The organism is Loktanella sp. Alg231-35, from assembly GCF_900143545.1.
Lineage (GTDB): Bacteria > Pseudomonadota > Alphaproteobacteria > Rhodobacterales > Rhodobacteraceae > Yoonia.
Genome location: NZ_FREV01000003.1, coordinates 169,618 through 284,420, shown reverse-complemented (window position 1 = coordinate 284,420; position 114,803 = coordinate 169,618). Strand labels below are relative to the sequence as shown.

General features: G+C 57.5%; 107 protein-coding genes, 1 tRNA gene and 1 pseudogene (2 of these 109 only partly in view). 58 read left to right on the top strand and 51 right to left on the bottom strand.

Annotation, left to right across the window (positions count from 1 at the left end; all coding sequences use genetic code 11):
- A protein-coding gene (locus DHN10_RS08320; RefSeq protein WP_108814852.1) for a PAS-domain containing protein crosses the window boundary here: on the bottom strand, positions 1-523 show its beginning. 1,406 nt of this gene lie to the left of the window's left edge; the window shows 523 of its 1,929 coding nt (coding positions 1-523); the start codon lies at positions 521-523; its stop codon lies off the left edge, out of view.
- Between the two features lie 164 nt (positions 524-687).
- On the opposite strand from DHN10_RS08320, the gene DHN10_RS08315 reads away from it, so the two are divergent.
- The 12 genes from DHN10_RS08315 (at position 688) to DHN10_RS08260 (ending at position 14,899) form a co-directional block, all read left to right on the top strand.
- Positions 688-2,649 carry an AMP-binding protein gene (locus DHN10_RS08315; protein ID WP_108815148.1) on the top strand — a complete coding sequence of 654 codons (1,962 nt, stop codon included), beginning with the start codon at positions 688-690 and terminating at the stop codon, positions 2,647-2,649.
- The gene (locus tag DHN10_RS08310; protein ID WP_108814851.1) at positions 2,646-3,464 is read left to right on the top strand and encodes an ABC transporter ATP-binding protein; all 819 of its coding nucleotides are present in this window, start codon (positions 2,646-2,648) and stop codon (positions 3,462-3,464) included. Before DHN10_RS08315 ends, DHN10_RS08310 begins: the two co-directional genes overlap by 4 nt.
- A gap of 17 nt (positions 3,465-3,481) precedes the next feature.
- Positions 3,482-4,480: a branched-chain amino acid ABC transporter permease gene (locus tag DHN10_RS08305; protein ID WP_108814850.1), complete on the top strand. Its 999-nt coding sequence runs from the start codon at positions 3,482-3,484 to the stop codon at positions 4,478-4,480.
- A gap of 29 nt (positions 4,481-4,509) precedes the next feature.
- On the top strand, positions 4,510-5,586 hold the full coding sequence (locus DHN10_RS08300) for a branched-chain amino acid ABC transporter permease (protein ID WP_108814849.1): 1,077 nt from the start codon (positions 4,510-4,512) through the stop codon (positions 5,584-5,586).
- A gap of 53 nt (positions 5,587-5,639) precedes the next feature.
- Entirely contained in the window at positions 5,640-6,926 is a 1,287-nt protein-coding gene (locus DHN10_RS08295; protein WP_108814848.1) for an ABC transporter substrate-binding protein, read from the top strand.
- Between the two features lie 67 nt (positions 6,927-6,993).
- Positions 6,994-7,815 (top strand): ABC transporter ATP-binding protein, encoded by an 822-nt coding sequence (locus DHN10_RS08290; protein WP_108814847.1) that lies wholly within the window; start codon positions 6,994-6,996, stop codon positions 7,813-7,815.
- Positions 7,812-8,975: a phenylacetate--CoA ligase family protein gene (locus DHN10_RS08285; RefSeq protein WP_108814846.1), complete on the top strand. Its 1,164-nt coding sequence runs from the start codon at positions 7,812-7,814 to the stop codon at positions 8,973-8,975. The genes DHN10_RS08290 and DHN10_RS08285 overlap by 4 nt, the downstream gene beginning before the upstream one ends.
- A 76-nt stretch (positions 8,976-9,051) precedes the next feature.
- Positions 9,052-9,726 carry a response regulator transcription factor gene (locus DHN10_RS08280; RefSeq protein ID WP_108814845.1) on the top strand — a complete coding sequence of 225 codons (675 nt, stop codon included), beginning with the start codon at positions 9,052-9,054 and terminating at the stop codon, positions 9,724-9,726.
- Positions 9,713-11,098 (top strand): HAMP domain-containing sensor histidine kinase, encoded by a 1,386-nt coding sequence (locus DHN10_RS08275; RefSeq protein WP_159086956.1) that lies wholly within the window; start codon positions 9,713-9,715, stop codon positions 11,096-11,098. Before DHN10_RS08280 ends, DHN10_RS08275 begins: the two co-directional genes overlap by 14 nt.
- 77 nt (positions 11,099-11,175) lie before the next feature.
- Positions 11,176-13,290 carry a DUF1800 domain-containing protein gene (locus tag DHN10_RS08270; RefSeq protein ID WP_108814843.1) on the top strand — a complete coding sequence of 705 codons (2,115 nt, stop codon included), beginning with the start codon at positions 11,176-11,178 and terminating at the stop codon, positions 13,288-13,290.
- Between the two features lie 10 nt (positions 13,291-13,300).
- Positions 13,301-14,491: a DUF1501 domain-containing protein gene (locus DHN10_RS08265; protein ID WP_108814842.1), complete on the top strand. Its 1,191-nt coding sequence runs from the start codon at positions 13,301-13,303 to the stop codon at positions 14,489-14,491.
- A 147-nt stretch (positions 14,492-14,638) separates the two neighbouring features.
- A complete protein-coding gene (locus tag DHN10_RS08260; RefSeq protein WP_159086954.1) occupies positions 14,639-14,899 on the top strand; it encodes a hypothetical protein in 261 nt (86 codons plus the stop codon).
- Here DHN10_RS08260 and DHN10_RS08255 read toward each other — a convergent pair.
- Both DHN10_RS08255 and DHN10_RS08250 read right to left on the bottom strand, forming a co-directional pair.
- Positions 14,896-15,984: a Gfo/Idh/MocA family protein gene (locus DHN10_RS08255; RefSeq protein ID WP_108814838.1), complete on the bottom strand. Its 1,089-nt coding sequence runs from the start codon at positions 15,982-15,984 to the stop codon at positions 14,896-14,898. The two genes, DHN10_RS08260 and DHN10_RS08255, sit on opposite strands and share 4 nt — an antisense overlap.
- A 6-nt stretch (positions 15,985-15,990) precedes the next feature.
- Complete coding sequence (locus DHN10_RS08250) at positions 15,991-16,698, bottom strand: GntR family transcriptional regulator (protein WP_108814836.1); 708 nt, start codon at positions 16,696-16,698, stop codon at positions 15,991-15,993.
- Positions 16,699-16,802: 104 nt separating this feature from the next.
- Between DHN10_RS08250 and DHN10_RS08245 the strand changes: the two genes are divergently transcribed.
- The 9 genes from DHN10_RS08245 to DHN10_RS08205 all read left to right on the top strand — a co-directional run bounded on the left by DHN10_RS08245 (position 16,803) and on the right by DHN10_RS08205 (position 25,832).
- Positions 16,803-17,960 carry an LLM class flavin-dependent oxidoreductase gene (locus tag DHN10_RS08245; protein ID WP_108814834.1) on the top strand — a complete coding sequence of 386 codons (1,158 nt, stop codon included), beginning with the start codon at positions 16,803-16,805 and terminating at the stop codon, positions 17,958-17,960.
- Positions 17,957-18,847: an aldo/keto reductase gene (locus tag DHN10_RS08240; protein WP_108814832.1), complete on the top strand. Its 891-nt coding sequence runs from the start codon at positions 17,957-17,959 to the stop codon at positions 18,845-18,847. Before DHN10_RS08245 ends, DHN10_RS08240 begins: the two co-directional genes overlap by 4 nt.
- On the top strand, positions 18,847-19,353 hold the full coding sequence (locus DHN10_RS08235; protein ID WP_108814830.1) for a flavin reductase family protein: 507 nt from the start codon (positions 18,847-18,849) through the stop codon (positions 19,351-19,353). Before DHN10_RS08240 ends, DHN10_RS08235 begins: the two co-directional genes overlap by 1 nt.
- Positions 19,354-19,451: 98 nt before the next feature.
- Positions 19,452-20,048, top strand: coding sequence for a TRAP transporter small permease (locus DHN10_RS08230; protein ID WP_108814828.1), 597 nt, complete (start codon positions 19,452-19,454; stop codon positions 20,046-20,048).
- Complete coding sequence (locus DHN10_RS08225) at positions 20,048-21,622, top strand: TRAP transporter large permease (protein WP_108814826.1); 1,575 nt, start codon at positions 20,048-20,050, stop codon at positions 21,620-21,622. Before DHN10_RS08230 ends, DHN10_RS08225 begins: the two co-directional genes overlap by 1 nt.
- A gap of 21 nt (positions 21,623-21,643) precedes the next feature.
- Positions 21,644-22,708 carry a TRAP transporter substrate-binding protein gene (locus DHN10_RS08220; RefSeq protein ID WP_108814824.1) on the top strand — a complete coding sequence of 355 codons (1,065 nt, stop codon included), beginning with the start codon at positions 21,644-21,646 and terminating at the stop codon, positions 22,706-22,708.
- A gap of 108 nt (positions 22,709-22,816) precedes the next feature.
- Positions 22,817-23,596 carry a HalD/BesD family halogenase gene (locus tag DHN10_RS08215; RefSeq protein ID WP_108815147.1) on the top strand — a complete coding sequence of 260 codons (780 nt, stop codon included), beginning with the start codon at positions 22,817-22,819 and terminating at the stop codon, positions 23,594-23,596.
- 270 nt (positions 23,597-23,866) lie between these two features.
- On the top strand, positions 23,867-24,250 hold the full coding sequence (locus tag DHN10_RS08210; RefSeq protein WP_108814822.1) for an NUDIX hydrolase: 384 nt from the start codon (positions 23,867-23,869) through the stop codon (positions 24,248-24,250).
- Positions 24,251-24,347: 97 nt separating this feature from the next.
- Entirely contained in the window at positions 24,348-25,832 is a 1,485-nt protein-coding gene (locus tag DHN10_RS08205) for an inorganic phosphate transporter (RefSeq protein ID WP_108814820.1), read from the top strand.
- 48 nt (positions 25,833-25,880) lie between these two features.
- On the opposite strand, the gene DHN10_RS08200 is transcribed toward DHN10_RS08205, so the two are convergent.
- Positions 25,881-26,906 (bottom strand): NAD(P)-dependent alcohol dehydrogenase, encoded by a 1,026-nt coding sequence (locus DHN10_RS08200; protein ID WP_108814818.1) that lies wholly within the window; start codon positions 26,904-26,906, stop codon positions 25,881-25,883.
- Positions 26,907-26,918: 12 nt separating this feature from the next.
- On the bottom strand, positions 26,919-27,635 hold the full coding sequence (locus DHN10_RS08195; protein ID WP_108814816.1) for a DUF4386 domain-containing protein: 717 nt from the start codon (positions 27,633-27,635) through the stop codon (positions 26,919-26,921).
- A gap of 91 nt (positions 27,636-27,726) precedes the next feature.
- Between DHN10_RS08195 and DHN10_RS08190 the strand changes: the two genes are divergently transcribed.
- Entirely contained in the window at positions 27,727-28,626 is a 900-nt protein-coding gene (locus tag DHN10_RS08190) for a LysR family transcriptional regulator (protein WP_108814814.1), read from the top strand.
- A 6-nt stretch (positions 28,627-28,632) separates the two neighbouring features.
- Here the strand turns inward: DHN10_RS08190 and DHN10_RS08185 are convergent, their stop codons facing one another.
- Positions 28,633-29,175 (bottom strand): Crp/Fnr family transcriptional regulator, encoded by a 543-nt coding sequence (locus DHN10_RS08185; RefSeq protein ID WP_159086953.1) that lies wholly within the window; start codon positions 29,173-29,175, stop codon positions 28,633-28,635.
- A 99-nt stretch (positions 29,176-29,274) separates the two neighbouring features.
- On the opposite strand from DHN10_RS08185, the gene DHN10_RS19690 reads away from it, so the two are divergent.
- Positions 29,275-29,868, top strand: coding sequence for a hypothetical protein (locus tag DHN10_RS19690; protein WP_159086952.1), 594 nt, complete (start codon positions 29,275-29,277; stop codon positions 29,866-29,868).
- Positions 29,869-30,116: 248 nt separating this feature from the next.
- Positions 30,117-30,324 (top strand): annotated as a pseudogene (locus DHN10_RS20180) (hypothetical protein); the annotation flags it as partial.
- Here the strand turns inward: DHN10_RS20180 and DHN10_RS08175 are convergent.
- Positions 30,310-30,723, bottom strand: coding sequence for a MerR family transcriptional regulator (locus DHN10_RS08175; RefSeq protein WP_108814808.1), 414 nt, complete (start codon positions 30,721-30,723; stop codon positions 30,310-30,312). The pseudogene DHN10_RS20180 and the gene DHN10_RS08175 sit on opposite strands and share 15 nt — an antisense overlap.
- A 42-nt stretch (positions 30,724-30,765) precedes the next feature.
- On the opposite strand from DHN10_RS08175, the gene DHN10_RS08170 reads away from it, so the two are divergent.
- The 4 genes from DHN10_RS08170 (at position 30,766) to DHN10_RS08155 (ending at position 32,043) form a co-directional block, all read left to right on the top strand.
- Entirely contained in the window at positions 30,766-31,152 is a 387-nt protein-coding gene (locus DHN10_RS08170) for a hypothetical protein (RefSeq protein WP_108814806.1), read from the top strand.
- Positions 31,149-31,358 carry a mercury resistance system transport protein MerF gene (merF, locus tag DHN10_RS08165; RefSeq protein ID WP_108814804.1) on the top strand — a complete coding sequence of 70 codons (210 nt, stop codon included), beginning with the start codon at positions 31,149-31,151 and terminating at the stop codon, positions 31,356-31,358. Before DHN10_RS08170 ends, merF begins: the two co-directional genes overlap by 4 nt.
- Positions 31,334-31,558, top strand: a complete 225-nt coding sequence (locus tag DHN10_RS20005; RefSeq protein ID WP_108814802.1) for a GDCCVxC domain-containing (seleno)protein — start codon at positions 31,334-31,336, stop codon at positions 31,556-31,558. The genes merF and DHN10_RS20005 overlap by 25 nt, the downstream gene beginning before the upstream one ends.
- A 95-nt stretch (positions 31,559-31,653) precedes the next feature.
- Positions 31,654-32,043 carry a VOC family protein gene (locus tag DHN10_RS08155; RefSeq protein ID WP_108814800.1) on the top strand — a complete coding sequence of 130 codons (390 nt, stop codon included), beginning with the start codon at positions 31,654-31,656 and terminating at the stop codon, positions 32,041-32,043.
- Positions 32,044-32,112: 69 nt separating this feature from the next.
- Here DHN10_RS08155 and DHN10_RS08150 read toward each other — a convergent pair whose 3' ends face one another.
- Complete coding sequence (locus DHN10_RS08150) at positions 32,113-32,613, bottom strand: tetratricopeptide repeat protein (protein WP_234417081.1); 501 nt, start codon at positions 32,611-32,613, stop codon at positions 32,113-32,115.
- Between DHN10_RS08150 and DHN10_RS08145 the strand changes: the two genes are divergently transcribed.
- A complete protein-coding gene (locus DHN10_RS08145; RefSeq protein WP_373456677.1) occupies positions 32,608-33,894 on the top strand; it encodes a cytochrome-c peroxidase in 1,287 nt (428 codons plus the stop codon). The two genes, DHN10_RS08150 and DHN10_RS08145, sit on opposite strands and share 6 nt — an antisense overlap.
- A gap of 25 nt (positions 33,895-33,919) precedes the next feature.
- Here DHN10_RS08145 and DHN10_RS08140 read toward each other — a convergent pair whose 3' ends face one another.
- From DHN10_RS08140 to xylF, 8 genes are all read right to left on the bottom strand, one after another.
- Positions 33,920-35,107 (bottom strand): glycerate kinase type-2 family protein, encoded by a 1,188-nt coding sequence (locus DHN10_RS08140; RefSeq protein WP_108814799.1) that lies wholly within the window; start codon positions 35,105-35,107, stop codon positions 33,920-33,922.
- Positions 35,100-36,308 (bottom strand): hypothetical protein, encoded by a 1,209-nt coding sequence (locus tag DHN10_RS08135; RefSeq protein ID WP_108814797.1) that lies wholly within the window; start codon positions 36,306-36,308, stop codon positions 35,100-35,102. Before DHN10_RS08135 ends, DHN10_RS08140 begins: the two co-directional genes overlap by 8 nt.
- A complete protein-coding gene (locus DHN10_RS08130; protein WP_234417080.1) occupies positions 36,305-37,219 on the bottom strand; it encodes a hypothetical protein in 915 nt (304 codons plus the stop codon). The genes DHN10_RS08135 and DHN10_RS08130 overlap by 4 nt, the downstream gene beginning before the upstream one ends.
- 116 nt (positions 37,220-37,335) lie before the next feature.
- On the bottom strand, positions 37,336-38,640 hold the full coding sequence (xylA, locus tag DHN10_RS08125; protein WP_108814794.1) for a xylose isomerase: 1,305 nt from the start codon (positions 38,638-38,640) through the stop codon (positions 37,336-37,338).
- On the bottom strand, positions 38,637-40,076 hold the full coding sequence (gene xylB, locus DHN10_RS08120) for a xylulokinase (RefSeq protein WP_108814792.1): 1,440 nt from the start codon (positions 40,074-40,076) through the stop codon (positions 38,637-38,639). The genes xylA and xylB overlap by 4 nt, the downstream gene beginning before the upstream one ends.
- Positions 40,076-40,825 (bottom strand): ATP-binding cassette domain-containing protein, encoded by a 750-nt coding sequence (locus DHN10_RS08115; RefSeq protein WP_108814790.1) that lies wholly within the window; start codon positions 40,823-40,825, stop codon positions 40,076-40,078. Before DHN10_RS08115 ends, xylB begins: the two co-directional genes overlap by 1 nt.
- The gene (locus DHN10_RS08110) at positions 40,825-42,090 is read right to left on the bottom strand and encodes a sugar ABC transporter permease (protein WP_108814788.1); all 1,266 of its coding nucleotides are present in this window, start codon (positions 42,088-42,090) and stop codon (positions 40,825-40,827) included. Before DHN10_RS08110 ends, DHN10_RS08115 begins: the two co-directional genes overlap by 1 nt.
- Positions 42,091-42,179: 89 nt before the next feature.
- The gene (xylF, locus tag DHN10_RS08105) at positions 42,180-43,208 is read right to left on the bottom strand and encodes a D-xylose ABC transporter substrate-binding protein (protein WP_199910651.1); all 1,029 of its coding nucleotides are present in this window, start codon (positions 43,206-43,208) and stop codon (positions 42,180-42,182) included.
- 207 nt (positions 43,209-43,415) lie between these two features.
- On the opposite strand from xylF, the gene DHN10_RS08100 reads away from it, so the two are divergent.
- Both DHN10_RS08100 and DHN10_RS08095 read left to right on the top strand, forming a co-directional pair.
- Positions 43,416-44,681, top strand: a complete 1,266-nt coding sequence (locus DHN10_RS08100; RefSeq protein WP_108814787.1) for an ROK family protein — start codon at positions 43,416-43,418, stop codon at positions 44,679-44,681.
- Positions 44,678-46,144 carry a CRTAC1 family protein gene (locus tag DHN10_RS08095; protein ID WP_108814785.1) on the top strand — a complete coding sequence of 489 codons (1,467 nt, stop codon included), beginning with the start codon at positions 44,678-44,680 and terminating at the stop codon, positions 46,142-46,144. Before DHN10_RS08100 ends, DHN10_RS08095 begins: the two co-directional genes overlap by 4 nt.
- Here DHN10_RS08095 and DHN10_RS08090 read toward each other — a convergent pair.
- Positions 46,141-47,454: a cytochrome-c peroxidase gene (locus tag DHN10_RS08090; RefSeq protein WP_108814783.1), complete on the bottom strand. Its 1,314-nt coding sequence runs from the start codon at positions 47,452-47,454 to the stop codon at positions 46,141-46,143. The genes DHN10_RS08095 and DHN10_RS08090 overlap by 4 nt on opposite strands.
- A 65-nt stretch (positions 47,455-47,519) precedes the next feature.
- Complete coding sequence (locus DHN10_RS08085; RefSeq protein ID WP_108814781.1) at positions 47,520-48,800, bottom strand: DUF3422 family protein; 1,281 nt, start codon at positions 48,798-48,800, stop codon at positions 47,520-47,522.
- A gap of 157 nt (positions 48,801-48,957) precedes the next feature.
- Between DHN10_RS08085 and DHN10_RS08080 the strand changes: the two genes are divergently transcribed.
- On the top strand, positions 48,958-49,509 hold the full coding sequence (locus DHN10_RS08080) for a pseudouridine synthase (RefSeq protein WP_108814780.1): 552 nt from the start codon (positions 48,958-48,960) through the stop codon (positions 49,507-49,509).
- Between the two features lie 4 nt (positions 49,510-49,513).
- Here the strand turns inward: DHN10_RS08080 and DHN10_RS08075 are convergent, their stop codons facing one another.
- Both DHN10_RS08075 and DHN10_RS08070 read right to left on the bottom strand, forming a co-directional pair.
- Complete coding sequence (locus tag DHN10_RS08075) at positions 49,514-50,014, bottom strand: hypothetical protein (RefSeq protein WP_108814778.1); 501 nt, start codon at positions 50,012-50,014, stop codon at positions 49,514-49,516.
- Positions 50,015-50,023: 9 nt separating this feature from the next.
- Positions 50,024-50,209, bottom strand: coding sequence for a hypothetical protein (locus DHN10_RS08070; protein ID WP_108814776.1), 186 nt, complete (start codon positions 50,207-50,209; stop codon positions 50,024-50,026).
- Positions 50,210-50,344: 135 nt separating this feature from the next.
- On the opposite strand from DHN10_RS08070, the gene DHN10_RS08065 reads away from it, so the two are divergent.
- The 5 genes from DHN10_RS08065 to DHN10_RS08045 all read left to right on the top strand — a co-directional run bounded on the left by DHN10_RS08065 (position 50,345) and on the right by DHN10_RS08045 (position 59,435).
- Complete coding sequence (locus DHN10_RS08065) at positions 50,345-51,988, top strand: hypothetical protein (protein WP_108814774.1); 1,644 nt, start codon at positions 50,345-50,347, stop codon at positions 51,986-51,988.
- Positions 51,989-52,014: 26 nt separating this feature from the next.
- Positions 52,015-53,115 (top strand): phosphatase PAP2 family protein, encoded by a 1,101-nt coding sequence (locus tag DHN10_RS08060; protein WP_108814772.1) that lies wholly within the window; start codon positions 52,015-52,017, stop codon positions 53,113-53,115.
- Between the two features lie 3 nt (positions 53,116-53,118).
- Positions 53,119-55,185 carry a hypothetical protein gene (locus DHN10_RS08055; protein WP_108814770.1) on the top strand — a complete coding sequence of 689 codons (2,067 nt, stop codon included), beginning with the start codon at positions 53,119-53,121 and terminating at the stop codon, positions 55,183-55,185.
- Positions 55,186-55,280: 95 nt separating this feature from the next.
- Positions 55,281-56,414, top strand: coding sequence for a lipase family alpha/beta hydrolase (locus DHN10_RS08050; protein WP_108814769.1), 1,134 nt, complete (start codon positions 55,281-55,283; stop codon positions 56,412-56,414).
- 39 nt (positions 56,415-56,453) lie between these two features.
- Positions 56,454-59,435 carry a S8 family serine peptidase gene (locus DHN10_RS08045; protein WP_108814767.1) on the top strand — a complete coding sequence of 994 codons (2,982 nt, stop codon included), beginning with the start codon at positions 56,454-56,456 and terminating at the stop codon, positions 59,433-59,435.
- Between the two features lie 108 nt (positions 59,436-59,543).
- Here the strand turns inward: DHN10_RS08045 and tdh are convergent, their stop codons facing one another.
- The 5 genes from tdh to DHN10_RS08020 form a co-directional block, all read right to left on the bottom strand.
- Positions 59,544-60,572: an L-threonine 3-dehydrogenase gene (gene tdh / locus DHN10_RS08040; RefSeq protein ID WP_108815143.1), complete on the bottom strand. Its 1,029-nt coding sequence runs from the start codon at positions 60,570-60,572 to the stop codon at positions 59,544-59,546.
- A 14-nt stretch (positions 60,573-60,586) separates the two neighbouring features.
- On the bottom strand, positions 60,587-61,771 hold the full coding sequence (locus tag DHN10_RS08035) for a glycine C-acetyltransferase (RefSeq protein WP_108814765.1): 1,185 nt from the start codon (positions 61,769-61,771) through the stop codon (positions 60,587-60,589).
- A gap of 84 nt (positions 61,772-61,855) precedes the next feature.
- Entirely contained in the window at positions 61,856-62,434 is a 579-nt protein-coding gene (locus DHN10_RS08030; protein ID WP_108814763.1) for a helix-turn-helix domain-containing protein, read from the bottom strand.
- An 83-nt stretch (positions 62,435-62,517) separates the two neighbouring features.
- Positions 62,518-64,614 (bottom strand): HAD-IIIC family phosphatase, encoded by a 2,097-nt coding sequence (locus DHN10_RS08025; RefSeq protein WP_159086951.1) that lies wholly within the window; start codon positions 64,612-64,614, stop codon positions 62,518-62,520.
- Positions 64,615-64,758: 144 nt separating this feature from the next.
- A tRNA-Leu gene (locus DHN10_RS08020) sits at positions 64,759-64,845 on the bottom strand.
- A gap of 297 nt (positions 64,846-65,142) precedes the next feature.
- Here DHN10_RS08020 and lipB point away from each other — a divergent pair.
- A complete protein-coding gene (gene lipB, locus DHN10_RS08015; RefSeq protein WP_108814759.1) occupies positions 65,143-65,811 on the top strand; it encodes a lipoyl(octanoyl) transferase LipB in 669 nt (222 codons plus the stop codon).
- A gap of 73 nt (positions 65,812-65,884) precedes the next feature.
- On the opposite strand, the gene DHN10_RS08010 is transcribed toward lipB, so the two are convergent.
- On the bottom strand, positions 65,885-66,799 hold the full coding sequence (locus DHN10_RS08010) for an aldo/keto reductase (RefSeq protein ID WP_108814757.1): 915 nt from the start codon (positions 66,797-66,799) through the stop codon (positions 65,885-65,887).
- Between DHN10_RS08010 and DHN10_RS08005 the strand changes: the two genes are divergently transcribed.
- Positions 66,798-67,844 carry an AraC family transcriptional regulator gene (locus DHN10_RS08005; protein WP_234417079.1) on the top strand — a complete coding sequence of 349 codons (1,047 nt, stop codon included), beginning with the start codon at positions 66,798-66,800 and terminating at the stop codon, positions 67,842-67,844. The genes DHN10_RS08010 and DHN10_RS08005 overlap by 2 nt on opposite strands.
- 34 nt (positions 67,845-67,878) lie before the next feature.
- Here DHN10_RS08005 and DHN10_RS08000 read toward each other — a convergent pair whose 3' ends face one another.
- Positions 67,879-68,517: a TIGR02466 family protein gene (locus DHN10_RS08000; RefSeq protein ID WP_108814756.1), complete on the bottom strand. Its 639-nt coding sequence runs from the start codon at positions 68,515-68,517 to the stop codon at positions 67,879-67,881.
- Positions 68,514-69,650: a carboxylate-amine ligase gene (locus DHN10_RS07995; protein WP_108814754.1), complete on the bottom strand. Its 1,137-nt coding sequence runs from the start codon at positions 69,648-69,650 to the stop codon at positions 68,514-68,516. The genes DHN10_RS08000 and DHN10_RS07995 overlap by 4 nt, the downstream gene beginning before the upstream one ends.
- A gap of 210 nt (positions 69,651-69,860) precedes the next feature.
- On the opposite strand from DHN10_RS07995, the gene ctaD reads away from it, so the two are divergent.
- Positions 69,861-71,534 (top strand): cytochrome c oxidase subunit I, encoded by a 1,674-nt coding sequence (gene ctaD, locus DHN10_RS07990; protein WP_108814753.1) that lies wholly within the window; start codon positions 69,861-69,863, stop codon positions 71,532-71,534.
- A gap of 74 nt (positions 71,535-71,608) precedes the next feature.
- Here the strand turns inward: ctaD and DHN10_RS07985 are convergent, their stop codons facing one another.
- Complete coding sequence (locus tag DHN10_RS07985) at positions 71,609-72,397, bottom strand: metallophosphoesterase (protein WP_108814751.1); 789 nt, start codon at positions 72,395-72,397, stop codon at positions 71,609-71,611.
- Between the two features lie 161 nt (positions 72,398-72,558).
- Between DHN10_RS07985 and DHN10_RS07980 the strand changes: the two genes are divergently transcribed.
- The 5 genes from DHN10_RS07980 to bioB all read left to right on the top strand — a co-directional run bounded on the left by DHN10_RS07980 (position 72,559) and on the right by bioB (position 76,513).
- On the top strand, positions 72,559-73,620 hold the full coding sequence (locus tag DHN10_RS07980; protein ID WP_199910650.1) for a fatty acid desaturase: 1,062 nt from the start codon (positions 72,559-72,561) through the stop codon (positions 73,618-73,620).
- Between the two features lie 41 nt (positions 73,621-73,661).
- Complete coding sequence (locus DHN10_RS07975; RefSeq protein WP_108814749.1) at positions 73,662-74,147, top strand: DUF2244 domain-containing protein; 486 nt, start codon at positions 73,662-73,664, stop codon at positions 74,145-74,147.
- Between the two features lie 155 nt (positions 74,148-74,302).
- A complete protein-coding gene (locus tag DHN10_RS07970; RefSeq protein ID WP_108814747.1) occupies positions 74,303-74,905 on the top strand; it encodes a GntR family transcriptional regulator in 603 nt (200 codons plus the stop codon).
- Positions 74,906-74,987: 82 nt separating this feature from the next.
- Positions 74,988-75,551 carry a biotin transporter BioY gene (locus tag DHN10_RS07965; protein WP_108814745.1) on the top strand — a complete coding sequence of 188 codons (564 nt, stop codon included), beginning with the start codon at positions 74,988-74,990 and terminating at the stop codon, positions 75,549-75,551.
- Positions 75,551-76,513, top strand: coding sequence for a biotin synthase BioB (gene bioB / locus DHN10_RS07960; protein WP_108814743.1), 963 nt, complete (start codon positions 75,551-75,553; stop codon positions 76,511-76,513). Before DHN10_RS07965 ends, bioB begins: the two co-directional genes overlap by 1 nt.
- A 153-nt stretch (positions 76,514-76,666) precedes the next feature.
- On the opposite strand, the gene DHN10_RS07955 is transcribed toward bioB, so the two are convergent.
- Entirely contained in the window at positions 76,667-77,128 is a 462-nt protein-coding gene (locus DHN10_RS07955; protein ID WP_108815140.1) for a GatB/YqeY domain-containing protein, read from the bottom strand.
- Positions 77,129-77,303: 175 nt separating this feature from the next.
- On the opposite strand from DHN10_RS07955, the gene carA reads away from it, so the two are divergent.
- Complete coding sequence (gene carA, locus DHN10_RS07950) at positions 77,304-78,440, top strand: glutamine-hydrolyzing carbamoyl-phosphate synthase small subunit (RefSeq protein WP_108815139.1); 1,137 nt, start codon at positions 77,304-77,306, stop codon at positions 78,438-78,440.
- Positions 78,441-78,442: 2 nt separating this feature from the next.
- Here the strand turns inward: carA and DHN10_RS07945 are convergent, their stop codons facing one another.
- Positions 78,443-79,096 (bottom strand): GntR family transcriptional regulator, encoded by a 654-nt coding sequence (locus DHN10_RS07945; RefSeq protein WP_108815138.1) that lies wholly within the window; start codon positions 79,094-79,096, stop codon positions 78,443-78,445.
- A 99-nt stretch (positions 79,097-79,195) separates the two neighbouring features.
- On the opposite strand from DHN10_RS07945, the gene DHN10_RS07940 reads away from it, so the two are divergent.
- Together DHN10_RS07940 and DHN10_RS07935 are read left to right on the top strand one after the other, a co-directional pair.
- The gene (locus tag DHN10_RS07940) at positions 79,196-79,843 is read left to right on the top strand and encodes a pyrimidine 5'-nucleotidase (RefSeq protein WP_108814741.1); all 648 of its coding nucleotides are present in this window, start codon (positions 79,196-79,198) and stop codon (positions 79,841-79,843) included.
- 38 nt (positions 79,844-79,881) lie between these two features.
- Entirely contained in the window at positions 79,882-81,072 is a 1,191-nt protein-coding gene (locus DHN10_RS07935; protein ID WP_108815137.1) for a UbiH/UbiF family hydroxylase, read from the top strand.
- Here DHN10_RS07935 and DHN10_RS07930 read toward each other — a convergent pair.
- From DHN10_RS07930 to DHN10_RS07920, 3 genes are all read right to left on the bottom strand, one after another.
- Entirely contained in the window at positions 81,069-82,196 is a 1,128-nt protein-coding gene (locus DHN10_RS07930) for an aminotransferase class V-fold PLP-dependent enzyme (protein WP_108815136.1), read from the bottom strand. The two genes, DHN10_RS07935 and DHN10_RS07930, sit on opposite strands and share 4 nt — an antisense overlap.
- A 155-nt stretch (positions 82,197-82,351) precedes the next feature.
- On the bottom strand, positions 82,352-82,804 hold the full coding sequence (locus DHN10_RS07925; RefSeq protein ID WP_108814740.1) for an Lrp/AsnC family transcriptional regulator: 453 nt from the start codon (positions 82,802-82,804) through the stop codon (positions 82,352-82,354).
- Complete coding sequence (locus tag DHN10_RS07920; protein ID WP_108815135.1) at positions 82,801-83,256, bottom strand: Lrp/AsnC family transcriptional regulator; 456 nt, start codon at positions 83,254-83,256, stop codon at positions 82,801-82,803. The genes DHN10_RS07925 and DHN10_RS07920 overlap by 4 nt, the downstream gene beginning before the upstream one ends.
- Positions 83,257-83,387: 131 nt before the next feature.
- On the opposite strand from DHN10_RS07920, the gene ilvC reads away from it, so the two are divergent.
- The 3 genes from ilvC to DHN10_RS07905 all read left to right on the top strand — a co-directional run bounded on the left by ilvC (position 83,388) and on the right by DHN10_RS07905 (position 86,324).
- Entirely contained in the window at positions 83,388-84,410 is a 1,023-nt protein-coding gene (ilvC, locus tag DHN10_RS07915) for a ketol-acid reductoisomerase (RefSeq protein WP_108814738.1), read from the top strand.
- Positions 84,411-84,496: 86 nt separating this feature from the next.
- Positions 84,497-85,402 (top strand): DMT family transporter, encoded by a 906-nt coding sequence (locus DHN10_RS07910; RefSeq protein ID WP_108814736.1) that lies wholly within the window; start codon positions 84,497-84,499, stop codon positions 85,400-85,402.
- 70 nt (positions 85,403-85,472) lie between these two features.
- On the top strand, positions 85,473-86,324 hold the full coding sequence (locus DHN10_RS07905; RefSeq protein WP_108814735.1) for a DUF533 domain-containing protein: 852 nt from the start codon (positions 85,473-85,475) through the stop codon (positions 86,322-86,324).
- Here DHN10_RS07905 and glmM read toward each other — a convergent pair.
- From glmM to DHN10_RS07865, 8 genes are all read right to left on the bottom strand, one after another.
- Positions 86,321-87,664, bottom strand: a complete 1,344-nt coding sequence (gene glmM, locus DHN10_RS07900) for a phosphoglucosamine mutase (RefSeq protein WP_108814733.1) — start codon at positions 87,662-87,664, stop codon at positions 86,321-86,323. The genes DHN10_RS07905 and glmM overlap by 4 nt on opposite strands.
- Positions 87,661-88,674 (bottom strand): dihydropteroate synthase, encoded by a 1,014-nt coding sequence (gene folP / locus DHN10_RS07895; protein ID WP_108814731.1) that lies wholly within the window; start codon positions 88,672-88,674, stop codon positions 87,661-87,663. The genes glmM and folP overlap by 4 nt, the downstream gene beginning before the upstream one ends.
- Positions 88,671-89,591 carry a dihydroneopterin aldolase gene (locus DHN10_RS07890; protein WP_108814729.1) on the bottom strand — a complete coding sequence of 307 codons (921 nt, stop codon included), beginning with the start codon at positions 89,589-89,591 and terminating at the stop codon, positions 88,671-88,673. The genes folP and DHN10_RS07890 overlap by 4 nt, the downstream gene beginning before the upstream one ends.
- Before the next feature lie 96 nt (positions 89,592-89,687).
- Positions 89,688-90,356, bottom strand: a complete 669-nt coding sequence (locus tag DHN10_RS07885) for a cell wall hydrolase (RefSeq protein WP_234417078.1) — start codon at positions 90,354-90,356, stop codon at positions 89,688-89,690.
- A gap of 196 nt (positions 90,357-90,552) precedes the next feature.
- Positions 90,553-93,102 carry a putative PEP-binding protein gene (locus tag DHN10_RS07880; protein WP_108814727.1) on the bottom strand — a complete coding sequence of 850 codons (2,550 nt, stop codon included), beginning with the start codon at positions 93,100-93,102 and terminating at the stop codon, positions 90,553-90,555.
- A gap of 71 nt (positions 93,103-93,173) precedes the next feature.
- A complete protein-coding gene (glyS, locus tag DHN10_RS07875; protein WP_108814726.1) occupies positions 93,174-95,450 on the bottom strand; it encodes a glycine--tRNA ligase subunit beta in 2,277 nt (758 codons plus the stop codon).
- On the bottom strand, positions 95,450-95,965 hold the full coding sequence (locus tag DHN10_RS07870) for a DUF6446 family protein (protein WP_108814724.1): 516 nt from the start codon (positions 95,963-95,965) through the stop codon (positions 95,450-95,452). The genes glyS and DHN10_RS07870 overlap by 1 nt, the downstream gene beginning before the upstream one ends.
- Positions 95,965-96,885, bottom strand: coding sequence for a glycine--tRNA ligase subunit alpha (locus tag DHN10_RS07865; protein WP_108814722.1), 921 nt, complete (start codon positions 96,883-96,885; stop codon positions 95,965-95,967). Before DHN10_RS07865 ends, DHN10_RS07870 begins: the two co-directional genes overlap by 1 nt.
- Before the next feature lie 174 nt (positions 96,886-97,059).
- Here DHN10_RS07865 and DHN10_RS07860 point away from each other — a divergent pair, with 174 nt between their 5' ends.
- Positions 97,060-98,775, top strand: coding sequence for a trypsin-like peptidase domain-containing protein (locus tag DHN10_RS07860; protein ID WP_108815133.1), 1,716 nt, complete (start codon positions 97,060-97,062; stop codon positions 98,773-98,775).
- On the opposite strand, the gene DHN10_RS07855 is transcribed toward DHN10_RS07860, so the two are convergent.
- The 6 genes from DHN10_RS07855 to DHN10_RS07830 form a co-directional block, all read right to left on the bottom strand.
- Positions 98,762-100,369, bottom strand: a complete 1,608-nt coding sequence (locus tag DHN10_RS07855) for a thiamine pyrophosphate-binding protein (RefSeq protein ID WP_108814720.1) — start codon at positions 100,367-100,369, stop codon at positions 98,762-98,764. The genes DHN10_RS07860 and DHN10_RS07855 overlap by 14 nt on opposite strands.
- Position 100,370: 1 nt before the next feature.
- The gene (locus tag DHN10_RS07850; RefSeq protein ID WP_108814718.1) at positions 100,371-101,819 is read right to left on the bottom strand and encodes a TrkH family potassium uptake protein; all 1,449 of its coding nucleotides are present in this window, start codon (positions 101,817-101,819) and stop codon (positions 100,371-100,373) included.
- Between the two features lie 91 nt (positions 101,820-101,910).
- On the bottom strand, positions 101,911-102,600 hold the full coding sequence (locus tag DHN10_RS07845) for a D-lyxose/D-mannose family sugar isomerase (RefSeq protein ID WP_108814716.1): 690 nt from the start codon (positions 102,598-102,600) through the stop codon (positions 101,911-101,913).
- A 74-nt stretch (positions 102,601-102,674) separates the two neighbouring features.
- On the bottom strand, positions 102,675-103,442 hold the full coding sequence (locus DHN10_RS07840) for a gamma-glutamyl-gamma-aminobutyrate hydrolase family protein (RefSeq protein ID WP_108814714.1): 768 nt from the start codon (positions 103,440-103,442) through the stop codon (positions 102,675-102,677).
- A gap of 161 nt (positions 103,443-103,603) precedes the next feature.
- The gene (locus DHN10_RS07835) at positions 103,604-104,032 is read right to left on the bottom strand and encodes a GlcG/HbpS family heme-binding protein (protein WP_108814712.1); all 429 of its coding nucleotides are present in this window, start codon (positions 104,030-104,032) and stop codon (positions 103,604-103,606) included.
- A gap of 38 nt (positions 104,033-104,070) precedes the next feature.
- Positions 104,071-106,215 carry a malate synthase G gene (locus DHN10_RS07830; protein ID WP_108814710.1) on the bottom strand — a complete coding sequence of 715 codons (2,145 nt, stop codon included), beginning with the start codon at positions 106,213-106,215 and terminating at the stop codon, positions 104,071-104,073.
- 269 nt (positions 106,216-106,484) lie between these two features.
- On the opposite strand from DHN10_RS07830, the gene pepN reads away from it, so the two are divergent.
- The 4 genes from pepN (at position 106,485) to DHN10_RS07810 (ending at position 112,055) form a co-directional block, all read left to right on the top strand.
- Positions 106,485-109,037 (top strand): aminopeptidase N, encoded by a 2,553-nt coding sequence (pepN, locus tag DHN10_RS07825; protein WP_108814709.1) that lies wholly within the window; start codon positions 106,485-106,487, stop codon positions 109,035-109,037.
- Positions 109,038-109,139: 102 nt separating this feature from the next.
- On the top strand, positions 109,140-109,997 hold the full coding sequence (locus DHN10_RS07820; protein ID WP_108814708.1) for a lysophospholipid acyltransferase family protein: 858 nt from the start codon (positions 109,140-109,142) through the stop codon (positions 109,995-109,997).
- Between the two features lie 80 nt (positions 109,998-110,077).
- On the top strand, positions 110,078-111,589 hold the full coding sequence (gene gatB / locus DHN10_RS07815; RefSeq protein ID WP_108814707.1) for an Asp-tRNA(Asn)/Glu-tRNA(Gln) amidotransferase subunit GatB: 1,512 nt from the start codon (positions 110,078-110,080) through the stop codon (positions 111,587-111,589).
- An 88-nt stretch (positions 111,590-111,677) separates the two neighbouring features.
- A complete protein-coding gene (locus tag DHN10_RS07810; RefSeq protein WP_108814706.1) occupies positions 111,678-112,055 on the top strand; it encodes a DUF4177 domain-containing protein in 378 nt (125 codons plus the stop codon).
- A gap of 57 nt (positions 112,056-112,112) precedes the next feature.
- Here DHN10_RS07810 and DHN10_RS07805 read toward each other — a convergent pair whose 3' ends face one another.
- Positions 112,113-112,364 (bottom strand): BolA family protein, encoded by a 252-nt coding sequence (locus DHN10_RS07805; RefSeq protein ID WP_108814705.1) that lies wholly within the window; start codon positions 112,362-112,364, stop codon positions 112,113-112,115.
- 80 nt (positions 112,365-112,444) lie between these two features.
- Here DHN10_RS07805 and DHN10_RS07800 point away from each other — a divergent pair, with 80 nt between their 5' ends.
- Positions 112,445-113,080, top strand: coding sequence for a J domain-containing protein (locus DHN10_RS07800; RefSeq protein WP_108814704.1), 636 nt, complete (start codon positions 112,445-112,447; stop codon positions 113,078-113,080).
- Between the two features lie 49 nt (positions 113,081-113,129).
- Here DHN10_RS07800 and DHN10_RS07795 read toward each other — a convergent pair whose 3' ends face one another.
- Both DHN10_RS07795 and msrB read right to left on the bottom strand, forming a co-directional pair.
- Positions 113,130-113,672 (bottom strand): hypothetical protein, encoded by a 543-nt coding sequence (locus DHN10_RS07795; protein ID WP_108814703.1) that lies wholly within the window; start codon positions 113,670-113,672, stop codon positions 113,130-113,132.
- Between the two features lie 323 nt (positions 113,673-113,995).
- Entirely contained in the window at positions 113,996-114,451 is a 456-nt protein-coding gene (msrB, locus tag DHN10_RS07790) for a peptide-methionine (R)-S-oxide reductase MsrB (protein WP_108815132.1), read from the bottom strand.
- A 202-nt stretch (positions 114,452-114,653) separates the two neighbouring features.
- Between msrB and cobS the strand changes: the two genes are divergently transcribed.
- Positions 114,654-114,803 carry the 5' portion of a cobaltochelatase subunit CobS gene (cobS, locus tag DHN10_RS07785; RefSeq protein ID WP_108814702.1) on the top strand. Its footprint extends 837 nt past the window's final position, so the window shows 150 of its 987 coding nt (coding positions 1-150); it begins with the start codon at positions 114,654-114,656; its stop codon lies off the right edge, out of view.

The following is a 114,803-nucleotide window of genomic DNA, read 5'->3' as shown; positions in this document are numbered from 1 at the left end:
ACGCCAGCAATTGATGCTTGGCCTCTTCCAGTGCTGTGACCGTCGCCGTCAATGTGCGGTTGGCGCGGGCCAGTTCCTCGGATCGCGAAATCAGTTCTTCTGACAGGTCCGCAGAGCGGGACCGCAACAGCGCCTCCTGCGTCTTTAACTCTGTGATGTCAGAATAGACCGCGACCCAGCCGCCATCCTGTAAGGGGCTGCCCTCGACGGAAATGGTCGTGCCATTGGCGCGGGTGCGTTCAAAATAATGTGGCTCAAACGCTTTGGCCTGTGCCACACGTTCGGCCAAAAAGCTGTCGACATCGTCCAACTCGCCATAATCGCCACGTTCTGCCAGAACACGCAGGGTTTGCTCAAACGAACCGCCGGGTTCCACCAATGCATTGGGCAGATCAAACATGCGTTGGAATTGCAGATTGGCCAGCACCAGCCGCAGGTCTTGATCATAGATCGAAATCGCCTGTTTGATCAGGTTCAAGCCGGCCTGTGTCAGGCTTTCATGGGTCGCGGACATGCGGGTCATGGCCCATCTGTATCAGCAAAGTGGCGCGTCACAAGAGCACGCGACGCTTGCAAGATTTCGCAACATTTCGGATAAACTTCTGAAAAACTTGTCTGCCACACATGCTGCAAGCGACCTTTGGGGGGAACATCAAAGGTCATTCGGATTTGCGTTTGGGAGGATGCATGTCGGATCAAAACCAGCCGGATCAACTGGTCTCTGTGCCGCAATTACTGGCGCGCAACGCGCGTTTGCATGGCGACAAAGCGGCCTATCGCGAAAAAGAATTCGGCATCTGGCAAAGCTGGACTTGGGCCGAAACCGCGCAAGAGGTAGAAGCGCTGGCACTTGGCCTATTGGACCTTGGCGTGCAGACGGGCGATCACATCGCCATCATTGGCCGCAACCGCCCTGCCCTTTATTGGTCGATGGTTGCGGTGCAATCAGTTGGCGCTGTGCCGGTCCCGCTTTATCAGGATGCCGTCGTCGAAGAGATGACCTATGTGCTGGAAAACTGCGGCGCGCGCTTTGCGATTGCGGGCGATCAGGAACAGGTCGACAAGATCATCGAAGCCCAGCAGACCGTGCATGGCATCGCCCATGTCATCTATTACGACACGCGCGGCATGCGCAAATACGACCATAGTGAGATCACGTCCTTTGCTGATATTCAGAACGCCGGACGGGCCAACGCACCGCGCCTCTCGAAGGAACTGAACGCCCGTCGGGATGTGCTGGGATATGACGACACCTGCGTGATGCTTTATACCTCTGGCACCACAGGCCGGCCCAAGGGCGTGGTTTTGTCCAATCGTAATGTCATCGAGACCTCCAAGAACTCGTCCGAGTTTGACCACCTCAGCGCGGGCGAAGAAACGCTTGCCTATCTGCCGATGGCTTGGGTGGGTGATTTCATCTTTTCAATTGGTCAGGCCTATTGGTCGGCCTTCTGTGTGAACTGCCCCGAAAGCGCCGAGACCATGACGTCTGATCTGCGCGAGATTGGCCCCACATATTTCTTTGCGCCCCCTGCGATCTTTGAAGGGCATCTGACGCAAGTCATGATCCGTATGGAAGACGCCAACCGCTTCAAGCGCTGGATGTTTTCCTATTTCATGGAACGGGCGAAAACAGTTGGACCGAAACTGCTGGATGGTGAAACGGTCGGGTTTGGCGACAAACTGCTTTATGGGCTGGGTAAATATCTGGTCTACGGGCCGCTGAAAAACAGGCTGGGGATGAGCCGGGTGCGCGTGGGCTATACCGCGGGCGAAGCGATTGGGCCGGAACTCTTTGATTTCTATCGCAGTCTTGGGATCAACCTCAAACAGCTTTACGGGCAAACCGAAGCGACCGTCTTTATCACCCAGCAACCCGATGGTGAGGTGCGTTCGGATACGGTTGGCGTGCCCTCCCCAGGTGTGGAGTTGAAAATCGCCGAAAGCGGCGAGGTGTTCTACCGCTCTCCCGGCACCTTTGTGGAATACTACGGCAACCCTGAAAGCACGGCTTCGACCAAAGACGCCGAAGGCTGGGTGGCGACAGGCGACGCAGGCTTTATCGAAGAGACATCCGGCCATTTGCGGATCATCGACCGGATCAAGGATGTGTCGAAAATGGCGGATGGCAGCCTGTTTGCGCCGAAATACATCGAAAACAAGCTGAAATTCTATCCCAATATCCTTGAGGCGGTGGTCTTTGGCGCAGGTCAGGATCGCTGCATGGCTTTTATCAACATTGACCTGACCGCCGTGGGCAACTGGGCCGAGCGCAACAACATTGCTTATTCCAGCTATCAGGAATTGTCGCAGCACCCGCAGGTGCTTGATACCGTGCAGAGCCATATCAATGCGGTGAACGAAAGCGTGGCACAGGACGAAATGCTGGCCGCCTGCCAGATTCACCGCTTTTTGGTGCTGCACAAGGAACTGGACGCCGACGATGGCGAAATGACCCGCACCCGCAAGGTACGCCGTGCTGTGATTGCCGAAAAATTCGATGACCTGATTGATGCGCTTTATGACGGATCGGGCGAGATCTACACCGAAACCGAAGTGACCTATGAAGACGGTCGTAAGGGCCACATCAAGGCCACGCTGGATATCCGCGATGCAATCGTTGTCGCCAAAGCAAAGGCCGCAGCATGACAGCAGATGCGACCCCCTATGTGACCGAGGATGGCCGCCAGATTGGTGGTGTGATGATGGACCTGCGCGACATCACCCTGCGCTTTGGTGGTGTTGAAGCGATCAAATCCATCAGCTTTGACATCCGCGAGGGTGAAATCCGCGCGATCATCGGGCCGAACGGCGCGGGCAAATCTTCGATGCTGAATGTCATATCGGGTTTCTATAAACCGCAAGAAGGTGAAGTGCATTTTCGCGGCAAGAAGCGCCCGCCGATGAGACCCTATCAGGTCGCCCGCCAAGGTGTCGCGCGGACATTTCAGAACATCGCATTATTTGAAGGCATGTCCGTGCTCGACAACATTATGACGGGCCGCATGGGCCACATCAAAAGCAATATGCTGGCGCAAGCAATCTGGGCGGGCAAAGCCCAGCGCGAAGAGAACGAGAACCGCGAGGCGGTTGAGCGGATCATTGATTTCCTGGAGATTCAAGCAATCCGCAAAACGCCTGTGGGCCGCCTGCCCTACGGTTTGAAAAAGCGGGTGGAATTGGCGCGCGCCTTGGCGGCAGAGCCTGATTTGCTGCTTTTGGACGAACCCATGGCAGGCATGAATGTTGAAGAAAAAGAAGATATGAGCCGCTTTATCCTTGATGTGAACGATGAATTCGGCACCACAATTGCACTTATCGAACATGACATGGGTGTTGTGATGGATCTGTCCGACCGTGTCGTCGTGATGGACTACGGCCGCAAGATCGGCGACGGCACCCCCGATGAGGTGCGCAACAATCAAGAGGTGATCGATGCCTATCTGGGGGTGGCCCATGACTAAGCACCGCGGAGGCGCATATGTCCGCTGATTTCCTCTATGGCATCGAAGTTGTCCTCAACGGATTGATGGCGGGTGTGCTATATGCCCTTGTCGCCCTTGGGTTCGTGTTGATCTATAAGGCCTCTGGCATCTTCAACTATGCCCAAGGTGTTATGGCGCTGTTCTCTGCGCTGACATTGGCGGGCATCATGTCCGGTCAGGTGCCCTTTGCGCATCTGATCAACGCAATCTTTGGCACCGATATCCACTATTTCGGCTGGAACGTCCCCGTACTGGCCGCCATTATCTTGACCCTGGTCGTTATGGTCATCTTTGCGTGGTGCGTGCAGCGGTTCGTGTTCCGGCATCTGGTCGGACAAGAACCCATTATCCTGTTTATGGCCACTATCGGACTTGCCTATTTCCTTGAAGGCGTTGGCGATCTGATGTGGGGTTCTGATATCAAGACGCTGGCCGTTGGCCTGCCGCAGGGCGGATCGCTTTGGGTGGAAGACGCCACCAGTGGTTTGGGCGGCGATGATTTCTACGGCTTCTTTATTGATAAGCTGGATATGGTCGCAACAGTGGTCGCAATCATTCTGGTCGCAGGCCTGATCGCGTTCAGCCAATACACCAAGCAAGGCCGCGCAATGCGGGCGGTGGCCGATGATCACCAAGCGGCCCTGTCGGTCGGTATTTCTCTGAACTTCATCTGGGTGCTGGTTTGGTCACTGGCCGGGCTTGTGGCGTTGGTCGCGGGCATCATGTGGGGCGCGAAATCAGGTGTGCAATTCTCATTGTCGCTGATCGCGCTAAAAGCCCTGCCCGTGCTGATGCTGGGCGGCTTTACCTCGATCCCCGGCGCGATTGTCGGCGGGTTGATCATCGGCGTGGGTGAGAAACTGTTTGAGTATCTGATCGGCGCACCCTTCCTGGGTGGCGCGACTGAGAACTGGTTCGCCTATGTGCTGGCCCTGCTGTTTCTGGTGTTCCGCCCGCAGGGCCTATTTGGGGAGCGGATTATTGAACGTGTGTGACAAGACAATCCGCATAAAGGAGGCCGCCCATGCTCTATCGTGAGGCCGGTGATTTCAAAACAACCTATGTCGCGGACAGCCAAACCTTTCCGCTGAAACTCGACCGCATCGGGTTTTGGGTCACGATGGCCGTAGCATGGTTGGTGATCCCCTTTGTGATCAACGACTATTGGGCAAGCTCCCTGCTGGTTCCTTTCCTCATCTACGCCATTGCCGCGATTGGGCTGAATATCCTGACGGGCTATTGTGGGCAGGTGTCGCTGGGCACGGGTGGGTTTATGGCTGTTGGGGCCTATGCCTGCTATAAGCTGATGACGTCGTTCCCTGATATCAACATCATGATCCACATCGTGCTGGCAGGCGGGATTACTGCGATAGTGGGTGCGGCCTTTGGCCTGCCCAGTTTGCGGATCAAGGGGTTCTATCTGGCCGTGGCGACATTGGCCGCGCAGTTCTTTCTGGTCTGGCTCTTCAACAAAGTCGCGTGGTTCTACAACTACTCTGCCTCTGGCCAGATCAACGCGCCAGAGCGGTTGGTCGCGGGTGTCGCAGTGACAGGCCCCAGCACGCCAGCTTGGGCGCAATATCTGATCTGTTTGTTTTTTGTCACCCTCTGCGCGCTGATCGCCCGCAACCTGACACGCGGCACCATCGGCCGGTCATGGATGGCGATCCGGGATATGGATATCGCCGCCGAAATCATTGGCGTGAACCCATTGAAAGCGAAGCTGACAGCCTTTGCTGTCAGTTCTTTCTTTGTCGGCATCGCAGGTGCGCTGTTCTTTTCCGTCTATCTGGGCGCTGTGGAAGTGGGCGAGGTCTTTGGCATCCAAAAGTCGTTCCTTGTCCTCTTCATGATCATCATCGGCGGGCTGGGCTCGATCTTTGGCAGCTTTGCGGGGGCCGCGTTCCTTGTGCTGTTGCCTGTCGCGCTCAAATGGATCGGCGTTGATGTGATGGGCTGGCCTACTGATTTGGTGGCGCATTTCCAACTAGTGATTGTTGGCGCGCTGATCATGTTCTTCCTGATCAAGGAACCACATGGATTGGCCCAGCTGTGGCGGCTGGCAAAAGAAAAACTTCGGCTTTGGCCGTTCCCTTATTAACGGGTGAAAACACCCACACGACAATCGGACATACCTATGGGAGGAGAAAACCGATGAAGATGAAGAAACTGGCCGCAATGGCCTTGGCGGGCACGATGGCCGCCGCACCAGCAATGGCCGAACTGGTCATTCCCGACCTGTCATACCGCACCGGCCCTTATGCGGCAGGAGGCACGCCGTTCTCGGACGGTTATCAGGATTACTTTAACCTGCTCAATGCCCGTGACGGTGGCATCGGTGGCGAGGCGATCCGCATTGTAGAATGCGAGACCGGCTATAACACCGAAAAAGGTGTGGAATGCTACGAAAGCACCAAGGGCGAAGGGGCGTTGATCTATCAGCCGCTCTCTACCGGGATCACCTATCAGCTGATCCCCAAGGCCACCGTCGATGAAATCCCGATCCACACCATGGGCTATGGTCGTACCTCGGCTGCCAATGGTGAAGTGTTCAACTGGGTCTTCAACTACCCTGCGAACTATTGGGACGCGGCGTCTGTGATGGTGAACTACCTGCTGGACGAAAACGGCGGTGATCTGTCGGGCAAATCCATCGCGCTGGTCTATCACAACTCTGCCTACGGCAAGGAACCAATCCGCACGTTGGAAGAGCTGTCCGCGATGCACGGGTTTGAGCTGAGCCAGTTGGCCGTTGACCACCCCGGTCAGGAACAGAAATCGCAGTGGCTGCAAATCCGCCGCGAACGTCCTGATTACGTCCTGATGTGGGGCTGGGGCGTGATGAACCAGGTGGCCGTGCAGGAAGCCGCCAACATTGGTTTCCCGATGGAAAACTTCATCGGCAACTGGTGGGCCGGGGCCGAACACGATGTGACCCCTGCGGGTGCTGGTGCAGACGGTTACAAGTCGCTCAACATGAACCGTGTTGATGCAAGCCTGCCCGTCTTTGACGAGATCCGCACACTTGTGCATGAGGCTGGCAATGCTGCCGGTGACGGATCGAACATGGGTTCGGTGCTTTATACACGCGGCATGTATGCGGCGATGTTGGCATCCGAAGCCATTGCCAACGCACAAGACATCCACGGTGTCACGGACGTGACAGCGGCGATGGTGCGCGACGGCATGGCCTCTTTGGAGATCACCGAAGCACGCATGGCGGAACTGGGCATGTCCCAGATCGGGCCAGAATTCAGCGTGTCTTGTGAAAACCACGGCGGTTCGGGCCTTGGCATTGTGCAGCAGTGGAATGCGGCAGATGGCCAATGGGTTGCGCTGACTGACTACATCGCACCCGATGACAGCGTGATTGACCCGCTGATCGCCGCAGACTCGGCCGCCTTTGCCGCCGAAAACAACATCGAGCCTGGCTGCCTCTAAATCAACAATCGGGTGGCCTGTCATGGGCCACCCTTCCCCTTTCAACCCTGCGACGGATCAAAACGCCATGCTGGATGAGAAACAAGCTGAGACCCTGCTTGAGGTCAACAACATCGAGGTGATCTACAATCACGTGATCCTCGTGTTGAAGGGTGTGTCATTGACCGTGCCCAAGGGTGGGATCACAGCCCTGTTGGGCGGCAATGGTGCTGGCAAGACAACGACACTCAAAGCGATTTCCAACCTGCTGCATTCCGAACGTGGCGAAGTCACAAAAGGGTCAATCACCTATCGCGGTGACCGTGTGCAGGACAGTTCCCCTTCTGATCTGGTCAAGCGCGGTGTTATTCAGGTGATGGAGGGTCGTCACTGTTTCGAACACCTGACCATCGAAGAAAACCTGATGACCGGCGCCTATACCCGGCGCGACGGTGCATCCAAGGTCAGCGATGATCTTGATCTGGTTTACAACTATTTTCCGCGGCTCAAAGAGCGGCGCAAGTCGCAGGCGGGCTATACGTCCGGCGGCGAACAACAGATGTGCGCGATTGGTCGCGCGCTGATGTCGCGACCCGAGACGATTTTGCTGGATGAGCCGTCAATGGGACTGGCCCCGCAACTGGTCGAAGAGATTTTTACGATTGTGAAGAACCTCAATGAACAAGAAGGCGTGTCCTTCCTGCTGGCCGAGCAGAACACCAATGTCGCCCTGCGCTTTGCGCATCACGGCTATATTCTGGAAAGCGGGCGCGTCGTTATGGAAGGCCCCGCCGCTGAGTTGCGCGACAACCCGGATGTAAAGGAATTCTATCTAGGCATGTCTGACGAAGGCCGCAAATCCTTTCGCGACGTGCGAAGTTACCGACGTCGCAAAAGGTGGCTGGCATGAGCATGCTGCACCCACATGAGACGCGCAGCGCCGATGCGCGCGAAACGGACCAACTTACGCAATTGAAGGCGCAGCTTGCCCCTGAGGCGGCGGCCCAGATGGCATCACTGGCGGATTTGTCAAAGCTGCCCGTCTTGCGCAAATCCGAACTGAGTGCTGCGCAGGCGGCCAATCCTCCCTTTGGCGGTATCGCGACCAAAGGGATCACCCGGCTGTTCCAGTCACCCGGCCCGATCTATGAACCGGGCGGCGATGGCGGCGACTGGTGGCGCTTTGCCAGCGCGTTGCGCGCGGGGGGCATTGGTGCCGGTGACGTGGTGCAGAACACGTTTTCCTATCACTTCACCCCCGCAGGCGCGATGTTCGAAAGTGCCGCGATTGCTGTGGGCGCTCAGGTCTTTGCCGCTGGTCCCGGCCAGACGGAATTGCAGGTGCGAGCTGCCAAAGATCTTGGCGTGACCGCCTATGCAGGAACGCCCGACTACCTTGGCGCGATCCTTGCCAAAGCCGATGAGATGGGCGTCGATCTGCCCCGCCTGACAAAGGCGCTGGTCTCAGGCGGCCCCCTCTTCCCCACCGTGCGGCAAGCCTATGGAGCGCGCGGGATCGCATGCTTGCAGTGCTATGGCACGGCGGATGTGGGCAACATCGCCTATGAAACCGTCGCAAACGAACCGATGATCGTGGACGAAGGCGCATTGGTCGAAATCGTGACACCCGGCACTGGCAATCCGGTGGCCATCGGTGACATTGGCGAAGTCGTCGTGACCCCGCTGAACCCTGCCTACCCGCTGGTGCGCTTTGCCACCGGAGATCTTTCCGCAGTGGTGCCCGGTCATTCATCTTGCGGTCGCACGAATATGCGGCTGGCAGGTTGGAAAGGCCGCGCTGATCAGGCCACCAAAATCAAAGGGATGTTCGTGCGCCCCGAACAGGTTGCCAGCCTTGTGGCCCGCCACCCAGAAATCGCACGCGCCCGTGTCGAGGTCAGCCATGACGGGCAACGCGACGAAATGGTGGTAAAGCTCGAAACGCAAGCCACCGATGAGGCGCCATTCAGCGCCTCGGTGCGCGACTTGCTGAAGCTGAGCGGCACGATTGAGCTGGTCTCTCCCGGCTCGCTCCCTCGCGATGGTGTGGTAATCGCAGATTTGCGGTAGCGGCACCGCCTGGGCCGCCCAAACCATACAATATCGTATATAGCCCAGCGCGCGCCACTGGGATATCAAACACCGCATGCGCGTAATGCTGATCGAAGATGACCGCGAGACGGCAGAGTTTATCCAGCGGTCCTTGACCGAGCTTAACTGGACAGTGACGTGGTGCGACCAGCCTAAGGACGGAATCCTGCAGCTGAGTACCGGGTCGTTTGACTGCGTGATCCTTGACCGGATGCTGCCCGATATGGACGGGATCGCCGTTGTCCAACTGCTGCGCGGCGCAGGTGTAGCGACACCGGTTCTGATGCTGACCGCACGTGGTGGGCTGGATGACCGGGTGGCGGGGCTTGAGGCAGGTGCGGATGATTATCTTGGCAAACCCTTTGCCATCTCTGAATTGGTGGCGCGGCTGCGCTCGATCGCACGGCGTACGCCGCGCGCAGCGGAACAAACACTTTATGAATTGGATGACTTGCGGCTAGACCGGGTGGCGCGTCAGGCAAGCCGCAGCGGCACTACCCTTGATCTGTCACCGCTGGAATTCAAACTGCTTGATTGTCTGCTGGGGCATGTGAATGAAGTTGTGACCCGTACCATGTTGCTGGAAAAGGTCTGGGGCTATAGATTTGACCCTAAAACCAGCCTTGTGCAGACCCATATGAGCAGGCTGCGCGCCAAGGTCGACAAACCCTTTGCGACCGAACTCATCCGCACTGTCCGCGGCTCGGGGTATATCATTGGCGAAACTTAACACGATCCTGCGGTCCACCGTATTCCAACGGGTGATTGCCTCTTGCGCCATCTTTGTCACGCTCAGCCTGGCAGTGATCTGGACCATCGGGCCGATGCGCATCAGCCAGATCGAACGGGCAGAGGTTGCAGCACTCGAAGATTACCTGCGGCAAGGTTATGACATCGCGCAATCCGAAGGGCCTAAGGGGGTGATCGCAGCGGTCCGCTGGGAGCCTGATCAGGAAGAATGGTACGACGACGACATCTTTGTGATGCTGGAAGAACGTGACACATTGTTTGCCTATAGGGACCCCGAGAATGAAATCATCGCCGGTTTCGCGGGCCTTTGGGCAAGCGACGTGCCACAGGAAACACAGCTTGATCATCCGCAGATCGACCACCCCATTCTTACCCAAGGCTATTGGTTCGAAGATGGCAGCTCGATTGTTGTGGGGCGCTTTGTCCCGGAACGCATCTACAACATTCAGGGTTTTCTTGCGACGGCCTCTATCGCGCTGATCGTCATCGTTCTGCCCTTGGCCTTGCTGACCGGGTTTTTCCTTTCGCGCGGGGTTTTTGGTCGGCTTGAGGTGCTGTCTGCCACCGCTGAAACCGTTGCAAAGGGCAGGCTTGATGCGCGCGCCCCGCTCAATGGAACGGGCGATGAATTTGACCGGTTGGGCGCTGGCATGAACCAGATGCTCGACAAGGTTGAAGCGCTGACCCGCAACGTCGAAGCCGTCAGCGTGGGCGTGGCCCATGACCTTAAGACCCCTTTGGCCAATATCGGCGGACGGTTGGAGCTGATCCGCCGCGATATCGCCGACAAAGACGCCGTGACCGAGCATATCGACATGGCCGAAGCGCGGCTGCAAAGCCTGCTGCGCATCTTTGATGCCCTGCTGCGCATGGGCGAGATAGAGTCAGGGCAGCGCCGGGCCGCCTTTGCGACGGTCGATCTCAGCGGGCTTTGCACAGACATGGCCGAAAGCTTTGCGCCGCTTTTTGAAGAGGCTGACAAATCGGTCAATGTGGTGATCACCCCAAATCTGGCCGTTGAAGGTGATCGTGATCTTCTGACCCAACTGACGGCCAATCTGCTGGAAAACGCGTTGGAGCACTCGCGCGATGCCGCGCAGGTGCATTTTCTGTTGTCATGCAACAACGGAGATATCTACCTAGAAATCGGTGATGATGGCCCCGGCATCGCCCCCGGCGCAGCAGAGCGTGTGTTTGAGCGGTTCTTTCGCGCCGACGCCAGCCGCTCCACGCCGGGCAATGGTTTGGGGCTGTCCTTGGTCAAAGCCATCGCCGATCTGCACCGGGCTGACATCACCCTTTTGACGGACCGGATCGGTGCGGTTTTTGCGGTCACATTTCCGGCCGCCTAGGTCAGAACCCCAGGGTTTACAAAAACGTATGAAACCCGACCGGCACATGTAAGCCAACCGCGCTGCAAGATGTGGTAATGTCACGGCAACACAACCCGCAAGAGGACGCCATGCGCCAGATCGCACGCAATACAACAGCTTTGCTAACCCTGCTTACACCACTCACCCTTTGGGCGGGACCGGATGCGATGACCTATGAAGAGGCGCGCCATCTTGTATCTCGCACCGGCTTTGGCGCCGCCCCGGACGAGATTTCAGCCATGGTTGGCAAATCCTATGTCGAAGGTGTGGCGCAGATATTGGCAGGCGTGCAGACTGCGCCACAACATCCGATGCCTGCATGGGTCGATGGATGGGCCTATCCTACAGAACAGGTCTGGGCGCTTGGCAATACCGCGTCCGACCTTTTCTTTACCAACCGCTGGATGGACATTGACGCGATGCAGAAGTGGTGGCTGCGCGAGATGATCGAAACGCCCTCGCCTCTGACCGAAAAACTGGTGCTGTTCTGGCATGATCACTTTGCCACCAACGCAGGCCTTCACGAAGAACCGCAATGGGCGGCGCATCAAAACAGGCTCTTTCGTACGCATGCCGCTGGCAATTTCACGGATCTTGCAGCCGGCATTCTAGAAGACCCCGGCACGCTGGTCTTTCTAACCAATACAGAGAACGACCGCGTGGCCCCAAACGAAAACCTCGCACGCGAGTTCATGGAGCTTTTCACCCTTGGTGAAGGGCGCAGCTATACCGAAAACGATGTGGTGCAGGCCGCCCGCGCGCTGACCGGGCACACGGTGGACCGTTTTGGCGCCGGCACATATGTCTTTGATCCTGAAGCGCATGATCACGGGATCAAGACCATCCTTGGCAATAGCGGACGCCACACCGCCGATGATCTGCCGCGTATCGTCATGGAAGATCCTGCCTTTGGCCCTTTCATCGTCGAACGCCTCTGGCGCACTTTCGTTTCAAACACGCCCGATCCCGACGAGGTCGCACGCCTGACCGCCATCTGGCGCGCCGCAGATTGGGAGATGACGCCGCTGCTGCGGGCGATGTTCCTGTCTGATGCGTTTTGGGCAAGCCAGAACCGGGGCACGCTGGTCAAATCACCGGTTGAACTGATGGTGGGCAGCGTGCGTACATTGGGGATCACTGTGCCCTATCTGGACGATCTGAACTGGGCGCTTGGCGATCTGGGCCAAGAGCTGTTCTTTCCGCCCAATGTGGGCGGTTGGCCCGAAGGCACCGATTGGATCAATGACGCCACAGCAAGTGCGCGGGCCACTATGCTAACCTATATGCTGGGTTATGACCCAGAACCGCGCCAGACGGACGGCATGATGATGATGCAGACGCAGGCCGCGTCTGCACCTGCCAAACCCGCCCCCGGCGATCTGGCTATTGGGCAAACCTTTGTCATTGAGGCCGAAAAATGGGGCGAAGCCTCTGGCAGTCTTGCTGTCACGCTCTTTGATGTCAGTTTTGGGTCCCACCGCTGGCGCTCGATCACCTTTGGGGCGGAAATCCCCGATCCCGATGAAATCGAATTCTCGCTACATGTCGCGGATTGTGTGCCAGAGTGTTTTGCCCGCTGGCACAAGCAGACCCCTGATCCATTCGGCTGGCTCTGGGTCCATTCCCAGCAAATTCGCCAGAACAACACCGATTGGATGACCGATGCCGATGCGGAATTTCTGGCTGCATTGATGGGGCATTTCCCCGAAATCATCGCAAGCACCGCCGGGCAACGCGCATGGACCGAAGGTGCTGGGTCAGGCAATTTGCTATCGCTGCAAGAGGCCGAAACCGGGGCCAATTGGGTTGCCAGTTTCGCCGCCGAAGCACTTGGCCCGCCGCAGGGAGAGCTTTTGCTTGCTGCGGCACCTCCGGCCGCTGTTGGATTGGGCGGCGTCGATGTCATGGGCATGTCAGAGGATGAAGTCGAACGCTACGTGGAAGAACGCGAGGCCGCCCTCAACATCAGCGCAACGCCGCGCTACCAGTATGAAAGCGCGGGCGCATGGCTGGATGCGGTCAAGGCGGGCGGCTTTGACAGCCTGCGCGCGCAATCGGCCCTGCTTGCCGTGCCACTGCCAACCGAGGGGCAACGCATGGAGCGCGATGCCAGCGACCCAGACGCATTGATCCGCCATATCGTCCTGTCACCCTACTACCAGTTGAACTGAGGCCAGCCCCATGACCCATCATCATCCCATGAACCGCCGTCGTCTGTTGCAAACGCTTGGCGCGAGCCTGCCCATGATCACCCTGCCCGGCTTTGTCACTGCCGCCGGACAAGACCCCATGCCGGGCAACATCCTGATCCTGATCGAACTGGCGGGCGGCAATGACGGGCTGAACACAGTCATCCCGCGCACCGATGACGCCTACCGCAGCCTGCGGCCCCGGATCGGCATCGCCCAAGAGGATATGATCGGCCTCGACACTGACACCGGCCTGCACGGCGGCATGCGCGCACTTGGTGATCTGTGGGAGGACGGCGCGCTGCAAATCGTGCAAGGAGTAGGTTATCCCGACCCAAACAGATCACACTTCCGCTCGATCGAAATCTGGAATGCCGGGCTGGGTGCGCAAAGCCAGACCCAGCAAGGCTGGGTTTCGACCGCGTTTGCAGATGAAGGACCGCGTTTTCGCGATGCGGATGGGCTTGTGCTGGGCGGTGATATGGGGCCGCTGGCCGGTGACGGGCGGTTCTCGGCGATGCGCAACGAAGAGGATTTTGTCGAACGGCAACAAAACCTGCCGGGTGCGATGCATGCAGTACGGCCACAAGCAGCGGTATCCCCGCTGGACCATGTACTTGATACCTACGAAAGCGCACGGATCACCGGTGATGCCATCTACAAAAGGCTTAGCACCAGCCCCGCCACCGCATTCGAATTCCCCGGCACGCTTCTGGGCGAACAACTGCGCACCGCGGCGCGTCTGCTTGTTGCCGGGGTTGAGGTGCCGGTGCTCAAGGTCGTGCAGGACGGCTATGACACACATGAAGACCAACCCGAACAGCACGCAGATCTGCTGACCGATCTATCCCGGTCAATCGGAGCGTTCAGTGCCGCAATGAAGCAAATCGGGCTGTGGGATCAAATCAGTATTGTCACCTTCTCAGAATTTGGGCGCACGGCGCGCGAGAATGGATCAGGCGGCACGGATCACGGCACCGCCGCCCCGCTCTTTGTGGCGGGCGGCAATGTGCGCGGCGGGCTTAGCGGGCAAGCACCATCACTGACCAATCTGGTCGCGGATGATCTGTCGCATACCACGGATTACCGCAGTGTTTATGCCGCTTTGTTGCAGGATTTGTGGCGAATCGATGCGCCTGCATTTCCAACCAGCACCCCAAAATTGCAGCTACTGAACATCTGATCGAAACTTTCCGCGCGGAAAGTTACCGCTAACACTCAAAAACACCTGTCCTTTAGTAAATATCGTGAATTAATTTACTCAAAATTCACCGAACTGCGGCTAAAACTATGAGTGGGTGGTGAGTGACATTAGTTTAGTGAGTATCAAATGACAAAAGTAAGCGGTAAAATCGGTAGGCTCATTGCGGCCTTGGTCGCAATGAGCGTCCCCACAATCGGCAGCGCAAATGAAATTGCGCTCACATTCATCGAACAGGGGTTCACCGTTAAAGGTGAGTTCAAGGACTTCGTGGACAATACCTATATGATCGTGACGCAGTACGGCGCGATGTCAGTGCCTGCGGCAATGGTGACCTGTGAAGGCCCCGATTGTATTGAAATTTTTGCGGCTAACACAGCCAACGGCTAAAGCAGCACGGCCTGCCCGGTTCGCGCGCTTTCCTGCGCGGCCAATCCCATGGCAATCGCCTTGGCCCCATCGGCCAAGGTGACCTCTACCTCCCCTTCACCCCGCACAACGGCATTGAAGCGCTGATGCTGGTAGAAGGTTGATCCGTTGTGGTCGCCTGCGTCCAGCAGTGCAGGATCAACGGGGATTTCTGACACATAAGGCCCTTTGGGCGCGCGCGGACTGATGACCATCTGTGGCACCGGTGGATCGCCCAGCCGTTTCGGCCAGAACCGGCCCGGTCCGGGCACAAGGGCCTCGATCTTGCCATGGGGGCCAACGGCGCTGATCTCTTCTTGGTATTTTGAACCTTCGGCGAACATACAAAGCTCAAGCATGGCGCGGCTGCCCTTGGCAAAGTCCAAAATGACATAGCCGTTGTCCCAAATGTCCGGGGCCTCACCATCGTAACGCTCATCAATGTGGTTCAGCGACTGGCCTGCACTGGCCATCACGCGAATAGGTTCATCATCCAAAATCAACCGCATCAAATCAAAGAAATGGCAGCATTTTTCAACCAACGTCCCGCCAGTTTTGGCATTAAAGCGGTTCCAGTCACCAATCTTGGGCAGAAACGGAAAACGATGCTCGCGCACGGTCAGCATCTTGACGCCACCGGTGGCCTGCTCAGCCTGCGCAATCAGGGCTGCTACAGGCGGCATATAGCGGTACTCCATCGCCACCCAAACAGGGTGCGCATAATCCTTGAACAGCGCGTCCAGCGCAGGTGCATCAGCAGGATCGGTATACAGCGGTTTCTCGCATAGGATCGGCAAGGGTCGCGTCGCCACGATCTGCTGAAGCTGCTGGACATGCAGATAGTTGGGGCTGACGATCACCACGGCGTCCAATGCCTCATGCGCCAGCAACTCTTCAAGCGACCCTGCAATATGGGCGCCCTCGGCGAGGGTTGCCGCAGATGCCGCCAGTTCCGCAACCGGATCATAGACGACAGACACCCGCCCCTTAGGCAGCAGATTGATATTCTGAATATGTTCACGGCCCATCATGCCGCAGCCAATCAGGCCGTAGTTCACCGTGTCCACGTCGTTCTAACCTTTTCCCATGCGAGAGATGTAACTGGCGCGGCTGGCGTCATACCAGGTGCGCGAAAATTCGGCAGGTGCCCCGGCAGCTGTCCAGCTGATCCGCTCGATATAGCCCGTGGTCTGCCCTGCCTTCAGATGAAACGCCTCCGGCGTCCAGTCGGGCATGACATCCACGCCAATCCGGTCCTCGACCGACGCGATCACGACCCCCAATTCATGGCGATAAAAGTGGTAAAGCGAGTCTGACAGATCAGCGACGGCAACCGCGTCGCGGTGCCCCCCATCAAGCCAGATTTCCTCTAACGCGATCAAGACACCATCCAAAGACCGCAACCGAATAATGCGATGCCCTTCCGCATCGCCACCCAAACGCGCAAAGCCGTCAGGCTTGGCCAGACGATCCACAGACAGCACCTCGGCCGTTGGCAAACCGCCCCCGTTGAGCAACTCCAACCGAAAGAATGCATAAACGGAATCGACCACCGGGCGGTGCCGCACATAGTTGCCCGACCCCTGCACCCGGTCCAGCAAACCCTTGGCCTCAACATCCGCTAGCGCCTTGCGCAGCGTGCCAACAGCCACGCCCAATTCATCCGCCATATCCCGCTCTGGCGGCAGGCGCGCCCCGTCGGCCAAATGCCCCGCCGCAATCTCGCGGATCAGCATTTCACTGAGCTGGATGAACTTGGGCAAAGCAGAGGTTTTCGCCATGGCGACACCTCCTCGAGCCGGTCCATGAAAATTGATACACTATTGTTACATAGAAATTTGCATGCTAGGCAAGAGGAAAGACACACCTCTGGGGAGGAGAATCAATGACCACCGTTCCGGTCACCAGCGCCGATCTCGACGCGGCTGAGGTATCCTGGTTTTCCGCGCAGTGCTCTGACGATTATCAGTTCCTTGGTGTGCCAGACGGTGATCTGCGCTCATCCTGGGAACATTGCCGCGACATCGCCCTGACGGCAGAGCAGCAAGGGTTCCGTAACATCCTTGCCCCATCATCCTACCAAGTCGGCCAAGACACATTGTCCTTTGTTGCAGGCATGGCGCCGCTGACTAAAAAGATCAATTTCCTTGCCGCGATCCGTTGCGGTGAAGTCCAGCCCATCATGTTGGCCCGCACCATCGCCACGCTTGATCACATGCTCAAAGGGCGGCTGACGCTCAACGTCATAAGCTCTGATTTCCCCGGCGAAGTCGCTGAAAGCGCTTATCGTTACAAGCGATCCCATGAAGTGGTCGAGATCCTGCGCAAATGCTGGACGCAGGACGAGGTGAGTCATGACGGCGATATCTATGAGATTTCGAACCTCTCAACCGATCCGGCCCGGCCCTACCAGCAAAACGGTGGCCCGCTGCTTTATTTTGGTGGCTATTCCCCTGCCGCGTTGGAACTTTGCGGTGCGCAATGCGACGTCTATCTGATGTGGCCAGAGCCGGTGGACCAGCTCGCCCAGCGCATGAAGGACGTGAACGCCCGTGCCGCGGCGCACAACCGCACGCTCGATTACGGCCTGCGTGTCCACATGATCGTGCGCGATACCGAAGCCGAGGCCAAGGAATACGCCGACTACATCGCATCGAAGCTGGATGATGAATACGGCAAACTGATCCGCGACCGCGCCCACGATAGCATCTCGCTGGGGGTTGCCCATCAGGCGAAAGCGCGTGAGTTGGCCGATAAATTCGGCTATGTCGAGCCGGGCCTTTGGACCGGGGTTGGGCGTGCGCGCTCTGGCTGTGGGGCGGCATTGGTCGGCTCGACCGATCAGATCATGACCAAGATAGAGACCTATCAAAAGATGGGCATCCGTGCTTTCATCTTCTCAGGCTATCCGCATATCGACGAGGCCGAACACTTTGGCAAACGCGTGATGCCCAGCCTGAAAACATGCTCGCTGCCCCATGCATACGGGCGCGTCCCATCTGAAACACCAGCCACGCCATTGGGCACAGGACCACGCCGTTGAACCGTATTGAAATCACAAAAGACCTGTCTTTCAGCCGCATCGTTTATGGGATGTGGCGGCTGAGCGATGACAGCGACACCTCTGTCGGACACGTCCAGGCCAAGATCGAAGCCTGCCTTGAACAAGGCATCACGACGATGGATCAGGCCGACATTTATGGCGGCTATGAAGCAGAGGAAGTGCTGGGCAATGCGCTTAAAGCGGCCCCGGCCCTGAAAGACCAAATCGAGATCGTGACCAAATGCGATATCGTGGCCCCCGCCGGGCGCTATGCGGACGCTCGTGTGAAATACTATGACACCAGCCGTGCACATATCCTTGCCTCTGTGGATCACTCTTTGCGCTTGATGAACATCGACAAGATCGACACGCTTTTGGTTCACCGCCCCGATCCGATGATGGATCACCATGAAACGGGTGCGGCACTGGATGAGGTTGTGGCCTCTGGCAAAGTCCGCGCGGTCGGCGTGTCCAACTTCAAACTGCACGATTGGACGCTGCTGCAATCTGCGATGAAAACACAGCTGATCACCAACCAGATCGAATTGTCGCTAACAGCGCACGCAGGTTTCACCAATGGCGACGTCGCCTACCTGCAGGAACGCAACGTGCCGATCATGGCGTGGTCACCGCTTGGAGGCGGCAGCCTGATGACCGGCACTGGTGCAGCACAAGGCGCGCTGTCCAAAGTTGCCAAAGAGAATGGCGTCGATAATGGCGCCGTTGCTGTGGCCTGGTTGCTGGCGCACCCCGCCAACATCATGCCGGTAATGGGGACCAATAATGTCAATCGTATCAAAGCATTATCAGATGCCTTGAAGGTAAATATGGATCGCGAAACCTGGTATGAACTTTATACCGCAGCGCTCGGAACGGAGGTCCCATGATGGACGCAGGCACAATCGCGACATTCGACCCTAGCGCTGACAGCGACAACTTTCGCGGCGCTTTGGGCACATTCGTCACAGGCGTTACGGTGGTGACCACCGACAGTCCCGAAGGGCCGGTTGCCATCGTGGCCAACAGCTTTGCCAGCGTGTCGCTTGACCCGCCGCTGGTGCTATGGTCGCCAGCCAAGGCTTCCAAACGGTTTGAACATTTTGCAGGCTCGCGCCGCTTTGCCGTGCATGTGCTTGCCGCCGATCAGCGCGATATCTGCGCGGCTGTCGTGCAGTCCAAAACAGCAATCAACGATATACCCACGCATCTGTCGCACTGCGGCATGCCGATTATCGAAGGGGCACTGGCCACCTTTGAATGCAATCTGCAAGTCACCCATGACGCTGGCGATCACGTGATCGTCGTGGGCCTTGTCACCAAAGCACATCACCGCGGAGGTGACCCGCTCGTCTTTCATGCGGGCAAATACGGGACGTTTTCGACAGAGGCATAGTCCCCGCTTCTTTCGTTCAAAAATATCTTGGGGGGCAAGGGGGCAAAGCCCCCAACACAGCGGGCAACAAAGCCCGGACATAAACAGGGGAGGAGCCGATGTCGGTCCTGTTTGGCCTTTTGTGGCCACTAGAACGGTTCAATACCGCGGTGCTTGCCATTGGCAAAGCCATTGCAGTGGTCGCACTCGCCATCATGGTATGTCTGATCCTTGGTCAGGTCTTCTTCCGCTACGCGCTAAGTTCCGCGCCCAACTGGACAGAAGAAGGCGCACGCTTCGGCATGCTGTGGATGACCGGGCTGATGGCGCCGCTGGCCTACAGGATGGGTGGGTTCGTTTCCATCGATATGCTGGAACGCGCCCTGCCCCGTCTGGTGTCCAGCATTCTCACCCTCTTCCTAATGGCCATCGTGATGTGGGTCTTGCTGATCGCATGGGACCGTGGCCTGAATAATCACGTTGATACAATTTCCGGGCGCGGCTGTTCATCCTCGCTGCGCTGGCCCTTCGGGATCGAGATTGGCAAATGCGGTGCCAAGTTCTCCAACCAATACCAATACGCCTCGCTCTGGGTTGGGGTGAATCTGCTGATCCTTGTGAATGCGGAACTGATGATCCGCCAGATTATCAAATTGGCAGGCCAAGGCGATAGATTGCGCCCACTTGGCGCCGATGATTTTCAAGGGGCCGACTGATGCTACTTTGGTTCCTTCCGCTCTTCCTCATCCTGATCATGATCGGCCTGCCGATTGTCTTTGCACTGCTGGCATCCCCCATCGCGCTGATCCTGTATGAAGGCGACACCCGCAACGTCGTTGCCGGTCTTTATCGCAACCTTTACAACGGCATGGACAGCTTTCCGCTGATGGCGTTGCCATTTTTCATGCTGGCAGGTGAGGTCATGAACCGGGGCGGCATCACCATGCGCCTTGTGGAATTCTCCCAAGCCTTCATGGGCCACCTGCGCGGTGGCCTGGCGCATGTGAATATCCTGTCGTCGATCCTTTTTGCGGGCCTTTCGGGGTCTGCGGTGGCTGACACTTCCGCACTCGGATCAACCCTGATTCCCGCGATGGAGAAAAACGGCTACACCCGCAAATTTGCAGCCGCAATCACGGCCGCCTCTTCGGTCATCGGACCAATCATTCCGCCTTCGGGCATCATGATCATCTACGCCTATGTCATGGGCGAAAGTGTCGCAGCGCTGTTCCTTGCGGGGATCGTGCCGGGCGTCATGGTGGGCTTGGGCCTGATGGTCATGGTACGCCTGATGGCCGACCGCTATGACCTGCCCAAGGCAGAACGGATCGTCAACAAAAACCAAACGATCAGCCCGGTGGAGTACTGGGTCAGCTTCCTACTGCTGCGCCTGAACGTGGGCTATATCTTCTTTGCGATCTTCCGGGGCACAACGGGCATCGCAGGCGAAAGCGTCAACGCGGCGGGTGAAACCGTTGCCGCAGGTTGGCCTGTCGTGCTTGGCACCTTCGCCGTTTGCCTGATCGCGGCACATTTCCTGTTGATGGGCTATCGCGGCCGGGTCAGCCACGATTTCCGCATGATCTGCAAAAAGGCGGTCGCACCCTTACAAACCCCCATCATCATTCTGGGTGGTATCCTCATCGGTGTGATGACCCCGACCGAAGCCTCAGCGGTTGCCGTGTTCTACGCGCTGATCGTCAGCTTCCTTGTGCTGCGGTCGATGACATTCAAAGACCTGACAGACGTGCTGTCGCGTTCGGCTTTAGCCACGGCGGCGGTGCTTTTGCTGGTTGGCGCTGCGGTGTCCTTCAAAACCGTCGTATCGCTGTCTTACGCCCCGCAGATCATGAGCGACTCTATCCTGTCGCTTTCGGAAAACCCGCTGATGCTGCTGTTTCTGATTAACATCCTGCTGTTCATCGTCGGCATGTTCCTTGATGCCGGGCCAGCGATCATCATCCTAGGGCCAATTCTGGGGCCGATCTTTGTCGACCTCGGCGTGCATCCGGTCCACTTCGCCATCATCATGAGCGTGAACCTAACCGTGGGGCTGGCAACGCCGCCCATGGGGCTTGTGTTATTCGTGGCATCGACGGTCTCTGGCGAGAAGGTCGAAACCATCGCCAAAGCCATCCTGCCATTCCTTGCGGTCGAGATCGCGGTGATCTTCCTGATCACCTACATCCCCGCCATTTCCATGACAGTGCCGTACCTGACAGGCTTCTTGGGCTGCGCCCCGGATGTCGGGTTCAGCGCTTGCATTAGCCCGGCACCGGGCTTCAACTAACAGCATAATAGGGAGACAATAATGCTGAGACACCTTACCAAAATCGCGGCCACTGCGGCCCTGCTTGCGACACCGCTCGCTGCATGGGCAGATGGGCACACTGAGTTCACGATCCGCGCGACCGCAAACTCCAATGAGAACGACGAAGACTATGACGGTCTGGTTGTGTTCAAAAACTACGTCGAAGCGGCCTCTAACGGACGCATCGCCGTAGAACTGTTCATCGGCACACAGCTTTGTGCGACAGGTGCGGAATGCCTTGAAGGCGTGTCTGAAGGCTCCATTGACGTCTACATCTCTACCTCTGGCGGTGCTGCGGGCATCTTCCCTTATGTGCAGGTGCTTGATCTGCCATATCTGATGGCCAACGACCGCGTGGCAGAGCATGTTCTGACAGGAGACTTTGTGCGCACTATGCGTGACATGGCACTGGCTGACAGCGACGACACAATCCGCCTGATGACAGTCGGTAACACCGGCGGCTGGCGCAACTTTGCCAACACGCAGCGCCGTGTGGCGATGCCATCCGATATGGAAGGTCTGAAAATCCGCACTGTGGTCGCCGATCTGCCGCAGGAACTGGTCCGTGCCTTGGGTGCGTCACCGACACCAATTCCATGGCCAGAGCTGTTCACATCGTTCCAGACAGGCGTTGTTGAAGGGTCCAAAAACGGCATCACCGATATCATGGGCATGAAGTTCCCGGATGCCGGTTTGCAATACGTCACACTTGACGGTCACGCCTACATGGGTGCGCTCTGGTGGATGAGCAACACCAACTTCATGGCCATGCCAGAAGACCTGCGCCGCGTGGTTGTGGATGGCTTTAGCCAGCTGCAGCAGGCGACATTTGCCTCCCCTAAGCGCAAGTCGATTGAGGCTTATGAAGCCTTCGTCGCAGGCGGCGGTGACCTTTATGTGCCGACACCTGAGGAAAAGGCAGCATTCGCCGAAGCCGCAGCCCCCGTGCAGGACTGGTTCCGCGGCAACGTGGACGGCGGAGACGCCATCCTTGACGCGCTGATCACAGCCGTGGGCGAGGCCGAGGCCGATCTGGAAGCGGCCTATGCGAGCGATTTGAACTAAGCGGTGAACGCTTGGTGAGATGGGAAGGGCCGCCTGAAAGGGCGGCCCTTTTCCTTGGCCGCAAAACAGGTTTCTATGACAGTGAATGGTTTGGGTGCGAGCAAAGACATGAACATTTCTGACATCATCAACCTACAGGCGTTCCCATTAAGCGAGGCATCTTTCGCTGGCCAATGCCAACAGGCCCTTGATCAAACTGGTGTTTTGGTTCTGCCTGACTTCATCCAGCCATTGGCCCTCGCAACGATGAAAGCTGAAAGCCAAGCGGGATTGGACAACGCCTATTTCTGCGCCCAAAGCCATTCTGTCTATCTGACGCCAAACGATCCAACCTATGCCGCAGATCATCCTGCCAACCGGCAGGTCACATCATCAAAGGGATGCATCTGCGACGACATCGTCGCCGCCAACTCCCCGCTACGCGCGCTTTATGACAGTGAAGATTTTCGCCGGTTCGTCTGCCATGTTACGGGCCAGGCCGAGGTGCATCCCTATGCAGACCCCCTTTCATCGATCAACATTCATTACGCAAAACGCGGTCAGGAACTGGGCTGGCATTTTGACAACTCGTCCTTTGCGATCACCTTGCTGATTGAAAAACCCGACGCCGGTAGTCGCTTTGAATACATCAAGGATCTGCGAGATGCAGACGCAGGTGAAATGAATTTTCCCGGGGTCGCATCCCTCTTGGATGGACGATCACCAGCTGAGGTCCTGACGATGGAGCCAGGTACGCTTGTCCTGTTTCGCGGACGCAATTCCATCCATCGCGTGTCACCCAACGAAAGCGACAAGACCCGCATGCTGGCCGTCTTGGCCTATAATGCGGAACCCGGCGTGGCCTTGTCGGAAAACGCGCGGATGACATTCTACGGGCGTCTGGAATAAGTTCTGCGACACCCACGATCTGGGGCAAGGCCGTTATCTGTATACGTGGCACCCAAATGGCGGAAGTGGATTTAGAAGCACCCCACCCAGCGACCGCCGGCTGCTTCGCACACGCGGATTTGTTCACTCCGATTTGCAACCCATTGAAAAACAGCCTATAAACTCTCAAAAGCAAAAATACATATTGAGTGGTTTCACATGTACGCCCCCTTAAGATCGGTCTGGGACTCTGTCCTGGGGCCGTTACTTCAGCGCCCCAAGCGGTTGCAAATGGCTGCCCTTTGCCATCGCGGTGAGGGTGAGGACAAGGAATACCTGCTGGTCACCAGCCGGGACACAGGCCGTTGGGTCATTCCCAAGGGCTGGCCCATTCGCGGGCTGCTATCGGATGAAACCGCCTTGCAGGAAGCCTGGGAAGAGGCGGGTGTCAAAGGTGAGACAACGCCAGAGCCCGTCGGCACCTATACCTACCAGAAACGCCAAGCTGATGGGCTTGAGGTTCCGGTCGAAACGCTGGTCTATTCCGTTGCCGTCAAAGACCTCGCCGAGGACTTTCCCGAGGCCCATGAACGCAAGCGCCGCTGGGTTGCCGCCGATACCGCCGCCGAGATGGTGAATGAGGCGGAACTAAAGTCCCTGTTTTTGCGCCAGTAGCTTAACCGGCAAATAATTCAGGCAACCGGCAGAAAAATTCTTGCGTTACGCCCTTGCGGGGCAATAGTCCTGTTCCAAAGAACGGGGACAAGCATCAATGACAGATCAACAAGGCGATCCACGCCACTTGGAAACGCTCGACCGGGATCTGGCCCGCTTTTCCAATCTTGAAACAGCGACGAACTATGTCTCGCGGCCTATGGTCGGGGTAGGCATATCGTTTGTGTTTGTGCTGTTGGCAGGCATCGCGGCCATGCTGTTCTTTGGACAGGAAAACAACACCGTGATCGTAGTCATTGCCGCCTGTCTGGGAGCCTATATGGCGCTCAACATCGGGGCCAATGACGTGGCCAACAATATGGGGCCTGCCGTTGGGGCAAATGCGCTCTCGATGGGGGCTGCAATCGCCATTGCGGTGGTCTTTGAAAGTGCGGGCGCTCTGATCGCGGGCGGTGATGTTGTCTCAACAATTGCCAAGGGGATCATTGCACCAGAAAGCCTTGGCACGCCGGCCATCTTTATCTGGGCGATGATGGCAGCACTCCTGTCTGCCGCACTTTGGGTGAATCTCGCCACGTGGGTTGGCGCGCCGGTTTCCACCACCCATTCGGTTGTAGGTGGCGTGATGGGTGCAGGCATCGCAGCCGCGGGGTTTGCTGCTGTGAACTGGCCTACCATGGGCAAGATCGCCGCCAGCTGGGTGATTTCGCCCGTGCTGGGTGGGGCCGTTGCCGCCTTCTTTCTTTGGGTTATCAAATCCCGGATCATCTACCGCGACGACAAGATCGCGGCAGCACGCACATGGGTGCCTATCCTTGTGGGCATCATGGCGGGGGCCTTTGCCGCTTATCTGGCGCTGAAGGGCCTGAAGAAGATCATCAAGATTGATCTGCCAACAGCCCTGTTGATTGGTGCTGTGATCGGCGGGTTGGTCTGGATGGTGATGATCCCTGCAATTCGCAAGCAATCCCAAGGGCTGGAAAACCGGAACAAATCTCTCAAGGTGCTGTTTGGCATTCCGTTGGTCGTCTCTGCGGCCCTGCTCAGCTTTGCGCATGGGGCCAACGATGTAGCCAACGCGGTAGGGCCACTGGCCGCCATCGTGCAGGCCTCGCAGTCGGGTGATTTCATCCAAGCTGTGTCCATCCCCTTTTGGGTAATGGTGATCGGCGCTTTCGGCATCTCGTTTGGTCTGTTCTTGTTCGGTCCCAAGCTGATCCGCATGGTCGGTGGTCAGATCACCAAACTGAACCCGATGCGCGCCTATTGTGTGGCCCTCTCTGCTGCGATCACTGTGATCGTGGCCAGTTGGCTGGGCCTGCCTGTCAGCTCCACGCATATCGCCGTGGGCGGTGTCTTTGGCGTTGGGTTCTTCCGCGAATGGGACGCCGAGCGGCGGATCAAGAAGGCCCGCCTTTCAATGCCTGATCGCCCGCATTACGCCCCCGAAGAACGGCGCAGGCGCAAGCTGGTGCGACGATCGCATTTCATGACGATCATCGCAGCATGGGTGATCACGGTGCCGGCAGCGGCGACATTATCAGCGGCAATCTTCTATGTGATCAGCGTGGCCATGGGCTAGGAGATTGCGGGCAGTTGTGTGGGACGAGCCCGCGTTTTGCTCCCGCAACTATAGCTGACGCAGTATTTCCTTTCCTCTGTCGCGGCGCGCGCCGTTGCGAGAATTGACCGTGACGACCACGTTGCCCTTCTTGCGCCCCGTATCGACATGAGCATGTGCTGCTTTCATATCGTCAAGGGCGTAGCTTCTGTCGATCACTGGCTGAAGAACGCCTTGCGCGGCAAGGCTTACAACCGCCTCCAAGATATCCCGGTGCTCGGACGCGACACCACCCACCATTTTCTTACCCGCAAGACGCGCCTTAATGCCGCCTAGGAACATGTCCGATGTTATGCCCGCAATCAGGACCATTTTCCCTCCGCGCTTGATGGCGTGCTTGGCCTGCGCCCAAGGTAACGTCCCGACGGTGTCGACGACCATGTCATATTGGATGCCCGTCTCAATGACGTCTTGCGTGCGATAATCAATGACGTGATCTGCGCCCAAACCACGAACCATCTCTGCGTTCCCACCGCTGCAGACGGCTGTGACATGTGCGCCCAGATGTTTGGCGATTTGCACACAGGCCGAACCGACAGACCCTGAGGCCCCGTTGATCAGAACCGTCTCGCCCCGTTGCAGTTTGGCCTTGTTGACCAAAAAGTCGTAAGCCGTTGTTGCACCAAACGGAATCGCCGCCGCGTGTTCAAAGCTGATGTTGTCCGGCTTCGCGGTCAGCTTTCCGTCCGCAGGCATTGTTATGAACTCTGCATGTGCGCCCAACGCTGCACCGGGAAATCCAATCACGGCGTCGCCGGTTTGGAAATTGGTGACATTTGCGCCAACCGCCTCGATCACACCAGAAAATTCAGTGCCAAGGATAGGCTTGCGTGGACCAGTGATGCCAAACACAAGCCGCCCCATCAGGCCAAGACCCTTTGGCATTGTCAGGCTGCGCGCGCGCCAGTCGCCAGCACTGACGGTGGTGGCGGAAATGCGGACCAAAACTTCATTCGGTTTCGGCGTCGGCTGGGGGAGTGTCACCTGCGTAATCACGTCAGGTGAACCGTATTGTGAGTATGAATAAGCAAGCATTGGAAGTTTCCTTTATGCGGTTGCAGGTGTGAACTGGGGAGATGTGCGGCTGCGACGGATCAGCAGCCAAAGACCAAAGCTGATTTCGGAAATGGTGACGATGACCAGCAGCGCGATGTAGGAGTAGTCGAGTGCTGCGATATTCGTGAATGTCAATTCGACGATGCCTTGCAACAGATAACCAAATGCGCCGACGAACAGGCCCCACCCCAACAATCGTGGAACGACATCGGACTTCAGGATCAGCCAGCCAAGCGCCAACAGATGCGCGCCAAAGAACAGCTGCCAGACGAACACACCTGTGGCGTGGGCGTCAAAGAACATTTGAACAAGAGCGTGCAGTTGCGCCGTTTCCCAGCCGGTACTACGGCTTAGCAAGATGTAAGGCATGACCCAAAGCAACATATTGATCCCCATCACGGTGATCATGCCCGCACGAGAGATCAGCGCGACCATCGCCATCTTTGGCCCGACGTGACGGAACATCTGATACAGAATTGCCGTGAGGGCCAGTTCAAACAAGATCACCAAGCTATCAGCGATAAGACCAAGCCTGAACAGGCCCTGATTGGCCAGAAGATTGGCGCTTGAGGTGGCAGCATCGCCAGCAACGATCTGCATTGGAACATAACCGATGCTGAAACCACCGCAGACGGCGATTGCGAGATAGAGTGCACCTGCCGTGCGAGCGGCACCCGGATCCCAGTTTGATTGTGACGCTGTACTCATCTTCTATCCTCTCATATTTCCTATTTGATGATGAATGCGGGTCTACGCCTCAAACTCACTCATGCGAATTGACCAAAGTTCCATTTTTGATATGCATATCTGCATGGATTGGCGTGCTGTAAAATTTGACTGGAACAAGGCCCGCGCCTTTTTGGTGACGGCAGAGGAAGGGTCTTTGTCCGCCGCTGCCCGCGCCTTGGGCATGGCGCAGCCGACGCTTGGGCGTCAGGTTGAAGGATTGGAAAAGGAGCTTGGCGTCGTCCTATTTGAACGTGTGGGCCGCGGCCTGACGCTAACTCCCAGCGGTATGGAATTGCTGGACCATGTACGCGGCATGGGCGAAGCTGCGGGCCGCGTATCGCTTACCGCCCTTGGTCAAAGCCAAGCGCTGGAGGGGACGATCAGCATTTCCGCCAGCGAAATCTATGCCTCTGTCCTTTTGTCGCCAATCATTGCCAAGCTGCGCCTTGAAGAACCGGGTATTCACGTCGAGATCGTCGTTTCAAACCATGCGAGTGATTTGCTGCGCCGAGAGGCCGACATTGCGATCCGCCATTTCCACCCAACAGAACCTGATCTGATCGCTAAGAAGATCGGCATGGCAGACGCGGTCTTATATGCTGCACCCAGCTATGTTGAAAAACTTGGCCACCCGACCAAGCCCTATGATTTGCGCCACGCCGATTTTGTGAACATGGATCGCAATGGGATGATGCTGAAGGGCCTAAACGGCCTTGGCCTCGGCCTGACTGAAGCGAACTTCCCGCTGCTGACTGAAAGCTATTTGGTGATGTGGGAGTTGGTAAAACAAGGTGCTGCCATCGGTATTCTGGATGCGTACATTGGTGACGCCGAACCTGATGTAGTGCGAATCTTGCCCGATCTGGAGCCCTTGTCTTTCCCGATCTGGTTGGTCGCACACCGCGAATTGACGACAAGCAGGCGGATCAGGCGCGTCTATGACTTTCTGGTCGAAGAGCTCAAGCGCTAGCGATAATCATCCGCGGCGCAATCGGCTGAGTGTCACAGGCGTGACCCCTAAGAACGACGCGATGAGCGCATGGTTAAAGATGTCTTCATAGCCCGGATAAGTCTCACGAAACCACTTTAACCGATCAGCGCCACCAAGGGCCGCAAGACACCACTCCCGATCGGCTTTCTGGCTCAATGCGTCCCGTAGGGCACCATTTGCCCAATTGCGAATGGGTTCTGACGAAATCATTAACTGTGTCAGATGATCACTGTCGATCCGGGCAATTTGTGCGTCGGTTGTCGCGGTGATCGAAACGAGCGACCGGCCCTCCCGCGCGCGCGCAATATTGGGCGTCACGACACAGGGGCCAACGTAGAATCCCACGCAGACCTCTTTGCCGTCAGGATCACAGATTGCGCTCACAAGCTGGCCATCCAAGAGGATAATTTCATCGGGTTCAGGTTCTTCCTGGCGGACCATATCTGCCCGCGCATCCACCCGAGCAGTGGCCCATTTAGATGCAAATTCTTCGCAGTGGCCGCCGTGAAACAAGTCAGGCGATTGCATCAAAAACGTCCTTAGATCCATCTTGGCAGGCCTTATCAAATGATAATGCGGGTGGCTTCTTCTGCGGGCATGTCTGGCACAGATAAAGGAGTTTGAAAAATGATTGATGGAATTTGGGCCAGACATTTACGGTTAGCGGCGATTTGCTTTGGGGGCCTTGGGGTATTGATCTATGGCCTGATGATAACCGTGACGCTCGCCCATATCGAGGCCGTTTCCGGTGAGGTGCCCTTTGATATGCGCCCGTCAGGTTACAGCCCACAAGATGCCGCGGCGCTGTTGGAAGGATTGGGCGCAGAGGGTCGCAGGTACTATCTAAGTCACCAAATCCCGCTCGACACCGCCTATCCAGCTCTGCTTGCGCTTACCCTCGTGTCTGTGATGCGGTGGTTTGGTCAACACATGCCCGCCCATCGGCTCGTCAGGGTTGGTATCATCCTGTCTGTTGGTGCAGCTCTTTGCGACTATATTGAAAACCTTGGCATTGTTGCCATGATTTTGCGCTGGCCTGATCTCTCCGCTCTGACGATCTACGCGAGCAGCTTCGCGACAATTGCCAAATCCGTTTTGACGACAGCAGCCGTGCTTACCGCAATCTTGCTTGGGCTTTTTACGGCAAGGTACCGATTCCGATACGCATCATGTCTAGCGATTTCGGTGCCGCTAGAGTCAGATACAGGCCAACAGCAATAAACCATGCGATGGCCCCCGCCACATCCCCAATCGCTAGCACTCGGGTCGCTATGCCACGCGCGCCGGTGAGCAAGATCCACGCACCACCAGCAATTTCAGTGCCGCCAGGCCCCAACCCAACAACTTGGAGCATCGTCCAGTCTTCTGCCGCTTGTGCAGTGTCGATTGAAAAGGGATTGGCTGCGTGTTCGGCCGTTGCGAGGTAGCCAAATTTCAGTGGCGATTTCAATCGCGATGCAGCGCATCAAATCACGAAACGTGGGTATCCAGTTCGCGATGGTTCAGAGCGATTGGGTCTCAGCGCCTACTCGCTTTAGAAATGGATGAGACTTTACGGAAAAGCCGCGTCACAAGCGTCATCTGGTGGAGCTAGAGGAGACCAGTTGCCCAAACCGTGTCGCCAAGCTGGCCCGTCGGGGTGGAATCCATCTCAGGTCTGCTTCACTCGGATATCAATTCACCAAAGCCATCTTTCATCAAAGCGTCGTGCATCGGGCACGCTGCTGTCCCATCGTCGCAGTTTGCGGACAGGCTGCGAAGTGCCTCGCGAAGGAGCGTCAGGTTTTCGATTTTGGCATTGATCTCATCCAAATGACTTTCCGCCAAGGTTTTCACCTCTGTGCATGAACGATCTTCCTGCTCCGTCAGTGAAAGGAAGGTTTGGATAATCGAGATAGGAAAACCCAAGTCCCGGCATCGCCGAACAAACCTCAGTTTCGCTATCTCATTGGGTGAATAAAGCCTGCGCCCCCCCGCAGATCGCCCCGGCTTTGGCACTACACCTTCGCGTTCATAGTAACGGATCGTTTCGATATTCACGCCGCTTTGCTCTGATGCCTTTCCAATCGTGAACATTTTGCTTGCTCCTGTAGCCGCTACAGGAAGTAGAAAGGCAAAATGAGTGCGGATGCAAATGAACAAACAGCGATAGAACCCGGCTTGATCAGTCGGATGCTCATGCCGCTCGCAGCAGCTCTTGCGTTGTTGTCAGCGTCATGTTGCGTGCTGCCTATTGGTCTATCGATCATTGGCCTTGGTGGTACATGGTTGGCGATGCTTGGACCATTCATTGCTTATCGTGGGTTCATCTTGGTCGGTGTTGCCATTGCGCTTGTCTGGGCGTGGTATCGGGTGGTTCGGCCAAAACCCTGCGTGACGCGCAGGCGGTCCACCGTCGTCTGGACGTCGCTTGCAAGCATTGCCTTTTTGCTCGCGTTGTCTTCGCCATATTGGGAAGCCTCAGCGCAGCGGTTCATGTGGGATGTGTGGAGATCGACCCGATGAAGAACAAATTACTCGCACTTGGTGTCGGCGGCACGATCTTGGCAATCCTGTGCTGCTTTACCCCGTTGTTGCCGATTGTGCTGACGGCACTTGGCCTGACGGGCATGCTTGGCGTCGTCTATAACGATGCTGTTTTACTGCCTATATTGGCGGGCTTTCTTATACTGACGGGGTACGCGCTATGGCGACGCAAGAAACAAAAGTAGTTTTGGAATCCACTTTGATCTGTCCATCTTGCGGGCATGTGGAAACCGAGACCATGCCCACGGATGCCTGTCAGTGGTTTTATGAATGCAAGTCATGTCACACCGTGCTGAAACCGCTCGAAGGTGACTGTTGCGTATACTGTTCCTACGCAACTGTGCCGTGCCCCCCGATCCAAGAAGGCAACTCTTGTTGCGCATAGGGCAGATCATTTCTGGGAACAGTTGACTGCATCACGGCAGGTTGCGACGTTGAATGCGCCTGTCATCCTGATCAAAGCGAGGCTTGGATTATCTAATGAACGACATAGACATTTCTGATACGCCTCAACAAACGATCACACCCTATTTCACGATTCAAGGCGCAGATCGTTTGATGAACTTTTTGGTCACCGCTTTCGATGCAACGATAGTCAAGGAAAGCAGATATGACGACGGCAGCGTTCAACATGCGCGCGTTCTGATTGGTAACTCTTTGATCATGTTGAACGAATGCACTGATGATTATTCTGCCAACGTCTCTCAAATGCACATCTACGTCGAAAATGCCGATACAACTTATCAATCGGCACTGCATCTTGGGGCTTCATCAGTGATGCTGCCCAATGATCGCCCACATGGCGACCGGATGGCAGGTATCAAAGACCCATGCGGTAATGTTTGGTGGTTAGCGTCACAACAAACCTAACGAGCATGTCCGTCGATTTGTCGCCGTTACGCAAAGCAGTCACTCATCATGGCACCACAAAACCAATCTCTATCGAAACGGATACATCCATCCCTTGTAGTCATCCACCAACACCTCCGCCTGCGCCCGCTCTTCTGTGGTTAGCCGGGGTGTGATCAGTTCCAGTGAATCCAGCGCATCCGGGTCACCGCCTATTGCCGACAAGGCGTACCAAAGATACGCTCGGACCATGTCAGGCGCAGGGATCCCGCGCCCCACCTCATAATACCAGCCCAGCCCGGATTGCGCGCCCGCATGCCCTTTCAAAGACGCCCGCAGATACCAATCGAACGCCCGCGTGTCGTCGCGCGCGACGCCGAGGCCAAGGGCGTACATGACCCCGATCAACTCCTCCGCTTCAGCATTGCCGGACCGGGCGTAAACTTCAAACAGCGCACGCGCTTGCCCGTATTCCCCCGCTTCCATCAGGTCGCGCGCCTCTTCCATGTCGGCTTGCGCGGGGGTCGTGAGACACAGCAAAACCGCACAGATGTAGGCACGGATCTTGTACGCGGTGTGTACGCGATGCATACGGCCCTCCTTGGGTTGATTTTGGGTGCTGGCATGGCTGCCGCACAGGGGATTGGCCCGGATGATTACATCCCCACGGACCCGGATCAAGCCCGCATCGGGCAGCTGCTGTTTTACGATAAGATACTGTCAGGAAACAGAAATATCTCTTGCGGGACGTGTCACCACCATGATCATGCAGGCGGCGATGGTCTGTCACTTGGCATCGGTGAAGGTGGCGTTGGGGTGGGCCCAGAGCGTACTGCGGGCACCGGTGCAGATGCGATCCGCAAACGCATTCCCCGCAACGCGCCAAGCCTTTGGAATCTCGGCCATAATTCAATCGACATTTTATTTCATGACGGCCGCCTGACTGTCTCTGATATCTACGGCAACGGCTTTGATTCCCCAGCAGAAGAATGGCTGCCCGAAGGCCTCGACAGTCTTGTCGCGGCGCAGGCCCTGTTCCCCATGACAGCCCAGTTCGAGATGATGGGCAACCTTGGCGAGAACGACATCGTGGGTGCCGTTCACAACCGCATTGACCGGGGTTGGCCGATCATCGCCAAGCGCGTGCGCACAGTCCCGGAATATGGACAAATGTTCGTGCAAGCCTTTGATCATGTTGCGGAACCGGGCGACGTCACCATCGTTGAAATCGGCAATTCTTTGGGTGCCTTTATCATCAGCGAATGGCAATCCTACGATAGCCCTTACGATAAATGGCTGACCGGAACGCCCCTGCCCGAAGATGCGGAACGCGGTCGTCAGCTTTTCTTTAATAATCGCTGTGCATCATGCCACGCGGGACCGCTGTTTACGGATCAGAGCTTCCATGCCATTGGCCTGCCCGCTTTTGGCCCCGGACGCACACGCCGTTGGGATCAGATTTCGCGCGATGTGGGGCGGATGGCTGAAACCAACCTGTTGGTGGATGCATATAAGTTCAGAACACCCTCTTTGCGCAACGTGGCACTTACTGCGCCCTACGGGCACAACGGGGCCTATCCTACGCTTGCAGGGATCATCCGCCATCACGCCATTCCCGGTGACACCTCTTGGACGCCAGATATGGCCAACCTGCCCGATGTCCCATGGCTGACAGCGGTTGATTTTGCGATCCGCGAAGATGGTGCCGAAATGGCCCGCCAAGCAGCAGCGATAGAATTGCGCCCGATTAGCCTGAGTGACGATGACATCGCTGATCTGGTGGCTTTCCTCAACGCGCTGACCGGCGAAACCGCCCTGACCCGGCCCATGGGGCGCCCGCGAAACGTACCAAGCGGCTTGCCTGTCGACTAGGGCCAGGCCCCGAGGCGAAGATCATTTACCCTCGCCTGATCATCACACCAAGATCAGCAACATTTGTCCCTGTCGCATCTGTCATCAACAGATCACCCGCTTGGGCCAATGCGGCATAGCTGTCGTTATTGGCCAGCAACCCATCCAGACCGGCAATCCGGCCCAATGTGCCCTGATTGACCACGCCGCCCGCCGCATCTGTCGGGCCGTCACGCCCATCGCTGCCGCCTTGCAGGCAGGTCCAACCGGCCCAGCCCCGGCGCGCCGCCTCAAGTGCAATGCGCAAAGCCAACTCCTGATTGCGGCCCCCGCGCCCGGTGCCCTTCAGAACCACTGTCGTCTCACCACCCCAGAGCGTTGTGCCGATCTGCGCCTGATCACAAATCATGCGCGCGGCGTCTGCGACGTCACCTTCAACCGGATCAGGGATCACATGTGCCTGCCCCGCTGCGGCAGCCATCGCTGCCACGCTTTTGGCATTCGACCCCACCAAAATGTTCCTCGCCTCAGGCAGCTCTGATGGGGGATTTGCGGCCTCCAGATGCGCGCGCACCGCCTCCGGCACGTCTCCCCAAAGACCGGCCGCTTTCAACACGTCAATCGCCCCTTCAGGCCTGCCGATTGCCCCGACTGTTGGCCCGCTCGCGATCGCGGCCAGATCGTCGCCAATCACATCTGACAAGATCAACGCGGTAACCTTTTGCGGTGCGGCCTGACGTAAGACCCCGCCACCTTTCAGATCAGAGAGTTGCTGGCGCACAAGGTTCATCGCTGTGATGTCCAGCCCCGCCCCCAACAACAGGGCGTTCACGGCGGCCTTATCAGCGAGGGTCAACCGCCCCGCAGGTGCCGGCAGCAAGGCAGAGCCACCACCCGAAATCAACGCCAGCACCGGCCCGGCCGCCACTTGCAAGGCGGCGATGACGGCCTGTGCTGCCTTGGCCCCTTTTTCATCTGGCACCGGGTGTCCTGCGGCGAATACCACAGCCCCATCCAGCTCAGCTGCGTTCTCATAATTGGTCACAACGATGCAAGGCACCCCGGCAAAACGCGCTAGCGCTGCTTTGGCCATCAGGCGGGCGGCTTTGCCAACGGCAATGATCAGCGCCGGGGTATCGACATCGTCGAGATGCGCCACCACGGCGGCGACAGGATCAGCCGCAGCAACGCCTGCCTGAAAAATCCGCAACACCTCGGCGCGCGGGTCACTCATCTGGCTTTTCCCCCTTCGCTGACATCAAAGCCGCCATCTTTTGCACAACTTGCAACTCCAGCTCTGCCGAAGGTGAGGCACTCAGCGAGGGCATCGACAAGGCAATCAACACGCGCGGGGCTGTCATGCCCAGCATCACATGGGTCGCGGCATAGCTGTCGAACAAATGCGCGATATGGTCTTCGGCAACCGGCCCCAATCGGGGCGGATCCGCGCGGCGCAGCACCGGAGCGGCGGCAAAGATGCGGTCCAGCACGGCATCATCGAGGCCTGCCAAGCTTGCCTCACTGACGACAACGGCCCCTTCCACCAGCGGATGATCCTGCAAATCGCGCAAGAACGCCATCGGGTCATCGGTGTTGGTTGTCGCCAAATGGCGCAGCAACCCCATGCTCTGTTCCTCCAACCGCAAGGACCGCGCGTCTGTCAGGATCGCCACAACAAAGAGGGTGGTCATAATCGCGGCGATGCTCATCAACACCCCGTCGCGATCAAACCCGGCCAACAAGCTGATCATCGCTCCCACGATCACGGCCGCACCGATCATCACCGCCAGATTGACCAAAGTGGCCCGGTGCCCCAGATGCGCGCGGCCCAAACCAATGGCCAACCAACATAGGATCAGCACGCCAAGGGCAGAGAACTGGATCGGTAACCCACTGTAAAGTAGCAGAAAATCCCCTACCGCCAACGGGATGAACAAGAACAATGACAGCCCAAGTCGTACCACCGTGGCGTTTTCATTGGCCGAAAGCGACGCCTGATCCCGGCTGGCGACCAACCACCCGGAGACGAGGAAACCCAGCAGTTGGAACCCCAGCAGGCTGAACAGCCGCCCAGGGTCTATGCTGTCAGAATACCACAGCGCCGACAGCGCAAAGAGGATCGCACCGCCACCGATAAGCGCTTTGATGACGGGCGGCGCATGGCGGCGCAACAGCCCCTCGGTCAGGATCAACACCGCCAGAGGGATCACCGCAGCGGCGCAAAGGACAAGAATGCGAAACGCCTCGATCCCCGTCATAATCATCAACGCACGCCCCAGAAACAGGACCATCATGACCAGCACGCCAAACAGGAACCGCCGGTTGATAGGATCCCACGGATCGCGCCGGATCAGCACCCGTCGCAACACAAAAAGCCCCAGCAATGCCGCACAAGACAGGTAAAGCTGGGTCAGGACAGTGGCCGCCGAGATCATGATTTGTCGCCACGATAAGGGCGCAGGATGGACCAGCTTTGCCTTGCATCAAACCAATGCACCGCAGGTAAAACGATCCGGCGCAGCGCCACCAAAGCGCCCGTAGCCAGCAATGCAAGAACCGCTGACTTTGGCACTTCGCGCGCCAAATAACCGCGCATGGCAGCGACATCCATCTGCCCCAGTTGCAGCACATCATCGCCGCGCGTGTAGTCCAGCCGCTGCTCACAGAAACTGTTGTAACGTGCCTCGCGGTGCTTGGGCGCTGCATCCCATGTTTTGCGCAGATCATCAGACCCACCGGTATAGGCATCGGTGATCACAAACTGGTCTTCATCAAACCCCGCGTCATCGCCCACACCAAAGACATCACGATGTGTGGCCATAATTTCGCGTGCCAAAAGCAGGTGGTTCAGCGTGCGCCGCCCGCCATCCGGCGACGGCCAGACGGTTGAAAACATCTGACTGACCATCCCCACAACCGCAGGCACCTGCGTGACGTTGGACACCCAAACAGGCCGGAACTGGCGGCGGAAAAAGATCAAAAAACAGGTCAGCCCGTACAGCACCCAAGACAGGTTCTTGGAACGCTCATCTGGGTCCACCATCACCAGCCCCAGATGCAGAACTTCGGTTGGGCGCGGCTCTGTATCAAGTTGCATGACAGCCAGCGCGTTGAACGCCACCGGCGTGCCATCGCGCCGAGACACCAGCGTGATGATAACCGCACCCATCCGGGCGTGGTCGCCCGAGAAAACCCCATAGGTCAGACTACCCGCATCCAAAGTCCGGCCTGCAATCCGGCGCAAGTCTGCGCTCAGATCAGCCAAGGCCTGCGGTGCCATCCAAAGCCCCGGTCGCTCGACAATGCGCACAGTGAAGTCTGGACCTGACCGCAAGGTCACATCCATGTATCTGCGCCTGAATGTCTTGAATAATGTGCCGATCAACGCCTTGGACCTGTCCCTTTGCGGCCCACGTTATGGGCGGGACCGCAAAGGCACAAGGTCGGTCGGAAACACCCGTATCAAAGGTACCGGTTCACCAGATTTTCCAACCGCTCCTGACGGCCAGAACGAGGTTCAGGGTTGATGTTATCGCGCAGAACACTGTCATAGCAGTGATCCAGCGTCGCTTGCGTCAACAATCCCTGCGCATCGGGCGTGTCCCATCCGGCGTAACGTGCGTTGCGCGCCTCCTCCAGCTTGCCGTCTTCCAGCATTGCGGCGGCTGCTTTCAACCCTGCGGCACAAGCATCCATCCCGCCGACATGGGCAAGGATCAGGTCTTCGGCATCCAGCGACTGACGGCGCAGTTTTGCATCAAAGTTGGTGCCCCCAGTCGTGAAACCACCTGCGCGCAGCACCTCGTAATAAGCCAAGGCCATTTCTGGCACATTGTTGGGGAACTGGTCGGTGTCCCAGCCAGATTGATAGTCATTGCGGTTCATATCGATAGAGCCGAAAATGCCCAACTCGCGTGCCATCGCCAGTTCATGCTCAAACGAATGGCCCGCAAGTATCGCATGACCCTGCTCGATGTTCATCTGCACCTCGCCCTCAAGCCCGAACTCTTTGAGGAAACCGTAAACCGTGGCCACGTCGTAGTCATACTGATGCTTGGTTGGTTCCTGCGGTTTGGGTTCAATCAGGATCGCGCCTTTGAAGCCTGTCTTGTGCTTGTAGTCGACAACCATCTGCAACATGCGGCCTGCCTGCCTGCGTTCACGCCCCATGTCGGTGTTCAACAGGGTCTCATAACCTTCGCGCCCGCCCCAAAGGACATAGTTTTCACCGCCCAGTTTCATCGTCGCATCCATGCAGGTCTTGATGGTGGCAGCCGAATAGGCAAAGACATCCGGGGCTGGGTTCGTGGCCGCACCCGACATGAACCGCTTGTGCGAGAACAGATTGGCCGTGCCCCAGAGCAGCTTTACTCCTGTCGCATCCATCTTTTCACCAAAGTAATCAACGATTTGCTCAAGGTTCTTCGTGCTTTCCGCGAATGTTGCACCCTCTGGCCGCACGTCCGCATCGTGGAAACAAAAGTAGGGTACGCCCAGGATCTGGAACATCTCAAACGCAACATCCGCCTTAAGCCGGGCGGCATCCATGCTTTCGTCAAACCACGGCCGGTCAAAGGTCTGCCCGCCAAAGGGATCGCCACCGGGCCACGCGAAGGAATGCCAATAAGCCGCGGCAAATCGCAGATGATCCTTCATTGGTTTGCCCATCACCACTTCTTCGGGGTTGTAGTGGCGGAAGGCATAGTCGTTGTCGCTGTCGGGGCCCTCATATTTAACAGCGGTGATGCCTTTGAAAAAGTCGGTCATGTCAGTCCTTTCAACGCGTCATAGCTGGCGCGGTATCTTGCGTGCGCCTCGGCAAAGGCGCTGGTGAGTGATGTGTCAGGGTCAATCGTGCGGGCGATATCGGGGGGTGTCGCCACTTCGGCCCCTGCCCCGGTTGCCGCCATCATGCCCAAACGCGCCGCGCCGAATGCACCACCGAAATCGCCGGCAACGGGCAATGCGATGGGCATGTTCAGTGAGGTGGCAATCGCCTGCACCCAATAGTCGGATTTGGAACCGCCGCCGACCGCGATCAGCCGATTGATCTTAGTGCCTGTGGCCGACAACGCATCATAGCTGTCGCGCACCGCATGGGTGACACCTTCCAGCACCGCGCGGGTCAGTGCCGCCTGATCAGTGCTGTGATCCAGATGCAGGAATGATCCACGAATGCTGGCGTCATTATGCGGCGTCCGCTCGCCGCCAAGATATGGCAAAAATAGCGGCCGTCCGGGCGCCTGCAAGGGGCCGAGACCATCCGTCAGGGCGGCTGCAGGTTTGTCCGCGATACCTGCAAACCAATTCAACGCATCAGCGGCAGCAAGGATCACCCCCATCTGGTGCCATGTATCCGGCAAGGCGTGGCAGAATGTGTGCACGGCCGTCGCCGCATCCGGCTGATGGGCGTCCGACGCGGCAAACAGCACGCCCGATGTACCAAGCGACACAAACGCATCGCCTGCCTTTACCACACCAACGCCCACGGCACTGGCCGCATTGTCACCGCCCCCGCCTGCGACAACGACGCCCGCGGGCAGGCCCCAGCGCATGGCCAGGTCGTTGCGGATTTGGCCGGATACTTCGGAGCCTTCCACAAGCCGTGGCATCTGCGCGCGGGTCATCCCTGTAGCGGTCAGCAGATCATCCGACCAATCGCGCTGGCCCACGTCCAGCCAGCTAGTGCCAGCGGCATCTGACATCTCGGCCACAGCTTCCCCAGTCAGCCAAAGGCGCAGATAGTCCTTGGGCAGCAAGACGCGTTTGACGCGGGCAAACACCTCTGGTTCGTTCCGCGCAACCCAGACCAGCTTGGGCGCAGTAAAGCCCGGAAACACGATATTGCCGGTCAGCGCGCGAAACTTTGGATCAGCATCCAGTTCGGCGGCCTCAACCGCAGAACGCGTGTCGTTCCACAGGATACAAGGCCGCAGCACTTCGTCATTGGCATCGAGCAGGGTTGCCCCATGCATCTGTCCGGACAAACCAACCGCTTTGACCGTCCCCAGCGAAACCTGCGCCCCAAGGGCGCGTATCGCGGCGTCTGCGGCATCCAGCCATGTTGCGGGGGCTTGTTCTGACCAACCGGGTGCCGGGCGCACAGCCTCTAGCGGCGCTGTCGCTTCCGCGACAATCGCCTGCCCTTCGTTGATCAAAACAGCCTTGAGACCCGACGTTCCCAGATCAAGGCCAATGAACATTACGCGGCCTTTTTGGGGTTCTTGCCCATGATGATCATCGACAGAATGTCATCCTCGGTCACGTCTTCGACCCGCTCTGTGCCGATCAACTGGCCGTTCTTCATCACCGACACACGGTCGCAAAGATCCATCATTTCACGGGTGTCGTGGCTGATCAGGAAGATGCCAAGGCCTTGGGCCTTTAGTTCTTTGATCAGGTCCGCAACCATTGCCGTTTCATGGACACCCAAGGCGGCTGTTGGTTCATCCATGATCAGGATACGAGCGTTGAAATAGACCGCACGTGCAATCGCAACCGATTGACGCTGACCACCTGAAAGTGACCGCACAGGTTCAGAGAAGCGTTGGAAGTTCGGGTTGAGCCGCGCCATGATCTTGCGCGATTCCGCTTCCATTGCTGTGTCATCAACCAGACCAAATTTGGTCGTGATCTCGCGCCCCAAAAACAGGTTTGATGCGGCATCAAGGTTGTCGGACAAGGCAAGTGTTTGGTAAATCGTCTCGATGTTATGTTCGCGGGCATCAATGGGGCTGTTGATCTCAACCTTCTGACCGTCCACGAAAATCTCGCCTGCGTCCTTTTTGTAGGCGCCAGACAGGATCTTGATCAGCGTCGATTTACCTGCCCCGTTGTGGCCCAACAGGCCCACAACTTCGCCCGGCATCACGTCGATGGATACATCGTCAACCGCTTTGATTCCGCCAAAGTGGATCGAGATATTGCGCATTTCCAAAAGTGGGGTGCTCATTATGCGTCTCCTGTTTTGCGGCGGTAGATAATGTCGATCCAGACAGCGAGGATCAGCACGCCACCCACGATCATGTTTTGCAGCGGGCTGTCGACGCCAACCATGCCCATGCCGGACACCAGCGCCTGCATGATCAGGGCACCAAGGATCGCCCCGTAGATCGTACCGACGCCACCAGCCAGCGCAGTACCGCCAATCACAGCAGCGGCAATGACGCGGAGTTCGTCAAGTTCACCCAAGGATGAACCGGCGGACCCCAAACGGGCCGAGGCGATGACGGCTGCGATAGCTGTCAAAGCCCCCATCAAGGCGAAAACTTTCACGGTCAGCATACGGGTGTTGATGCCCGACAGCTCTGCTGCGTCAGGGTTGCCGCCCATCGCAAAGATGTAGCGACCAAAGCGCGTTTTCTTGGCAACCACCGTCATGGCGATTGTCACGAAAAGCACAATCAGGACCGAGATCGGGAAACCGTAGGCTTCGGTATAGCCTTCTGGCATCTCGAGCCCCTCAGCAGCAAAGCGGCGTTGCAGAATGCGGGTTGGCACCAGATAGGCATTCATGATCGCAGTGATCCCGCAGATCGCCGCGACAAGGATCGCGCCCAAGGCATATTCTGCCCATAGCGGTTTAACCGCAAAGTCATGGCTGATGTGCTTGCGCCGTGTGTTGATCAGGAAAAGAATGGTCAGGATCGAACCAACAATGGCCAAGGCCCAGCTTGCCGTGACACCGATTGTGCCGGATGCACCACCAAGCATAACGAAATTTGGATCAAGCGGCGAAATGGTCGTGCCCTTTGACACCCACCATGCGCCACCGCGCCAGATCAACAGGCCACCAAGCGTCACAATAAAAGATGGGATCACCAGATACCCGATCAACCAGCCTTGAAAGGCACCAATTGCAGCACCTAGGAAAAGGCCGATGACAACGGTGATCACCCAAATCGCAGGGTTCCCGAAGCCTAGGAAATCAGGCAGGATTTGCACCTGAATGACACCCATCAGCATCCCGACAATACCCAGCATAGAGCCGATCGACAGGTCAATGTTCCGGGTCACGATCACAAAGACCATACCCGTGGCCATGACCGCGACCGATGCGGTCTGCAATGTCAGCGTGAACAGGTTCCGAGGTGTCAGAAACGTGCCCCCGGTTGCGACATGAAACACCAAAGAGATCACGATGAAGGCACCGATCATGCCCAAAAGCCGCGTATCAATCTGAAGTGTTTTGATTAAATTCCCAAGTCCGCCCGACATTGGATTCCTCCCCTTCAACCCCTTGCCGGGTTGGCTAATAGAAAGCCCCACCCGCCAGCGCGGATGGGGCCTTTTTGTCGTTGTTCAGATTATTCGCAGACAGCGAGACCCGAGACGCCTTGGCAAAGAACGTCTTTTTCGATCCAGCCAGCCTCTAGAACAAGGTTCAGGTTGTCCTGCGTGATCGGCTGAGGTGCCAGAAGCATAGAGTTCACAGTCACGCCACCGGGTGATGTAAACTCACTAGCGCCTGCAACCTCTTTCATCATGGAACCACCGGCCAATGCGACGGCGATTTCACCAGCATTGCGGCCCAGCTCGCGGCTGTCTTTCCAGACAGAAACGGTCTGTGTACCCAGTGCGACACGGTTCAGCGCAGCGTGGTCGCCGTCCTGACCGGACACTGGAATGCCGTCCATGCCCTGTGCAGCAAGAGCTGCCACAACACCACCGGCCGTACCGTCGTTGGATGCAACAACTGCATCAACTTCGTTGTTGGTCTGTGTCAGGATCTGCTCCATGTTGCGCTGCGCGTTGGATGGCTGCCAGCCGTCTGTATAGGCTTCGCCCGCAACGGTGATTGCACCGCTGTCGATGGCTGCCTGCAGCACCTCTTGCTGACCGCCACGCAGGAAGTCAGAGTTGGGATCTGTCGGAGAGCCCTTGATGAAGACGTAGTTGCCTTCGGGCTGCTCTGCAAACACGGCTGCGGCCTGCATGCGGCCAACTTCGACGTTGTCGAATGTCAGGTAGAACGCGCGTGGATCTTCGATCAGACGGTCATACCCGATGACAGGGATGCCAGCGGCTTCTGCGGCATCAAGTGCCGGGCCGATGGACGCGCCGTCCTGGGCCAGAATGATCAGCGCATCAACGCCTTGTGTGATCAGGCTTTCCACATCTGCCAGCTGCTTTGTTGCAGAAGATTGCGCATCGGCAGACAGATATGTCGCACCAGCTGCGTCAAGCGCGCCTAGCATCGCTGCTTCGTCAGTTTTCCAACGCTCTTCCTGAAAGTCAGACCAGCTCACACCAACAGTGACGCCATGGCCATCAGCAAATGCAGCTGTGCTGAAACCGGCTGCCACGACGGCAGCCATAATAACGGATTTATGCATGTTTTCCTCCCATAGTGTGCCCCATGCATTGGGGCGCAGGCCCATTGACCCTACGTTCGTTAGAATGACCTATTAATTTCAGTTGTCAAAATAAAAATTATCCATTTTTTGAAAAAATCCCTTTTTCTCTGCAAGAACTTTAGGCACTCTAGTGAAAATTGCTGGTTTTAGGGACTGGTGATAACTTAATAATTCAGGCCTTAAACTATGTATGATGTGCTCGCAGATCGCAAAAACGAATCAGAGGACCCCTCTGGGTGCGGCCCTCTGTTGCCCACAGACAGCGGTGACAGTCGCCCTTTGCGTCAACAAATTTTCGAACATGTCCGGGCGGCGGGGCGTGCAGCCCGCACCGATGTCACCCGCGCTTTGGGAATCAGTGCAGGCTCTGCCACGACGCTGACGGCCGACCTGATTTCAAGCGGCCTCTTACGCGAGGTTGAGGGCCTGCCACGCGAAAGCGGGCGAGGCAGGCCACCCGTCGCGCTAGAGGTTGTCCCCTCGGCGCGCCACGTGATCGGGATCAAGCTATCGGACGAAAACCATTCTGCCGTACTGACCGATTTTGCAGGACAGATGTTGGCCGATGCCACGCTGCCCACAACGCCTACCCGCAAATCAATCGATGAACTGCTAGAAGAGATCGACGTCTTGATGGGCCTCGTTCTGAAAAGTGCCGGCAAATCGCTGGCCGATGTCTCTGCCGTGGGGGTTGGGATGTCGGGGATCATCGACAATGATATGGGTGCTGTCGCATGGTCACCCCTGCTGACGGAACCCAACGTCGATCTGCGCAGTGCGTTCGCCGAACGCTTTGGATTGCCGGTGCATGTGGATAATGACGCTAATGTGCTGACCCTTGCCGAACTATGGTTCGGTGCGGGCCGGGGTATGTCGGCCTTTGCCGTTGTGACGATTGAAAACGGTGTCGGCATGGGCGTTGTACTGGACAACCGCCTGTTTCGCGGTGCACGCGGGATGGGGCTGGAGTTGGGCCATACCAAGGTACAATTGGATGGCGCGCTGTGTCGCTGCGGGCAACGGGGCTGCCTTGAGGCTTATCTGGCGGACTATGCCCTTGCCCGCGAGGCCGCCACTGCCCTGCACCGCAATCCGCGCAACCAGCAAAGCCCCAACGCAATGCTGGATGCGCTTTTTGCCCAAGCCAAGGCAGGCAACACTGCCGCCCGAACGATCTTTCGCCGTGCGGGGCGCTATCTGTCGGTGGGCCTGTCCAATGTTATTCAGTTGTTCGATCCCGGCCTGATCATCCTGTCAGGCGAACGGATGCAATATGACTACCTTTATGCCGAAGAAGTGCTGGCCGAAATGCAAAGCCTCACGCTGAGCGACGGGCGCACGCCGTGTCGGGTTGAGATCCACGCCTGGGGTGGGCTGGCATGGGCGCGCGGGGCTACTGCATTGGCACTTGCAGCCGTCACGGACGACGCGCTGGGTGATGCCCGCACATGATCCGTCTGGCCGTCACTTTAATGCTAGCCAGCCCAGCCTGCGCTGATCCGCTGTTCGAAGACCGCTCCAACGGCCTGCCCGCACATACCTACGACGGCGGCTGGGCGCATTTCGTGGGCGGCGGTGTTGCGGTTTTTGACTGCAATGGTGATACCCTGCCCGATATCTACGCGGCAGGCGGCGCGAACCCCGCGCAGATGATGCAAAACATGGGTGACTTCAGATTTGAGGCCGTCGCAGCCACGCCTTTGACCGGCGTCACGGGTGCCTACCCGCTGGACTTGAACGGCGATGGCAATATGGACCTTCTCGTCATGCGCGTTGGTCAGAACCAATTGCTGATGGGGCGCGGCGATTGCACCTTTGATCGTAGCAGCACTTTGCCGGCCATTGACGATTGGACCACTGCCTTTTCAGCCTGGTGGGAGGATGACGACACCCCTGTCATGGCCATTGGCAATTACGTTGACCGCGCAGACCCCGAAGGACCGTTTGAGGCCTGTGATGACAACTATATCCTACGCGCCAGCCCGGATGGTTACATTGAAACACCACTCACCCCCGGTTTTTGTCCGCTGTCCATGCTGGCGGCCCATGATGCACGTGGCCGTCAGGCGCTGCGTATTTCCAACGACCGCCACTACTATGTGCGTGGCGGGTACGAGCAGATGTGGGATATCGCCGAACAACGGTTCTTGGGGGCTGCTGATGGCTGGCAGAATGTCTCGCTCTGGGGCATGGGCATTGCGAGCCGTGACCTCACCGGGGACGGCCGGGACGAGGTAATGCTGACCTCAATGGGCGATCAATTGATGCAGATCGCAGGCGAAGACGGCACCTATGCCGCAGCGCCCTTTACCATCGGGACCTATGCGCAGCGCCCCCACACCGGTGATGATGGCAGGCCTTCGACTGGCTGGCATGCCGAGTTTGCCGATATCGACAACGACGGTCGCGCTGATTTGTTTATTGCCAAGGGCAATGTGGACCAAATGCCGGGGCTGGCGATGAAGGACCCCAACAATCTGCTAATCCAGCAAGAGGATGGTACATTTGTTGAAACGGCCGTCATGGCTGGTGTTGCCACATTGGACCGGTCACGTGGCGCGGCTTTGGCGGATTTCGACAGTGACGGGCGGCTTGATCTTGTGGTCGTGAACCGGCGCGCGCGCATGGAGCTTTATCGCAATGTCACACCCGACGTGGGCAATTGGCTGACGGTCGCACTGGAACAACCGGGTGGGAACCGCTTGGGCGTTGGGGGAGTCATCACCGTTGTTGCTGATGGCCGTTCGCAAAGCCAGCAATTGACCGTGGGCGGTGGCCATGCGGGCGGCAAGGCCCTGCCCCTGCACTTTGGCGTGGGCACCGCAAACACAGCGCAAATCAGGGTCACATGGCCGGATGGTACTGTTACGGATCAACTGGCCGATGCGAATACAGCGCTTATTGTTGCCCGCTAGCGCAACCGATCCACAGGTAAGCCACTGGGCACAGTATCAGGCACACCCAAACGCCCTTCGCGCGCCGCGGGATCGGTGAGCGACGCCAGGAACGCCACCAGCGCATCAATCTCATCTGCACCTATCTGCGGCCCTTGATAACTGACGGCCTGTGCAATTGCTGATGCATCATCCATGCCTCGCAGATCATCCACCGGCAGATCGGGCAAGGTGGCCGCATCAATGTTGTAGCTGACCAAACCCGTTTGCGGATCGACATGTGCTGCGACAAAGGCGCGCAAATCGCTATGCGCCCCGGCGTGACCATAGGGTGCGGTCAGCGTGACATTGCGCAGTGATGGCGTACGAAAGGCATAGAGATCGGCGCTGTCGCCGGTGACCCGAAACCGCCCTTCGTCGCGGGCGTGGCTTTCAAAGCGTGCGGACTTGCCGGGGCCGATCTGGGGTGCGCCCATCGCGTGAAACTGGTGGTCGGTCAGGAACGGACCACTGTGGCAACTGGCGCAATTTGCAGCGCCATAAAACAACGCCAACCCCGTGGCCGCAGGTTCTGGTAGGCTGGCCTCACCGCGCAGAACTGCATCAAAGGGCGCGGTATCAGAGCGCCACTCAACGGCCATGAAGGCCGCAATTGCATTAGAGATATCGGCAAATGTGATCTGATCTGGGTCGTCGACATGATCATAAACCACAGCGAAATCATCGGCATATGCCGGAATGCCAGCGACACGGCGCGCGATGATATCCCACGCACCGCCCGGCCCGGTGATCACACCCCGGCGCACGGCTTGGGACACATCGTTTTCGGAATAATGCCCGGCCATTTCATCCGCGCTCAACACAGGGAACATGGTCTGAGCCGACAAGAGCGAGGCAAAACCGGTCACCATATCAGCATCCAGCGGGGTGCGCAGGCCGCCGGGGCGGTCTGGGTCCACCTCAATGCGGCCATCATGGAAGAGCACGGTGAATTCATGCGCCCCAAGGTTAAAAAGTGCGGGCGCGTTTCGTGGAATGCGTTGCTCTGGCATGTTCTGCGGATCAGCGACACGTTGCGTACCAAGCCCGATGCCACCATCCCCCAGACCCAGCGACAAGCCGTCGCCAGTGCCAAAGGCGGGGTGATGACAGGTCGCGCAGGACACATTGCGATTGCCCGACAGAATTGGATCAAAGAACAGCAACTGGCCCAAACGCGCCTCTGCGGCATCAACAGGTGCGAAATCGGCATTGGTTAGCGGCACAGGCAGCCCATCCGCCACAGCGCCACCAGCCCAGATCGTCAAAATCGCAGTGGCAATAACCCGCATTCTCACCCTCCCCGGTTGCCCGTTGATGGTTAGCACGGTGAGGCGGCGGCGCAAGCCTTGCCGCATTATGCCATATGTTTGTGGATCCGGTTTACCATCATCCAGACCAGTACCAGCACAACTGGCGTGACAATCGCCGCCATGGTCACCTTGCCAAGACCAAAGGACGCAGCCAGCGGGCCCGTCATGTTGAGCACCAGATTGACCGCGTAATAACTGATCGCCACCACGGACAGCCCTTCAACTGTGCGCTGCAACCGCAGTTGTAGATCGGCGCGCCTGTCCATGCTGGTCAAGAGTTCCTGGTTCTGAGCAGAGCGCTCCACATCAACACGGGTGCGCAGCAGATCGCTCGCTCGCAAGGCCCGATCAGACATCGCCTGCAGTCGCGTTTGCATGGCTTTGACGGTGCGCATGGCAGGATCAAAGCGGCGCATCATGAACTCGGCAAATGTCTGGCGCCCCTGAAATCGTTCTTCGCGCAGGATATCAATACGTTGATTTACGATCGTCTCGTAGGCCCCTGTTGCACCAAAGCGAAATGACGATTGAGCGATCGTATTTTCGATCTCTGCAGAGACCTCAAGCAAGGATTGCAACACATCAGCAGGGTCGCCCGCACTGCCGCGCATGTCTTCAAGAAGGCGGGTCAGCTCTTTGTCGAACCCTGCCATTGCGGCATTCAGCGCGCGGGCCCGCGACAGGCCCAGCATCGACATCGCCTTATAGGTTTCAATCTCGCACAGGCGCTGCACAACCCTGCCAATCCGCCTTTTGCCGACGTTAGGGCGCACAAAGACGGCAAACCGCATATGACCAGCATGATCGATCCGAAAATCGCCCGCGACGACCAGTTCGTCTTCAAGCACGCGGCTGATGGCAAGGCTCTCTGGCACAAACCAGTCACGTGCTTTTTCGGTGATCCCTGCGTCGTCATCGGCCCGTTCGATCCGGATCAGCGCCGACGTCACGCGGGTGCCTGGCAAATCCGCCAGCCAGTCATCGGGGAAAACGGAGAATGTGCTGGCATCAAATGGTGGCGAGGCCAGCCCGTCACCAAAAATGGTGAAGGTCACAAATTCAGTATGGCTTTCCCATTTCAACTGATGCCGCCCGATGGTGCCAAAATAGTGGGTGGCGTCAGGCTGTGGATGCGGCGCGCCGAAGCGGTCCAGCAGATTGATCAGATGGGCGCGCTCAACCGCACGGTCACGGCCTGCGGCGTTTTCGGCAGGTTTCATCGCCAGAAAGGCGGCACGGCTAGGGGCTGCGACCGATGGAAATGGGCGCGCGTGCAGTTCATTCGCCATGGCATAGCGCAGCGGGTGGTCGTCAATGGGTGGCATTTGGCCGATCTTTCCTTGGTCACCTTAGCCGCAACCTAGCGGGCTTTTTGAACCTGTAAACAAAAAAAGATGTTATTTTATAGATAGTTAACTGCACACAATGGCATACCGATCACCCTGATATGGACGCCCGCACCAAGGATGGCTACGAAGGCGCATGTCCCGCGTGATCCTGTTCAACAAACCTTTTGGTGTCTTGTCTCAATTCACAGATGCCAAAAGCCCCACACCCCGCCCGACGCTATCGGGTTTCATTGACGTGCCGGGGGTTTACCCTGCCGGGCGTTTGGACCGCGACAGTGAAGGGCTGCTGGTGTTGACCGATGATGGCAAACTACAGGCTCGGATCGCCGATCCGAAACACAAGCTAAGCAAGACCTATTTTGTGCAGGTCGAAGGCGCGCCAAGTGACACTGAGCTGGCACCGCTGCGCCAAGGTGTCACACTCAAGGATGGACCAACGCGCCCTGCCAAGGTGCGGTTGATCGACCCGCCAACGCTTTGGGAGCGGGACCCACCGGTGCGGTTCCGCAAGTCTGTGCCGGATTGTTGGCTGGAAATCACGATCAGCGAAGGGCGCAATCGGCAAGTGCGGCGCATGACGGCGCATATTGGTTTTCCGACATTGCGGTTGGTCCGCTGGCGGGTGGGGAACTGGACTTTGGATGGAATCGTAAGCGGCAAGCATCTTGCCGTGGATGCCAGCTAGTCCGTCAAAACGTTGCGCAATCGCCCATCGGTTCAACCGCCAGCAGGTTACGCTTTCCACGATTAGACAATCCTACGACCGCGGCGATATCACCCCCGGTACCAAAGACCGTGACCTTGTAGCGGCATCCGGCGTTGAGCATTGCAAGCATCTCTTCGCGCGGCGTCCAGAACAGTGGAAAGCGGGAGGTCGCGGGCAAATGCAGATTGCCATGGTCTGTCATGATGTGACCGCACCAGAACCCGCGCATCTGCGGCACTGACGATCGTTCGCGTGATCCAAAGATCAGACTACGACGTTCGCGGCAGGATATCGGCGCATCGACACGCGTGACTGCCACCTCAACTTCTTGTCGCAGGAACAGTACAGGAAAGGCCATGGCGCCGCACATCAATGCGATGAATATCCCCAAAACCAGAACAAGGCGGCTTTGGCGTTTCTTCGTTCTCTGTGCCATGAGTTCATCATAGATCGAGGGAAAAGCGTTGGATGTGCTGCCACTCATCACGGGTGCCTATGACGCAATGTCGGTCGGGCCAACCATGTCAACAACAGCAACCAGCCAGTTGAGGATATCCACGTCCCCATCGGTCATGGAACCGTTTTCAGCGATGGCGACAATGCGTGGCCGCAGTTCCGGCCAGCGGGCATAAAAATCGACGACATCTTTGATGGGGAGCACTGGTTCTTTAATAGTCATGGTAAATCCGTGTTATCGCGTTCTGCCCCAACCCTAGCAATTCCGACGCGTTGCACGGTGTGAATTCAGTGTGAAACGGTTGTCCAATCCAATTTCCCCTGCGTAAGCTATGCTTGGGATAACAGGAGAGTATGGGTGCCGGTCGATTTCGAGATTGCCTTGTTTGGCACATGCGTGCTGCGCAGCACGCAAACCCCGCGGACCGAGGTCACCGGGGCCAAGCACCGCGCTCTCTTTGCTCTGCTGGTCACGGCGCCTTTGGGCCGGCGCACCCGCTCTTACCTGCAGGAAACGCTCTGGGGTTTGGCCGACTATGAAAGTGGCCACCAAAATTTGCGCCGTGCGTTGTCTGATCTGCGCAAGCTGATTGGCGCACGCTTTGAGGATATCCTGAATGTCTCTACGACCGAGATTGAAATTGACCTGACCCGCATCAGGGTCATGGGTCATCCCTCTGACGGGGCGTTTCTGGCTGATCTCAACGTCAAAGAGGCAGAGTTTGTGGCCTGGCGCGATGCCATTCGCGATGATCCGTCCAATGTGGCAGCCCTTTGCCATCTGTCGCAGTCACGCGGGCCGCGCCGGGTACAGCCCCGCGTTTGTGCCCTGCCCTTGGCCGTGCTGCCCGGCAGCCCGCCCGATCTGGCAATTGCCGCCGACTGGATCGCCGAAGAAGCCTGCCGCATGATGTCACGCTCTTCGCTGATTTCCGTGATTTCGCACCTGTCGGGCCGCGAAATGTCGCAACAATTCATCGACGTCAAAGGCGTGCGGGATACATTGGGCGTCGATTATCTGCTCACCGGGTCCATGCGCCCACACGGCGATGAGTGGATCGCCGATATGGATTTCATCGACACACGCACCGGAGCGTTGCTGTGGAACCGCAACCTACATTGTCCCAAGGACAAATTCGCCGAACATGTGATGGATTGGCTGGTCAATGTGGTGCAGACCGCTGGCCGCTCAATCGCCGAAAGTGCCTTGCAGATGGGGCGGCAGACGCCGTTACCACAATTGCCCGATCATAAGCTGCTGATCGCCGGTGCCACGGCGATGCATCATCCGACCTTGCGGGACTTTCTGCGCGCCCGGCAGTTTCTGGACGAAGCCGTGGCCCGCGCGCCCTATAGCGCGCAGGTCCATGCTTGGCTGGGCAAATGGTATGTGCTGAGCATCATCAAAAATTACACCACGGATCGTGCCAGCGACACGCAAAAGGCGCTGGATTGCACAGCGCGGTCGCTTGATCTGGACCCGCAGTATAGTTTCGGTCTGACCATAGATGGGTTCGTGAATGGCAATATTCTGAAAAACCTCAACGTGGCCGAGGCGCGCTATACTGCCGCCCAAGAGGTTAACCCCAATGAAAGCATGTCATGGCTGCTGCGCGGATCGCTGATGGCGTTTCGCGACGAAGGCAAATCGGCCATCCGCGCCACCGAAACGGCACGACGCCTGTCGCCGATTGATCCCTTTGGGTATTATTTCGACAGCCTTGCCAGTTCCGCCCATCTGGCGGCAGAGGACTATGAACAAGCACTGGTACTGGCTGACAGATCGCTGGCGTCCAACGACCGGCATATCTCGACTTTGCGCACGCGCATTGCAGCATTGCACGCGCTTGATCGCGGGTCAGAGGCGCAAGACACCGCACGAGACCTGCAACGCAGGTTTCCTGAATTCAGACTGACTGAATATCGCAACACGCACCCGTCATCCGAAAACAAGACCGGAAAACTGGTGATCAAGGCTCTGTCATCGGCAGGCATTACATAAGAACGCACGACAAAGGGAGAACGGGAATGGCACAATATGGTGGATTTGGCGGCTTTGGTGGTTTCGGCGGCTTTGGTGGATTTGGTGGGTTTGGTGGTGGCACCAACTTTACCGGCCTTGGCGCGTTCCTAGGCGCACAAGACCCCGGTGGATATGATGCGGCAACCACCCATGGCTTGCAGACAACGGCGGAAGGGCTGCGCCATCTGACCGAAGGCGGCACAACACCAACGACCAAAGAGTTGCCATTTTCGGACAGTGCCAACCTCGCGGGGCTGGCCACATGGGTGCGCGGCTCGCTTTATGTCAGCGAATATCTGTCCGGCATTTCAGCAACAGCGGTCGCAGCGACCGATGATGACCCAGCAAGAGTTATCCTTGCTGTAGATGCCCAAGATAGCCTGACATTTGTGCGCCCAGCCAGCAGCCTGCTGCGCGACCAATGCACGTTGGTGGCCGAATATGCCAACCTGCGTGCCGAGCGCAGCGCCGAGGTCACATCGCAACTGGGCTTTCCGACGCCCTATTTTGCAATGATCCTTGGCCTGCACGAGGCCCATCACAGCAAGACCTTCGAGCTGATCACAGCCACCCAAGTCGCCGCAGCACATACGGCAATGATTGCAAAACATCATCTGGCCATCCGCCGCCCTGATCAGCTGGACGCGCGGGTCATGCCGATGATCCCGACGCCCGGACATGGCAGTTTCCCTTCCGCGCATGCGACCGAGGCCTACGCGGTGCTGACCGTGTTGGAGGCGCTGATCGCCGATTGGGGCACTTTGGCAGACGAGGCTGAACGGATCGCCACCCTGCGCGGTCTGGCCGAACGGATCGCCGTGAACCGCACTGTGGCTGGCGTGCATTACCCGGTCGACAGCTGGGCAGGGGCGGCCCTTGGCCGTCTGGTGGCGCAAACCGTACTGAACCGTGCGGGCAAACCCACGGATATTCATCACACGCATTTTGCGGCCAATAACGTGGATTTCTTCGACCTTGATTTCCGTGACGTTGGTGCCGCGACTGATGCGGGCATGACGATTGCAAACCCATCGCATACCGTTGCTGCAAAACCCGCGTTCTCATGGCTCTACGCGCAAGCCGCCGCAGAGTTGCAGGGGGTTTGATCCATGTTTCAGCAGCGCGCTCCAACCGAACAAATTGATCGCTATACCGGCCCCTATGAGCGGTGGATCTATGCGCCAGAGCTGGGTTTTCCCTTTGCCTTTCCGGCGATCAAGAATGGCGCAGGCACGCATTTCTCTGCCCTGATGGAAGGGCAAGGCATGCTAGAGCAAAAGCCGGGGATCGATATTCGTGTGCCACCTTTGTGGTCGGAAGATCCGCAAGTCACGCCTTTTGCGATCCATGACAAGGGCACAGCACCGACCCTGACGGAGGATGATACGCAGGACACCAAACTGTCCAAGATCCTGCACGCACTTGACGGTCCGCGGTTTCGCCTGAATATGCCGATCAATCCTAAAACCTGGCCCGACACCTATGACCCTGCCACAGCGCTGAATGGTTGGACCGCTACTACACCTCCCAAAGCCATCATCGGCGTGATTGATGATGGTATCCCATTTGTGCATCGCGCCTTTCTGGACAGCACTGGCAAAAGCCGCATCAACCTGTGCTGGCTGCAAGCGGCGAAGGCGGAAAACAGCGCCGCCGTGCCTTTTGGCCGTGAAGTAACAAACACAGAAATCGACACGCTGCGCGCTGACCATGGCCGCAATGAAATGGCCATGTACCGCGCCAGCGGTGCGATTGACCGCGACCTGCCCGAGCTGGGCACCGTGCTGACCCATCATGCTACGCATGGCGGGCATATCGCGGGGATTGCGGCGGGCAATGACTGCTATGTCGGCGCGGATGCACTGCCCGACGATGTGCAAATCCTTGCGGTGCAGCTGCCCAATACGATTGCATGGGATACCTCAGGTATTGGCAAGGAAATGATGATGCTAAGCGCGATGGAGTACATCATGCACCGCGCCCGCGCGATTGCTGATCGCTATAACGTCCCTGAAATTCCGCTGATCGTGAACTTCAGCTACGGCTGGAGCGCCAATCGCCACGATGGGCAATCCAGTTTTGAGCTGGCTGTCGAAAATCTGGTGACCCAGCGCAAGGGTTTTCAACCGCTGACCGAACTTGTTATGCCAACCGGCAACAACTTTGCCAATGACATGCACGCACGGTTCATGGAACCCGACATGACAGACGGCATCATTGAGTTTGGTTGGAAGATCATGCCCGATGATCGCACATCCAGCTACCTAGAGATATGGTTGCCGCCTGATTTCGATCCTGCGGGTTGGGACGTGGTTGTGACCCCGCCAGAAGGCACTGATCTAGATGTCCCCGGTTTCATCCCTGTGGCCCCTGACCCCAACCTTGCTAACGGTGATCCACGACGTTTTACCGAGCTTGAACGCGGCGGGGCGAACATTGGCCAGCTGTCGGTCGACAAACACCTTGGTAACCGCTGGCGCATCATGATCGCATTGGTTCCAACCGTACCGGACCCTGCCGAATTCAGGCGCACCCCGGTGGGCACCTGGACGATCAAGGTGGATATGTCGGCAACGCCTTTGGCAGGCGCGCAGGCAATGGATGTCTGGGTACAGCGCGATGATGACCCAACGCAACTGGGCACCGGTGGACAACAAAGCCGTCTGGTTGATCTTGCTGGCAACGCTGCCGCTAACCCCTTACCCCCGATCCGGGGCTATGGATGTATTAACGGAATTGGCACAGCGCCTTCGACGATCCGCGTCGCAGGCTATGATCAAACCACCAGAGAGCCCTCGCCTTACAGCGGCAGTAGCGCGCTTGCCGCTTTGCCCGGTGGTGACGTGATCATGGGCCCAGAGGCGCCTGTGATCTCGGCGGTGGCCGATCAGGGGGCGTTTCGCCCCGGCTTACCTTCGATTGGTGTGCTGTCAGGATCAGGCGCGCGGATCGTGGGCACAAGTGCCGCCGCAGCCGCAGCCAGCCGCTTGATGGTGGCCAATATCGCGGCGGATCTCGACCCTAAACAAGGCTTTGAGCCACTTCCCGAACCCGGCCCCGATGTCACGCTGGAAGCTGCGAAAAACAAAGCACGTTCAGGGACTTACCGTGCACCACCTGTCTGTGGATCCAAACCGCCGCAACCGGCTGTGAATGGCGGTGGCGCGGGGGTGTGAATTATCGTGAATGAACTCTTCACACTGTTCTCACTCACACTGACGTAACGGCAACCCCTACCCTTTGATTGTGTCTCGCAATTGGGGGTAGGACAATGACAACAGCAACACTGACATGGGCAAGCCGCCCGTCACTGGCACCCAACCCTGTTCAATGGGTCAAGTCCGTGATTGCGCAGCTTGGCGCCGACCGCAGTGCCCAAACTGCACCCTGCCCGGCAATCGCCAACCAACATACTGACCGCGGTAAGGTTCTCATCCTGCCCGGCATGATGGGTTCTCGGTTAAGCGTCATGAATGGCGACACATTGGAAGCTGCCTGGCTGCACCCCGCCGAGATCGCCGCAGGCGGCATCGCCCGTCTAAAATGGCCCAACCCAGTGACAGCGACAGGCGCGCTTGCGGCCTCTTATGGGCAGCTTTTGGCGCGGCTGCGTATGGCCGGTTTTGATGCGGATTTTCTGCCTTATGACTGGCGGCAGTCCCCTGACATGATCGGTGATCAGCTGATCGCAGACCTGCGCGATCAGGACCTCAATGGCGTCACGTTGGTTTGCCATTCAATGGGTGGTTTGGTCGCCCGCCAGATGGCAGCGGCCGACCCCGATGGCAAGATCATCGCAAGGGTCATCACCATTGGCACACCCAATCGCGGGTCCTACGCACCGCTACAAATGTTCGACCTAAGCCACCCGACGCTGGCCACATTGGCGCGGATTGATACGGTACATGATCGCCGCGCTTTGGTGCAAAACTATCTGCGCGATTTTCCGGGCCTTCTGGCAATGCTGCCATCGAGCGATGGTATGGATGCAGAGGATCACTTTGATGCATCCGACTGGCCTGCCGATACCGTCAGGCCCAGTGCGGCTTTGCTTGATGACGCCAAATCCTCGGTTGCAGCCCTGCCCGCACCCGACGCCCGTTTTCACCAGATTATTGGCACCGGACAATCCACCATTGTTGGTGCAAAGGCAGGCGATAGCAGATTCCAGTTTAAAAGATCCGAGAATGGCGACGGCGTGGTCGCGCGCAGCTCTGCCGAGCACGGCGATCTGCCCCGTTACTTTGTGCGCTGCGCCCATGGGATGCTTTGCAACAATCGGACCGTCATTGCGACAACCGTTGATCTGATCCGCAAGGGCAGACCCGTTTCGCGCGCCGCAAAGGCCACAACCCGCACCGCCATTTTCAACAAGCTGCGTCACGCGCGCCCTGATTTCGCGTGAACAGCGCCTTTCAACAGATTTCAAATAAGGAGTTTTCCAATGGCTAAATCTCAGAAAAACGAACGCCCAGCGCCTGATCGCGCCACAGTGATCGTCACGGTTTGCGATTGGCTGGGTCAGCCCGTTGACACCGCCATGAACGTGACCTTGGTGGATGGCAAAAAGACCCACAAGCTCAAGCGTGAGGGTTCAACTGCTGTCTATACCGGTGTGCTTCAACAGGGTGCTTACAGCGTCAATGCTGACGGCAAGGCTGGTGTGGCACCGCCGCAGACGTTTTTGGTCACTGCTGATCCAACACCTGCGACTCTTTTTGTAGGCGCAAAGGATTGGCCGTTCTACCGCCTTGGTCAGAGCGCTGTTCCTTTTCCGCCGCCCGGCCCGATGCTGGCTGTGGCCTTTCCTGACGTTCACCCTGACCGGGGTGAGGCAAAGAAACTGTGTGATCAGATCATCAAGGATCTGCCACTGGAAGCTGCCTTGCCTGACTACACCAAGGACAAGGATGCGTTCATGCAAGCTGACGGGGCGATCTGGCTGTTTCGGATCACCCAGAAAGACACGCCCAACCTGCGCGCCGATCTGCACAAAAAGATCATGCGCATCACGGGCAATCGTGGCCGCGTGGGTGTGCCCGTCGATCTGAATGCCGATCAGATCAAAGTCATCGACAATCAGTTTGTACTGCGCTTTGTGAACGGCACCACCGAGGATGAGATTGACCGGCACATCGCCCGCCTGAAGGGCACGTCCTTGCGCAGTTTCCGGCAGGCGCGCAATGCACGGCTTGTGGCCTTGCCGCCGGGCGATCTGATGGATCACCTCAAATCCGTTGAGGCGCTGCATGATGCCGGCCTGCTGATCTATGGCGAACCTGATATCATGGCAGAACTGTCTGATGATGCGTTCCCCGAAGACCCGCCAAACGACCCGACGTTTGCTACGCAAGCCAATCTGACGCTGCAAAACGTGGATGAGGCATGGCGGATGCTTGATGTGGCCGCACCGCAAATTACATTGGGCGATCCTGACGTTGTCGTCGCCTCGCTTGATCGCGGTCTGGACACTGATCACCCCGATATCGGCGGCAATCTGTCTGATGGGTCCGCACAGGTGTTGCGCTGTTACGATTTCTCGGGCCTGCGCGAATGCACAGTGCCGGGATATCAGCCCGACACAAGTCACGGCATGGGTGTCTATGGCATTATCGCTGCTTTGACCAACAACAACGACGACATGTCCGGCATCGCCCCCAACACCCGGCAGATCGTGATGGAGCGCCCCTCCCTCTCAAGCGCTAATTACCCTGACGTTCTGCTGTGGGCGGCGGGCTTTACCACTGGCAACCCAAGTGCCGGTTGGCCCGCCGAACCGCTTGCCGATGGCGCTGATATCATTAGCTGTTCACATGGTGACAGCGGTGTCGCCTTGTCTGGCATCATGGATGATACGTTCCAGCTTTTGGCCAATAGCGGTCGTGGGGGGTTGGGCACCATTGTTGTCTACTCAGCAGGCAACGCCAACACGCTGATCACTGGTTTTCGGACCTGGGCCGCTCATCCTGATACACTGGCCATCGCCAATTCCAACCTGCCCGATGGCGGCGGGGTTGAGCGTAAGGTGGGGTCATCCAACTTCGGCCCAGAAATTGATATCTGTGCCCAAGGTGCTGGTGCGCCGTCGCTTGATGCTTCTGGAGGAGAGCAGACCTTTGGTGGCACCTCAGCCGCAGCACCTACTGTTGCTGCTGCCTGCGCGCTGATCCTGTCGGCCAACCCCGGCCTGCGTCTGGAAGAGGTGCGCGCGATCCTGCGCGACACTGCCGTCAAGATCGACGTGAACAATGCCAATGCCACGGGCCGTTGGCGCGATGTGAACAACCTGATCTCGACCAATCCGGCCTATGCGGGTCCTGACTTTTCACAGTTCTATGGTTTTGGACGGCTCAACGTCTCTGCCGCTGTGGAACGGGCCGGTTGGCGCTTGTCGCTGTTCATCGCTGACAGCGGAGATTATGGGCATACCTGCCTTGGCAGCTTCAAGGATATGATGCTTACCCTCAGCAACAGCGGCGTGAACACCGTGCCGATCACGAATATTCTGTCGTCAAATGCGGAATTCGTGGTGCCCAACGTGCTGGATTACCCATTGTTCATTGAACCGGGCAATGCGTTGCAAGTGCCAATCCGGTTCGATCCGACGTCCTTTGGGAACAAGGCAGCCACGATTTCCGTTGAAAGCGGGCCGTTCCAGACCCGCACCATCAAGGTCGTGGGCAAGGCACCATCACCAGAATTGGATCTGATCATCGCTGGTGGCGGGGATTTCGGCGCCACCTGTGTAGACAAACACGTCGACCAGACACTGACCTTGGTCAATAGCGGCCCCTGCCCGCTGACGGTGGCCAACATCACGTCGTCCTCTGCTGATTTCGTGGTTGCAGATGTGCAGAGCTTTCCCATTCGGATCGCCTCTGGCGCGTCCGTGGCAGTGCCCATTCGCTTTGCGCCCAATAGCATTGGCGCAAAATCCGCCGTGATAACGGTGACAAGCGATGACCCAACCGGACCAAAGACCGTCAACGTATCGGGCAAGGTTCTTTGGGGCAAAATCGCGGTCACAGGATCAACCTGTATCGGCGGCGTGAAGGCCGGATGTCTGGGCGAAACGACGATCACGATCTGCAATACCGGCGATTGCAAGCTCAACATCTCAAGCGTCGCGTTCAAGAAGCCAAGCAAGTATTGGAAGCTGGTGGGCAATCCTTTCCCCGCGACGCTGCACCCCGGTTCATGCCTCAACGTGTTGATCCGCTACCGGGCTGAGCAGAAATGCCCGACGCCGAACAAGCTGATCATCAAAAGCGATGATCCCAAAACTCCGGTGAAAAAGCTGCGCCTGCTGGCCTACACAAGCAGCGCCGGGTCAAAATCAGCCTGCGGCTGCGACAAAGGATGCAGTGACGCCTGTTGCGATGTGCAAAGTATCGACCCGTGTTGCTGGGACGAGTGTTCAGGTTAAATAGTGTTTGAGGCTGTGTCATTGCGCATTGAATCTCCCTTAGCGCACGGTGGCACGGCCTCTTATCTTATGCACTGAGGCCCGCCCGACACCGTCCGGACCTCTGCGTTACCGCCAGTCCAGCACAACCTTGCCGGACCGCCCAGATTTCATCTCGGCAAAGCCGTTGGCAAAGTCCGCCACATCAAAGCGATGCGTGATCACCCGGCTGACGTCCAACCCGTTTTGGAGCATCGCAATCATCTTGTACCAGGTTTCGAACATCTCGCGGCCATAGACACCTTTGATGGTGATTGCCTTAAAGACAATGCGGCTCCAGTTGACGGGCGATTTGCCCGGCGGAATGCCCAACAAGGCGATCTTGCCGCCCATCACCAAGGCCTCGACCACCTGATCAAGAGCAGCCTGACTGCCTGACATCTCAAGGCCCACGTCAAAGCCTTCGTTCAGGCCCAATTCATGGGCCACATCGTGCAGGTCTTCGTGGTTCACGTTGACGGTGCGCACGGTGGGCACAACATGCGCTGCAAGGGTCAGGCGATCGGTGTTGATATCGGTCAGCACAACATTGCGCGCGCCCGCATGGCGCGCCACAGCAGCGGCCATGATACCAATCGGGCCCGCCCCAGTGATCAGCACATCCTCACCCAGTAATTCAAAACTAAGGGCCGTATGGACCGCATTGCCAAGCGGGTCGAGGATAGCCCCGATTTCATCAGGAATGTCATCAGGCAGCGGGACGACATTGAACGCAGGCAGCTTGAGATTTTGCGCAAAGGCCCCTTGTTCATTCACCCCAATCCCGCGCGTGCCGGGATCAAGGTGGAACTTGCCTGCGCGCGACTGGCGGCTGTCCTTGCCAATCAAATGCCCCTCGCCCGAACAACGCTGGCCCAGCGCAAGACCCGTTACATTGCGCCCGATCTCGACAACCTCGCCTGCAAACTCATGGCCCGTAATCATCGGCACAGGCACGGTTGCTTCGGCCCATTCATCCCAATTCCAGATATGAATGTCGGTACCACAGATGCCGGTCTTGTTGATGCGGATCAGAACCTCATCCGGGCCGATTTCAGGCACCGGGGCGTCAACCATCCACAAACCTTCTTCGGGTTTGGTTTTGGCCAATGCTTTCATGGTGTTCGCGCCCATCAGATCAACCCCAAAGCACGGCCTACCTTGCCAAAGGCCGCAAGGGCACGGTCCAGTTCTGCAGTGCTGAGGCTTGCGTTCATCTGGGTGCGGATTCGGGCCTGCCCGCGCGGCACCACAGGAAAGAAAAAGCCCGAGACGTAAACACCTTCTTCAAACAGCTGTGCGGCCATGTCCTGCGCAAGCTGCGCCCCGCCCAGCATGACAGGAATGATCGGATGTTCTCCGGGCAAAAGGTCAAAACCCTGCTTCGTCAGGCCCGCCCGCCAATGGGCAGCATTTGCAAAAAGCCGCGCGCGCATTTCTGCGCCGTTCTCGACAAGGTCAATGGCAACGGTCCCTGCCGCCACGATGGCAGGCGGCAACGAGTTAGAGAACAAATAAGGCCGCGCCCTTTGGCGCAGCAAATCGATTACCGGCTGTGGGCCTGCAATATAGCCGCCAATCGCACCACCCAGCGCCTTGCCCAAAGTCCCCGTCAGGATATCAACATCAACACCAAAATGATCCGGCGTGCCCGCCCCGCGCGGCCCCATGAACCCTGTCGCATGGCAATCATCCACCATGACAATCGCACCGTATGCATCCGCCAAAGCGCGAATGCCCGGCAGATCGGCCAGCGTGCCATCCATGGAGAACACCCCATCCGTCGCGATCATAATATGGCGCGCACCACCTGCCTTGGCCTCTTTCAGCTTTGCCTCCAGATCAGCCATGTCGTTATTGGCGTAGCGATAGCGCCGCGCCTTGCACAGGCGGATCCCGTCAATGATCGACGCATGATTGAGGCTATCGGAAATAATCGCATCATCCGCCCCCAACAGCGGTTCGAACAATCCACCATTGGCATCAAAGCAAGCCGCAAACAGGATCGTATCATCCATGCCCAGAAACGTAGCTAGGCGCTGCTCAAGATCGCGATGAATGGCTTGGGTACCACAGATGAAGCGCACGCTGGCCATGCCAAAACCATGTGTGTCCATCGCGGTCTGCGCTGCCGCGATCAAATCAGGATGGTTGGCAAGGCCAAGGTAGTTATTGGCACATAGGTTGATCACATCGCGGTCCTGTACAGCCACAGTGCCAGCCTGCGGCGAAGTAATCAGACGCTCGCGTTTATATAGACCCTCGGTGTCAATCTGGGCGAGGGTGTTTTGAATATCGTGGAGAAAAGCATTGGGCATGAGGTAGCTCCTTCATTGCCCAAAATCTGTCATAACGGATTGAATTCCGCAATAATAAATTCCAGTATAGCGTACAAGTTTCCGTTAATTTGTAGATTGCGCAGATTTCACAATCAAAAACACACGCGCAGGCCCGCCCAGCGCCGCAATCTGATGAGGTACATCAGCGGCATAGCGGGCGGTGTCACCCACTGCGACCTCTGACACGGCTGTGCCCGACGTCACTTTGACCGCGCCTTCCAGCACGGCAAGCTGCTCAACCGCGCCGCGCGCATGCGGCGGACTGGTCAGCCTGCCTGCGGTCTGAAAGGTGATATCGTAAACCTCATGCCCGCCCGCCTCTTCCGGGGGTGATAGGATCGCGATCCGGCAGCCCTGCCCCATATTGTCAATCGTCGGCACCTCAGAGGCCCTGAGCACATCAACCCGGTCGCCCTGATCGGTCTGATCAAGCAGGCCCGCAAAATCGACATTCAGAGCGCGGGTAAGATTCCAAAGCGTGGCAATGGTTGGGCTGCTTTCGCCGCGTTCGATCTGGCTAACCATAGAGCGGGACACCCCGCTGAGGTTGGCAATCGCATCCAGCGACAGGCCCTGCGCCTTGCGGGCCTGCTTCAGCCGCAAGGGCAGTGCGTTCAAGATACTGTCTTGGTTATCCGTCATACTGGAAATTTACGGGTGTCGGCGCAGTTTGCAAGCGGCAAGTCGTCTGTGACGCCGCTGCATTGGCATGGCAGACTGCCCACCTAAGTGATTTTCAACCATTCAGGATCGACAGGGTTTTCTGATCCAGCCGTCCAAACCCACCCCCCCTGATCTTCGACAAAGCTATTGTTGCTATAAGTATCACGACACGGCGCATTCACCATTGTGGGCACGTGCTGCCCCGAAATCCCCACTAGGCCGTGTGTTGTCGCTTCGCGTTTGAGGTGGTTCAGCAACGCCACCTCAATGTCATAGCCGAAGACACGGCAGCTAAGGACGAAAGCGGGAATTTGCATGGTTTCGCCGCTCAAGTCAGCAATGAGCACTGAAACAACGCCCATGTCGCCGAATTTGTCGCGCGAGCGAGCGACATAGACCCTATGGTCGGGGCTTTCTGACCACTGCGTTACTTCTTTGAATGTTGTGCGCGCCGCAGTCATATTGAATTGGTTTGTCCGATTGATAAGCTCCGCTGCGCGGTTGAGCTCTTTGGGTGCGGCCTCTTCTATTGTGACTTCAAGGCCGAGCTGTGAAAACAAGTCGCGCTTGGAAACCGCGTCATCAGCATTGGTTTCTGCCTCAAACTCCTGACGTTTGGCCCGATCTAGATACATCTGTGTGCGATCCATATCAGAGCCATCACCAAGCAGGCGTTCCCAAAGTGCAAACAGGTCCCAAGTGCGCGCATCTTCGGCATCAACGGCATGGATTTCAGGATAGGCCTGTGTGACCAAACCACGCTCGTCTGGCCTGTCATCAACAAAGACGAAATCTTTGCGTTTCAAATTCAACTCACTCGATATCGCAGGAAAAGCCGTCACTTTGGGTTGCCAGGAAATCTGGCTAGACACGAAATCGCTTTCATCCAGAACACCGCCATCCCAGACAACGTTGGCAGGGTCATTTTTTGATGCAATCGCAAGGATCACCCCTTTCGACTTGAGCTTCTTTAGAATGCCTTGCCGGTCTGCATGGTGTGTCACGGACCCTTCGCCAATGACACCGTCCCACAACGTGTTGTCCAGATCGCAAACAACAAGCTTCTTCTTGGAAAGATGCGCGATGGTTTCAAGAATATCTGTGTAAACACTGGCCAAGGCTGCCCCCAACCGGGCCGGATGCTGCAATCCATGATGGTGCAGGTATTGCGCAAGATCGTGTTCGGAATGGTCCTGCAAAAGCGCCAGCTCGTCGACTTTGAACAGATGGGTAAAGGTATCTGCGTTTAATGCCGCAAGCATGCTGTCGATCTCAGCATCGACTTTCGCGCGTATCTTCTTGCGCGTCTGTGCCGTGAGCGAACGGAGCAGCGCATCTTTTTGCCGCCCAACATGCCGTTGGATCAACGCCGTATTATGGACAAAGGTGGGGGCTGCGAATGCTTTAGCCAGCATCTGGATCACTTGCCGGGCCTCATCCATCATGTCGTTGACGATTTCATCAACCCCAAAGCCAAGGCCGTGGCGCAGCAACTTGCGCGGCATCAGTTTCTGAGGAACCGTCAGACCGTTCTCATAGGTGAAGGGGCTGTAAAAGATTGCATCGAATGGTTCTTTGGCAAGCCGGCGAAGCTCTGCAATAACGCCTGCCGGGTTTTTATCTGTGACAAACGTTGGTCGGATTGAAACGGCCGTCTGTGCCGTTGAATCAATCAGGAAGCCGACAATATCCAAGTAAAGGCAGTCACCGATCAGCAGGACATTCAGCTCTTTGACGTCTTCAGCGGATGTGCGATTTGCCAAATCGGCAAAACAATCCGCAACAATGCGCTGACACGTCACGTCAGAGATCGCATTTTCAAGACATTGCGCATCGCTTACAATCAACGTTCTGATGAAAGCGTTACGCTCTTGGCCCGTCTGCTGTGGATCATACGCCATTTTGGCGCGTTCACCCAAATAGAGCGCACGAAATGTCACATCCTCTGTTTCGATCCATCGGGCGAGATATTCAATGAGGGACAGATGCTCATTCTGCGCGAGCGTCTGTTCATTCTCGTCTGATCCCAACTGAGGCGCGATCCGGGGAACCAGATGTGCTGTCGGATTAAGAGCTCTGGCCAACACGTCAGAGTTTTGCCGTAAGTGGTCGATTGCTACTTTACGGTCGTTAATGCTGATCGAGCTTTCACCAAACACTGACTTCTCCCTGAAACACGCTCTTCTTTACCGGCGATAAAAATGAACCGGGCTTGATGTCAATGCAAGAGAAGGTGTTACATTTCAGCGGGCCACCAGCGAAACATGTAAGCTGACGTAGGCTTTCATCTATTTGAAATGCTCTGGTGCGGTCGGGGGGACTCGAACCCCCACGAGTGTTACCTCACAGCGACCTCAACGCTGCGCGTCTACCAATTCCGCCACGACCGCAAGATCTTTGCCGCGGATCAATGTGACCCGCCTGCTCAGGCACGCCGCTTCTAGAACAGCCCCAGCACCTTGCCAAGAGGCAAAACGCGTTTGCGATAAATGTTGCCGGCAGAACCGGAATGGCAATCAACGGCACAAGAATGCCCCATCCAGCAGCCCCGCCCAGCACAAATTCTTTCATCACCCGTCCGGGTATCAGATCATAGCCGCCCGGCGTCACAGCGACTGCGCGATCTTGACCATGTCCAACAGGGCTGAGATACCTGTTTTCTGCTCAGATAGAGGGACCGCCCCAGCATGGTAGACTGGATCACAACCGACGGGCTGACCGACTACACAGAGGCCCTGGCCTTTATGGAACGCAGGGTTGCCGGCATTATCGATGGCAGCGCGGACGAATGTATCTGGCTGCTCGAACATCCCCCGCTTTACACCGCTGGCACTTCGGCCAAACCTGCTGATCTGATTGATCCTGACCGCTTTCCCGTTCATGAGGCGCGCCGTGGTGGTGAATACACCTATCACGGGCCCGGCCAGCGGGTGATTTACGTGATGCTGGATGTGGGCAAGCGCGGCCATGACCTGCGCCGGTTTGTCCAAGACCTTGAGGCTTGGGTTATCGCCACGCTGGACAGCTTTAACATCAAGGGTGAAATCCGCGAGGGCCGTGTGGGTGTCTGGGTGCAACGGCCGGAAAAACCGGCACAACCGAGCGGCGCACCCGCCGAAGACAAGATTGCCGCAATCGGTATCCGGCTGCGCAAGTGGGTGTCATTCCACGGGATCTCGATCAACGTGGAACCGGACCTGAGCCATTTCGCCGGGATCGTACCCTGCGGCATCAGCGATCACGGGGTGACGTCGCTGGTTGATCTGGGATTGCCTGTGGGGATGGAGGATCTAGATGTGGCCTTGCGTGGGGCGTTTGAGAAGGCGTTTGGGGGTCTGGCCCCGACAGGCAAATAACTCGGTGTTATTCTTGCAGAGCAAGACGGCACTGATGATCGACGCCGTCATCACTCTTGGGCCGCAATATTGATCAGTCCGCTTTGCTCGGGTCGCCCGTTGCCCAAGCTACACCCTCTCCGCGATCCATTGTATTCATCGCGGCCATGTCAGCCGCATCGATTTCAAAACCCGCCAGATCGATATTCTGCCGCATCCGCTCGGGGTTCAGGCTTTTGGGGAGAACGGCGTAACCACTCTGTACTCCCCAGCGGAGCAAAAGCTGGGCTTCGGAGACTCCGTACTTTCTGGCAAACTCGGCAAAGATTGCACCATCCTCTTTCATTGCGTCGGTCTTTGCGCTGGCTTGTCCTTCCTCTGTCCGCCAAGTCGAAAGCGGGACAAGACTGCTGTAGGCAATGGGTGCGATTGCATGTTTGCTCATGTAGGCAAGCAACTCCGGCTTCTGCGACCACGGATGAAGTTCAACCTGATTGGCGTCGGGCATTGACAGGCCAGCCTGTTTGACTTCTTCAAGGTGGTCCGTGTTGAAGTTGCTGACGCCGATAGATCGGGCTTTTCCAGTACTTCTTAGCTCCAAAAGCGCGCGCCATTGAGCGATGCGCTCGGAACCGCCATATGGGGCATGGATCAGGTACAGGTCGACATAGTCCAAACCCAGCCGTGCGAGCGTGAGGTCGCATTCTGCCAAGGTTTGATCATATGTCTTCGGCGTGTCGCCCCAAGCCGGATTGCCCGGCCAAAGTTTTGCCGTGACGAAAACAGCCTCTCGAGCAAGGCCCGCTGCATTGAGTCCCGCTCTGATCCCCGCGCCCACTGTCTCTTCGTTCTGATATCCCGACGCGGTGTCAATGTGACGATAGCCATTCAAGATCGCTGTACTGACGGCGACCTCCGCGTCTTCGTTTGACACAAGGTAAGTGCCAAACCCAACTGCAGGAATTGTCACGTTATCATTGAGACGAAAGTTTTGCTGCATAACGGTCATGGAATTCTCCGACTTCAAGTGTTTCGCCGTCAATCTACCGCCAAGCAGGGCGTTTCGCCTGCCCGATATTCCACCTTATCTATCAATTCCTCTAAATCACCGCTGTAATAGGTGTGATCCTCTTTCTCCCAATGGTATGAGACTCCTAAAGGAGTTGGGCATGCTAATCGACAAGCTTAAGGCGCACGCCGCAAAATATCTGTCAAAAACCAAAGGAAAGAACTGGGAATCACTCCCAAATCTGCTTGTTTTGCGAGCAGACAAGGTCAGCGCCATTGAAGCAGTAGTCTACAATCCAGTCATATGCCTGATCCTGCAGGGCGAAAAACAAACCGCTATAGGGGCACAGGCCGTCACGTTAGTTTCTGGTGACGCTCTATTGGTCAGCCACGATCTACCCGTCGTCTCACAGATTACCCAGGCCTCGCCTGAAACACCTTATCTTGCGCTGATCCTGTCGTTGGATTTACCCACGGTCCGAAGCCTTTACGAACAAACTGGTGAAGCCATCAGGGATACTGCCGACGCGTCCTCATTGTCGGCCGGTGCTGCTGATCCATCGTGGGTCGAACCGCTTGACCGTTACCTTGCATTGGCAGGCCATCCGCTGGAAACAGAGGTTCTGGGACCCGCCATCCTACGCGAAATCCACTTTCGTCTCTTGATGTCACCGATTGGGGGCATGCTGCGCAACCTCCTTTCCGTTGACAGTCACGCCAGTCGTATCGGCAAGGCAATCATCAACATAAGGGCCCGCTTCAGGGAACCGCTCGCAATCCCTGATCTGGCCAGAACTGCTGGGATGAGTCAGTCGTCATTTCACGCGCATTTCAAGTCAGTCACCGGGACGACGCCGCTACAATACCAAAAGGATTTACGGATGATCGCGGCACGCGACCTCCTCCAAAGCGGACGGGTGAGCGTATCCACATCCAGCTATGACGTCGGCTATGAAAGCCCCACGCACTTTAGTCGGGACTACACACGCAAGTTTGGTATTTCGCCGAGCAAAGACCTTGGGAACCTGTCGCATACGGCCGCATAGGCGTGCGACCCTTGGAAGAATGAGTTGTGCCGTCTTAGCTACTTTTCCTCTTCTTAAACGTTGCATTGAACGCAATCGTCACCCGCTCGTCATCGCTTTCGTTGGGGTAGACCCAATGCACAAGGTAGGACGGAAACAGCACGATCTCTCCGGCTTTGGGTCGGATCTTTTTCTTAGGCCGGAATGTTTCGGATTTCATTAGCCGCCAGTTGGGCAGATCGCTGCGCGGGTCGAGGAATTCGATCATGCCAGAGTTTCCCTCGCTCACCTTTGGCTGCGACACATAGTAGACCCCCGACCAATGGGCGCCGGGGTGCGTGTGTGGGGCGTTCAGGCCGCCTTGGGGATTGGCGTTCATCCAGCCGTTGAGTTTCAGATTCAGGTCCGCCTCGGGATCAATGCGGTGGGTGATATTGCGGGTCAGGTCCAGTACGGCCTCGACCGCGATGCCGCGCAGTTGTTGGATGCAGTCAGCATCATTGTCGAAGATATTGCCCTTGGAGTGCCAGCCGCCGCGGTTCGACTTTTGTACGCCTTCGTCAATCGCACGCATCCGAGCACATTCGGTCAGCAGGGCCTTGTCCAGTTTCGCATGGTCGGCCACCTTGAACCGCGCCAATGGGGTGGCAAACAGCAGGTCCGCCTGTGCGTCGTCAAAGATGTCATCTGTCATGGTAAATCCGCCTTAAAGTCAGTGATTAGCCCCGCGACCACCGCGCGCAACGCCTCATGCCTCGCACCACTGGCCTGAAAGGCCGCCTCATAGGTGCGCCTTTGCTGGTCGGCGCTTGTGCCCGTTTGCAGGATGTCGCGGGCGGCTTCGACTTCTGCCAAGCATCCCAGTGCTGTGGCATCTTCTGCAACCAGTGCGATGATCTCATCTACCGCCTGCGCAAAGGGGATCAGGGCGCGGCGTCCGAAATCCACCTGCCCTTCCGAGACGCCATAACGCTGCGCACGCCAGCGGTTTTCACCGATCATGAAATTCTGCACGACCTGCCGGGGTTGGCCCTCTGCGCCCTTGCGCCAGAGCATCCGTGTCAGCGCTTGGGTCAAAGCAGCCAGTGTCAGCGTCACCTCCATCCGGGGGGCCACGTCACAAACCCGGGACTCGATCGTCGGAAACTTGGAGGATGGGCGCAGGTCCCACCAAATCTTTGATGCGTCCTCGATCAGGTCCAGATCAACCAGCGTCTGCACCGTGTCCGCGAATTCCGACCAGTCGCGCATATAGGGCGGCAGCCCGGTGCGTGGCAGATTGTCAAAGACCGTCAGGCGATAGGAATTCATGCCTGTGTCATCGCCTTGCCAATAGGGTGACGAGGTGGAAAGCGCATGAAGATGGGGCAGGAAATATTTGAGTTGGTTGACCAATGCGATGCGCATTTCCTGATCCGGGATACCCACATGCACATGCATCCCGCAGATTAGCATGCGCCGCGCCACCCCCGCCAGATCACGGCGCAGTTTGTTATAGCGCGCCTTGTCGGTGTGGTGCTGGTCCTTCCAATCCGCAAAAGGATGGCAAGATGCTGCAATCGGGGCCAGCCCATAGGCATCGGCATGGCGGGCTACGGTCCGGCGCAGATGGGCAAGGTCTTCACGCGCTTCAGCGATGGTTGTGCAGACGCCGGTGCCGATCTCGATCTGGCATTGCAGGAATTCAGGGCTGACCTTGCCAGCCAGATCCTTTTTGCAGGCATCGATCAGGCTGTCAGGCGCATGGGCCAGCGCGTAGGTCTCTTTATCGACCAGCAGGTATTCTTCTTCGATCCCGATCGTAAACGGCGGCGCGTCCTCAACCATGATGAACCCTTTCAACTTCCGGGCCAGCCTAGCGCCAATCGCAGTACCTGTCAGTGTTCCAGATCAAACAACCCCTGCGCCAAATTAACCCAGCCTCAACGGCGCTTCCTTTGTTGCTCCTTAAGCATCAACACATTAGAACACTCCCAAATGCGTCCCTTGCTTCGACTCGGCGACGTGAAAAAGTAGCCAATACGAGGAGAGCCAAAAATGGCAGACGCAGCCATCCACGGCGACGCACACGAAGACGACCGGGGCTTCTTTACCCGGTGGTTCATGTCCACAAACCACAAGGATATCGGTATCCTGTACCTGTTCACCGCAGGTGTGCTTGGTTTCATTTCGGTTCTGTTCACCGTCTACATGCGGCTGGAACTGATGAACCCCGGCGTGCAGTACATGTGTCTGGAAGGCGCGCGTCTGTTCGCGGCAGAGGCAGGGACATGTACGCCAAATGGCCACCTGTGGAACGTGATGATCACCTACCATGGTGTGTTGATGATGTTCTTTGTGGTTATTCCAGCCCTCTTTGGTGGCTTTGGTAACTATTTCATGCCCTTGCAGATCGGAGCGCCGGATATGGCGTTTCCGCGTCTGAACAACCTGTCATTCTGGATGTTTGTGGCTGGTGCGTCGCTTGGCGTGGCCTCCATGCTGGCACCGGGTGGCAATGGTCAACTGGGCTCTGGCGTGGGCTGGGTGCTCTATCCGCCGCTCTCCACGTCCGAAGGCGGCATGTCCATGGACCTTGCGATTTTTGCGGTTCACCTCTCTGGTGCATCCTCGATCCTGGGTGCGATCAACATGATCACGACTTTCTTGAACATGCGCGCACCAGGCATGACACTGCACAAAGTGCCGCTCTTTGCATGGTCAATCTTTGTGACCGCGTGGCTGATCCTTTTGGCCCTTCCTGTGTTGGCTGGTGCGATCACTATGCTTCTGATGGACCGCAACTTTGGCATGGGGTTCTTCCAGCCTGAACAAGGCGGTGATCCGATCCTCTATCAGCACATCCTGTGGTTCTTCGGCCACCCCGAAGTTTACATCATCATCATCCCCGGCTTTGGCATCGTCAGCCACGTGATCGCGACATTCTCGCGCAAGCCGATCTTTGGCTACTTGCCAATGGTTTATGCGATGGTGGCAATTGGTGTGTTGGGCTTCGTAGTCTGGGCGCACCACATGTATACCGTGGGCATGTCGCTGACGCAGCAATCCTACTTTATGCTGGCCACGATGGTCATTGCGGTGCCGACAGGTGTTAAGATCTTTAGTTGGATTGCGACAATGTGGGGCGGCTCGGTTGAGTTCCGCACACCGATGTTGTGGGCCATGGGCTTTTTGTTCCTGTTCACCGTTGGTGGTGTGACTGGCATCGTGCTGTCACAGGCTGGTGTGGACCGCGTGTATCACGACACTTACTACGTCGTGGCGCACTTCCACTATGTGATGAGCCTTGGTGCTATCTTCGCGATCTTCGCTGGCATCTACTTCTACCTGCCGAAAATGGCCGGCCGTATGTACCCTGAATGGGCAGGCAAGCTGCACTTCTGGGCGATGTTCATCGGGGCCAACCTGACGTTCTTCCCACAACACTTCCTGGGTCGTCAGGGCATGCCACGCCGCTACATCGACTACCCAGAGGCATTTGCCTACTGGAACTACATCTCAAGCTGGGGCGCATTCCTGTCCTTCGCATCGTTCGTGTTCTTCATCGGTGTGCTGGCCTGGACGCTGACACGCGGCAAGGTCGTCACCGAGAACAACCCTTGGAACGAGTATGCAGACACGCTGGAGTGGACACTGCCATCCCCACCACCAGAGCATACGTTCGAGACGCTTCCAAAGCAGTCTGACTGGGACAAAGGACACGCACACTAGCGTTGACCACATCAAGTTTACAAAAGGCCCCGCCGGTTTGGCGGGGCCTTTTTCGTTTCCTGACAAGTAGTTGCCTAGCCTTCGATACCAACCGCATATTCGCAAAACTGGGTGTATTGCACGACGACATCGCCCTGCCCGATGTGAAGCACGGCAAGTTGCGGCGCTTCGCGTGGCGGATTGAAACTGTCCCAGTCCCATGCGGGGCTAGGCGGCGGCGCCTGAAACGACAAGGCCCCGATCGTTGCAAATGGAATACCCCGCACGGTACCTGCCGTTGGGCGATGCACATGCCCCATAAACAAATGCGCAACGTTGTCATGGCCAGTGATCAAGTCCAGAAAATCATCATGCTCTTCCAGCATAATCTCGTCCTGCGGCGGCAGACCAAGGGCAAGCGGCGGATGATGCATGAAGATATAGACGGGTTTATGTGGTTGCTGGCGCAGGGCGTCACCCAGCCACGCCAATCGTGCCGTACAAAGCCGCCCCGCATGTGATCCGATCTTGTGGGTATCAAGAAAGACAAACCGTGCACCCGCTTGTTCTACTGTGAACTGGATGAAGTCTGGCATGACGGTGTCAGGCAATGTCAAATATTTCCGAAATCCAACACGTTCATCGTTGTTGCCCATGATCGGATGAATTCGCACTGCAGATTTGGTCAGATGCTGGGCAATCACTGCATAATCGGCCTCAATATCATCCCCCACCAAATCACCTGACAACACTGCAAAATCTGCATCGGCATGGTGCGCATTCACATAGGCAAGGGCCGCGTCCAGACGCGCGCGCGGGTTCAACCCGTCAATTGTGCCACGGCTTTGGAAGTGCGGATCAGACATCCAGATAATTTTGGTCATGGGCGGACCTTCCAATTGATGGGTTGCGATAGATCGCCAGAACAGCACGGCGCAGTAACGCTGACAAGCGGTCCTCCGAAAAGGATCCGGCCTCTGACCCTGCTGGTTCGGATCTTGGGGGGCCGTTTGACAGGGACATAACGCAGCCGTAGCGTTTCAGTATGGCAAGAGATTACTCACTGACCGGCCCCGCCTCTGCACAAAAGGCAGGGATCGAGATGCGCTGGTATCGCCCTGCAATTGACCCTGCCGATGTACGGACCTTGATGGAAAAATCAGACGCCATCGCCCTGCGCGACACGGCGATCTGGTTGGGTGCTATGGGGCTAAGCGTGGGCATCGCTATTGCGCTTTGGCCTGGCTGGTGGTCCGCCCCCTTCTGGCTGATCTACGGTGTGCTTTATGGCTCTGCGTCGGACTCGCGTTGGCACGAATGCGGCCATCGTACAGCATTCAAAACCGAATGGATGAACGTCGCGGTCTATCAGATTGCCTGCTTTATGTTGATGCGCAATCCCGTGACCTGGCGGGCCAGCCACGTGCGCCACCACACCGATACAGTGATCGTCGGGCGCGACCCCGAGATTGTAGCGATGCGCCCACCTGATCTGGCGCGGATCGTGCTGAACCTCTTTGGGTTGGTGGACACTTACAAACTGATCAAACGCATGGCGCTGCATGCCAGCGGGCGGTTGCACCCGGATGAAGAAACCTATGTCCGCGCAGCCGATCAGTCCCGCGTCTTTCGTATCGCCCGCATTTGGGCCGGTATCTATATGGCTGTGATTGGGATTAGCCTGTGGCAGGGCTCAATCCTGCCATTGATGGTAATTGGCCTGCCCCGGCTTTATGGCGCCTGGCATCATGTGCTGACGGGATTGTTGCAACATCTGGGGTTGGCCGAGAATGTCACAGACCACCGGCTGAACACACGCACTGTGCTGATGAACCCGTTCAGCCGGTTCATCTACCTCAATATGAATTATCACCTTGAACATCACCTGTTCACCATGGTGCCCTACTACAATCTGCCCAAACTGCATGCGCTGATCCGGCATGATACACCTGCACCGGACCCGTCGATCTTTGCGGCTTTCAGGCGTCTGGTTCCGGTTCTGCTCAAGCAGCTGCGCCATGAAGAGGCTGTGATCATCCCAGCCCTGCCCACCGATGCGACACCCTATGGATCAGAGGTTGAGGCGCTCAAACCGCACGCGGTTTGATCACCAATTGACCCGCGTTACAGGCGCGCTAACATTCTGGCATGCCCTATGAATGGTCCCCAGAACCGCCACATCAGACATCGAACTGGCAGTTGAGCCTCTGGCCCTACCGGTCGCTCCTGCGCAAGGAATTTGTGCTTTTTATTGCGGCTACAGCGGTATTGGTGGCGCTGCCGCTAATCACGCTGCTAGGACAGGCCGTTCTTTGGGGGCTATTGCCATTCTTTGCACTGATGATCGCAGGCCTCTGGTATGCGCTGCATGTCAGCTATCGGCGCGGCGAGGTGCTGGAAGAGCTGACGGTGGATGACACAAACGCCCATCTGACACGGCACAACCCCAACGGAGACGTCCAGAATTGGGAGGCCAACCGCTATTGGGTGACGGTGCACCTGCATCCCAAAGGCGGGCCTGTCGAAAACTACATCACACTGCGGGGCGGTGACCGCGAGGTTGAGATCGGGGCGTTTCTGGATGCCAAAGAACGGCTAGCGCTGTTTGACGACCTGAAACGTGCGATGCGGTGAATTTGGTGAAGCCATTGGCAGTTATGCGGACATTTCAGACCTTAGCCATTTCTTTTACAACGTCTGCTTTAGCCCTTCCGCACGACCGAATTTTCTGGCGAGAGAGTAATTGGTTTATGCTTCGCATCGTTAGCGAAGTGAGGTAATCCAGATTTATGACTAACTTATCTATAAAATCGGAATTGATTGCAGATACCATCGCCGAGGAAATCATCCGGGGCGAACAATCACCTGGAGCGCGATTGGCACAGGATGCAATCGCGTCCCGTTTTCAGTGTAGTCATGTGCCCGTTCGCGAAGCTCTTCAGCGGCTCGTTCAGATGGAGCTTGCAACCTCAGAACCACGCAAGGGCGTTAGAGTTGTTGCCCTCGCCTCATCGGATCATGTCGAAATTCAGGAGATGCGATTGGCGCTTGAACCACTCGCGCTTCGACTTGCTGTTACTAATTTTCAGGATAAAAACCTAAAAGAGATCGAAGGCCATCGATTGTCATGTGATGATGCAACGGACGCAATTTCATGGGAAAGTGCCAACCGCGCGTTTCATATGGCCATTCTGAAACCGTGTGGCCGCCCCCGTTTGCTCAGGCAGATCGAAGAACTGCAACGTTTATCCGCACATAGATTTCATACCAAATGGCACCAAAATTGGGTTCAGTCTTCGGATCGCGACCACGCAAGTATCGTCCGTGCAATGCAGTCTGGTGATGCTGCCGCGGCCTGTGCAGTATTGGTGCGCCATCTGAAACGCGCCTAACACGGAAGGGTGTTCACTTTACTATAGATAAATTTGGTGCGATCATGAATCGAATCACAATTTTATCTATAAAAGGCTAACCATGTCCCAAACACTCGCCAAACCGCAACAACGCACCGTAGGAAATGTTGCAAAAGTTGCGCTCGCCGTCGGGCTCATCACCTTGTCTGCCAAGATCACAATTCCGTTTTGGCCTGTTCCGATGACGATGCAGGTCGCAACAATCTTGTTAGTCGCGGGATTGGGCGGGTTGCGCTTCGGCGTTGCAAGTGTCGGGGCATATCTAGCGGCGGGCGCCGCTGGCTTGCCTGTTTTTGCTGGCACTCCAGAAAAAGGCATCGGACTGGCCTATATGTTCGGCCCAACGGGTGGTTACCTTCTTGGCTTCTTAGTCGCCGCAATTTTGGTTGGTTGGGCAACTGACCGCTTTGGCCGCCGTCATGGTTCGCTTTCAATGCCTCTTGGACTTGCTGTGATTTATGCTTTGGGCGTAGCCTGGCTATCGCAATTTGTACCAAGCGATAAGGTGCTGGCATTTGGCGTAACTCCTTTTCTCTTCGGTGATTTGTGCAAAGTTGTTTTGGCAGCGCTTTTGACCGTAGCAGCGCCAACTGCTCTTATTCGCAGGGTGCAAGGACGCGATTGATGCTGGATAAGACAAACCCTGTTGATAATCAGCTGGCTGACAAGGCGGAGGCGCTGCTTCGCGCGCCCCTGCTGACCCTTGTGCATGAAGCAGCCGCCGTGCACCGCGCACATCATGATGTAGAGGACATCCAAAAAGCGAGCCTTGTCAGCATCAAGACTGGCGGTTGCCCCGAAGATTGTGCGTATTGCCCGCAATCTGTTCACCACAAAGAAGTGGGCTTGCAAAAAGAACACTTCATGGATCCGCAGACCGTCATCAATATGGCCAAGCAAGCCCAATCTGCCGGAGCCGAAAGGTTCTGCATGGGGGCGGCTTGGCGTAAAGTCCGTGATGGCGCGGAATTCGACGCCGTCTTGAACATGGTGCGGGGTGTGCGCGATCTGGGGATGGAGGCTTGTGTCACCCTTGGAATGCTTCTGCCACACCAGGCTCAGGCGCTCGCTGATGCTGGCCTGACCGCTTACAATCATAATCTTGATACCGGACCGGATTTTTACGCTGAAATCATTGGAACACGTACGTATCGCGATCGGCTTGAAACACTTGACCATGTACGTGCTGCTGGGATCACGATTTGCTGTGGCGGCATTATCGAGATGGGTGAAAGTCTACGCGACCGCGCTGATATGCTCGCGGTACTAGCCAGTTTTGATCCCCAACCCGAAAGCGTTCCACTGAACGCGTTGATCCCTGTACCCGGTACCCCGTTGGGCCACCTCCCGAGAGTCAGCTCACCCGAAATGATCCGCATGGTCGCGACCGCCCGAATCTTGATGCCAAACACACGCGTGCGCCTTTCTGCCGGGCGCGACGGGTTTTCTGTTAGCGATCAAATCCTGTGCTTCCTTGCTGGGGCAAACTCGATCTTTTACGGCGACATCTTGTTGACCGCCCCTAATAGTGGACTTTCACTGGATGATGCACTGTTTGAAACATTGTCGGGCATTCTGGGCGAATAGGACGGCCCAAGGCGAGTGCCATCACAAGCCAGCGTAGGTCATTTATATGTTATCATTGCGGACATCCATACAGGCTGCGGCATCGGTTTGTATGGGCTGTTTGCGAACCTTAGCCTCAATTGGCACTCACACGCCGGGGTCAGGAGCCATAGCCTACCCCAACCGCCCCTTCACCATCGGACCGGCCTTACCAAAATCCATCCGCCCAGTGTATTTCGCCTTTAGCGCGCCCATGACCTTGCCCATATCGCGGATGCTGGCCGCACCCACTTCGGCGATGGCCGCGTCAACGGCGGCTTCGGCTTCGTCCTCGCTCAATTGCTTGGGCAGGAACTCTTCGATGATCTTAATCTCGGACAGCTCTTTTTCGGCCAGCTCCAGCCGCCCGCCTTCTTCATAGGCGCGCGCGCTTTCCTGGCGTTGTTTGACCATACGGCCCATAATGCCGAGCACGTCATCATTGCTGACGCCGCCTTCTTCATCGGTGGTGCCACGCAGGGCGATGTCCTTGTCCTTGATAGCGGCGTTGATCAGCCGCAACGTGGAAAGGCGATCCGCCTCTTTTGATCGCATCGCGTCCTTGAGGGCCGCGTTGATCTTGTCGCGCATGTCCATTGATTTGTCCCGTGCATGTGTCGTCAAACGAAACGCCACCTTACTGAAAGCGGTTGAGGCTGACAAGCGCGCCCGTCCCGACGTCAGCCCTTGTTTCCAAGGGTGTGATCCGGCCTTGACCATGGGCGCGGGCCTGCGTAAACCCGGCACGATTTGGCATCAGGAGAGATCGGAAATGACGCAGAAACCAACGGCTTGTCTGGCCCTTGCGGATGGCACGATCTTTTACGGGATTGGCTTTGGTGCGACGGGCGAAACCGTGGCAGAGTTGTGCTTTAACACTGCCATGACCGGCTATCAGGAGATCATGACCGATCCCTCATATGCGGGCCAGATCGTGACCTTCACCTTCCCCCATATCGGCAACACAGGCGTGAACCCCGAAGATGACGAAACCGGTGATCCGGTTGCCGCTGGCATGGTGGTGAAATGGGACCCGACACAGTCCTCCAACTGGCGCGCTACCGAAGAACTGACGGTCTGGTTGTCCAAGCGCAATCGCATTGGCATGGGCGGCGTCGACACCCGCCGCCTGACCCGCGCCATCCGCCAGCAAGGCGCACCTCATGTAGCATTGGCGCATGACCCCGATGGCAATTTCGATATTGCCGCTTTGGTTGAAAAAGCGCGTTCTTTCAATGGGTTGGAAGGTCTTGATCTGGCCAAGGACGTCACCTGTGCGCAATCCTACCAATGGAATGAAATGCGGTGGGCCTGGCCCGAAGGTTACGTGCCCCAGACCGACCCGAAACACAAAGTTGTGGCCATCGACTTCGGGGCCAAACGCAACATCCTGCGCTGCCTTGCCAGCGCTGGTTGCGATGTGACGGTCCTGCCCGCGACAGCCACCGCCGAAGAGGTATTGGCGCTGAACCCTGACGGTGTGTTCCTGTCCAACGGCCCCGGTGATCCGGCGGCGACCGGTGAATATGCGGTACCCATGATCAAGGGTATCCTTGAGGCTGATCTACCGGTTTTTGGCATTTGTCTTGGCCACCAGATGCTGGCCCTCGCCGTTGGTGCCACAACGATCAAGATGAACCACGGCCACCACGGCGCCAACCACCCCGTCAAGGACATGGAAACCGGCAAGGTCGAGATCACATCGATGAATCACGGGTTTACTGTGGACAGCCAAACCCTGCCCGAGGGCGTGGAAGAAACCCATGTGTCGCTGTTTGATGGCAGCAACTGTGGGATTCGCATCGCCGGGCGCCCGGTCTTCAGCGTGCAATACCACCCCGAAGCCAGCCCCGGACCGCAAGACAGCTACTATCTGTTTGAACGCTTTGCCAAAGCGATGAGCGCCTGAACCTACTCTGCTGCCTCAACCGCGGCGGCATCCAGCTTCAGACGGGTCACAAAAGCCTCAGAGATATGGTTACGCAGCGCCTGATACGCGGCGTCGCCGTCGCCCGCCTCAATAGCCGAAACAATTGCCGCGTGTTCAGCGAGGGTTTCCTCGCCACGTCCTTCGGCAGCAATTGATGTGGTGGCCAACAGCGCCATAGACCGATGCACCAGATCCAGTTGCTTGACCAGAAAACGGTTGTGCGAGGCAAGGTGGATTTGCTTGTGAAACCGGCGGTTTGCGCGGCTGAGTGCCGATGGATCACCAGCCAGTTTCTGATCTGCATCCAGCATATCACGCAGCACTTTAACCTCTTCCGGCGCGGCATGGCGCGCCGCCAGCTTGGCCGCCAACCCTTCCAATTCGCCCCGCACTACGTAAAGCTCTGACAGTTGTGAATGATCCAGCGACGCCACAATCAGCGACCGCCCGTCACGTGTCAGCAGCGACTGTGTTTCAAGCCGTTGAAGCGCCTCGCGGATCGGCGTCCGCGAAACACCAAAACGATCTGCAAGTTCGCTTTCCACCAACCTGTCGCCGGGCTTGTAGATATGACTATCAATCGCCTCCAATATCAGATCATAGGCGTCTTTTTGCGATGCACGTGTGTCCTGCATGAGGCAACCTTTCAAACTTTGCTGATCATAGGCCTCTGCATGCCCGACGATCAAGCCAAAGCGATTGCGCGGGAGGATTGGCCCTCATAATGTGCGGCCATGGTTGCGCAGCACTTCTTACATGTGGACACGTGGGTCTTTGACCTCGACAACACGCTATATCCGCCCTCTGACGATCTTTTCGGGCAGATGGATGTCCGGTTCAAAGCCTATGTTATGCGGCTCACCGGGTTGGACGCGGGCAAAGCGCTAGAGTTATGCCACGCCTATTGGGTGTCGCATGGGTCGACACTGGCCGGGTTGATGGAGCATCACGACATTGATCCGCATCATTTTCTGGCGGATGTGCATGATATTGATGTGTCGCATCTGCGCAGCGACCCAGACTTGCAGGCCGCCATCACAGAACTGCCGGGGCGCAAGATTGTCTATACCAACGGCTCTTACAACCATGCCAAGCGCGTGCTAGCCGCACGCGGGCTGACGCGTGCGTTTGATGCGGTCTATGGCGTGGAACATGCTGATTTCAAACCCAAACCGACAGAAGATGCGTTTTCGCGGGTTTTTGCCAAAGACGGGGTGCGGCCCAAAACCGGCGCGATGTTCGAGGATGAAGCGCGCAATCTGACCGTCCCACATGCCTTGGGGATGCGCACGGTGCATGTCCATGATACGCCCGCGATTGGCGATCACATTCACCATCACACAGATAATCTTGCGGATTTCTTGTCGCAGGTGGTCCGCTGACCCTTTCCGCCACGGTGGCCGCGGCTTATGTCAAGGACATGGAACGCAAACAGACTGATATCGTCATCGCAGGCGGCGGTGTTGCCGGGCTGACAGCCGCAGCCGCCTTTGGCACCGCCGGTTTTGACGTTGTGATTGTGGACCCTGCCCCGCCTGTCACTACTGCAGACGCCGAAGGTGCCGATCTGCGCACAACCGCGTTTTTGCAGCCAGCTCAGCAATTCCTGCAAGCCGCAGGGCTTTGGGACCGGCTCGCCGCTTTTGCCACACCGCTCCAGATCATGCGCATCGTTGATCTGGGCACCGAGACCCATGTCACACGCGATTTTGACGCCGCTGATATTTCCCAACAGCCCTTTGGCTGGAACCTGCCCAACTGGCTGTTGCGCCGCGAAATGGTCGCCCGTCTGCAAGAACTGCCAAACGTGGATTTCCGTCCGGGCACCGGGTTTCGCAGCATGCTGCCGCGCAGCGCCGAGGCGATTGTGACGCTGAGCGATGACACCCAATGTACCGCCAAGCTGGTGATCGGTGCGGATGGACGCCACTCTGCCGTGCGCCAAGCCGCCGGGATTGATGTGAAAACCACCCGCTATGGGCAGAAAGCGCTGACATTCGCCGTCACCCATGATGCACCGCACGACAATGTCTCGACCGAGATACACCGCACCGGAGGCCCGTTCACATTGGTGCCCCTGCCTGATCATGACGGTAAGCCCTGTTCGGCAGTGGTCTGGATGGAAACCGGGGCAGAGGTCGCGCGGCTGGCTGCCCTCCAAGACACCGAATTTGAAGCCGCGGCCAATGACCGCTCAGCCTTTCTATATGGTCCACTTAAACTGGCATCACCACGCGGCGTCTGGCCCATCATCAGCCAGATCGCACATCAGATCACCGGCCCACGCACGGCCCTTGTGGCAGAAGCCGCTCATGTTATGCCGCCGATTGGCGCGCAGGGGTTAAACATGTCTCTCAAGGATCTGGCTTGCTTGCTGGAACTGGCACAGGCGCAGCCCACAGCCCTTGGCACACCTGCGATGTTGGACGGTTACGCGCGCAAGCGGCACCCGGACATCAAGCTGCGGGTGACCGGGATTGATGCGCTTAACCGAGCGTCAATCGCAGGCAACCCGGCATTTCAAAGCTTGCGCACTAAGGGGATTGAGGCGCTTTATGGCGTCGCCCCGGTGCGCAAGGCGCTGATGCAAATGGGATTGGGCGCGCGCTAAAGCACCTTGTCCAGCACAGGCACCAGACGGCCCAGCGTAGCATCCACGTCATAAAGTTTGTCTAGGCCAAAAAGCCCAAGCCGGAATGTGCGGAAATCGTCAGGTTCGTCACATTGCAACGGAACACCTGCTGCGATCTGCATACCTAACGCGGCAAATTTGGACCCGTTCTGCACATGAGGGTCATCGGTGTAGCTGACGACAACACCCGGCGCGCCAAACCCTTCGGCGGCGACCGAACGAATGCCTTTGTCCGCGAGCACTTTGCGGACGGCATTGCCCAAGGCCCATTGTGCATCGCGCAGTTTGTCAAAACCAAACGCTTGGGTTTCCTGCATCGTGTCGCGGAAGGCGCGCAATCCATCCGTGGGCATCGTGGCATGATAGGCATGCCCGCCGCCCTCATAGGCTTGCATGATGCTGTGCCATTTCTTGAGATCCACCGCGAAGGAATTTGATACCGTGTCCGCCATGCGTGCGACCGCACGCTCTGACATCATCACCAAGCCCGCGCATGGGGTCGCAGACCAGCCCTTTTGCGGGGCCGAAATCAGCACATCAACGCCGGTGGCCTTCATATCGACCCAGGCGCAGCCCGACGCGATGCAATCCAGCACCATCAATGCACCCACTTCATGAGCGGCAGCGGCCATCGCCGTCAGATAATCGTCCGGCAGGATGATCCCGGCAGAGGTTTCAACATGCGGGGCAAAGACCACATCGGGTTTAGCGTCACGAATTGCGGCTGTCACATCCTCGATGGGTGCAGGTGCAAATGGCGCGCGGGTGTCATTGCCCGATTGGCGCGCTTTCATAACGGTTGTGTCGGCCGTAAAATTGCCCGCCTCAAAAATCTGGGTCCAGCGGTAGGAGAACCAGCCATTGCGCACGATCAGCGCGTGGGCATCTGCTCCGAACTGGCGCGCTACGGCTTCCATCCCGTAGGTGCCGCCACCGGGGACAAGCGCCACGTGATCGGCGTTATAGACCTCTTTCAACATCGATGAGATGTCGGTCATAACACCTTGAAAAGCTTTGGACATATGATTGAGAGAGCGATCAGTGAAGACCACTGAAAACTCCATCAGCCCATCTGGATCAATTTCTGAATATGCGCCGCCCATCATCATCTCCTTCAAGTATGGACCATGGCTATTGCCTGACGCATCGCAACGCAAAGCCTATTTTGGTATACAAAGCCCCGTTCATCGGCCGGAGCATCGCAAATACCATTGGTATCAGTCGCGCGTCAGGCTAAGCGTCACAACCTACAAAAGGGCTAAATCGGACCCGGCCTGCGTTCTTCGCTAAGCAGAACATTCGCCTCTACATCGCCCACGCCAGGCATGGTCATGATGCGGCGGCGCAGGACCCGCTCAAAATCGGCCAGATCACGGGCGACGACGCGCAACCGATAATCATAAAGCCCCAGCACGTGATCAACGCTTTGCACTTCGGGGATCGCCCCTACGGCGCGCTCAAAATCTTCAAGGCTGACACGGCCTTTGGTCGCCAGTTTCACACCCAGAAACACGGTGACCCCAAAACCCACCTTCTCAGCATCCAGCACCAGCCGCCGACCGGCAATCACACCGGCATCCTGCAAACGACGCATGCGCCGCCAAGTCGCAGGTTGGCTAAGCCCCAGCTTCTGGCCCAATTGCGTGGTCGACTGATCTGCACTGGCAACCAATGCCCGCAACAAAGCCCGATCCTGCGTATCCAAGATCATAGCGGAAGGCTTTCGTTGGATTTGACGGTGGCAACGGTCATCAACGCCTCGATATCGGCAATATGGGGCAAGGTCAGAACCTGTTCACGGTAGATACGCTGATAATCCGCCAAATCCTTGGCGATCAGGGACAGGCGCACGTCAACACGGCCCAGAAAGGTCTGGATCTCGATCACCTCGGCCACGGCGCGCGCGGCGTCGATAAATTCGTCAAAGGCACGAGCGACAGTTTTGTCCAATGTGATCCGCAGACTGACTGACACCGCATAGCCCAAAGCAGGCCAGTTGATGGTGACATGGCTGCCTTGGATAACACGATCCTGACGCAGGCGGTCCAGACGGCGGGTGATCCGCGCGGCCGTCAGCCCCACCGCCCCAGCCAGATCAGGCACAGAGGTGGCAGGATCAGCCTGTAACAGGCGCAAAAGACGGCGATCGACATCATCAAGCATGAAAATGCTCATAATATTCAAAATGGCGAATAGCAATCTTCACTTACTCCAAGAAAATCGGAAAGCAACACTCGCAACACACGCGACAGCAGCTATAACGCAAGTCAGAAACCCAACCAAAGGAATGCCTTATGCGCGTTTATTATGATCGCGATTGCGATGTGAACCTGATCAAAGACAAAAAAGTTGCCATTCTCGGCTACGGCTCCCAGGGCCACGCCCACGCGCTGAACCTGCGCGACAGCGGTGCAAAGAACCTTGTTGTGGCGCTGCGCGAAGGCTCTGCTTCTGCTGCCAAAGCCGAAGGTGAAGGCCTTAAGGTCATGGGTATCGCGGAAGCGGCTGCTTGGTGCGACGTGATCATGTTCACAATGCCCGATGAATTGCAGGCAGAGACATACAAGAAATATGTTCATGACAACATCAAAGAAGGCTCTGCCATTGCCTTTGCTCACGGCCTGAATGTCCACTTCGGCCTGATCGAACCCAAGCCCGGCGTTGACGTGATCATGATGGCCCCCAAAGGCCCCGGCCACACCGTACGCGGCGAATACACCAAAGGTGGCGGCGTGCCTTGCCTTGTTGCTGTGGATCATGATGCGACCGGTAAGGCGATGGAAATCGGCCTGTCGTACTGTTCCGCCATTGGCGGCGGCCGCTCTGGCATCATCGAAACGAACTTCCGTCAGGAATGCGAAACCGACCTCTTTGGTGAGCAGGCCGTTCTGTGCGGTGGTATCGTTGAGCTGATCCGCATGGGCTTTGAAACACTGGTTGAGGCCGGCTACGAGCCTGAAATGGCTTACTTTGAGTGCCTGCACGAAACCAAGCTGATCGTGGACCTGATCTATGAAGGTGGCATCGCGAACATGAACTACTCCATCTCGAACACGGCTGAGTATGGTGAGTATGTCTCTGGTCCGCGCGTCCTGCCGTATGATGAGACTAAGAAGCGCATGAAAGACGTGCTGACAGACATCCAGACCGGTAAATTCGTGCGTGACTTCATGCAGGAAAATGCCGTGGGCCAGCCTTACTTCAAGGCGACACGCCGCATCAACGATGAGCACCAGATCGAGCAGGTCGGTGAAAAGCTGCGCGGAATGATGCCTTGGATTTCCGCAGGTAAGATGGTCGATAAAGCGAAGAACTGATCGACATGTAAGGTGGATCATGATCCACCTTACACAATGGAAAGGCCCGGTCTTTATCCGGGCCTTTTCTGCTTTGTAGGACACCCATGACCACCCAACCCACCCTTGCGAACTGGCTTTCTATTGCCGCTCTCGGTTTGATCTGGGGGGCGACGTTTATGGTCGTGGCTATCGCATTGGAAGGGTACGGCCCGCTCACCGTCGCCTGCGCCCGCACCACGTTGGGCGCGGCCGCACTCCTGATCCTGATGCGCGCGCTTAAGCGTCCTTTGCCGACCTTCAACACTCGGATGTGGACGTATCTGATCGCCATCGGCTTGCTGAACACAGCCCTGCCCTTTGCCTTGCTCAGCTGGGGGCAGCAGTTTGTGCCGTCTGCCTTTGCTGGCATCTCAATGGCCGCTTTGCCGCTCTTTGTCCTTCCCCTTGCCCATATGTTCACTGACGAAAAGATGAGCCTGCGTAACAGCTTGGGCGTCATTCTGGGATTTGTCGGTGCCATCGTCCTGATCGGCCCCGGTGTGATGCGCATTGGGACCGGGATGGAGCCTTTGGGCCAGATTGCCTGCATCGCCGCGTCCATCTCCTATGCAATCTCAAGCGTCATGACGCGCCGCTGCCCGCCGATTGACCCGATCACGATGGCGGCCCTGTTGCTGACCATCGGTGCGGCGGCGCTTATCCCCGCTATGCTGATTTTCGAAGGCCTGCCCACGGTTGGTGCCGCCCGTCCGACCATCGCGATCATCGTGCTGGGGTTCATCCCTACCGCATTGGCCGCATTGATCCGGGTGGCCACGATCCGGTCGGCGGGTGCGATTTTTATGACTTTGGTGAATTATCAGGTGCCGGTCTGGTCCATGATCTTTGGAGCGTGGGTCCTGAGCGAAGTCCTGCCCCTGCGTTTCTTTGCCGCCCTCGGCCTCATCATGCTGGGTCTGATGATCAGCCAATGGGCGAGCTTGCGGCGAATCTTCACACGTCAAAGTTAAATAGGATTTTCCACACATTGTAGACACATTGCCCACTCACAGAGCTGCTATCGCAATTCTGGAGTTACTCATGCGTCACTTTGTTTCCGGCCTTTTTATGGCCATCGTTCTCACCTCCATGGCCACCCAGGCCGACGCCCGGCGTGGCGGCGGATATGGCACTGCCGAACAGCTGGTTTTCGTCAGCCCCACAGAATTTGAAGACGAGACCGGCCCATTGGCCCTGTGTCACTTTGTTGAGACGCATTCAATTATCTTCGTGAATGTCTGGCGGTCGCTGACTGGCTACGCCCTTGCATCGAACAACTGCCAGAGCGAGCAGTATTACGAGTTCACCGCGACAGAACTTGAAAGCGCGCAAGCCGCGGGCATGATCCCGGCAGACGTTCCTTTGCAGCCCAAACTGTCGATGAAATCACTGGCCGAAGGGTTCTGGGGTTTTGGTCTTTTGATTGCGGTTCTGGCCTTTGCCGGGTTCAAACTGCTGGCCGTCCAAAAGCGCCGTGGTCAGCGCATCGCGATAATGGCAGATGCCACGCCGGCGGCCCAAGCTATCCTTGATGCCATGTGCCATGCGGCCAAAGCTGACGGCTACATCGCACCATCCGAGGTGGCGATGATCAAACAAGCCGCGGAAGAAATGACAGGCACGATTTTCGCAATGGAAGACGTCAAGCGCATGGCGGATCTGGCCGAAGAGACCCTTGATCTGAAAGGCCACAAGCGTCTGATCAATGGCCGCACGAAGCCAGAGCAGCTTGATATGATGCGCGGTGTGTTGATGGTTGTTGCCGCTGACGGCAAGTTGGACGGCAAAGAACAAGTCTTTGTTGGTGGTCTGGCGCGGGCCATGGGCATGGACGGTGGAACCGTGCAATCCCTTATGGCCGAGGTTGTTGGCGGCGCCGCAGCGCCCGCCTAAACCGCTGCTTCAACCTCTGCAACAATTCCGTCGACGACCTGTGAAAGCAGGTCGTCGTCTTCGCATTCAGCCATGACGCGGATCAGCGGCTCTGTCCCGGATTTGCGGATCAGCAAGCGGCCTTTGCCTGACAGCTTTACTTCTGCATCCGCGATTGATTTCTGCACCTGTGCCGCACCCAACGGGTCCTGCCCTGCTGCATAGCGCACGTTCTTGAGCATCTGCGGCACGGTGTCAAAACTCTTGGTCAGCGTGCTGGCCGGTTGCCCGGTTTCGATCATCGCCGCCAGAAACTGCAACCCAGCCAAAAGCCCGTCACCAGTTGTGGCATAATCGGTCATCACGATGTGGCCGGATTGCTCGCCCCCTAGGTTCCAGCCATTGGCGCGCATCGCCTCGACCACGTAACGGTCACCGACGCTGGTGCGTTCAAGACGCAAGCCGCGCCCGTCAAGATACCGCTCCAACCCCAGATTGGACATAACCGTCGCAACCAATGTGCCCCCGTTGAGCCGCTCTTGATCGGCCCAACGCCCTGCCATCAGCGCCATGATCTGATCGCCATCCGCGACTTGACCTTTTTCATCAAGGATCATTACACGATCCGCATCACCATCAAGGCAAATGCCTACATGCGCCCCTTCGCGCAGGATCGTTTCTGCCGCCGCAGCCGTGCTGGTTGAACCGCAGCCATTGTTGATGTTGAAACCATCAGGGTTCACGCCCACGGGAATGACCGTGGCGCCCAGTTCCCACAGCACCTCTGGTGCGACGCGGTAAGCGGCCCCATTGGCGCAATCGATCACCACCTTTAGCCCATCCAGACGCATGCCTGCAGGGAAGGTTGATTTGATCCGTTCGGCATAGCGAAAACGGCCATCATCAATCCGTTTGACCCGACCGATATTCTGCGTCTGAGCAGGTTCGATTTCACCACTGATCAGTGCCTCGATGTCCACTTCAGCAGCATCTGACAGCTTGAAACCATCCGGCCCAAAGAACTTGATCCCGTTGTCGTGGTGCGGGTTATGGCTGGCCGAGATCATGATCCCCAAATCGGCGCGCATAGATGTGGTCAGCAGACCCACTGCAGGTGTCGGCACCGGCCCCAGCAACAACACATTCATGCCCGTGCTGGTCAGGCCCGCCGTCAGCGCATTTTCAAACATATAGCCTGACAGCCGCGTGTCTTTACCGATCACCACACGGTGCCCGTTTGATCCATCGTTGCGAAAGAACCGCCCGGCGGCTGATCCGATTTTCAACGCCATCTCGGCGGTCATTGGATAGGTGTTTGCCGTGCCGCGCACACCGTCAGTGCCAAAGAGTTTGCGTGTCATGTCATTGCCGCCCCGCCGATTGCCCATTCCAGGTCCAACGCCTGTTTGGTGGCAAAGATATCGTGAACCCGCAGGATTTGCACGCCCCTGCGTGCGCCAAAAAGCGCCACAGCCACAGATCCGCTTACGCGGTCGGTCGCGTCTGTCCCACCACCAATGGTGCCAATAAAGCGCTTGCGCGAGGCCCCAAGCAGGATCGGACAGCCCAGCCCGTGAAAAATCGCGATACCGCGGAGCAGCGCAAGGTTGTGTTCCACGGTCTTGCCAAAGCCGATGCCGGGATCGACGACAATCTGATCACGCGGAATGCCCGCTGCAACAGCGGCGTCTACCCGTTCCGCCAGAAAATCATACACATCCAACAGCACATCATCATAGCTGGGGTCATGCTGCATTGTCTCGGGCGAGCCTTGCGCATGCATCACGCAGACCGGCACGTCAGATTTGGCGGCGACCTTGGCCAGTTCCGGGTCATAGGTGAAGGCCGCCACATCGTTCACAAGATTTGCCCCGGCATCCAGCGCCGCACGCCCGACCTTGGCTTTGCGTGTATCAATGGAGATCGGCACATCGCTTTGCGCGCGGATTGCCGCGATCACCGGTGCGGTGCGCGCGATTTCGTCGGCGATCTGGACTTCTGCCGCACCGGGGCGGGTGCTTTCGCCGCCCACGTCGATGATCGCGGCCCCCTCGGCCTGCATGGCCAAAGCATGTTCCAGCGCCTGTCGGGGTGCGTTGAATTGCCCACCATCGGAAAAACTATCCGGTGTAACGTTCAGGATGCCCATGGTCTGTGGCGCACCCATATCCATGCCAGCAATCGGTGCGCGATGCGCTGTCAGCCGCTCTGACACGTCGGCGGGCACCTCATTGGCTGGGATATGCTGCAAACCGCCGCCGCGCACGTGGATTGCGACCGTATCAAACCAACACAGGCCCCCGGCCAAAGGGAGGCTCTGCGGCGTTGGCACTTCGCCAAACCGCGCGACGGGGCGATAGTACTGGGTCATGTCAGGCTGGCTTGATCCACAGCGATCACACGCGTGCTGATCGTGCTTTCGGGCGCGTCGGCACCAAACACCCAAAGTTCCTTGGCTTCCATTTCGGCTGCGAACCACGCGGCCAAGGTGACAGCATCGCGTGGGCTGGCAGACGGGCCGTCCACTGCGTCCAGCACGATCTTTGAGGGTGCCCAGATGCAAATCTGGTCGTTCTTCATCGCCCAGTCCAGTTCGGTCCGTGTGCCAACCACCATGCAGCGCCTGTCACGGGCGGCCAATGTCCAGGCGTTTTGTTCTATCGCCAGCAGATCAACGCGGCGCTGAGACAGTGCGTTGCCGGTTTGCGGTGCAGGCGCATCAGACGCGCCAACGCAGATGATCAACGGGGCGTCCAACGCGCTGAGCTGATCAATCCAAGTGGCCAGATGTGGTGCCGCGATGGCGGCGTTTGACAGGTAAATAACGCGCGGATGTGGGGCTTCGACATGTTCCTGACCGGCAAGATTGACACCATCACGCGCGCGCACGATCTCAACCCCAAGCGAGAATGGGCCGCGGTCCAGTTTTTCGATCCGAACAAAGACCCGTTCGGCCTGCGGTTCCAGCAAGATACGCTCTGCAACACGCGCGGCCAGGGTTTCGAGCAGATTGATGCGCTCTGCCTCAAGCTCAACACCGATCGCCTCGGTCACTTTGTCATAAGACAGAATGCGGTCCACATCATCGTCGATGGGTCCCGACAGTGGCAGCACCTCTACCACCACGTTAAAGCGTACACGCTGCAATGTGCCGCGTTCCTGCTGGAACGCCCCTATCTCGACCTCGACCACATAGTCGCGCAGGGAAATCCTGTCGCAGGGGGTCGTGCTGCTGGCAGCAGCACGTTCACTGGGATGGGCAAACGCGAGGCGAATATCGTCAGTCATAGGGCAGTCCGTCGCTGTATCAGGCCTGTCCGAGATACAAGGACGCAAGCGAGGCGGCAAGCGTCAGGGACGACGCCCACCCTGCGTCATGCGACGTTACTTGGACGCCGTGCGGATTGGCTGGCGATAGAAGTAGTGCGACCCAATCGATGCGGTGCGTGGGAACCGACGCGCCCAGGACGGGTTCACCGCCTTGGTATGATAATGCGTCGCACCACCGGTCAGGGCACGCGGGGCACCATCGATCAGGATGCGAGCAACCTTGCCGACGCGTTCCCATGACCGTGGGTCGCCGATTGTTTCGGCGCGGCCATCACAAGTGTAGGTAAACTGGCAGGCATACCGACGTCCTGTGCCCTGATTGATCACACCACACAAAGTGTCTGGGTACGCATCAGTATCTACGCGGTTCAGGATCACCTCGCCCACGGCAAACATGCCGCGCACAGATTCACCGCGCGCCTCAAAATATAGCGCCTCGGCCAGACATTCCCATTGGTCGCCACCAGAAGCCGCAGGTTGTTCCGCCAGAAAATCGCGATCATAGATCAGGCGATTTGTGGTATCGACACCCCGTTCATTGGCTGGTGGTAGGCTTGTCAGCATGCTCAATCGGGCGTCGGGAACAACAGAGAGCGCCTGACGCTCCTGGCCCAAAATCGCGCCCAAACGGCTTGCGAGTAGTTCATCGGCAGTTGCAGCGGTTGCCGCAAAAGCCATCATTGCCGCAGAAATCACGGCGAAAATCGTCCGTACAGTCAACATTTCTTTCCCACCCAGGAAACACGCGGAAATGCTCCGCGCTAGCGCCGTGGTCTCTAACCGAAGGTGACGTTTGCGTCTACCCCTCGCTCTGGACTGTTGGCAAAGCGGCAACACAACCTGCGATTACAACGGACTATTTCGTAGAAATAGGCCAATCTGCGGCCAAAAAGACACAACATCTAGTGTTGCACGGCGGTCATACCCGCTCTGCGAGGGCCAACTGTGCAGCGGTGAGTCGCGCAACCGGCACACGAAATGGTGAACAAGAGACATAATCGAACTTGTGCTGGCGGCAAAATGCGATGGCCGGGCGTGTCCCGCCATGCTCGCCACAGATTGCCAGAACCACATCAGGCCGCCCCAGCCGCCCTCGTTCCGCACCGAGCGAGATAAGCTCGCCCACCCCTTCGATATCGAGGGTGTGAAACGGATCTTCGGCATAAACACCCTGCTGGACATAAGACGACATAAACCGCCCCGCGTCATCGCGCGACAACCCATAGGTCATCTGGGTCAGATCATTGGTGCCAAAGGAGAGGAACTGCGCATGTTCCGCAATATCTTGCGCACGCAACGCGCCGCGTGGTGTTTCCACCATCACACCCAGCCGGTATTCGGCATGTGTCTTGGTGCGCGCCCAGACGGCATTGGCCACACCATCGATGCGGGCCTTCATCAGCTCGACCTCGCGCATCGCACTGACAAGCGGGATCATGATCTCAACCTTGATCGTGATGCCTTTCTTGCCGACAGCCACCAGCGCCTCAAAGATGGCGCGGGCCTGCATGTCGTAGATCTCAGGGATGGCGATACCCAGACGCACGCCGCGCATGCCCAGCATGGGGTTGTATTCGGTCAGCGCGTTCACACGCTCGGCCACTTCGGGCAAGGGCAAGGCTACCTGTTCGGCCAGATCGCGCAGACCCGCCTTATCAGATGGCAGGAATTCATGGAGCGGCGGGTCAAACAGGCGGACGCAGACGGTCTCGCCTGCCATAATCTCGAATAAGGCCTGAAAATCGGCGCGCTGCATTGGCAGAAGACGGTCAAGAACCGCGCGGCGGTCATCGCTTTCCTCGGCAAAGATCATCTCGCGCATGACACCCAAACGGTCACCGTCAAAGAACATATGCTCGGTCCGGCAAAGGCCAATGCCTTCGGCGGCAAAGTTACGGGCGGTCTGCGCATCGGCTGGGGTATCGGCATTGGCGCGCACGCCAATGTCGCGGAATTCGTCGGCCCATTCCAGCAGCGTGCCAAAGGCGCCATCAAGTGCGGCCTCTAACATCGGCGGCTCACCTGCAAGGATCTGGCCTGTGGTGCCATCAACGGTGATGCGGTCGCCAGTGCGAAATTCGCGCCCATTTGGGCAAACGATGCGGCCTTTCTTAAGGTCAATCGTCAGGTCAGAGGCACCCACAACACAAGGCACGCCCAAGCCACGGCCAATCACCGCCGCATGGCTGGTCACCCCGCCGCGCATCGTAAGAACGGCCTGTGCGGCATGCATGCCCCGAATGTCCTCTGGCGTGGTTTCGCGACGCACCAGCACGCAGGCCTCGCTACGCGCGGCACTGGCCTGCGCATCCTGCGCGGTCAGAACAATCCGGCCGGTCGCGGCACCGGGGCTTGCGGCAATTCCGCTGACGATCACATCGCGGTCCGCGTCAGGATCGACCTGCCGGTGCAGCAGCTCCGACAGCGCCGCAGGCTCAACCCGCATCACTGCTTCTTCGCGGGGGATCACCTGATCTGTCGCCAAAGCCACGGCAATCGCGACCGAAGCGCGCGAAGACCGCTGCACCCGGATCGCGTCCAGAATCTGGACCGCACCATCGTGCAGCGTGAACTTCACTTCCATCTCTTCGCGCAATCGGCGGCGACAGATATCGCCATAAGATACCAGCTCGGCGTATTGCGCGGGGCACAAATCTTCGAGCGACGGGCCACGCGGATCGCGGGTCAGGTAGATCGCGCCTTCGGCATCGGGGGCCACATCGCGGCCTTTGATCTGGCCTTCGCTGACATAACGGCCAATGATCTTTGGCTCACCCGAGGTGCTATCGACAAATTGGATAACGCCCTGCCCGCTTTCGTCTTCGCCCATGCCAATGGCCATCGCCTGCACGACCAAACCGAGGCCTGCATCAACAGGCGCGCCCTTCGCCTCACGAAGCAGCCGCGCGGTTGTGCCGTCCCATGCCCGCGCCATAGAGCGCAGCACTTCGGCCAATTGCACAGAGACGTCCTGAGGAAACGGCGTGTCCGTTTCAAACTCAAAGGTATTCAGCATCGCCTTCAGGCTAGAGGCGTCGGCCACATCGGGCAGATAAAACTCATCGGGGTCCAGCCGGGCGACGTGGATCGCATAGGACTGGATGAAACGCAGATACATCTTGGTGGCGGCCTGCACGCCCATCCGTTCGGACAGCATGGCGTGGCAAGTATCGTTCATCCCAACGTTCAATATGGCACTTGGCCCGCCCCAATCTGGGTTCAGGCTAGAGGGGCGCACGGACAGCAGCGGATCAGCCCCGAAAGGTGCGATCAGTTGATCCATATCAGGCAGATTGCCCAGTGCCGCCTCATGCACCGCATCAAAGGACAGCGCGACCGTCACGGGTACGGGCATGTCCAGACGGATCAGCCGTTGCAGACATTTCGCACGCCCACCATGCACCGCCGCCGACATGGGTGCTGTGGATGTGATCAGGGTCAGCGGACCATATGTTGTCTGTTGCTGCACTGCGGCACCATTGATTGTTCAAGCGCAGCATAGGGGAGAAACCCCGCCGGTGTATAGCAATGTTTACAGTTTTATGACGTGCCTTCGATCTTGGTCAGATCAGCGACGGAAAGGCAGATATTCCTGATACGTGACAGCAGGTTAAGCCTGTTGCGGCGTAAAACCTGACTGTCGGCGTTCACCTGCACATCGGTGAAAAAGGCATCAATCGGCCCGCGAAGTGCTGCCATAGCGGTCATTGCGGTGCTGAAATCTTCCGCTTCCATGGCCGGGACAATTTTTGCGTCCGCAGCATCAAGAGCGGCGAAAAGTGCCTTTTCGGCGTCATGTTCGGCGAATTTGATATCGGCGCCATAGGAGTATTCGACGCCATCCTTTTCCTCGGCTTGGCTGAGGATGTTATTGGCGCGCTTGAAGCCTTGCAGCAGGTTTTCACCGTCATCGGTGGCGAGGGTTTCTGCAAGGGCCTCGGCCCGTTTGACCAGCAGGGTCAGGTCGTCGTTACCGGGCATCGCGATGCAGGCGTCGATGATGTCGTGGCGGATGCCCTTGTCACGGAGGAAGACTTTGAGGCGGTCGTGGAAGAAGGAGAGGAGTTCCTTCGCAATTACTTTCGCGGAAGTTATCCTAATTGCTTGCCAGTCAAGATCACGAGATAGACTGACATTCAGCGCATCTACTCTTTCAAATATTTCCGGTACGGAAAGAGCCAAAATCGTACCGTCCGGCATGGCCTTATTAGCACCAAGGATCCAGTGTTCCTCGTCCAATGTCGAGTCATTCAATACACTTGCTCTATCATTCAAAACCAGTGAAGCATATAAAGCTCGACTATGAAACTGAACCACTTCATCAAGCTTCACTGATGACTTGCCGTCCAACACCAACCGAATAACCCCCAGCGCCGCGCGGCGCAGCGCAAACGGGTCTTTGCTCCCGGTTGGTTTCTCATCAATCGCCCAGAACCCTGTCAACGTGTCGATCTTATCGGCCAGCGCCACGGCTACGGATACCGGCGCTGTCGGCACGTCATCTGACGGGCCCAGCGGGGAATAATGTTCTTCACAGGCCGCTGCCACATCCGCAGGCAAGCCTGCCTCTGCCGCATAATACCGCCCCATTAGCCCCTGCAATTCGGGGAATTCATAGACCATTTCAGACGACAGATCGGCCTTGGCGACGCGTGCCGCTTGCTCTGCCAGATCAGGATCAGCGCCCACGCTGGGTGCGACTTCGCGGGCCAGTGCGGCGATCCGTTCGATCCGGTCTTTCTGTGAGCCTAGTTTGTTATGGAAGGTCACGTTGGACAGACTCTCCAACCAAGGTTCCATCCCCGCTTTCGCCACCCGCAGGTCATTTTCCCAAAAGAACTTTGCATCCGCCAGACGCGCCGACAGCACCTTTTGGTTACCCGCCAGGATCGTCGCGCCATTGTCCGCCGTTTCCATGTTGGCGACGGTCACAAAACGCTCAATCCGGCCCGTCTTGGGGTTGCGCACCGAAAAGAACTTCTGGTGCTCTTTCATTGAGGTTTGCAGCACCTCGGGCGGCAGGCCCAGAAAATCATCGTCAATGCGGCCCAACAGAACAACAGGCCATTCGACGAGCCCCGCAACCTCTGCCAACAATCCACGGTCTTCGACCACCTCAAGGCCCAGCGCAAAGGCCTGCGTTGTCGCCTCGTTCCAGATCGCCTCGGCCCGTTCGTCGGCGCGCAGCACGACATTGGCGCGCTTCAACTTCGCCTCGTAATCATCAAATGACGCAACAGAAAATGAATTCGGCGCAAGGAAACGGTGCCCGCGCGTGGTGTTGCCAGAGGTGATCCCATCAACATCAAGCGGCACAACTTCGGTTCCGGCCTCATCAGACAGAATGCACAGGATGGAATGCAGTGGGCGCACCCATTTCAGGCTGCCTGTGCCCCAGCGCATCGACTTGGGCCATGGGAAGTTGCGCACGGATTTTTCGAGCACTTCAGCGATGATATCAGCGGCCAAGCGGCCCGGTTTCTCGATGACGGCAAAATAGACCTGCCCCTTTTTGTCATCGCGTACCTCAAGGTCATCGCGGGCCACACCGGCCCCGCGCAGGAACCCTTCGATGGCTTTGTCAGGCGCGCCGACCTTGGGGCCTTTGCGTTCTTCACGCACTGCCTTGCTTTCTGCGGTCAGCCCGTCAAGTGACAGCGTCAGGCGGCGCGGCGTCGAAAACCCGGCGGCCCCGGCATAGGTCAATCCAGCCTCGACCAGACCGTCCGTCACCAGTTTGCGCAGATCATCCGCTGCACGGGTTTGCATCCGTGCGGGGATTTCTTCGGAGAAAAGTTCAATCAGAAGATCAGGCATCAATTCTGGCTTTCAGGAAGGGATGGGCAGTTTTCAGGGGGGCGATTGCCGTCGAACACAACTTCGCCGCAGGCGTTGATCTGGTGCCAGGCATAGCCGCGCCCGTCCGGGTAGACGGCAATGATGCGATCAATGCCATAGACGATGTTTTCGGTGCCCAGAAAGGCGATGGCGTCGGCTTGCAGGTCAGCGCCGATTTGTTCCGCATCAAAGCAGTCAAACCAAGGTGGGGCCACGCGTGGTTCGGCCTGATCCACGATCACAAATGTTTCGGTCAGCGTTGCCTGGCTTAGCGGCATCTGGAAACAGGCGCGATAGCGCAGCGGGCTGCTGTCGGCATCAATGCCCTCAAACCCTGTCACAACGATGGGCTCAGGCGTGCCCGTTGCAACAGAGGTGAGCATTACTGTCTCTGCCTGCACCTCTTCGTAGTAGGCATAGACCTGTTGGTAATACAGCAGACCACCAGCTGCGGCCCCGATCAGAAGCATGATCACGATGAATATCCTTGCCATCAGGCCGCCGCCCCGCCCGCCTCTGTTTGCACAAAGGCATCGGCGCAGGCCTTGGCCAGTGCACGCACCCGGCCGATATAGGCCTGCCGTTCAGTGACAGAAATCACACCGCGCGCGTCCAACAGGTTGAACACATGGGACGCTTTGATGCATTGGTCATAGGCTGGGTGGGCCATGATGATCTTAAGGCCGGTTTTGGGGTCGTCGACAGGGGCGTCAAGGATGCGCTGACATTCGGCTTCGGCATCTACAAAGTGCTGCAAAAGCACATCCGTATCTGCGATATCAAAGTTCCAGCGGGCGTATTCCTGCTCGGTCTGTTTGAAGATATCGCCGTAGGTCAGCGGGATCTGCGTTTGCGGGTCGTTGAACGGCATGTCCATGACGTGATCGACGTTAAGGACATACATCGCCAGACGCTCTAGCCCGTAGGTCAGCTCTCCCGATACAGGTTTGCAGTCATGCCCGCCGACCTGTTGGAAATAAGTGAACTGGCTGACTTCCATGCCATCACACCAAACTTCCCAGCCAAGACCCCATGCACCCAGTGTCGGGCTTTCCCAGTCGTCCTCGACAAAGCGGATGTCGTGCATGGCCGCGTCAATGCCGATAGCCTCAAGCGAGCCAAGGTAGAGGTCTTGCAGGTCCGGCGGCGAAGGTTTGATCAGCACCTGATACTGATAATAATGCTGCAAACGGTTGGGGTTTTCGCCATAACGCCCATCGGTGGGGCGGCGCGAGGGCTGCACATAGGCCGCTGCCCAATGGTTGCTGCCCAGCGCGCGCAGGGTTGTGGCCGGGTGGAACGTCCCAGCCCCCACTTCCATGTCGTAGGGTTGCAAGATCGCGCAACCCTTGGACGCCCAATAGGTCTGAAGCCGCAGGATGATCTCCTGAAAACTGCGTGGTTTATCTGCCATCGTGGCCCTCATGTGCTTTGCCCCTGCAATAGGGTGCTGCGCGGCAAGGGTCAATTAGGCAACGGCTTTGGATTTAATGCGATCAAATGCGCGTCAAAGGTGCGGTTATGCTTGCGTCTGAGCGCGGACAACGCCAATCACCCTAGCAAGGTTCGATTTGCTGCCGAGGTTACTATGTTCAGAACGCTTGCCACCGTTCTTGTCTTTCTTGTCCTGCCTCTTGCTGCCAAGGCGCAAGATACATTCTGGGTTCAGATTGAGGCGCGCCAGACACTGGCGCAGGCGCAGGAACGCGCCCGGCTTTATGCGCGTCAGTTTGATGATGTAGAGGGTTATTATCTGGGGCGTGGGTTTTATGGCATCGTGCTTGGCCCTTACTCCGAGGCGCTCGCCCGGCAGGAACTCTCGCGTTTGTTGGCGACACGGCAAATTCCATCTGACAGTTATCTGCAAAATGGCCGCCGATTTGAACAACAGTTTTGGCCCATCGGCGGCGGCGCCCCGCGCGCGGCTGAGACCCCAGTGGAACCTATCCGCCCCGCCGTGAACCCGATCACCGCGCCGCAGGAAACCCTGCGCGAGGCGCGGTCCTCGGAAGCCGCACTAACCCGCGAAGACCGCCAAGAGCTGCAAAAGGCGCTTGCTTGGGGTGGTTACTATAGTGCGGCCATCGACGGATCATTCGGGCGTGGTACCCGTGCATCTATGGAAAGCTGGCAGTTGGACAATCTGCAACAGGGCACCGGTGTTCTGACCACAAGCCAGCGCGGTTTGCTGCTAAAGCAATACAACGCGGTGTTGTCCGAAGTTGATATGCAGATGATCCGCGATGATGCCGCTGGCATCGCGCTGGAGGTACCAACAGCCGCCGTTTCATTTGCCCAATACCAACCCCCCTTTGCCCAATATGACGCGACCGCTTCAATTCCGGGCGCCCGGCTGATGCTAATTTCGCAACGCGGCGATGCCGGCAAGATGCGTGGCCTTTACGAGGTCATGCAAACGCTTGAGATTATCCCCTTTGAGGGCGAACGCGCCTTTCGCAGCAACGGTTTCTTTATCGAAGGAGTTGATGAGGACATTCATTCCTTCACCACCGTGTCCTTGCAGGATGGCGAGATCAAAGGCTTTACCCTTGTCTGGCCTGCGGGTGACGAGAACCGCCGCAGTCGGGTGATCGAAGTGATGCGCGAAAGTTTCACCCGATTGGACGGTGTCTTGGACGCCAACTTGGTGCCCGCCACGGATGTGCAGTCCATCGATATGGTCTCGGGGTTGAACATCCGGCGGCCGCGCCTGTCGCGTACCGGGTTTTATGCCTCTGGCACCGGGCATGTTGTGACAACACCGGATGCCATAGAAGACTGCGACCGGATCACGTTGGACCGAGAGCAGGAGGCCGAGATTATCATCAGTGATGCGGCACTTGGCGTATCGCTGCTGCGCCCGCTTGAGGATCTAGCCCCCTTGGACGTTGCCACGTTGCAGGTTGAATTACCGCGCCTGCAAGACCCGGTTGCTGTCGCCGGATACCCCTTTGGTGGCGTCTTGAGCGCACCAACGCTGACCTTTGGCAATGTCGTCGATATTCGAGGGCTTACCGGGGAAGAAACGATCAAACGATTGTCGGTGACGTCATCAGTCGGCGATGCGGGCGGGCCGGTGCTGGATGCCTCTGGCACGGTTCTGGGCATGCTGCTGCCGCGCAGCAACCGCAACGGGCAAAGCCTGCCTGCGGATGTGCAGTTCTCGGTCAAGGCAGATCAGATTGCGACGCTTCTGGCGACCCAAGGCATTGATCCGGCCACAAGCGGCCCGCAACCTGCAATCAGCCCGGTGGCGCTGACGGCACGTGCCGCAGACATCACCGTCTTGGTCAGCTGCTGGTAAGGGCGATGTCAGAGGTCACGCGGATCACCGTGGGGCCTTTGGTTTGCAACGCTGTCTGGATCGCCTGCCCGAATTCAGCAAGGGTTGTGGGCTGGGTCGCTGCGGCCCCGTAGGCCTCGGCCAGTTTCAGGAAATCAGGGTTGCGCTGGATCACTGCATTGGGGGCGATTTGCGCGCGGACCATGCTGTCTTCGATCTCGCCCAGCTTGCCATTGTCCCAAATGATGATGGGCAAGGTGAGTTCCAGTTCCACCGCGACGGCCAGTTCCTGCACGGTGTATTGAAAACCGTAGTCGCCGAGGATGGCGATTGTCGGCGCGTGGGTTTCACCCACCCTACGTCCAATTGCGCCCCCGATGGCCGCCGGTAGGGCATAACCAAGCGTGCCAAAGCCGTAAGGGTGGTGCCAATGGCCGGGGTGGTCCATCGGATAGACCTCTTTCGCTGCATAGGCGAATTGGGTCATGTCGGAATAGATCATGGTGTCGGCAGGCAAGGCTGCTTTAAGGGCGTCGGCGACAGGCAGGATACCGGGGCGTTCAGCGTTGATTTCGGCGCGCCAACGCGCACGCATATGGGACACCTCTTTCGCGTCCCATGTTGTCTGTTTTTTGTCCCGAATGGCCCCGAAACTTTCGGCGAGATGCGCGCCGGCATCGGCAAGAATACGGGTTTCGGCGCGATGACGGTCTGACAACACCTCATGATCAAGATCAACTCGGATCATCGGGGCCGTATGCCCCAGATCACTACGCCAGAGGTCAACCTCACTCAGCCTTGTACCAACGGCCACGACCAGATCGGCTGATGCAATCACGTCTGCACTGCTGGCGCGCGCAAGGGTCGCGCCAAAATGCAGTGGGCTGTCGTCCGGTATGATGCCGCGCCCCGCATAAGTGGTGAAAGAAGCCGCATTGAGTTTCTGAAAATCCGGCAACCAACGCGAGGCATCAAGCGCCGCCCCGCCACCAAATATAAACAAAGGCCGACTTGCTGCTTCCAGCTGTTCAGTCAGCGTTGCGCATTGCAGTGGTGCCGGTTCGGGACAGACCGGCCAATCAACTGGCCGTGATAAGGCTGCATCTGCACGTGCTTCGAGCTGAGCGATGGGTACTTGAATGTGCTTGGGTGACGGAACGCCTGTCTCCATTTGCATCAGCGCCCGGTCAATCAACGCATACGCCGCATCCGCCGTCCGCGCCGTCACCGACCAATCACAAACCGCCGCTGCCGCCCTTTCCTGATCCTTCATCTGGTGCAATTGCCCACGTGTGGCTTCGGTTTCATCCAACACAGACGATATCACCAGCATCGGCACGCTATCCGAATAGGCCTGCCCCATCGGCGTCATGATATTACACAGCCCCGGCCCCGAAATCACATAGGCCACCCCCGGTTTGCCCGTCGCACGGGCATAGCCATCGGCCATGAACCCCGCCCCCTGTTCGTGGCGCGCCAGAACGTGGGTGATACCAGCCTCTTCGATGCCGCGGTACATTTCCTGATTATGCACGCCGGGAATGCCAAAGATCACGTCCACGCCACGATCTTTCAGCATATGCGAGATTTGGGCACCAAGCGGGCGGGTCGTCATGTCAGTTCCTCCAGAATTTGATGGAAACGATGGTCAGCACCACCATGATCTCTAGCCGGCCCACGAACATTGCGATGGAAAGGATCCATTTTGCAGTGTCATTGATGCCAGCGTAATTGCCTGCCGGGCCAATCTCTAACCCCAGTCCGGGGCCGATATTGGCCAAAGCAGCACTGGCACCCGACACCGACGTGATGAAATCAAGGCCGGTCAATCCCAGCAACACCGCAGTGGCACCAAGCGACAGAAAGAACGCCACTAGAAAGGCCATCACAGAGTTCAGAACATCATCCCCGATCGGCCGCCCGTCATAGCGCGGGGTGAAAACGCCATGAGGCGAATGAATTTGCCGGATCTGGCTTTTGATCGCGGCAAAGACTAGCTGATACCGGAAAACTTTGACCGAACAGGCGGTTGATCCCGCACAGCCGCCGATCAGCCCGATAAAGAAGAACATCGCCACCGGGAACGTGCCCCAGGCCATATAGTCGGCGTTGGCATACCCAGTGCCAGAGATGATCGAGACGACATTGAACAGCGCCTCGCGCAGGGCCACCTCGCTCATCACGCCATCGCGTCCCCAGACCCAGGATGTGATCAGCAGCACGCAGAAGGCCACGATCACAAAAAACACCCTGATCTGAGGGTCGCGCCACATCGGCAAGGCGGTGCCCGCCAGAAGCTGCACGTAACGCACAAATGGCAGGGCCGCGAGCAGCATAAAAGTCACTGCCACGTAATGCACCCCGGCCCCGAAGGTCGCGAATGATTGGTCGTAGTTGGCCATGCCACCAGTGGCAACTGTTGTCATCGCATGCACCATCGCATCAAAGGGCAACATGCCTGCGGCGAGGTAGCACAGCGCGCAAGCGATGCTGAGACCGAAGTAGACAACAAAGATCTGGCGCGCAATTTCACCGGCGCGCGGCAGGATCTTCCCCATGGTATCAAAGGCTTCTGATCGGAAAATCTGCATGCCGCCAACCCGCAGTTCCGGCAGGAACACCATTGCAACAACAATGATACCCACACCGCCCAGCCATTGCAGCATACCACGCCAGAGCTTGATCCCTTCGGGCAGCGCATCAATCCCCGTCAGCACCGTGGCACCTGTGGTTGTCAGGCCCGACATGGCCTCAAAGAAGGCGTCGGTAAAATTGGCCTCTGTCGCGCCCAAAACAAAGGGGATGGCCCCGAATACCGGCAACATCAGCCAAACCAGCGACGTCAGCAAAAACGTCTGGCGCAGCGTCAGCCCTTCGGTCACCCCATTGGCACAAGCCAAGGCGATCAGACCGCCTGTAAGAACGGTCACAATGGCGCTCTCAAAAAAGACGAACCAGTGCCCGTTGCCCGCAATCAGGTCAGCCACAAGCGGCGCCAGCATCGTCAGCCCAAGCGACGCCACCAGCAGACCAATCACATATCCCACAGGGCGCAAGTCAAACATGTCGCAGCGTTGGCGCGGTGGCGGGCCAGTGTCAAGAACGGCGCAGTCGAAAGGTCACGCTTGAAACCGCAAAAACGCGCGTTAGCGGGTCTTAACCTGCCAGCCAGCTGTTGTAGTCGCTCACCAGCAGGTGTGTTGGTGCGACGTCCTCTGCGACATTGGCAAAGCGCCCAATGGGTTCGCGAAAGATGTTGTCGGTTTCATCATCATTTACGGTTGAGACTTCACCGATAAGCACATCCCCCCCCTCGCCCCAGAACGCATGCCAGTCACCGGGCATCAGCGTGACACTTTCGCCGGGCGCAAATGTCAGCCTTTCACCGGGCTGAAATGCGCGCCGGATACCATCACACATGACAACACCCCCAGCGGTTTCGTCAAAGTTGCCGTCGGGGTCAGAGCCATACAATTCAATCACCATCGTCGCCCCGCCACGGTTAATGATGTCTTCGGCTTTGATCACATGGGTATGCATTGGGGACAGTTGATCCTGCTTGGATATCAACAGTTTTTCGGCATAGCACATGCCACCGCCGCGTTGCAGATCGGCCAGACGGCCATTGCGCAACGTGAACAGGAACAGCCCCATTTCGTCATAGCGACCCGCGCCATAGTCAGTAATGTCCCAACCGCAGCGGGCGTCGATCACGGCCTGCGCGTCGGCGGCGCGGGATTTGAACTCATCCGGGGTCCAATAGGCCCAAGGGGGCAGGACAAAGCCGTAAGAACGGATCATTTCATCCGCTTCCGCCATGATGTCATTGATGCGGGATCGTTTCATGTCTGTCTCCGAATTCGACTACGATAATTGCTGATTAGATTTGCAGGTATTTGCAACCGGGAATCAGGTTGGTTTTAGCCCGCTTTGCGCAGCGCCCCGGATGCCCAGGCCCTGCATGCATCGCCAAATGCTGTAAAGAGCGGGCGTGACACCGGATCGGCCTCTGCATTCCACTCCGGGTGCCATTGTACTGACATGGTAAAACCCGGAGCGTCCTTGATATAGATCGCCTCTGGCGTGCCATCGGGCGCATGTCCGTCGATCACAACACGCGAGCCGGGCACTTTGATCCCCTGCCCGTGCAGGGTGTTGGTCATGACCTTCGGGGCTCCAAACAATTGATGAAACGGGCCGCCTTCGGTCAATGTCACCTCATGCCGCAGGGCGAACTTTTCTTCCAGTGTCCCGTCAGGGGGCATGCGGTGATTGTCGCGCCCGGGCAGATCCCGGATTTCCGGATAGAGCGAGCCGCCCATGGCGACATTCACCTCTTGGAACCCAAGGCACACGCCCAGAAAAGGCTGTCCACGGGTCACACAGGCGCGGATCAAAGGCAGGGTGATGCGGTCGCGATTGCGCTCATGTGTGCCATGGGCGTCAGTCGTTTCCTCACCATATTCTTCGGGATGGACGTTGGGCCGGCCGCCGGGAAAGAAAAACCCGTCGCAGGTCTGCATCAATTCGTCCACGCTGGCCTTTTCAGGGTCGACAGGAACGATCAGGGGCAACGTGCCTGACACGTCCGACAGCGCCTGCACATTCAAGGCACCAGCACCATAGACGTGATAATCATCGTTGATCATATGGCTGTTTGAGATGATGCCAACGACAGGGCGGGACATGGATTCTCCTTTTGCGATTGCCCATGTCTAGCGTCAAATTTCAGGCAGGCAAAGGGATCAAACCCGCACAGCTGTGTGGGCAGTGACGCACATCGCGTGTCACCGCCAAAAGAAACGCTCGATTGGTTGCGGTTTGCTGCCCCCAGGGCGGCAGGCCCGGATCAGGCCTCGCCTGTCAACCCTGCGGCTTCGATCCCGGCCATGGCCGCGATCACATCGTTGTCAGAGGTGTCGCCGGTCACGCCAACCGCGCCAATCACATTCCCGCGCTTATCGCGTACCAGCACCCCACCGGGGACAGGCACAACCTGACCGCCATAGACGCCGTTCACGGCAGCCATGAAATAAGCCTGCTGTTCGGCCCGCGCCATCTGTGCGGTGCCTGCCATGCCCAGCATGACAGACCCATAAGCCTTGCCGTGAGCAATACCGAACCGACCGGGTGCAGCGCCATCAGCGCGTTCAAAGGCCTTCACATGACCGCCCGCATCAAGCACGACAACCGAAAGGGGTTTGAACCCCATCTCATTGCCCTTGGCGAGCGCCTTGCGGATCATGGTCCGTGCCTTGTTCGATGAAATCTCGGCCATGGTATGTCCTCCTGTAGGGTGGGTGAAACCCACGCATCTTAATGGTTGCGTTGCGCTTTAAGTTCTAGCCGGCGCTGGTGTAACACAGGCTCTGTGTAGCCTGATGGCTGAATCCGGCCTTTGAACACCAGATCACAGGCGGCCTGAAAAGCGATGCCGTCAAAGTCTGGTGCCATGGGACGGTAAGCCGGATCATCGGCGTTCTGGCCATCTACAACAGCGGCCATCTTGCGCATGGCTTCCACGACCTGCGCCTCAGTGACCACGTCATGGTGCAGCCAATTGGCCAAAGCCTGGCTGGAAATCCGGCAGGTCGCGCGATCTTCCATCAGGCCGACATCATTGATGTCCGGCACTTTGGAACATCCAACACCCTGATCAATCCAGCGCACGACATAGCCCAGAATACCCTGGGCGTTGTTTTCGACCTCTTTGATCTTCTGGGCGTCCGTCCAGCGCTGGTATTGCGCCAGCGGGATATCAAGGATCGAGGACACATAAGCGCGCCGCCCGCCTTTGCGCAGCTTGTCCTGCACCGCCATCACATCAACCTTGTGATAGTGCAGCGCATGCAATGTCGCGGCTGTCGGGCTGGGCACCCAGGCACAATTGGCCCCGGATTGCGGATGCCCGATCTTTTGCTCCAGCATTGCCGCCATCATGTCAGGCATGGCCCACATGCCTTTGCCGATCTGTGCTTTGCCGGAAAACCCACATTCCAGACCGATATCAACGTTTTGGTCTTCATAGGCGCCAATCCATTGTTTGCGCTTGATAAAGTCCTTGCGGCTGAACGGTCCGGCCTCCATCGAGGTATGAATTTCGTCGCCGGTTCGATCCAGAAAACCTGTATTGACGAAAGCAACCCGCGACTTGGCCGCACGGATACATTCCTTAAGGTTGACGGTCGTGCGCCGCTCTTCGTCCATGATCCCGATCTTGACGGTGTCGCGGGGCAGGCCCAGCGCGTCTTCGACCTTGGCAAAGATGTCGCTGGCCAGTGCGACCTCTTCCGGCCCGTGCATCTTGGGCTTGACCACATAGACCGATCCAAGGGCCGTGTTGCCGCTGTCGCGCTTTAGGTCATGCATGGCGATCATCACGGTGACCATCGCGTCCATCAGTCCTTCAAACACTTCGTCGCCATTGCCATCCAGAATGGCAGGGTTGGTCATCAGGTGGCCCACATTGCGGATCCACAGCAGCGCACGCCCTTTGAGAGTGACATCACCACCGGGTGCGGTGTAGGTCAGATCTTCGTTCAGGCGGCGGGTCAAGGTCTGGCCGCCCTTCTGGAAGGACGCGGTCAGATTGCCCTGCATCAGGCCAAGCCAATTGCTGTAGGCCTCCACTTTGTCTTCGGCATCCACGCAGGCCACGCTGTCTTCGCAGTCCATGATGGCGGATACAGCACTTTCCAGACGGACATCGGCCAAAAGCGCCTGATCGCGGCTGCCAATGGGATGGGCGCGGTCAAACACCAGCTCTACATGCAAACCGTTGTTGCACAGCAGGATCGCATCGGGGGCCTTGGGATTGCCAAGATAGCCCACGAATTTTTCCGGTTGGCGCAGAGGCTGATCATCGATCAACAGCGCCCCATCGTGCACGTAATAGCGCGAAACATCGGCGTGGCTGGTGCCTTCAATCGGGAACGCCTCGTCCAGAAACACCCGCGCCCGTGCCACAACACGAGCCCCATGCCCGCGATCATAGGCGCCTTTGGGGGGCTGAACGCCCATCGCATCGGTGCCGTAGAAAGCATCGTAAAGACTGCCCCAGCGGGCATTGGCCGCGTTCAACGCAAAGCGGGCATTGGTGATCGGCACAACCAACTGGGGGCCGGGAACCGTTGCAATCTCGAGGTCTACATTCTTGGTTTCAATAGTAAAATCAGGGCCTTCGTTAACAAGATAGCCGATCTCATTAAGGAAAGCCTCATAGGCAGTGCGGTCAAGCGCCTGACCAGACCGTTCCACGTGCCAGGCGTCAATCCTTGCTTGCATGTCGTCGCGGGTCTTGAGGATTGCGCGGTTGCGCGGCGTCATCTCTGCGACCAGACCGGCAAAGCCTTTCCAAAAGGTATCACTGTCAATTCCGGTGCCGTCCAGCGCCTTGGTATCAATAAAATCGGCCAGCTCTGCGGCTACCTGAAGCCCGTGTTTATCGGTCCGTTCTGACATGGAGTATCCCTTTTTTGCCTTTGCTGTATGCCGCTGCACACAGGCGCATGCGCCAGACCTAGTGCGAAAGTTTCCCATAGGCAACAAAGGGTGGCGGCAATTTGCCCTAGAGACGTGCAGTGGGCTGGTCCCCACCCAGATTTGCAGCGGTCCGGGCAATAACGCACCCGACCTCGACCTTGGCCCATTTCTTGCACCTTGCAATCGGCCGCTGGTCTATCGCCGCTGGGCGCCCTACTCTGTCCCGGCCCACTGCCAAGGATCACCCGATGAAAGACGCTGCCCATCAGACAATCTATCTGCGCGACTACACCCCGCCGGCCTATCTGGTCGACAGCGTGCATCTGACCTTCAAGCTGTCTGCTACCGCAACGCGGGTCATCTCGCGCATCGCATTTCGCCCGAACCCCGATGCCAAAACCGGTAACTTTGTCTTGCAGGGCGAAGATATGACCCTGATCAGCGCCAAGATCGACGGTAGCCCCATCACGCCAGACCTCGCGCAAACAGAGCTCCGCTGCGACGTGCCTAACGCGCCATTCATCTTTGAGGCGGAGGTTGAAATCAGCCCCAGTACCAACACCGCCCTTGAAGGGCTTTATATGTCGGGCGGCATGTATTGCACCCAATGCGAGGCCGAGGGATTTCGCAAAATCACCTACTACCCGGACCGCCCCGATGTGATGGCCGTCTTTACGGTGCGGATCGAAGGCGACCTGCCCGTGCTGCTGTCCAACGGCAATCAAACCGGTCTGGGCGATGGTTGGGCCGAATGGCATGACCCATGGCCCAAACCCGCCTATCTGTTTGCCTTGGTTGCCGGCAATCTGGTCGCCCACCCCGGCCAATTCACCACCAAATCCGGCAAGGACGTCGCACTGAACATCTATGTCCGCCCCGGCGGCGATGAGGCGAAATGCGCCTTTGGCATGGAGGCGCTCAAGAAATCCATGGTCTGGGATGAAGAGGTCTATGGCCGCGAATACGATCTGGATATCTTCAACATCGTGGCCGTTGATGATTTCAACATGGGCGCGATGGAGAATAAGGGGCTCAATATCTTCAACGCCTCAGCCGTGCTTGCCTCGGCTGAAACCGCAACCGATGCCGATTTTGAGCGGATAGAGGCGATCATCGCCCATGAGTATTTCCACAACTGGACCGGCAACCGCATCACCTGCCGCGATTGGTTTCAGCTTTGCCTCAAGGAAGGGCTGACTGTTTTTCGCGACCAGCAGTTTACCGGCGACATGCGCAGCCATGCGGTCAAGCGGATCGACGACGCTTTGGTCATGCGCGCTTATCAGTTCCGCGAAGACAATGGCCCATTGGCCCATCCGGTGCGTCCCGATAGCTTTGTTGAGATCAACAATTTCTACACCGCCACCGTCTATGAAAAGGGCGCCGAGATTATTGGCATGCTCAAACGGCTTGTGGGTGACGCGAACTATGCCAAGGCGCTTGATCTTTACTTTGACCGCCATGATGGCGATGCGGCCACGATTGAAGACTGGTTGCAGGTTTTTGAGGATGCCACGGGCCGTGATCTGCGCCAATTCGCCCTTTGGTATGCCCAAGCGGGCACGCCGCGTATCACGGTGACGGATGACTATGCCGACGGGACCTACCATCTGCATCTGACCCAAGAAACGCCACCCACGCCCGGCCAGCCGGACAAAGCCCCATTGGTGATCCCGGTGGCATTTGGATTGCTCAACGACAACGGCGATGAGGTGCTGCCGACACAAGTGCTAGAGATGACACAAAGCCAGCAAACCTTTACCTTTGAGGGGTTGGCCAGCAAGCCGATCCCATCCGTACTGCGCGATTTCTCGGCCCCGGTGATCCTGCGCCATGACAGATCAAATGCAGAGCGCGCCTTTCTGCTGGCGCATGACACCGACCCGTTCAACAAATGGGACGCCGGGCGCGCGCTAGCGCAGGACGTGCTGATCGGCATGATCCGCGATGATGCGGCTCCGGATGGGGCCTATCTGGATGGTCTGGCCGCGGTGCTGCGCGACGACAGCCTTGATCCCGCCTTTCGCGCGCTTGTCCTGTCGCTGCCCAGCGAAGAGGACACAGCACAGGTGCTGTTCGATGTCGGGCACACACCGAACCCGACAGCGATCAATCGCGGTCATGAGGCGCTGAAGCTACATATCGCCCAGCATTTGCAAGACATGCTGCCACGCGCCTGTGCCGACATGACGGTAACCGGCCCCTATACGCCCGATGCGGCCCCCGCCGGGCAACGCGCACTGGGCAATGCAGTGCTATCGTTGATGAGCCGTCTGGACGGCGGGCGCCAGGCCAGCCAACAATTCGCCGCTGCAGACAATATGACCCAACAATTGGGCGCATTGCGCGCCTTACTGCAAATCGCGAAAGGTGAGGCCGAGCTTGCGGCCTTTGCCACCCAGTGGCAGCACGACCGTCTGGTCATGGACAAGTGGTTTGCCTTGCAGGTCAGCCTTGCCGCACCTCAGCTGGCGACAAGCACCGCCGAGCGACTGACCCGGCATCCAGATTTTGAGATCAGGAACCCCAATCGCTTTCGGTCTGTTTTTGGCGGTCTGAAGGCCAATACCGCTGGTTTTCATGCCCCCGATGGTGCCGCCTATGATCTGATGGCTGATTGGTTGATCAAACTTGATCCGATCAACCCCCAGACCACAGCGCGGATGACAAGCGTCTTTGATACCTGGCGCCGTTACGACGCGGACCGGCAGGACAAGATGCGCAGCGCCTTGCAGCGCATCGCGCAAGCGCCCGACCTGTCGCCCGATACGACCGAAATGGCGACCCGCATTCTGGGCTAAGCCTTGCCGATCATTTGCATGTGAACCTGCAACATTCTGCCGTTGCAGGACTGTCATACGTTTGTCGTGGAACCGTTACTCGGGCCTGCGCATTGATAGCTTATGGAACATCGCATTGACCCGTTGATCGCTGAGCGCGCACCGTGGCTATTTAGTGATCGCCCCGGCACCCGCATTGCCCGCCACTGCCTGCACCGCATGCTGGGCTATGATAAAACGATTGCCATCGCCAAATCGCTGGAAACTGCCGGACCGGCACAGATCATGAGCGCCATGGCTGATAGGCTTGCCAAAATGGTCGACGCCCGCGGCTTTGACCAGATCCCCGCAAATGGACCGGCATTGATTGTCGCCAACCACCCAACCGGGATTGCGGATGGGATCATCCTTAACAGTCTGATCGCGCGGCGGCGACCAGATGCCTATTTCTTTGCCAACCGCGATATTTTGCGGGTCTTTCCACAGATGCAAAGCATGATTGCCCCCGTGGAATGGCGCATTGAACAACGCAGCCATGCCAAAAACCGCGAAACGATGCGTTACATCCACGAGGCGACAACCCAAGGGCGGCTTGGTGTGATTTTCCCGTCTGGTCGCTTGGCCAAACGGCGCGGTCTGCGCTTGCATGAACGTCCATGGATGGCCTCAGCTGCAATGTTGGCGCGCAAGTTCGATCTGCCGGTGATCCCGGTGAATATTCAGGCGCGCAATTCCGCGCTTTTCTACCTGTTCGACCTGATCCACCCCACGCTGCGCGATATCACACTGTTTCATGAGACGCTCAACAAGGACCGCCAGCCTTACAAGATCACCGTGGGAGAGCCGATTTCAGCGGCCTCCATCCCTGCCAATTCCGATGCCGGGATTGCGATGCTGCGCCGCGCCACGCTTGCTCTTGGGGGTAAGGATGCGCCAACGGTCAACCTTGTTGCGGCCACACGGCCCTTGCTGCCGCGCTGATCTGATCACGCTTGTTCTCTTGAAGCTGGCAGCGCGTTCTTTTACACCCCGGACGACACCTGCCCAAAGGACGTGCGCCCATGCTTGATCTGACCTATACCGCCCCCGCCCCCAAAACCATTGCCGGCGCCACCAGCGATTGGGAACTGGTGATTGGCCTTGAGGTCCACGCACAGGTCGCAACCCGTGCCAAACTGTTTTCGGGTGCTTCGACCAAATTCGGCGCAGAACCCAACAGCAACGTAGCTTTCGTGGATGCAGGCATGCCGGGCATGTTGCCTGTGATCAACGAAGGCTGTGTCGCTCAAGCGGTGAAAACTGGGTTGGGTCTGAACGCGCAGATCAACCTTTTCTCGGCCTTTGACCGCAAGAACTATTTCTACCCTGACCTGCCGCAAGGCTATCAAATCTCACAGCTTTACCACCCGATTGTTGGCGAAGGTGAGGTGCTGGTCGAGATGGGCAATGGCGAGGCGCGCAATGTCCGCATCGAACGTATCCATCTGGAGCAAGACGCCGGGAAATCCATCCATGACATGGACCCCACGATGTCGTTTGTGGATCTCAACCGCACCGGCGTGGCCCTGATGGAAATCGTAAGCCGCCCCGACATTCGCGGGCCAGAAGAGGCTGCTGCCTATGTCGTGAAACTACGCCAGATCCTGCGGTATCTAGGCACCTGCGACGGCAATATGCAGAACGGCAACCTGCGCGCAGACGTAAACGTGTCCGTCTGCAAGCCCGGCGATTATGAGAAATACTGGGAAACGCAGGATTTCGCCCATCTTGGCACCCGCTGCGAGATCAAGAACATGAACTCCATGCGGTTCATCCAGATGGCGATCGACTATGAGGCCCGCCGCCAGATCGCCCTGATCGAGGACGGGCAAGAGGTTGTGCAGGAAACCCGCCTTTACGATCCTGACAAGAACGAAACGCGGTCCATGCGATCCAAGGAAGAGGCGCATGATTACCGCTACTTCCCTGATCCTGACCTGCTGCCCTTGGAGATCGAGCAAGATTGGGTGGATGACATCAAAGCGTCCCTGCCCGAACTGCCAGACCAGAAGAAGGCGCGCTTTATCAGCGACTTTGGCCTGTCCGACTACGACGCCTCTGTGTTGACAGCGGAAGTTGTGAACGCCGAATACTTTGAGAAAGTTGCCGAAGGCCGTGATGGCAAGCTGGCCGCGAACTGGGTGATCAACGAATTGTTTGGTCGTCTCAAGAAAGAAGACCACAGCATCGAGGACAGCCCTGTGTCTGCCGCCCAATTGGGCGAATTGATCGGGTTGATCAAAGCCGGCGACATCAATGGCAAGATCGCCAAGGACGTCTTTGAAATCTGCTACACAACAGGCCGCGATCCCGGCGAGATTGTCGCAACCGAAGGCATGAAGCAGGTCACCGACACTGGCGCGATTGAGGCAGCAGTCGATGAAATCATCGCAGCAAACCCCGCGCAGGTGGAAAAGGCGCAGGCCAATCCCAAACTGGTCGGCTGGTTCGTTGGGCAAGTGATGAAAGCCACAGGCGGCAAGGCCAACCCGGCGGCTGTCAATCAGATCGTTTCGGGCAAACTGGGCCTGTAACGCCCGTCAGACCCGCCTAGGGGCATTACCAATAGCCTAACCGCGCGCGATTTGATAAAAGCCTGCGGGTGAAAACAGGGATGACGCAATGTCATATGAATACAAGGTCATACCGGCGCCAGCGCGTGGACTGAAAGCCAAGGGCGTCAAGACGTCCGAAGATCGCTTTGCCAATGCGCTGGAGACCGCGATCAACACGCTGGCCGCCAAAGGCTGGGAATATGTGCGTGCGGACACCCTACCTTGCGAACAACGCGAAGGGTTGATGGGCAAGACGACCGTCTACCAAAACATGCTGGTGTTCCGCCGTGCCAAGGCCGCCAAAGAGGCAGCACCAGTGATTGCCGCACCGACCGTCAGTGCAGCCCCTGCCAAAACAGGCGAGGAACGCATTGCCGAGAAAAAAGCTTTGGCCAATCCAAAGCCCGTGACAGCGCCCAAGCCTGAAAAGTGGAACCAGTTGTAACGGACAAACCATCCGACAAAGACGTCGCTGCCGAATAGCTATAGCGTTCGTACTGCCTCAAGCGATATCGATGGCGAGGGCGTGAATGCGCCCAATGATATCCTTACCCAATGCCGCGTGGATCGCGCGGTGGCGGGCAATGCGCGACATCGGATCAAGGGACGCGGCCTTGATCACGATCCGCCAATGGCTTTCGCCTGACCCATCATCGCCAGCATGACCGCTGTGCAGCGCACTTTCGTTGATCACCTCCAGCGTTTCGGGCGCAAGCGCACCGAGAGCATTACGAATTTCCGCTTCAATCGACATTATTTTGCTCCTGCCCTCTTCAATCTCTCGCTGCATTGTTTAGTATCTCCTCTCCGAGTCTAAAAGGTGAGACGCACACCATGAAGAAAGATGATCCATTTGGTTTTGACATGTCTGTGTCGAGTTCCAAGAAAAAGAACCCGCGCGGTCGGCGCGGGATGTCGGGTGCATCCGAAACCTCGACCCGAGTTTGTGACCATGAGGGGTGCCAAGAGGCGGGCAAGTACCGTGCGCCAAAATCGCCTGATGTGCTGGATGACTTCCTTTGGTTCTGCCAGCAGCACGTGCGCGAGTACAATCTGAAATGGAACTTCTTCGATAGCACCTCAGAGGCCGAACTGGCCGCACAAATGGACAGTGATCGCGTCTGGGAACGCCCTACCAAGTCTTTCAAGCGCAGCACCGAAGAACGGGCATGGGCACGGCTTGGCGTTGATGATCCGCATCAGGTTTTGGGTGAAAATGCGACTCAGAATCCGGGCCGCGGTGCGGCACGGGGCCGCAAACTGCCCCCGACCGAACGGCGCGCTGTCGAAATTTTGGATGCCAAAGACAACATGTCAAAGCAGGAAATCCGCAAGGCATACAAGGCTTTGATCAAGGTACTGCACCCGGACATGAACGGCGGCGACCGCAGTCAGGAAGAACAATTGTCAGAGGTTGTCTGGGCCTGGGATCAGATCAAGGTCAGCAGAAACTTTCGCGACAAAGATTAAGCCGGGCAAATTGCTCGGCTTAACCAACACATCATTGACAGATTACTGATTACTTGCGGTGATACAGCTGCGCGCGTGACAATGTGCTTAGCCGTGACGTCGCAGGGCGGTGGCTTGCTGCGCGGCTATAACCTAGGGCGCGCTCTTCGGTGATCGCTGTCATCATGTAGTGTGCGCCAATCAGAATGGCGAACCATGCGATGCCCAACCAAGGCTTAGCAATAACTTCAGTTAGCAGGATGACTGGCGCGTAGAACGTACCATAAAGCGGAAAGATCATCGTGCCTGCGATCAGCGATGCAAGGAAGGCAACTGCGATAGCCCCCACAAAGGCGCGTGCAAAACCAAGCACGCCAGCATTACCCATCCAGCCGCGCGCCGCTAACAGTGCGACACCCCCGCCAATCGCGCCAGAGAAGATCACCCAGAAGACATAAAGTGATCGTTCGGCGCCCAGTGCGGCGGGTCCTTCGATGCCGGTCATGATCAAAACGCTGATCCCGGCGGACATTGCGATAACGGCGGCGTAGGCAAGCGCAACTGACTTTTCGCCACGCGTCAGATATAAGGCCTTGAGAAAACGATCCAGCATCTTTGATGCCCCCAATACTCACTAATTTCACAACGTTTACACACATTGATCGCGAGGTTCTGTGCCAAACGTCACAGCGGCAATCAACTTCAGTGGCATAAATTTGCCACATTGCTCGGGCCCTCACAAGCAAAAACCGGCAAAAAATCGCCTATGCAAGAACGCATGCAATAAATGCTTGTTACTTATGATAAATTCGCGTGTCGCGCGCCCGTTGCAGTCGCTACTGGTCAACAACTTTGCGATGCACAACCCCAGATACCCCTCAAAACGACCCCCAAAAGGAATCGCTTTAAGGCATAAATGTGGTGCCCAAAAACCGTTTAGGCCCGAAATACGAGGCTGACACCGTTCAGGCAGTGCCGCTTTCCGGTAGGTTGCGGGCCATCGTCAAAGATGTGGCCAAGGTGGCTGCCACAGCGACGGCAATGCACTTCGGTGCGCACCCGCAGCAATATGCGGTCAGGTTTGGTGCCGATTGCACCGGGCAGATTGTCATAGAAACTGGGCCAGCCTGTGCCGCTGTCGTACTTCGTTGCAGATGGATACAGCGCCAGATCACAGCCCCGGCAAAAATACGTGCCCTCGGCATAGTTCTTGTCCAAGGGCGAACTACCCGCACGCTCGGTCCCTTCATTGCGCATCACGCGGTACTGGGCATCCGTCAACATCGCGCGCCATTCGGCGTCGGTGCGGGTGATCTCAAACTGTTGGGCCTGCAGGGCGGCCGGAGCTGCGGCACTGGCCAGTGCCGTAAGGGTGAATGTGCGGCGGTTCATCATCGGTCAATCCTTTGTATTTGCCCCGATATACCAGCCCATGCGCGCTGCCGCCTAGCGATACAGCGCAAAACCACGCGCATGTGATCATCTGTCATATCGCGTTAACAGGTCGCGAATTACGCCCTTTCCCTTGCAGCCATGAGGTTTATGTTGCATTTCGGGCGCAAGATGAAACGTGCAAGTGCAAAGGCATTCAAAGATGGCGGACGGTATGACTGACATGCAAGCGAAACCAACCGAGGATATCTCGGTGCGTGAGGTCTTTGGCATCGATAGTGACATGAAGATCAAAGGCTTTGCCGAGCGTGGCGATCGTGTGCCCGAGATTGACAGCACCTATAAGTTTGAC

What these genes read in the sequence shown, in the direction of transcription:
- DHN10_RS08220 (WP_108814824.1), top strand. Translation starts at nt 21,644, where the DNA reads ATGCTGAGACACCTTACCAAAATCGCGGCCACTGCGGCCCTGCTTGCG.
- DHN10_RS07925 (WP_108814740.1), bottom strand. Translation starts at nt 82,804, where the DNA reads ATGATCTTGGATACGCAGGATCGGGCTTTGTTGCGGGCATTGGTTGCC.
- DHN10_RS08195 (WP_108814816.1), bottom strand. Translation starts at nt 27,635, where the DNA reads ATGAGTACAGCGTCACAATCAAACTGGGATCCGGGTGCCGCTCGCACG.
- DHN10_RS08060 (WP_108814772.1), top strand. Translation starts at nt 52,015, where the DNA reads ATGGCACAATATGGTGGATTTGGCGGCTTTGGTGGTTTCGGCGGCTTT.
- DHN10_RS07830 (WP_108814710.1), bottom strand. Translation starts at nt 106,215, where the DNA reads ATGTCAGAACGGACCGATAAACACGGGCTTCAGGTAGCCGCAGAGCTG.
- DHN10_RS08315 (WP_108815148.1), top strand. Translation starts at nt 688, where the DNA reads ATGTCGGATCAAAACCAGCCGGATCAACTGGTCTCTGTGCCGCAATTA.
- bioB (WP_108814743.1), top strand. Translation starts at nt 75,551, where the DNA reads ATGCTGGATAAGACAAACCCTGTTGATAATCAGCTGGCTGACAAGGCG.
- xylF (WP_199910651.1), bottom strand. Translation starts at nt 43,208, where the DNA reads ATGCATAAATCCGTTATTATGGCTGCCGTCGTGGCAGCCGGTTTCAGC.
- DHN10_RS07965 (WP_108814745.1), top strand. Translation starts at nt 74,988, where the DNA reads ATGTCCCAAACACTCGCCAAACCGCAACAACGCACCGTAGGAAATGTT.
- DHN10_RS08080 (WP_108814780.1), top strand. Translation starts at nt 48,958, where the DNA reads ATGTCCCGCGTGATCCTGTTCAACAAACCTTTTGGTGTCTTGTCTCAA.
- carA (WP_108815139.1), top strand. Translation starts at nt 77,304, where the DNA reads ATGACGCAGAAACCAACGGCTTGTCTGGCCCTTGCGGATGGCACGATC.
- DHN10_RS08155 (WP_108814800.1), top strand. Translation starts at nt 31,654, where the DNA reads ATGAACGACATAGACATTTCTGATACGCCTCAACAAACGATCACACCC.
- tdh (WP_108815143.1), bottom strand. Translation starts at nt 60,572, where the DNA reads ATGAAAGCATTGGCCAAAACCAAACCCGAAGAAGGTTTGTGGATGGTT.
- DHN10_RS07865 (WP_108814722.1), bottom strand. Translation starts at nt 96,885, where the DNA reads ATGGCAGATAAACCACGCAGTTTTCAGGAGATCATCCTGCGGCTTCAG.
- glmM (WP_108814733.1), bottom strand. Translation starts at nt 87,664, where the DNA reads ATGACACGCAAACTCTTTGGCACTGACGGTGTGCGCGGCACGGCAAAC.
- ctaD (WP_108814753.1), top strand. Translation starts at nt 69,861, where the DNA reads ATGGCAGACGCAGCCATCCACGGCGACGCACACGAAGACGACCGGGGC.
- lipB (WP_108814759.1), top strand. Translation starts at nt 65,143, where the DNA reads ATGGTAGACTGGATCACAACCGACGGGCTGACCGACTACACAGAGGCC.
- DHN10_RS08145 (WP_373456677.1), top strand. Translation starts at nt 32,608, where the DNA reads ATGCATACGGCCCTCCTTGGGTTGATTTTGGGTGCTGGCATGGCTGCC.
- pepN (WP_108814709.1), top strand. Translation starts at nt 106,485, where the DNA reads ATGAAAGACGCTGCCCATCAGACAATCTATCTGCGCGACTACACCCCG.
- DHN10_RS08260 (WP_159086954.1), top strand. Translation starts at nt 14,639, where the DNA reads ATGACAAAAGTAAGCGGTAAAATCGGTAGGCTCATTGCGGCCTTGGTC.
- DHN10_RS08270 (WP_108814843.1), top strand. Translation starts at nt 11,176, where the DNA reads ATGTCACGGCAACACAACCCGCAAGAGGACGCCATGCGCCAGATCGCA.
- DHN10_RS08055 (WP_108814770.1), top strand. Translation starts at nt 53,119, where the DNA reads ATGTTTCAGCAGCGCGCTCCAACCGAACAAATTGATCGCTATACCGGC.
- DHN10_RS08075 (WP_108814778.1), bottom strand. Translation starts at nt 50,014, where the DNA reads ATGAGTGGCAGCACATCCAACGCTTTTCCCTCGATCTATGATGAACTC.
- DHN10_RS07890 (WP_108814729.1), bottom strand. Translation starts at nt 89,591, where the DNA reads ATGACTGACGATATTCGCCTCGCGTTTGCCCATCCCAGTGAACGTGCT.
- folP (WP_108814731.1), bottom strand. Translation starts at nt 88,674, where the DNA reads ATGACCCAGTACTATCGCCCCGTCGCGCGGTTTGGCGAAGTGCCAACG.
- DHN10_RS07860 (WP_108815133.1), top strand. Translation starts at nt 97,060, where the DNA reads ATGTTCAGAACGCTTGCCACCGTTCTTGTCTTTCTTGTCCTGCCTCTT.
- DHN10_RS08225 (WP_108814826.1), top strand. Translation starts at nt 20,048, where the DNA reads ATGCTACTTTGGTTCCTTCCGCTCTTCCTCATCCTGATCATGATCGGC.
- DHN10_RS08100 (WP_108814787.1), top strand. Translation starts at nt 43,416, where the DNA reads ATGTATGATGTGCTCGCAGATCGCAAAAACGAATCAGAGGACCCCTCT.
- DHN10_RS07985 (WP_108814751.1), bottom strand. Translation starts at nt 72,397, where the DNA reads ATGACCAAAATTATCTGGATGTCTGATCCGCACTTCCAAAGCCGTGGC.
- DHN10_RS07920 (WP_108815135.1), bottom strand. Translation starts at nt 83,256, where the DNA reads ATGCTTGATGATGTCGATCGCCGTCTTTTGCGCCTGTTACAGGCTGAT.
- DHN10_RS08140 (WP_108814799.1), bottom strand. Translation starts at nt 35,107, where the DNA reads ATGAGTGACCCGCGCGCCGAGGTGTTGCGGATTTTTCAGGCAGGCGTT.
- DHN10_RS08190 (WP_108814814.1), top strand. Translation starts at nt 27,727, where the DNA reads ATGCATATCTGCATGGATTGGCGTGCTGTAAAATTTGACTGGAACAAG.
- DHN10_RS07930 (WP_108815136.1), bottom strand. Translation starts at nt 82,196, where the DNA reads ATGGGCGGCGCATATTCAGAAATTGATCCAGATGGGCTGATGGAGTTT.
- ilvC (WP_108814738.1), top strand. Translation starts at nt 83,388, where the DNA reads ATGCGCGTTTATTATGATCGCGATTGCGATGTGAACCTGATCAAAGAC.
- DHN10_RS07995 (WP_108814754.1), bottom strand. Translation starts at nt 69,650, where the DNA reads ATGGTTGAGGACGCGCCGCCGTTTACGATCGGGATCGAAGAAGAATAC.
- DHN10_RS08170 (WP_108814806.1), top strand. Translation starts at nt 30,766, where the DNA reads ATGAGTGCGGATGCAAATGAACAAACAGCGATAGAACCCGGCTTGATC.
- DHN10_RS08150 (WP_234417081.1), bottom strand. Translation starts at nt 32,613, where the DNA reads ATGCATCGCGTACACACCGCGTACAAGATCCGTGCCTACATCTGTGCG.
- DHN10_RS07810 (WP_108814706.1), top strand. Translation starts at nt 111,678, where the DNA reads ATGTCATATGAATACAAGGTCATACCGGCGCCAGCGCGTGGACTGAAA.
- DHN10_RS07805 (WP_108814705.1), bottom strand. Translation starts at nt 112,364, where the DNA reads ATGTCGATTGAAGCGGAAATTCGTAATGCTCTCGGTGCGCTTGCGCCC.
- xylB (WP_108814792.1), bottom strand. Translation starts at nt 40,076, where the DNA reads ATGTTCATTGGCCTTGATCTGGGAACGTCGGGTCTCAAGGCTGTTTTG.
- DHN10_RS08175 (WP_108814808.1), bottom strand. Translation starts at nt 30,723, where the DNA reads ATGTTCACGATTGGAAAGGCATCAGAGCAAAGCGGCGTGAATATCGAA.
- DHN10_RS07870 (WP_108814724.1), bottom strand. Translation starts at nt 95,965, where the DNA reads ATGGCAAGGATATTCATCGTGATCATGCTTCTGATCGGGGCCGCAGCT.
- DHN10_RS07980 (WP_199910650.1), top strand. Translation starts at nt 72,559, where the DNA reads ATGGCAAGAGATTACTCACTGACCGGCCCCGCCTCTGCACAAAAGGCA.
- DHN10_RS08005 (WP_234417079.1), top strand. Translation starts at nt 66,798, where the DNA reads ATGGAATTCTCCGACTTCAAGTGTTTCGCCGTCAATCTACCGCCAAGC.
- DHN10_RS07850 (WP_108814718.1), bottom strand. Translation starts at nt 101,819, where the DNA reads ATGTTTGACTTGCGCCCTGTGGGATATGTGATTGGTCTGCTGGTGGCG.
- DHN10_RS07975 (WP_108814749.1), top strand. Translation starts at nt 73,662, where the DNA reads ATGCCCTATGAATGGTCCCCAGAACCGCCACATCAGACATCGAACTGG.
- DHN10_RS08010 (WP_108814757.1), bottom strand. Translation starts at nt 66,799, where the DNA reads ATGACCGTTATGCAGCAAAACTTTCGTCTCAATGATAACGTGACAATT.
- DHN10_RS08185 (WP_159086953.1), bottom strand. Translation starts at nt 29,175, where the DNA reads ATGCAATCGCCTGACTTGTTTCACGGCGGCCACTGCGAAGAATTTGCA.
- DHN10_RS07935 (WP_108815137.1), top strand. Translation starts at nt 79,882, where the DNA reads ATGGAACGCAAACAGACTGATATCGTCATCGCAGGCGGCGGTGTTGCC.
- DHN10_RS08230 (WP_108814828.1), top strand. Translation starts at nt 19,452, where the DNA reads ATGTCGGTCCTGTTTGGCCTTTTGTGGCCACTAGAACGGTTCAATACC.
- DHN10_RS07840 (WP_108814714.1), bottom strand. Translation starts at nt 103,442, where the DNA reads ATGTCCCGCCCTGTCGTTGGCATCATCTCAAACAGCCATATGATCAAC.
- xylA (WP_108814794.1), bottom strand. Translation starts at nt 38,640, where the DNA reads ATGACCGACTTTTTCAAAGGCATCACCGCTGTTAAATATGAGGGCCCC.
- DHN10_RS08045 (WP_108814767.1), top strand. Translation starts at nt 56,454, where the DNA reads ATGGCTAAATCTCAGAAAAACGAACGCCCAGCGCCTGATCGCGCCACA.
- DHN10_RS08050 (WP_108814769.1), top strand. Translation starts at nt 55,281, where the DNA reads ATGACAACAGCAACACTGACATGGGCAAGCCGCCCGTCACTGGCACCC.
- DHN10_RS07910 (WP_108814736.1), top strand. Translation starts at nt 84,497, where the DNA reads ATGACCACCCAACCCACCCTTGCGAACTGGCTTTCTATTGCCGCTCTC.
- DHN10_RS08310 (WP_108814851.1), top strand. Translation starts at nt 2,646, where the DNA reads ATGACAGCAGATGCGACCCCCTATGTGACCGAGGATGGCCGCCAGATT.
- DHN10_RS08210 (WP_108814822.1), top strand. Translation starts at nt 23,867, where the DNA reads ATGGCTGCCCTTTGCCATCGCGGTGAGGGTGAGGACAAGGAATACCTG.
- DHN10_RS07885 (WP_234417078.1), bottom strand. Translation starts at nt 90,356, where the DNA reads ATGTTGACTGTACGGACGATTTTCGCCGTGATTTCTGCGGCAATGATG.
- DHN10_RS08130 (WP_234417080.1), bottom strand. Translation starts at nt 37,219, where the DNA reads ATGGATGTGACCTTGCGGTCAGGTCCAGACTTCACTGTGCGCATTGTC.
- DHN10_RS07905 (WP_108814735.1), top strand. Translation starts at nt 85,473, where the DNA reads ATGCGTCACTTTGTTTCCGGCCTTTTTATGGCCATCGTTCTCACCTCC.
- DHN10_RS08290 (WP_108814847.1), top strand. Translation starts at nt 6,994, where the DNA reads ATGCTGGATGAGAAACAAGCTGAGACCCTGCTTGAGGTCAACAACATC.
- DHN10_RS08115 (WP_108814790.1), bottom strand. Translation starts at nt 40,825, where the DNA reads ATGAGCACCCCACTTTTGGAAATGCGCAATATCTCGATCCACTTTGGC.
- DHN10_RS08305 (WP_108814850.1), top strand. Translation starts at nt 3,482, where the DNA reads ATGTCCGCTGATTTCCTCTATGGCATCGAAGTTGTCCTCAACGGATTG.
- DHN10_RS08030 (WP_108814763.1), bottom strand. Translation starts at nt 62,434, where the DNA reads ATGACGGATAACCAAGACAGTATCTTGAACGCACTGCCCTTGCGGCTG.
- DHN10_RS08250 (WP_108814836.1), bottom strand. Translation starts at nt 16,698, where the DNA reads ATGGCGAAAACCTCTGCTTTGCCCAAGTTCATCCAGCTCAGTGAAATG.
- DHN10_RS08205 (WP_108814820.1), top strand. Translation starts at nt 24,348, where the DNA reads ATGACAGATCAACAAGGCGATCCACGCCACTTGGAAACGCTCGACCGG.
- DHN10_RS08235 (WP_108814830.1), top strand. Translation starts at nt 18,847, where the DNA reads ATGGACGCAGGCACAATCGCGACATTCGACCCTAGCGCTGACAGCGAC.
- DHN10_RS07835 (WP_108814712.1), bottom strand. Translation starts at nt 104,032, where the DNA reads ATGGCCGAGATTTCATCGAACAAGGCACGGACCATGATCCGCAAGGCG.
- DHN10_RS07945 (WP_108815138.1), bottom strand. Translation starts at nt 79,096, where the DNA reads ATGCAGGACACACGTGCATCGCAAAAAGACGCCTATGATCTGATATTG.
- DHN10_RS08035 (WP_108814765.1), bottom strand. Translation starts at nt 61,771, where the DNA reads ATGCCCAATGCTTTTCTCCACGATATTCAAAACACCCTCGCCCAGATT.
- DHN10_RS07845 (WP_108814716.1), bottom strand. Translation starts at nt 102,600, where the DNA reads ATGAAACGATCCCGCATCAATGACATCATGGCGGAAGCGGATGAAATG.
- DHN10_RS08295 (WP_108814848.1), top strand. Translation starts at nt 5,640, where the DNA reads ATGAAGATGAAGAAACTGGCCGCAATGGCCTTGGCGGGCACGATGGCC.
- gatB (WP_108814707.1), top strand. Translation starts at nt 110,078, where the DNA reads ATGCTTGATCTGACCTATACCGCCCCCGCCCCCAAAACCATTGCCGGC.
- DHN10_RS08245 (WP_108814834.1), top strand. Translation starts at nt 16,803, where the DNA reads ATGACCACCGTTCCGGTCACCAGCGCCGATCTCGACGCGGCTGAGGTA.
- DHN10_RS08095 (WP_108814785.1), top strand. Translation starts at nt 44,678, where the DNA reads ATGATCCGTCTGGCCGTCACTTTAATGCTAGCCAGCCCAGCCTGCGCT.
- msrB (WP_108815132.1), bottom strand. Translation starts at nt 114,451, where the DNA reads ATGAACCGCCGCACATTCACCCTTACGGCACTGGCCAGTGCCGCAGCT.
- DHN10_RS07970 (WP_108814747.1), top strand. Translation starts at nt 74,303, where the DNA reads ATGACTAACTTATCTATAAAATCGGAATTGATTGCAGATACCATCGCC.
- DHN10_RS07940 (WP_108814741.1), top strand. Translation starts at nt 79,196, where the DNA reads ATGGTTGCGCAGCACTTCTTACATGTGGACACGTGGGTCTTTGACCTC.
- DHN10_RS20005 (WP_108814802.1), top strand. Translation starts at nt 31,334, where the DNA reads ATGGCGACGCAAGAAACAAAAGTAGTTTTGGAATCCACTTTGATCTGT.
- DHN10_RS07800 (WP_108814704.1), top strand. Translation starts at nt 112,445, where the DNA reads ATGAAGAAAGATGATCCATTTGGTTTTGACATGTCTGTGTCGAGTTCC.
- DHN10_RS08215 (WP_108815147.1), top strand. Translation starts at nt 22,817, where the DNA reads ATGAACATTTCTGACATCATCAACCTACAGGCGTTCCCATTAAGCGAG.
- DHN10_RS08285 (WP_108814846.1), top strand. Translation starts at nt 7,812, where the DNA reads ATGAGCATGCTGCACCCACATGAGACGCGCAGCGCCGATGCGCGCGAA.
- DHN10_RS07955 (WP_108815140.1), bottom strand. Translation starts at nt 77,128, where the DNA reads ATGGACATGCGCGACAAGATCAACGCGGCCCTCAAGGACGCGATGCGA.
- DHN10_RS08135 (WP_108814797.1), bottom strand. Translation starts at nt 36,308, where the DNA reads ATGATCTCGGCGGCCACTGTCCTGACCCAGCTTTACCTGTCTTGTGCG.
- DHN10_RS08265 (WP_108814842.1), top strand. Translation starts at nt 13,301, where the DNA reads ATGACCCATCATCATCCCATGAACCGCCGTCGTCTGTTGCAAACGCTT.
- DHN10_RS08200 (WP_108814818.1), bottom strand. Translation starts at nt 26,906, where the DNA reads ATGCTTGCTTATTCATACTCACAATACGGTTCACCTGACGTGATTACG.
- DHN10_RS08110 (WP_108814788.1), bottom strand. Translation starts at nt 42,090, where the DNA reads ATGTCGGGCGGACTTGGGAATTTAATCAAAACACTTCAGATTGATACG.
- DHN10_RS07795 (WP_108814703.1), bottom strand. Translation starts at nt 113,672, where the DNA reads ATGCTGGATCGTTTTCTCAAGGCCTTATATCTGACGCGTGGCGAAAAG.
- DHN10_RS08070 (WP_108814776.1), bottom strand. Translation starts at nt 50,209, where the DNA reads ATGACTATTAAAGAACCAGTGCTCCCCATCAAAGATGTCGTCGATTTT.
- DHN10_RS08000 (WP_108814756.1), bottom strand. Translation starts at nt 68,517, where the DNA reads ATGACAGATGACATCTTTGACGACGCACAGGCGGACCTGCTGTTTGCC.
- merF (WP_108814804.1), top strand. Translation starts at nt 31,149, where the DNA reads ATGAAGAACAAATTACTCGCACTTGGTGTCGGCGGCACGATCTTGGCA.
- DHN10_RS07855 (WP_108814720.1), bottom strand. Translation starts at nt 100,369, where the DNA reads ATGACGACCCGCCCGCTTGGTGCCCAAATCTCGCATATGCTGAAAGAT.
- DHN10_RS08090 (WP_108814783.1), bottom strand. Translation starts at nt 47,454, where the DNA reads ATGCGGGTTATTGCCACTGCGATTTTGACGATCTGGGCTGGTGGCGCT.
- DHN10_RS08300 (WP_108814849.1), top strand. Translation starts at nt 4,510, where the DNA reads ATGCTCTATCGTGAGGCCGGTGATTTCAAAACAACCTATGTCGCGGAC.
- DHN10_RS08280 (WP_108814845.1), top strand. Translation starts at nt 9,052, where the DNA reads ATGCGCGTAATGCTGATCGAAGATGACCGCGAGACGGCAGAGTTTATC.
- DHN10_RS08085 (WP_108814781.1), bottom strand. Translation starts at nt 48,800, where the DNA reads ATGCCACCCATTGACGACCACCCGCTGCGCTATGCCATGGCGAATGAA.
- DHN10_RS07820 (WP_108814708.1), top strand. Translation starts at nt 109,140, where the DNA reads ATGGAACATCGCATTGACCCGTTGATCGCTGAGCGCGCACCGTGGCTA.
- DHN10_RS19690 (WP_159086952.1), top strand. Translation starts at nt 29,275, where the DNA reads ATGATTGATGGAATTTGGGCCAGACATTTACGGTTAGCGGCGATTTGC.
- glyS (WP_108814726.1), bottom strand. Translation starts at nt 95,450, where the DNA reads ATGCCTGATCTTCTGATTGAACTTTTCTCCGAAGAAATCCCCGCACGG.